Source organism: Alistipes sp. Marseille-P5061 (assembly GCF_900290115.1).
Classification (GTDB): Bacteria; Bacteroidota; Bacteroidia; order Bacteroidales; family Rikenellaceae; genus Alistipes; species Alistipes excrementigallinarum.
In genome coordinates this window covers 57,672-173,014 of sequence record NZ_LT985750.1, presented here as the reverse complement: position 1 = coordinate 173,014, position 115,343 = coordinate 57,672, and the positions used below count along the sequence as shown (strand labels likewise).

Sequence of the window (115,343 nt, the reverse complement as noted above, 5' to 3'; positions counted from 1 at the left end):
CCGCCTCGAAGGAGGTGGCATGGGCCTCGTTGTAGGCCTCGAGCACCGTGGGGTCGTAGGTGAACTTGAGGTCGACGGCACGGCCCGCGGCCGAGCTCAGCACCACCTGCACCTCGCCCGACACCGGCTCGGTGTAGAGCTGCAGCGTGGCGCCGGCGGCACCCTGCGGGTTGTAGACCGTGCACAGACACTCGCCGACGGGGTCGATGCGCCCCTCGTCGATTCCGTTGGGGATGATGTCATCCTCGGCGCACGACACCAGCGCCGTGGCGCAGATGGCAGCCAGAACTCCCCATCGCATATTCTTCATGTGGTTCATAACGAATTCCAGTTTTTGTAAGTCAGTAGATTAGTTGGCATCGGGGGCGGTTTCGGGCAGCGATACCTCGGTCCACTTCAGCGGGCTGTCGGCCGTACCGTTGTTGCCGTTGCCCGTCTGGTCGCGGATGGTGTCGCCCGTACCCTCGTCGAATTTCCAGTAGGCCACCAGCCCCTCGCTGGCGGGGTCGACCTCGTAGACGTGCGAGGCAATCTCCTCCTGCGTGCGCACCACGTTCCAGATGCGGCACTCGCAGATTTCTCCGTGGAGCTCGCGGCCCGAGGCGTAGGAGTAGCCGATGTTGAAGTAGTGCGCCTTGCCCTGCGCATCGTTCTTGGGCTGGCCCAGGTTGATGGCCGAGAAGGAGTTGCCGCTCTTGTCGAGCGCCACCTCGCCGTTGATGTAGACCACCACGCGGCCGGCGGCCACGTCGCACGTCACGGCGATGTGGGTCCACTCGTTGGCCGGGATGAGGCAGGTCGAGGCCTCCGTGAAGTTGGTGCCTCCGCCGTAGGAGGTCGGCAGGACCACCTGCAGCTGGTTGGGGGCCAGGCCGTTGTCGCTGATACGAATCAGGCAGTGGCCCTCGATGCCCATCACGGTCTTGATGCCCGGTTCGAGCACATAGTCGTGGCAGCGGACGAGCGCCTCCATCGTCAGGGTGTTCAGTCCGTTGAGCACCTTCGACGATGCGCTCTGTCCGTCGAGCACCTTGTCGAAGGCGATGTAGTTGCTGTCCTCGAGGTCGGCCACCACGTTGATGATGGCGGCGCCGCGCAGCACGTAGTAGAGCGTGCGGGCGCTCTCCAGCACGGCGATGCCCTCGGCCGAACGCAGCGTGACGGGCAGCACGTGGAGCGAACGCGTGTCGAGCTGCCCCAGGTCGTGGAAGCGCACCGTCACGTCGGCCGAACGCGTCGAGCCGGCGGCTATCGAGGTCTCGCCGCCCGTCACCTCGAAGTAGGTTGCGGGAAGCATCTCTGCCTGCTCGCCGTAGAAGCGGTTATACTCCGCCACGAGCGACTCGTCGGCTTCGAAGAGAAGTTTCACCTCACGCTCGACCGGTTTGGGGGTCGCCGCGTGGAACGAACGCTCGTCGGTCGTGGCCGACTGCTTGACCAGCAGCGTGGTCACGCTCGTGTTCTGGTCGATGTAGACCTTGTTGTCGAAATCCCCGAAGGGGGCCGGTTTCTTGTTGCAGCCCGTCAGCGAGAGAAGCACCGCGCAGGCTGCCAGAAGAGCTGTATGGAATCTTTTCATGGCCTTTTAGTTTTTAGGGGAGGGGTTGAGCGTCTCGATGGCCTCCTTCGTGTAGCGATAAATCATCGTCGAGTTGTAGTAGTCGTACTGCACGTCCATGATGCCCACGGCGGCCTTGCCGAACTCCTCGGGACGGAGCATCCACTCGGCCAGAGCGCCCAGCGCGCGCACCGAGGCACCCGACTCGTCGAGCAGATAGCCCGTCGTGTCGGTCGAGGCGGGGGGTACGGCCGAGACGAGCCATACGAAGCGGTCGGTGGGGAGCCCCGCAACACCGCACATGCGGCGGGCGCGCATGCCGAAGTCGTAGACCGACTCGGCGTCGAGGCAGCGGACCACCAGATAGTCGCAGAGCGCCGCAGCCTCCACGTCGGAGAAGTACTGGGGCGTGCCCTCGAAGAGGAGCAGAGCCTCGGGATGACGCTGGCGCCACCCCTTGAGCGCCTCGGCCACCACGGCGTCGAGCGCCAGCTGCGCCGTGCGCTCCTCGTCGGTGGCGAAGGTGATGTCGGTCGGCTCGTAGCGGAGCGTGAAGCCGTCCAGTGCATCGGCCTCCACCTCGGCCATGCGCGTCTCGAGGGCCGTGCGCAGGCGCGTTGCGGCGTCGGAGGTTCCCTCCGCGCTCTCGCCGGCTCCGTCGCCCTCCTCACCGGAGGCGAGCAGCGCCGTGCAGTCGAAGGCCCCGATGACGCGGGTCCCCTTCTCGTGCAGCGAGGCGACCTGCTCCAGTTCGCTCGCCGTCAGTCGGCCGGAGGCCTTGAGCGCCACGATGTCGACGCTGTCGGGCACATCCGAGAAGAAGCCCCCGCGGCTGGCCGGCTGCTTGTTGCTGTTGTCGAACCAGACGATGGTCCGCTGATGCTCGCTCTGCTTCCAGGCGCGCAGCTCGGCCACGTAACGGGCGTAGAGCTCGGGGTTCGACTCCCCGAAAACCGGGTCCTTGACCGCGATTTTCTCGTTCTCGGTCCACTCGCTGCACGAGACGCCCGAGAGCGCACCCGCCAGCAGCGCGGCACCGCAGATTATGTGTTTGATAGTTCGTTTCATGACTTGACTATGGATGAGGGGTTATTTGACCTTGCAGTCCCACCACAGGCGGGTCGCCATGTTGTCGGGACCGCCGAGCAGCGTGAGTGCTTCGTTGATGTGCGCGTTGTTCTCCTGGTACTCCTCGACGGGATAGGGCATGCGGTTGGCATAGCTCCCCTGGGGAATCACGCCGCCGCTGCGGTTGTTCGTCGCAGGCATCAGGCGCGGATAGCCCGTACGGCGGAACTCGCACCACGCCTCGAAGCCCGAGGGGAAGATGGCCAGCCACTTCTGGGTGATAATCTGCTCGAGGTTGGTCTCGAAGTCGCCGCGCTCGTCCCACTTGACGGTGATGGCACCCGTCTCGCCCGTGTTGCTCTCCTTGCCCAGCGGGTCGACGTAGGAGGCGGGCAGCGACGTAGCGTCGGCAAGGTAGGCCTCGCAGTCACCCGACAGACCCCACTGCTCGAACGAGAGGCGCACGCCCTCCTCGTAGAGCGTCCGCGCGTCGGCCGTCGAGCCGTACCAGCCGCGCAGCGCAGCCTCGGCCTTGAGGAAGGCCACCTCGGCGGCGTTCATCCACATGAGCGGCGTGGTGTAGTCGACCACCATGTTCGAGTAGAGAAGCGACTGCGTGGGGATGCTGATGCCCGAGCGCAGGCCGATGTAGCCGTTCTGGATGCCGCCCGTGAAGGTCGACATGGTGAAGTACTTCGCCCGGCGCGGGTCCTTGTAGCCGTTCATGTAGGAGGTGATGTCGGCCGAGATGCGCGAGTCACCGCCGTTGTAGTCGTACATGACCACGCGGAAGGGGTTGTTCTGGGTCGGAATCTGGGCGTTGTCGGCATTGGAGGTGATGACCCCGCCGGCCTCCTCGCTCAGCGCCTCGCGCACCTTCGCCTCGGCCTTCTCCGGAGCCACGTAGCTCAGGCGCATGGCCATGCGCAGCTTGAGCGAGTTGGCGTAGCGGACCCACTTGGCGAGGTTGCCCGCATAGACCTTGTCCGAGGTGGCCTTGATGCTCTCGGCCGAGTGGGCGCGCAGCACCTCGAGCGCCGCGTCGAGCTCGGCAAAGAGGCGGTCGTAGACCTGCTCCTGCGAGTCGTAGGGCGAGGTGAGGGCGTTATCGGCGCCAATCTGCGAGTAGGGAATCGGGCCGTAGGTGTCCGTCACGCGGTGCACGGCCGAGACGCGGATGACGCTGGCCAGCGCCAGGGCCACCTCGTCGTCCGAGTTGACCTTCAGCTTGTTGTAGGCCGTATAGATTTCGGGAATCACGCGGATGAGCATCACGCGCGTCCAGTCGTTGGTCGGGTTGAAGATGGCGATACGCGTCGACAGACCCGGGTTCGAGTCGGCCGTGTAGCCGCCCAGGGCGCCGCCCAGCACGATGTCGGTGAACTGGTGCGTGTTGACATCGAGCGGAATGACCCAACCCTGCATGCCGGTCAGAATCGACGAGACGATGTAGTTGTCGTTGTTCATGTCGTCCTTGCCCGCGGCATAGGGGTCGGTGTTGATATCTTCGAAGCTGCCCGTGCAGGCGCCGAGCAGCGCCGCCGGAGCGAGGGCCAGCAGGCAGAGGGCCTTGCGGATGGATATCTTGTTCATGTTCATGACGTTTTAGAATTTAAGCCGGAGGTTGAAACCGATGTTGCGCGTCGAAGGCATCATGAAGTAGTCGATGCCCTGGTAGTAGTTGCCCGTCGTAGCCACCGATTCGGGGTCGAACGGAGCCTTGCAGTAGAGCATCCACAGGTTGCGGCCCACGAGCGAGAGGGTGATTTCGCAGACGTCGCCCAGCTTCTTGCGCGGGATGGTGTAGCCGATGGAGGCCTCCTGCAGGCGGACGTTCGTCGCCGAGTAGGTGTAGTACTGCGGGATGTTCTTGCCGCCCACCACCTCGTACCAGTTGTAGGCCGGGAGCATCGAGCCGCCGTTGATGCGCACGCCGCCCGCGTCACGCGCCGCAGCCGAGGCCTCCGACACGCCGTAGTAGTCGAGCTGGGCCTGCGTGGCCGAGTAGACGATGCCGCCGATGCGCGCCGAAACCATGAAGCCGAAGCGGAAGTTGCCGACGCTGAAGTCGTTGCGCCATGCCATGTTGGCCTTCGGGAAGACCGAGCCCAGCTTGATGTCGTCGAGGTTGTCCGAGACGGTGTAGATTTGGTTGTTCTCGTCGACGTAGATGTGGCCGTTGGCGTCGCGCTTGAGGTCGATAATCGAGTAGAGGTCACCCAGCGAGCCCCCCTTCTTGAGGATGAAGTGGGCCTGGTTCAGACCGCCCACGTCGAGCCGGTCCTTGGTGATGAGCTGGCCCGTTTCGGGGTGGCGGTAGTTGTCGACCAGTTCGAGGATGCGGTTCTGGTTGGCGCTGAAGGTGAAGTTCGAGCTCCACGAGAACTTGCCCCACTTGTTGCTGTAGCCCAGCGCCAGCTCGACACCGCGGTTACGCACCGAACCCGTCTGCACGTAGAGGGTCGAGTAGCCCGACGAGACGGAAATCTGCGGGTCGAAGGTCTGGTTGTAGGTCTTCGTGTTGTAGTACGAGACGTCGAGGTTGAAGTGCTTGAGGAAGCGCATCGTCAGACCCACCTCCCACGAGTCGGTACGCTCGGGCTTCAGGTCGTAGAACGGGTAGTTGGTCTCGGTCTTCCAGACCTTGTTGTCGGCGTCCCACACGTAGATGGGGTTGGCCAGGAAGCGTGCGAAGGGCATACCCACCGAGGCCCACGAACCGCGCAGCTTGACGTAGGAGAGCTCCTCGGGCATGTTGGGAATCAGCTGCGAGAGGACCACCGAGGCGCCAATCGAGGGGTAGAAGAACGACGACTTGACCGACTGCGGGCCCGCCAGCTGCGAGGGCCAGTCGTTGCGGCCCGTCAGCGTGAGGTAATAGGTCCCCTTGTAGCCGATTTCGGCCGAGGCGAAGAGCGACTGGTACTGCTCGCGCCAGCCGGCCTGCTCGCGGCGCACGCGCGTGTCGTCGAGCTGGAAGACGTTGAAGAGGTTGGCGATGCCCGACTCCATGATGGGGCCGCGGTTCTTGAAGGAGTCCTGACGGATGTCCGAGATGATGGCACCGACGTTGGCCTGCAGCGACCAGTCCTCGCCGAAGGTCTTGTTGATGTTGAGCAGCACGTCGCCGTAGGTCTGCTGGTCCTCGGTCTTGGTGATGCCGTACAGACCGTTGCTCGAACCCTCGATGAGCGTCGAGTTCGAGGTGGCGTAGAACTTCTCGGTGTAGTTGTTCACCGAGTTGTCGATGCGGATGCGGCCCGATACCGAGAGCCAGTCGAGAATCTTGTAGGAGATGTTGGCGCTGAGCATGTAGCGGCGGCGGTCGTTCTCGCGCAGGTTGCGGTAGTTAATCCAGTAGGGGTTCTGCATCGTGAGGTTGCCCGCACCAATCCATTCGTCCCAGTCCTGGACGTAGATGCGGCGTTCGGGGTCGTAGCGCTCGAACATCCGCGCACGGTTCCAGTCGTTGCCGCGCGGGAAGAGGTAGGCCGAGACCAGCGGGTTGGCGTAGGTACCCTGGTTAATCATGTTGCAGTCGCTCTGCATGATGTAGGAGGCGCTCAGGTCGATGGTCATGCGGTCCTTGAGCAGCGAGGTGGTGTTGCGCGCCGTGAAGTTGTAGCGGTCGTAGCCGTTGTTGGGGACGATGCCGCGCGAGTTGACGGCCGAAGCCGAGAGGTAGGTCTGGTTGTGGTCCGTACCGGTCGAGAGCGAGACGGTCTCGGTGCCGACGACGCCCGTCTGGAGGTAGTCCGAGGCGGGGGAGTAGCCCGTGCGGTCCTGCGGCTGGAGGCGGCTGCCCCAGCTCATGAGCGTCTGACCCTCCGAGGCGTAGAGGTTGCCCGTGCCGTAGCGGTTCTGGAAGCGGGGCATCACGAAGGGCGAGAGCACCTCGGTGTTGCTCGTCACGGTGACGGTCGTGCGGCCGGCCATACCCTTCTTCGTGGTGATGACGATGGCGCCGTTCGAGGCGTAGCTGCCGTAGAGGGCCGCTGCGGCGGCACCCGTCAGCACCGACACCGACTCGATGTCCTCGGGGTTGATGTCGGCCACGGCCTCCGACGTACCGGCCGAGTCGAACTCCGTGCCGCCCTCACCGCTGAGGTTGTACATCGGCACGCCGTCGATGACGTAAAGGGCGTTCGACGACTGGTCGATGCCCTTCGTACCGCGCATGACCACCTTCGAGGCGCCGCCGACACCCGACGACGAGGCGTTGATGTTCACACCGGCCACCTTGCCGTTGAGCGCATTGACGAAGTTGACATCCTTGTTGCCGATGATGTCGTCCGACGAAATCTGCTGCACGTTGTAGGAGAGGGCCTTCTCGGAGCGCTTGATGCCGAGGGCCGTCACCACGACGGCGTCCATGTTGAGCGACGACTCGCTCAGCGTGATGTCAATCGTCGTGCGGGAGCCCACGGCAGCCTCGGCGTCGTTGTAGCCCAGGTAGCTGGCCAGCAGCACGGCGCCGGAGGCCGGAGCGGGAACCTGGAGCGTATAGGAGCCGTCGGCCCCGGTGCTGGCACCGACGGTCGTACCCTTGACGATGACCGTCGCGCCGATGACCGGAACGCCGGCCTTGTCGGTCACGCGGCCCGTCACCACGCGGGGCTGGTCATCCACCTTGCGGGGCGTGAGCATGATGTGGTTGCCCGAGAGCTCCCAGCCGAGCTTCGTCCCCTCGACCAGACGGTCGAGCACGGTCGACAGAGGCTCCTGACGAGCGTGGAGCGTCACGCGGTGGTCGGGGTCGATGTCCTGCGTCTTGTAGAAGAACATCAGCGACGTCTGTTTCTCAATCTGTACGACGGCGTCGTCGAGCGTACCGCCGTCCACAGAGACGCTGACCCGCCGCGAGAGGGCGTCGGTCTGCGCCGAAACCGTCATTTTGCCGCCCACGAGCAGGAAAAGCAGCGTCAGGACGACAAGATTCAGATTTTTTTTCATAAATTTAACAGCTCTTAAGTGAGTAGTTTATACCCGCACGCCGCGAGACACCGTCGAAGAGGCGCCTGCGGGTGTGGACGAATTGTGAGTGATTCGGGAGCCGGGGAATGTTCGCAGCATGTCCGGCTCCGTCTCTTTTTTTATGGATAGGGAAAAGGGGAGAATGGTCCGTCAATGGAGCATAGGCAGAAAAGGTTTAAGGTTCAACGTCTCGGTTTCGGTTATTCGTAGTCGCCGCGCAGCGGGCGCGGCATGCGGTTTTCGGTGCGGTTTTCGGTGCGGGGCCGGTCGGTTGGCCGGGCCGGGGTCGATTGGTTGGTTTGCAGGTAAGTCGGTCGGTTCGTCTATCGGTTGGTCGTTCTATTGTTCTATTGTTCTATCGGTCGGTTGTTCTATCGGTCAATTGGCTGGTTGTTCGGGTCTTCGGGCTTCGGTGCCGGGCTACCGGCGCCGCGCCGAGATGCGGAAGGTATTCCCCTCGCGCACGATGTGCAGACGGTGGTCGTAGTTGAGAATCGAGAAGACCTCGTCGAGGCGCTCCGTGAGCGAGAAGGTTCCCGTATAGCGGATGTCGTCCAGCGACTCGTCCTCCAGGATGATGCGCACGCCGTAGTAGTTCTGCAGGCGGGCGGCAATGTGGTCGAGGCTCTCGTCGCGGAAGCGGTAGACGCCGTCCTCCCACGAGCACTGGCGCTCGTAGGCGTCGAGCGGCGTGAGGCGGTAGGTGCCGTCGTTCGTGTCGTAGCTGCACTGCTCGTTGGGGTGCAGGCGGAGCGTGCGGAGCAGACGCCCCTCGTTGTCGAGCAGGTCGAGCCCCACCGAGCCGCTCAGCAGCGTCACGGTGTTGACCTCCTCGTTGGAGTAGGCCTGCACGTTGAAGGTGGTGCCGAGGACGCGCACCGACTGACGGCGCGAGTGGACGATGAAGGGGTGCTCGGCGTCGTGTTCGACGTCGAAATAGGCCTCGCCGTCGAGCCACACCTCGCGCGCACCCGAGCCGAACGAGGCGGGATAGCGCAGGCTCGACGAGGCCTTCATCGTCACGTGGGTACCGTCGGCGAGCACCAGCTGCGACTTGCTGCCGGCATCGACGCGGATGGTGTTGTAGGTGTCGGCCGAACGCTGCGCGTCGAATCCGCGCCCGACGACCAGCCCCACGACCAGCATCGCCGCAGCGGCTGCGGCATAGCCTGCGGCGCGGAGCCACACTCTGCGCGGACGATTGGTTTTCATCGATTTAATGGAGGGAGCCGAAGCGGTCGCACCGGCAAATTCGTGACGCTCGAGCAGCCTGCGCCGCAGGGCGTCGACATCGACGCGGGCGGCCTCAGACGCAGCGCTGCGCCCGGCGTAGAGGTGCTTCATACCGTAGAGGAACTCGGCATGCGCCGCATCCTCGGCGAGCCATGCCTTCAGCAGGTCGGCCTCATGCGGCGTGCAATCGCCTTCAAGATAGGCGACAAGAGCGGATTCCAGCTCGGGGGAGAGTTCCTTCATCGGTTGCAGTTTTTACCCATAGAACACTCCGTGCGGCCGAATTACCTACGCCGGCAACAAAAAATTCATCGAAACGTGCAGAAAAGGGAGAGGGCGAGGGCCGAAAGGAGCAGCACGCGCATCCGTTCGCGCAGGAACCGGAGCGCCTTGTAGAGCTGGGCGTCGACCGTGCGGCGCGAGATGCCGAGGCGCGCGGCGATTTCGTCGCTCCGCAGTTCGTCGTACCACGAGAGGCGAAAGACCTCGCGGCAGCGGTCCGGCAGCTCCTCGATGGAGCGGAGCAGCCGCTCGGTGCGCTCATCGCGCGGCTCGTCGAGCACGCGCAGCTCATACTCCACCTCGCCCAGCCGCAGTTCGGCGAGCGAATTCCGGGCAAAGCGGTCGGCCACCATCTCGTGGCGAATTGCATTGCGGCAGCCGTTCAGCACGCTGCGGTAGAGGTAGGAGCGGAGCTCGGACGTGGGCATGAGGAAGCGCTCCTGCTGCCAGATGCGGACAAAGACATCCTGGACGATGTCCTCGGCGAACTCGTCGGAGACAAAACGGCGGGCAAAAACGACCATCCGGGCCGCATACTCCTTGTAGATGCGGTCGAAACGGTCGAAATCGTTCGTTTCTCGCGAAGTCAAAGTCGTCATACCTTCATCCGGGCCGACCGTATGCCGAAAAGAAACGCACACGGGGCAAAAGACAAAGATAGTGAAAAGATACGAAAAAGAAACTGATTCGGTCACGACTTGACGGGAACCCGGGCGGAGCAGCGCCCCGCACCGGCAAGCCTTCCGGCCCCGCGAGGGCCCTCTACCATCCGCTCCAGGCCGTCCCGCCACAACTTTCGGCATCTGACAGCCCCAAATGAAACCGGCCAATACATGCCTCCACTCCTTTCATCCACTCATCGGCCAACCTGCAGCCATCATCCGGTTGCTTCGCAGTACTTCCGCTCCTTCTGCTCGCTCCCCAGCGCCGCGCGCCGTTCGCCGAGGGGCACAAAAAAAGGTCAGACCTTGTGAGTCTGACCTTGAAGAGGCGGCTACCTACTCTCCCACGGGAGAACCGCAGTACCATCGGCGTGAGTGAGCTTAACTTCTCTGTTCGGAATGGGAAGAGGTGGAACCTCACTGCTATAACCACCTAAAAGAACGTTTTTACGTGCGAGTACCTCGCGGTACAACCCGTCGCACCCGGTATAAGTTTGACATAAATCGGTTATGAGATAAAGTGCGCGAAAGAAAGCCTCTCGGGTAATTAGTACTGCTCGGCTTTGACATTACTGTCTTTACACCTGCAGCCTATCAACGTAGTCGTCTCCTACGCCCCTCAAGGGAAGACTTATCTCGGGGATGGCTTCGCGCTTAGATGCTTTCAGCGCTTATCCAAACCGAACGCGGCTACTCGGCGGTACACTTGGCAGCATAACCGATACACCGGAGGTTCGTCCAACTCGGTCCTCTCGTACTAAAGTCAGGACCCCTCAATCTTCCTACGCCCGCGACAGATAGAGACCGAACTGTCTCACGACGTTCTGAACCCAGCTCGCGTGCCACTTTAATCGGCGAACAGCCGAACCCTTGGGACCTTCTCCAGCCCCAGGATGTGACGAGCCGACATCGAGGTGCCAAACCGCCGCGTCGATATGAGCTCTTGGCGGCGATCAGCCTGTTATCCCCGGAGTACCTTTTATCCTTTGAGCGATGGCCAGTCCACACAGAACCACCGGATCACTATACCCTACTTTCGTACCTGGTCGACTTGTAGGTCTCACAGTCAAGCGCCCTTATGCTATTGCACTCTTCGTACGGTTACCATTCGTACTGAGGGCACCTTGGGAAGCCTCCGTTACTCTTTTGGAGGCGACCACCCCAGTCAAACTACCCACCAAACGGTGTCTCCCTTGCGGGGTTAGAACTCAAATACACAAAGGGCCGTATTTCAACGTCGGCTCCACGAACACTGGCGTGCCCGTCTCACAGCCTCCGGCCTATCCTACACATTGTGTACCCAAATTCAGCGTTAAGCTATAGTAAAGGTTCACGGGGTCTTTTCGTCCCGTCGCGGGTACCCGGCATCTTCACCGGGACTACAATTTCACCGAGCTCACGGTTGAGACAGTGTCCAGATCGTTACACCATTCGTGCAGGTCGGGAGTTACACGACAAGGAACTTCGCTACCTTTGGCGCGTTATAGTTACGGCCGCCGTTTAGTTAGGCTTCGATTCAATGCTTCTCTTGCGATGACATCCCCTCGTAACCTTCCAGCACCGGGCAGGTGTCAGGCCCTATACTTCTTCTTTCGAATTTGCGGAGGCCTATGTTTTTGATAAACAGTCGCCTGGACCTCTTCGCTGCGCCCTACTTGCGTAGGGACCCCTTGTCCCGAAGTTACGGGGTTAATTTGCCTAGTTCCTTAACCGTGATTCACTCGAGCACCTTAGGATACTCTCCTCGACCACCTGTGTCGGTTTACGGTACGGGTGACATGCACTATAACTTAGAAGATTTTCTCGGAAGTCGACTTGGGTGCACTATCGGATTGGCCGTAGCCGCTCCGTACTGTCAGGTCTCAGCAGGAACTAACTCTTAATCTGTCCCTATACCTACACCCTTTAACCACCTATTCCGTCAGGTGGCGGCACTTACGTTCCTTCGTCTCTCCATCGAGGCACATGTCAGTATCGGAATATTAACCGATTGTCCATCGATATCGCCTTTCGGCTTAACCTTAGGACCCGACTAACCCTGATCCGATTAGCGTTGATCAGGAAACCTTGGTCTTGCGGTGTGCGGGTTACTCTCCCGCATTATCGTTACTCATGCCTACATTTGCTTTTCCATACGCTCCACCGATTCTCACGAACCGACTTCAACGCGAATGGAATGCTCCCCTACCACACTTTCGTGTCCAGAACTTCGGTGATATGCTTGATGCCCGTTTATTATCCACGCTCTGTCGCTCGACTAGTGAGCTGTTACGCACTCTTTGAATGAATAGCTGCTTCCAAGCTAACATCCTAGCTGTCTCTGCAACAAAACATCGTTAGTTCAACTTAGCATATTCTTGGGGACCTTAGTTGCTGGTCTGAGTTGTTCCTCTTTTGTGACCGGACATTAGCACCCGGCCGCTCACTGCTGTAAATCATACTACCGGCATTCGGAGTTTGTCGGGATTTGGTAGGCGGTGAAGCCCCCGCATCCAATCAGTAGCTCTACCTCCGGTAGACTCTCAATTACAACGCTGCCCCTAAAGGCATTTCGGGGAGTACGAGCTATTTCCCAGCTTGATTAGCCTTTCACCCCTACCCTCAAGTCATCGAGAAGCTTTTCAACGCTTATTCGTGCGGACCTCCAGTTGGTGTTACCCAACCTTCATCCTGCTCAAGGGTAGATCGCAAGGTTTCGCGTCTACAACCACTGACTAGCCGCCCTGTTCAGACTCGCTTTCGCTTCGGCTCCGTGACTCCTGTCACTTAACCTCGCCAGTGATTAGTAACTCGTAGGCTCATTATTCAATAGGCACGCCGTCACGGCACAAAGCCGCTCCGACAGGTTGTAAGCGTATGGTTTCAGGTTCTTTTTCACTCCCCTGTTCGGGGTACTTTTCACCTTTCCTTCACAGTACTGGTTCACTATCGGTCTCTTGGGAGTATTTAGCCTTACCGGGTGGTCCCGGCGAATTCAGACAGGATTCCTCGTGTCCCGCCCTACTCAGGATACCGCTATCGCATGACTTGATTGCCTGTACGAGCCTTTCACTCTCTATGGACGACCTTTCCAAATCATTCCAGTTCTCAGTCACTTGAATATTGCAGTCCTACTACCCCGCATTTGCCGTAACAAATACGGTTTGGGCTCCTTCCATTTCGCTCGCCGCTACTTTGGAAATCGATGTTTCTTTCTTTTCCTCCTCCTACTAAGATGTTTCAGTTCAGAGGGTTGGCCCACTTTCGTGTGACAGGTCTTCTACCTGCCGGGTTGTCCCATTCGGAGATCTCCGGATCAATTCTTGTTTGCAAATCCCCGGAGCTTTTCGCAGCTTACCACGTCCTTCGTCGCCTCCAAGAGCCTAGGCATTCCCCATACGCCCTTCATTACTTTCTTTCTTCCTTCCCGAAAACCCTATTGCGTTCTCGGGAGGCCTTATCTCATAACCTCAATCATGTCAAAGAACTTCGGAACTTGCGTTCCTCATGAACAGCACTCGGTTCGAACCTACGCCTAAAGCGGTGCTGTTGTAGCGTGTCTTTGAAGTTCAGAGCAGCTTACCTTTGAAACAAGCTCCAGAAAGGAGGTGTTCCAGCCGCACCTTCCGGTACGGCTACCTTGTTACGACTTAGCCCCAGTTACCGGTTTTGCCCTAGGTCGCTCCTTGCGGTCACGAACTTCAGGCACCCCCAGCTCCCATGGCTTGACGGGCGGTGTGTACAAGGCCCGGGAACGTATTCACCGCGCCATGGCTGATGCGCGATTACTAGCGAATCCAACTTCATGGAGGCGGGTTTCAGCCTCCAATCCGAACTGAGATAGGCTTTCGAGATTCGCATCCCTTCGCAGGGTAGCTGCCCTCTGTACCTACCATTGTAACACGTGTGTAGCCCCGGACGTAAGGGCCGTGCTGATTTGACGTCATCCCCACCTTCCTCTCGGCTTACACCGGCAGTCCCGCTAGAGTGCCCAGCTTTACCTGATGGCAACTAACGGTAGGGGTTGCGCTCGTTATGGGACTTAACCCGACACCTCACGGCACGAGCTGACGACAACCATGCAGCACCTAGTTTCGTGCCCCGAAGGGAAGACTTGTTTCCAAGTCCGTCACTAACTTTCAAGCCCGGGTAAGGTTCCTCGCGTATCATCGAATTAAACCACATGTTCCTCCGCTTGTGCGGGCCCCCGTCAATTCCTTTGAGTTTCATTCTTGCGAACGTACTCCCCAGGTGGATAACTTATCGCTTTCGCTTAGTCACCGACATTGTATCGCCGACAACGAGTTATCATCGTTTACTGCGTGGACTACCAGGGTATCTAATCCTGTTTGCTCCCCACGCTTTCGTGCCTCAACGTCAGATATAGCTTGGTAAGCTGCCTTCGCAATCGGTGTTCTGTATGATCTCTAAGCATTTCACCGCTACACCATACATTCCGCCTACCGCAACTACTCTCTAGTCAAACAGTATTAGAGGCAGCGCCGGTGTTAAGCACCGGAATTTCACCTCTAACTTATCTGACCGCCTACGCACCCTTTAAACCCAATAAATCCGGATAACGCTTGGATCCTCCGTATTACCGCGGCTGCTGGCACGGAGTTAGCCGATCCTTATTCGTACGATACTTTCAGCCGAATACACGTATTCGGGTTTACCCTCGTACAAAAGCAGTTTACAACTCATAGAGCCGTCATCCTGCACGCGGCATGGCTGGTTCAGACTTCCGTCCATTGACCAATATTCCTCACTGCTGCCTCCCGTAGGAGTTTGGTCCGTGTCTCAGTACCAATGTGGGGGGTTAACCTCTCAGTCCCCCTATGTATCGTCGCCTTGGTGAGCCGTTACCTCTCCAACTAGCTAATACAACGCATGCCCATCCATAACCACCGCAGCTTTCAACCCCAAGTGATGCCACTCGAGATGTTATGGGGCATTAGTACCAATTTCTCAGTGTTATCCCCCTGTTATGGGTAGGTTGCATACGCGTTACGCACCCGTCCGCCGGTCGCCGACAATTGAAGCAAGCTTCAATCTCGCTGCCCCTCGACTTGCATGTGTTAAGCCTGCCGCTAGCGTTCATCCTGAGCCAGGATCAAACTCTCCATTGTAAAAAATGTTTTGTTAAATCTTTAGCTCTATCTCAAAGGTATTGTTTGAAATCACTCCGAAGAGTGGATAAACTTTAGCTGCTCAAATACTTCAAAGAACACCGTTCCTATATTGCTATAAAGAACTTTCTCTTTTTTCAGTCCCCCGCCGGCCTTGTCGGCCCCTCGGTGAACCGTCCCAGTTTTTAGTGGGAAAGTGGTGCAAAGGTAATTCCTTTTTTTGAAACCTCCAAATCTTTTTCGATGTTTTTTTCAAACCCCGAATCAGACCGGATATTCGAAAGAACCTTGCTCCCGCCTCAAGTTCCAAACCCTCGTGGGTTTCTCTCTCAAAGCGGGTGCAAAGATAAAGACTTTTTTAGCTTTTTTACAAACTTTTTAAAGATTTTTTTGAATATTTTTTTGCCGAATTCACAACAGTGCTGTAAATCTGCAATTTACATTTCAGCCGAAAACTCAGCCCTCAGGGGGCCGCAGGCGAATAACACCCCTCGGGCGGGCCGGCGGACAACTCCCCCACGCACGGACCTCCGACAGCAGGAGCTCCGAAAGGCGGTTCGCCACCCCCGAAAGGAGGGGTGATTTTCCCGAAAAAAGTTCGGACGAAGGGCTCCTCGGACCGAAAAAAGCGGCTCCGACGGAGACCGAAACAACAGAAAGCAGGAAGATGAGCCCTCCGGAGAGGAGCTGTTCGCTCCTCTTTTTTTTCGAAAAAAGAGGAGGAAAATCTTACAGGGAGACCGAACCGCCCGAAGATTCAGCCCCCTGAAGGAGGCAGGCAGCCTCCAGAGGGCGAAACGCCGAGACGGATTCGGCCTCGACGCAGGACAAAAACGGAGGCGGAGACCCTTATATATATAAGGTATGGTCCGAACCCCCCCCGAAACGGCCTCGCCGAATCGGGCGAAACCGGAACTCCGCCGAGAGAAAAAGCCACAAAAAAAGCTCCGCAAAGGCAGAGCTCAGAGGCCGAAGAGGGCAAAAAAGGACGAACGACCGGCGGCGGAGCGCTAACGGATGTCGAGCCCCATGATGTAATCGTTCATGTAGTAGCCGTTGCCAATCGGGAAGTCCCCCTCGCGCAGCTTCCGCATCCCCATCCGCTCGTAGAAGTGAAGCGCCCGGTTGTGGCGGTTGACGTTGAGCTCCATGCGGCAGGGCGCCGGATGCTGGCTGCGGATATACTCCACGGCCTGACGGAAGAGGGCGGCACCCACGCCCCGTCCCTGGAAGTCGGGCAGGACGTAAATCTTCTGGAGGTGGAAGAGCTCCTCACCCTCGCGCTGCACCGAGACGTAGCCGCACGGAGTCCCGTCGCACGAGGCGATGAAGTAGGCGTGCCCCTCGCGGAACTGGTTGCGGAGGCTCTCCGCACCATACATCCACTCCATCATGTAGTCCAGCTGGGCGGGGGTCAGAATTTCGCGGTAGGTAGCCGGGAAGGCCACCTCGGCAAGGCGGCGAATCAGCGGAGCGTCGCTCTCGGCGGCAGGTCGAATCGATATCATCGGTGTGCGGTTTTTACGTGGAGGTCGGCATCCGGCCCAAGGAGGGAGGGGCACCTTTTTATAACAGACAACGGAGGAACGGAGCGGAATATTATCGGTCGCGGTCGGGAAATTGCAGCCACTCGTCACGCGTAATGCGCCGGACCAGCTCCGTGCGGCGCTCGCCCGTCACCTCGCTGAGGTGGTCGCGAAGCTCGTGGTGGGGACGGAAGCCGCACTTCTGCTGCACCCGCAGCGAATTGCGGTTGTCCTCGTAGCAACCGCACCAGAGGTTCTCGAGCTCCAACGTACGGAAAGCCCTGCGGATGAGTGCGCGCACCGCCTCGGGAATCAGCCCGCGCCCCCAATAGGGCGTACCGAGCCAATAGCCCACCTCGGCATCGCGCGGACCGATGGGAAAGTTGCTCCGCTCGGGGAAGAGCAACCCGACGCACCCCACGACCCGTCCCGTCTCGAGCAGTTCGACGGCATAGGTCTCGGGAGCCGAGAAGACCACACGGATAACCAGGAGGCTCTCGGCCACACTCCGGTGAGGCAGCCACCCCGCCGCCGGACCGATGCGCCGGTCGCTGGCCAGGGCATAGAGCTCGGCCGCGTCCGATTCGCGCCACGGACGCAGACGAAGGCGCCCGGTGCAGATGACGGCACCGGAGTCGGAGTTGCTGTTCGGGAATTCGTCCATCGGAGGTCGGATGTTTTCAGGCGGGGAAAACGGACTGCTGCCCGCACGGGGCATGGCGAGGCAGCCATAGGCGCCCCCGCAGCGGCGCGCACGGCGGCGAGCACCGGGAGCGACAGGCTCACAAAATGCAGCGGCCGGCACAGCACGCCGGCACCCGGGAAGCGCCCGGCTTAGGAAGCGGCAGCACATAGGGAGCGGCGGGCACGAAACGAGTTGCCACCCCAAAACGACAAAGGCCGACTGTCGAAACAGCCGGCCCAGCGTAACCGCATTTCCGCAATTAAGCGTACTTGAACGTCGACTCGTCCGAAACGGTGAGCTTCTTACGTCCCTTGGCACGACGGGCCGCCAGAACCTTGCGTCCGTTGGCCGTAGCCATACGCTGACGGAAACCATGCTTATTGATTCTCTTCCGGCGCGAGGGCTGGTATGTTCTCTTCATTGCCATAGCTGTATAGTTTTTATTGTTTTAGACTATTTTACGGACTGCAAAAGTACAACAAAAAAGTTATCCGCAAAAATTTTTCCGGAAAATATTTCTTCCGGTTCGGGGGAAAAGCGCCGAATTCTTCCTATCTTTATCGAAAAATAGCGAGACTATGGCCATATTCCAGGTAGAAGGCGGACACCGCCTCCACGGTGAAATCACCCCCCAGGGCGCAAAGAACGAGGCCCTTGAAATCCTCTGCGCAACGCTGCTCACCCCCCAGCGGGTCGTCGTGCGCAACATCCCGCGCATCCTCGACGTACTCCAGCTCATCGAGCTGCTCGGATGCATGGGCGTCGAGGTCGAGTGGCTCTCGGAGGACGCCTGCGCGTTCCGTGCCGCCGATATCGATTTCGACTACCTGCGTTCGGAGGACTACCGCAACCGCTGCGCACGTCTGCGCGGTTCGGTGATGCTCATCGGCCCCATGCTCGGCCGCTTCGGCAGGGGCTTCATCCCCAAGCCGGGAGGCGACAAAATCGGACGGCGCCGGCTCGACACCCACTTCCTCGGCTTCCAGAAGCTCGGCGCGAAGTTCAACTTCGACATCGCCGACGAATTCTTCATGGTCGAGGGCGCCGACCTGCAGGGCACCTACATGCTGCTCGACGAGGCCTCGGTGACCGGTACGGCCAACATCATCATGGCCGCCGTGCTGGCCAAGGGAACCACACGCATCTACAACGCCGCCTGCGAACCCTACATCCAGCAGCTCTGCCGCATGCTCAACCGCATGGGCGCCCGCATCTCGGGCATCGCCTCCAACCTGCTCACCATCGAGGGGGTCGAGGCGCTCGGAGGCACCGAACACACGATGCTCCCCGACATGATTGAGGTGGGCAGTTTCATCGGCATGGCCGCCATGACCCAGTCGGAGCTCACCATCAAGAACGTCTCCTACGACAACCTGGGCATCATCCCCGCCCAGTTCGCCCGCATGGGCATCCGCTTCGAGCAGCGGGGCGACGACATCTACATCCCCGCCCAGGAGCACTACAGCATCGACACCTTCCTCGACGGCTCCATCATGACCATCGCCGACGCGCCGTGGCCGGGACTCACCCCCGACCTGCTTTCGATATTCCTCGTGGTGGCCACCCAGGCCAAGGGCGCCGTGCTCATCCACCAGAAGATGTTCGAGAGCCGCCTCTTCTTCGTCGACAAGCTCATCGACATGGGGGCGCAGATTATCCTCTGCGACCCGCACCGCGCCACGGTCATCGGCCACGACCACCGCATCCGGCTGAGGGCCACGCGCATGACCTCGCCCGACATCCGCGCCGGCGTGGCGCTGCTCATCGCCGCCATGTCGGCCGACGGCGTCTCGACGATTCAGAACGTCGGCCAGATTGACCGCGGATACAAGGACATCGACCTGCGGCTCAACGCCCTCGGCGCACGCATCACCCGCATCGACGACTGCCAGTAGCGCAGCGCCCGACGATGCGACACAACCCATAGATACAAGAAGTTACACCCCCTATGTTTTTGGAAAACGCCAGCCGCAAGGGCTGGATTGAAGTCATCTGCGGCTCGATGTTCTCGGGCAAGACCGAGGAGCTCATCCGCCGCCTCAAACGGGCGCAGTTCGCCCACCAGAAGGTTGAAATCTACAAACCGCGCATCGACGTGCGCTACTCGGAGGAGGAGGTCGTCTCGCACGACGCCAACGCCATCCGTTCGACACCCGTAGACACGGCGCAGAACATCCTGCTCATGTCGTCGGAGGTCGACGTGGTGGGCATCGACGAGGCGCAGTTCTTCGACGAGGGGATTGTCGACGTCTGCCGCAAGCTGGCCGACAGCGGCATCCGCGTCATCGTGGCGGGGCTCGACATGGACTACACGGGCAAGCCCTTCGGGCCGATGCCCGAGCTGATGGCCACGGCCGAGTATGTGACCAAGGTGCACGCCATCTGCGTCCGCTGCGGCAACCTGGCCCACCACTCCCACCGCCTGACGGCCGACGACAAGCAGGTGATGCTCGGGGCGCAGGACTCCTACGAGCCGCTCTGCCGCCACTGCTTCCGGGCGCTCACCGAGTCGGAGTAGCCGACGCGGCCGGACAAGGGGTCGCTGCATCCGGGACCGGCAGCCAGAGCCGACGCCGCACCCCCGACGCCGCAGCCGCTCCCGGCAGACAGAGCCAACGCCGCACCCCCGACGCCGCACCCCGACACCGCAGCCGGCACGCAGTCGGCACGCAGAGGCCCCCGCCACCCCTCGGGACACAACATAAAGAGACGGCGACCCGCCCCTTCCACAAAGGAAGAGGCGGGTCGTCGCATGGATTCGGTCCACTCCGGGCCGCCGCGCAGCTTCGGCAGCGTCCCGCCCGGCAGATATTCGGAACGATTTCCGGAAAGCAGCCGGTTCAACAGCCCCTCGGGCGACACTGCTCTCCCGCAAGTTCCGGGCCGCCGTTTCATCCGCCCTGCGGCAGTGCGGCCCGGCAACATCCGGGCCCCAGCACCATTCCCGGCCCCGGGCGGAGGCATTTTTCCGCAACCTTCAGCCCCGCAACCTTCGGCCCCCGAGCGGAGGCGTCAGTCCCTGCAATTTCCGGCTCCCGGCACCTCACCCGGCCCCGGACGACAACATTTTTCGCAACCTTCGGCCCCGGCACCCTTCTCGGCCTCTGGGGCGGCGTCAGCCCCGCAGCGCCGCGATGAACTCGGGCCAGCGCGTCCAGAGATTCTCGGTGCGCAGCCACAGCTCGCGCGCCTGCGCCCCGACCGAGGGGTGCTCGCTCTCGATGTCGCGCAGGTAGGCCTCGTCGGCCGGATGCTCCGCAGCGGTGAACTCCGCATAGAAGGGGGCAAACTTCACCTTGAAGCGGTGCAGCTCCCCCTCGGGAAGGTGCCCGTCGCGGCGGAAGCCCGACCAGAGGAGCAGCAGCGTGCGGTCGGCATACTTGTCCGAGATGTCGTTGACCACCTCGTCGAAGAGCTCCTGCTCGTCCATGGCCACATAGTCGAAGGCCAGCAGCGTCGACCCCTCAAGGTGGTCCTCCGGGTCCAGGTCTAACAGCATCTCGAGCAGCGCGGCCGACAGCTCGAAGTCGTCGATGAGGAAGTGGTCGACGGCCGAGGCGTAAATCAGTTCGAGCGCCGCACGGCTGTTGCGGTGGTTCCACTCGAGAATCACCTCCTCGGTCTCGGGAATCAGCTCCGCGAGGCGCTGGAAGGCCGCATAGCGCTCGTTGCAGGCCCCCTCGACGTTGCCCGCACGCTCCATTTCGCGCGAACGGGCCAGGACCTTCGCAAAGTCGTAGGCCCCGGCGCCCTCCACCTCGAAGGTCTGGTCCGGAGTCGGATTAAGAGTTGCTTTTTGCATCATGCTTCAGTTTTAGGAGCATCCCCGCGGTCACCGCGACCGTCACCGCCACGCCGCACGCATAGGCCGCCGTGCGGTTCTCCATGCCGAGAAACTGGTCCGACACGAAGAGGAACGACGAGCAGACGAAGGTCATGAAGAGGGCCGGCAGCAGCCCCACCCAGCGGTTGCTGCGCCGCCGCTGCAGGAAGACGACAATCGCCCAGAGGACAATCGTGGCGAGCGTCTGGTTGGTCCAGGCGAAGTAACGCCACACGACGTCGAAATCGACCTGCGTAATCCAGTACCCCACCGCAAAGAGAGGAATGCAGATATAGAATCGTTTGAGTTTGCTCCGTTGTTCGAGGTGCAGCATGTCGGCGATGATGAGCCGCGCCGAGCGGAAGGCCGTATCGCCCGAGGTGATGGGGGCAGCCACGACGCCCAGCAGCGCCAGCATGCCGCCCACGACGCCCAGCATGCCGTTCGAGATGGTGTCGACGGCCCATGCGGCGCTGTCCCCGTGTTCGCCAAGCGCCGCCGAGAGTTCGCCTGCACCGCCGAAGAAGGCCATCGCCACGGCGGCCCAGATGAGGGCGATGATGCTCTCGGAAATCATCGCGCCGTAGAAGACCGAGCGGCAGGCACGCTCGTTGCCCACGCAGCGAGCCATCAGCGGCGACTGCGTGGCGTGGAAGCCCGAGATGGCGCCGCAGGCGATGGTGATGAAGAGCGTCGGGACAATCGGCACGCGTGCGGGGTCGAGTTGGAAGTTGTGCAGCGTCGTCAGCTCGGGAATCCGGTAGTCGCCCACAATCACTGCCCCCAGCAGGCCGAGGGCCATCGCCACCAGCGCCACGCCGAAGAGCGGGTAGATGCGGCCGATAATCTTGTCGATGGGCAGCAGCGTCGCCACGAAGTAGTAGGCCAGGATGAGCCACACCCAGACCGGGCAGGAGATGGCGGGAACCATGTTGGCCAGCAGCTGCGCGGGGCTGAGCAGGAAGACCGCACCGACGAGCACGAGCAGCAGCACCGAGAAGATGCGCATGAAGTGCCGCATGCCCTCACCCAGGTAGCGCCCCACCACTTCGGGGATGCTCAGACCGTCGTTGCGCACGAGCATCATGCCCGAGAGGTAGTCGTGCATGGCCCCCATGAAGATGCCGCCGAAGGTAATCCAGAGGAAGGCGACCGGGCCGAAGCATGCGCCGAGCACCGCACCGAAGATGGGGCCCGTACCGGCGATGTTGAGCAGCTGGATGAGGAATGCGCGCCAGCGGGGCAGCGGCACGTAGTCCACCCCGTCGTAGAGGCGCCTGCACGGCATCTCGGCCGACGCGTCGGCGCCCGCCTGCCGCTCCAGATAGCGCCCGTAGGTGAAGTAGGCGGTCACCAGCAGAGCCAGACATACCAGAAAAGTAATCATATCCCGGTCAGATTTGACGCGAAGATAAGAAGAATAGTGAAATTTTTTGCAAAATTGTTGCATGAAATAAATTTTTTTCAGATATTTGCAGTCCCAAAGCGAACCCAACGGCATCAAGCCAAGGTTCGGGCAGGCCGAATTAGCTCAGTGGTAGAGCACTTCACTCGTAATGAAGGGGTCCCGAGTTCAAGTCTCGGATTCGGCTCTCAAAATCAAGAGGTTACGATTTAAGTAGCCTCTTTTTTTTGTGCCGTTTCGGGAGTGAAACAGGGGCAAAAAAGGGCTTCCGAGCGCAAATGTTACACATAATGTTACACATAAAATTCAGACGCCCCGTGTTGTTTGCCTAATACGCAAACACATGAAAATCAAAACAATTTGCCGAAGCGAGATCATTTACAAAAACGGCAAATCCCCTTTGGCGATCCGCTTCACCCACCAACGAGCCCACAAACTCGTCTCGCTCGGCATCTCCGTTGAGCCGCACTACTGGGACAAAGAGGCCGAAATGCTGACAGCGGATTGCCCTGATCGAGCCTCCCTGCAAAGTAAAATCGACTGCACATTAACAGGATTTCAGAAGAAGATCAAAAGGCTGGAGGCGTTGGATATTCCCGTAAACTTCGATACGCTGTTTGAGGTAAAAACCGCCCATATCGCAGGAATCACCATCGAACAAGGATTCAACGAGGTGATTGAACGGTTGAAATCGCTCGGCAAGATTCATTCGGCAACCAAACACCGATATGCTCTGCAAGTGTTGGGAGGCTACAAACCGACCAGCATGGCCATGGAAGCCATCGACCTCGACTATCTGAAAGGGTTGGAACTATACCTACGGGAACGTGGCAACAAGGACAACAGTATCGCCACACGATTCGCCATCTTCAAGGCCATCTACAACAAGGCGGTCAAAGAGGGACGCATCGAGACCAAACAAAATCCGTTCAGCCTTTACCAAGTGGGCAGTTTGTGGGCCAAGACCCGCAAACGAGCCATCGACAAAGAGGACATCCAGCGATTGATTGATCTCGAAATTACCGAGGGACATACGACAGAGTACCGACAACTTGCCAAGGATTTATTCCTGTTCTCCTACTTTACGGCGGGAATGAATTTCGGTGACATGGCACGGTTACGTTACAAGGACCTCATAAAAGGCAGAATCTATTACTCCCGTCACAAAACCCAGAAGTTGCTATCCTTTCAACTCGTGCCGAACGCCTTGCAGATTATCGGGAAATACAGCAGGGACAACCACGCACAAGAAGATTATATCTTCCCGATTCTCGACCGAGCGGAACACAAGACCGCACAGCAGATTTTCAACCGCATCCATAAGGTGCTGGCAAAGATCAATCGGGAATTGAAAGTGCTGGGAGAACAGATCGGATTGGAGGTTCCATTGACGACCTACGTTGCCCGCCACACATACGCAACCGTCCTGAAACGGTCAGGAGTAAGCGTGGCTCTGATTTCCGAATCGTTGGGACATTCCGACCTCTCGACCACGCAAATCTACCTCGATTCATTCGAGAACAGCCAAATCGACGCGGCCATGCAGAACTTGTTGTGACTGCCGTTATCGAGAAAAGAGGTGCCCGGCTTCGCCGTGGCACCCCTTTTCTCTCTTGTTTGCGTGAGTAAAGCGAGAAAGGTTGCGATTCTTTTTTGTGCTGACGCAACCTCTGTTTTTACCGTTACTCGGCATTTGCTTCACTCTCGGCGGACTTTTCCTTACCGTCGGTCAGCGGTTCTGCGAACATTTGGATTTTCGTTCCGAGGACGCTCTCGACGCCGTACTCCATCACTCGGCGCATTACGGTTTTACCCTCGAATACCACGTGCTCGGCCACGTTTTCTCCCTTTAATCCGTTCTTTCGGCAGTACTCCCCGAAATCCATTAGGTTGGTCAATTTGCGGGCTTCGTTCTTAATGTCGTAACTTGCCCGCTTGGGGTCTCCGTAGGTGCGTTCTGCGGCCTCTTTCAGACACATCCGCTTTGTTTCGGTGTTCTGCAAGGCCGACGGCAGATTGTTGAACATCCGCCTTGCGACGGTCAATGCCGACCAAATCGGCGCACTCGGTGCACGACGGCGCGAGGTCGGGTTTGTCTGCGGCTCTTTCTGCTCGGCGGCAGGGGCGGCATTGGAGGTTGCGGCAGGAGCCGTGGTCGTGGTAGTTGCTGTGCTCTCGGCAGCAGGTGCAAAATTATTCTTTGCCATAATTTTAAATACTCCTTTTTAGGGAGGGGCGTTGGTTTTTCTGCTCGCCTTGCCCATGTGGGTCGCAGGTCATCCGTTCGGCTTGACACTGCAAACATACTGCGATTTCGTCCCGTCTTTAAGGAGGAAAAAACCAGCGCTTTCCCCCTCCCTTTTCCTCAGTCGTAGATTGCCGAGAGTGTCTGCGGAATTTTGCCCCTATAATCTTTCATTATCCCTTTCAGCGGGTCGTCGCTGTCCAAAAATGCGGGGTTGTCCGTGTAACGGAACATATAGACGATACGGGCGAACAGCAACATCCTGTTATAGGACACGAGCGACCCTTTGCGCCGTTTGGGTTTCCCTATCCTCCTGCATCGTTCCAAAGCCGCGAACAGCTCCCGCAACCGCTCCGTAGCGAAATACATCTTATAGGACAGTACGGGATAATCCGCCTTGAAGTCCTCCGAACGGTAAGCAAAGAGGTTGTCCGCTCCTTTCCGCTTCAACTCCTCCAATTTGGCGTGCAGGGCGTCAATCATATCCCGCTTAATCATCGGGTGTACGTCCAAGTTCTTGCGCCCCTTGCGAATCTGAATCGTCACATCGCCCATATCGTCGCCCAACTTGCCGAGCAACTCCCGTAACAGCATCCCGTGCGAACGGGATTTTATATCGACGCATTTGACAAACTGATTCTCGGCCCAATCATAGATAAAGAGCACCGCCATCCAAAATTTCTCCGCATCCAATTCGTACCCCTCCAAAGTGGACACGATTTCGTCGTTGTTCATAAACTGCAACCTGCTGAAAGGGGCCTTGATTAGTCCGTTGCACATGCGGTTGAAAAAACGGTACGGATAATAGCCGCCGTTCTCATAATCATCGCAGAGCAAATAGACATACTCCAAATTCTCGGTTTCGCTCGGTTCGGGTTCGAAATAGACCGAGCCGTCCTCATATTCTATCTTCGTGCTCATTGTCAGATGGTTTTAATACCCAAATTTAACATTTTCGGTTGTAAATAACACCTCGCCGCCAAGTAAAAGTTACTAATAACACTTGAAACGCATGTTTCGGGAGAATAACAGAACAATAAAGCGGTTCAAAACCCCTTGATAAGACTTTTTTACACGCATCGGGAGGTGTTTTAGAACAATGAAGCGTGCGAATTTCCGCTAATAAGGACTTTTCGCAGGTTTTCGGCTGGTCGAACACACTCCGACACCTCGCAAAGCCCCCTATAAAGCCATCTAAGACATAGATAAAAATGTTCGGATTAATTGCTGTCCGACCTTTGTTCCCAATAAAAAAGGTGCTATCTTTATAATACGAAAGAGGAGTAGTCCGAATGTCGGGTCCGTCCATAATCGGGAGGTGTTTTTCAGCGCCTCTTTTTCTTATTTCCGAGTGTAATATTTTTTGATTCCGAAATGGACTTTCTCTTTAATAATAACAATACAAGATTAAAAATAATTACAGATTTTATTTCACTAAAAACGAATTACTTATGCAAAACTGAACCATCGACGCACCCAAAGGTGCAAAATTTCTTCGGGACTTTATGACCGAAATTCCCGTAAATTGTCTTTTTAACAAGAAAAAGACGGGATGCGGGGCTACCGAATTGGCAATTCGCAACTCTATTCCAACCCTTATCGCTATGCCTTACGTGGCATTGGTGAAGAACAAGACCGTCTGCCGCACCGACGATATAGAGGTGCTGGGCGTGTACGAAGATATTACCGAGTGGGACATCACGCAATTCGCCCGTACCCATTCCCCCTTAAAGATAGCCACGACTTACGATTCCCTGCCGCGCGTCGTTTCCGCTTTACAGAGCATCGGCATAGACCCTTATAAGGAGCTGTTCCTGCTGGTGGACGAGTGGCACGTGCTGTTCAACTCCTATTCGTTCCGACACCGAGCCATCCGAGAACTGCTTGCGACGGCGGCACGCTTCGACCGTGCGACCTACATGACGGCGACACCCATAGAGCGGGAATACATGTTGGAGGAACTGCGACACCTGCCGACCTGCGAAATCGACTGACCCGACCTTACGGAGGTCAAAGTACGTTCGCGACAGACCAACAAGCCCGACAAATACGTCGTCTCGGAGTGCGTCAAAGTCCTGCGCGACGAATTGCCCTATAACCTGCATATCTTCGTCAACAGCGTGGAATTTATCGCAAAGGTCATCGACACACTCAAACTCGCACCCGAAGCCGTTAAGGTCGTCTGTTCCACGAGCGGGGACAGTCGGCAGGAAAACCAGCGTAAATTAGGCAATGCCTATCCCATAGGCCAACCCTCCGACCCTGCAAAGAAGATAAACTTTTATACCTCGACCTGCTTCGAGGGGTGCGACATCTTCGACCCCGACGGCGTTACATTCATCGTCAGCGACGGACGAAAGGCGCACACGCTGTTGGATATTTCCACGCTCTTCACGCAGATATGCGGACGCATCCGAGATTCCCGTTACAAGGCGCAAATCGTGCATGTCTATTCCACGACCAAATACAGCAAAGCCGTAACGCTCGACGAGTTTGTTGCGGCCACCCAGCGGACACTTGCAGATGCCGAAAAGTTTGCATCCGACATCAACGCAGTAGACGAACCGAGCCGAGAAAAACTATTGAAGAAAATCCCCTATATCAACGAGCAATATGTGCGGATAGCCGATAACCGCCTTATCGTGGAAAAGAACCTCGCCAACATGGACATCGTGAATTTCAAAATCAGCCGACATATTTACGCAACCTATGTGAACCTTACCGACGAACTGCAACGAAACGGTTACAAGGTAACGGTGCAGACATACAGCAAGGTCGTGGAACACCTTGCGGCAAACCCTTCGGCACGGACAACTTTTCAGGAGTTGTTCGACGAATACTGCCGACTGAAAACAATGACCGAACAATTTTTCGTAGTAGAAAGCCCTGCCGAATTATGCGCCGTGATAGAACAGCGGAATCCGCTGGTGAAGCAGGCTTACGACGAGTTGGGAACGGCCAAAGTGCAGGCGTTGAAATACCATGTCGGCAACATCCGCCGCGAGTTGGTAAAGGGGCTTTCAATCGGCGACGAATATAAAATCGTGAAGATGATAAACGACGCATTTCAGAAGCAGACGCCGATTGCCAAGAACAAGGCGAAAGAACGCTTGCAGGAGATTTACGACACGCTGGGATTGCAACGAAAGGCCAAAGCGACAGACCTTGCACAATGATACGAGATAAAGGACGCGCCGACACGAATAGAGGGTAAACCGACCGCGTGTGTGACAATTATCAGGGACAAGTTCGTGAGAAGATAGAGGGCGAGCCACGGCCCCGCGAAGCGGTGGCCGGGCTTCGCCCGACCACCTGCCGACGAACATCACGCGCGGACAATCCCTATTTTTCACCCCTCCCCATTTTCAGATGGAAAACGAAATTATTGCCTATCCCTTATAATGGGATTCCACATAAAACAGGCCACCCCTGTTTAAGCCTGAAACCAATTCTCCGCATACCATTATTGAGATTATATATAGTTGGATTACAGCGTATATGTGACAAACATATACTCAAAACGCTATGTACAACACACAAGAAAAGGCCAAGCAAATGACGGACACCCATGTCCTGTGGGGCCAAAGTTCGGTAATCGAGGAGTTAATCCAAGCGGGGAAAATCGACGAAGAGTACATCTATCCATTTAATGGGGAAGAGGTGTTGGAGTGGTGGTTGGTGACATCATGGCTGGCTGATCGGTTGAGAGAACAGGGCGAAATCATCATCGATGAACTGGGCTGCCATTGGTGGGGCCGAATGTCGAGCGGACAGGCCATCTACATGGACCATGTCATGCAGGAAATTTGCAGGGGGAATTGATTGATTCCCCTTGCAAATTCGCTCCTGATTATTTACTTTTGTGGAAACAACCCAATAAAGGCAAGAAAGACATGTAGCACAGAATAGATTATTACGCTTCAAAACGGGTTCCCCATCCTGTCCCGACCATATCATAAATCAAAACATTCGAAAAATGGGGACAATCAAGAATGCAGAGTTGTCGATGCAATCCGTTCGACGGCTATTGGAGCGTAATCATCTTGCCTACACGATTAAAGAGGGTACCATCCTTTTCAATCGACGGTTCAATCGCAGAACGGGACAAAAATCCTACTATTACATCGGCTTCACAGGAGGAGGACGGAGAATCGGCCGTCAGAACATCATGTTCGGTCATATAGTCTATGACGGAGACGACTTGGTGATGGGTACATACTTCCGCATTGCAATGTGCACCGACATGGCCTTTTTCGCGTTCCATTTCCACGACCTCTTTCGGCGCTTCTATCCAATCGACGAGTACAACGATTGGAACAGATGACGGGCGACAGACTTTGCAGACGGAGTGATGACCGACTGCAAGGTCTGTCTTTATGTAACGACTCAACAAATACGGCTATGCCTGCACCATAGAATCATTGAATCATAAAATAAGAGCAACAACACCCGAATGGGCAAGGTGTTTTGCAATTTCCGCCGAATATGCTACTTTTGCAGTAACATATTGAATACACGGAAAGTGTAGCTTATTCTCGTCAAACGAACGTAGGAAATTCGGATAAGGTAGAGAAAGGCTAACATCTTGCCGCGTCATATCCATTCGTGGATATAGGCGTGGTGTTGTTGCTTATTTATACCTTAGGTTTCCTACGACCTGTTTGACTAAATAAGTTTTCAGCACCGCGCTTTCTGTTTTTTTACCCAAACTTTAACCGTCGTACGGGTGCTGGGACGACAAACAAAAACTTATTGCAACGATGAAAAAGTTGTTTTTCTTTGCGACCGCTCTGTTTGCGGCAGTCTCGTTTTCGGCATGCTCCGATGATGACAAAGACGATAACAAAGATGCGTCGATCATCGGAACATGGCAGATTACACGTGAGGTCGGCTATGAAATTGTGCCAGGAGAGGGTAAATTCGATAAGGATATAACCTATCCGATTGACGATGTGAACGACGATTACGGGTTCTATTACACCTACACATTCAATGAGGATGGATCAGGGCAATATAAAAGCTACTATTATTATGACAATAATAAGCTGGATAGTAACTGGTCTGTTGAATACACGATTTCGAATAACCAACTATCGCTTTATGAAGAGCCTGATAACGGAGACCTTACATGCGTCTATGATATTAAGGAGCTGACGAATGACAAACTGGTTCTTTTATACAAAGCGGATGACGGAGACGGCTATCAGGCCGAAATAACCATTACGTTCAAGAAAATCTGATCGTTGTACGAGGTTTGACTCTTCTTCGAAAAACAAAATAGAAGGGCTTTATGAAGAATTTATTTTTATTTGCATTGTCTGCAATAATGATTTGCGGATGCTCCAAGAACGGAAACGAAACCCCAGCACCTCCTGAAGAGGATATATTTTCCGTCGATGAAACAATGCTGGAATTTAGTGGGCGGGGAGGCACACAATACATTTCCTTTGAAAGCACTCAAGATTGGACACTTTCGGGTGGCGCTTCTTGGTGTGAGCCGTCGCAGAAAAGCGGAAGCGGAACAGACCGCTATTTTTCTGTCGATTTTTCTGCAACAAGCAATACGACAACTGATAACCGTTCAACTGCATTCACGCTCAAAAGTGGAAAACAATCGGTAGAAATCCAAATAACACAAGGATTTGTTCCGACCGTCAATGTGTCCGCAGCGGGAACATTACAACAAATATTAACAGAACAAAACCTATTGGAAACAACAGAATTGAAGATCAACGGCATACCCGATGAAACGGATTTCCAATTTCTCAAATCCGTGCTGACATTAGACTATTTGGATATTTCAGACGTAAATTTGGAAGAGTTGCCTGAAAAAGCTTTTGCAAATTCTCTTATTTCCCATGTTATATTACCGCGCTCTTTGAAAGTAATCGGCAATGAAATGTTCGATATGGCAAAAACGAGAACCGTACAAATGTTTGACGAAGTAGTTGCCATAGACGATAGGGCATTTTATATGAGCGAAATTCATTCGGATTTTCATTTTTCATCCAAATTACAAACTATCGGTAAAGAGGCGTTTTATCATTGTTCGGGCTTATATTCTCTAAAATTTCCTGCATCACTTGAAACTATTGGGGAAAGTGCATTTGCGAATTTGATCCCCTATACTGGAAGTTTTCCATCTCTTGATTATATATTTTTTGAAAAAGGATCGAAATTAAAAACAATCGAAACTGGAGCATTTAAATACGCTATAGATCACGGGGGAATTATTTATATGCAACATTGTACCGAAATAACAGATATGGCGTCAGATGCCTTTAGGGGTGACATAGCTTCCAAATTCTATTTAGGAGTAAAAACACCCCCTGCATCCTCTCTCCCATTTGATAGAGGGTCTACTAATGATGGAGGACGCTATACTAACGGATGGACTGTCGAGATCTATGTTCCAGCAATGTACGTTGACGCATATGGTAAGATATGGGGCAGTCGTGATGAGATAATTGGTAGATACATGTCGTTAGAAGATAATATGCCCGAAGACAAATGATACTGCTATGGAGCAAAATAGGATAACTAAAGCCCAATGGCGAGAATTGATCGCAAATTATATTTCTATCTGCAACAACAGAGGAAATTTAGGATTGTTGGTCAAGACGGATAATCTACGGCATATTTCAAATGTAATTTGGGATGAGTGGAGCTGCATTATATCAACAAATTGCAATCGCCTTTCCCAAGCAGCCGATTTTAACGAATTGTACGAACGCATAGAGGATTTGAAAATTCGGGGAATAGGAGCGCAATCCATGATTGAAACAGCCCGACAAATCGCTTATAAATACGATATTCCATTGGATGATTCCTGCTGGAGAATAGTAGTGCGAAAATCCCCTATAATCAAATTGCTTGGTGTTCCTACAAGAGATATTAAAAGTTACTTTGCCCGATTATCTTCTGATTTTGGACAATTAACCTCACAGCAAAAAATAGATTTTATTATTGCCTGCCAAGATAAAATTAAGCGTCTGCTAACGAAATAGGATACACCACCTATCGAGTGACAGACTTTGTGAAAAGGTTAATCTATAAGACCCTTTTGCAGAGTCTGTCACTTTTTTATTTTATTTATTTCGTTAATAATCTTATCTTTATGAAGATAAGAACAACATAACATTTTGCGCAATATGAACAGATACAAACAACCAAAAACAGAATGAAAGTCCGAAACTTGGGAAGATAGGCAGATCATTCAAAAGATGGTCAGATGAAGCCCGACTGAGGGAATAGCCCTGCTTGTCGAAAAATCCAAAGACGGAATATACCCCGAAACATTTACTTATATGTTTGCCCCTAATATGGCAGACATAACAAAGCCCGTCGAAATTATCCTTGCAAAGAATCGGCGCTACCTATTCGGATGAAAGTGCGAACTTAAAGAGGTGGACGGAATAATCGGCATAATGACACAGAACGAGGTCGGAATAGAGGGAACGGACGAACGGGTAAATTTGTTCGATTACCATGTAAAAGCCGATACAATACTAATCCAATACACAACGCCCGACGGACGGGAAGAGGTGATGAAATTCCCGTTAGCTGGATTCTGCGAAAACTATCTGATGCAATTTACGAAATAACTTGATGTAGTTGGATTGCATCGTATCCATAAAGGATAAGGAGAGAGCCGAGAAAATGCGGCTTTTTCCTTTGACAACAGCAAAAAGTGACAAGCTAAAAGCAAGGGGCTTATAAAATTGCTCTTTCAATAGTCTGTCACTCTTTCTATTTATCAAACAATCAAGCAATTCTCTATTGTTTAACCGCAAACAACACAGGCCATCGTGTTACACATAATGTTACACATTACGCCCGAATTTTCCTTTTTCCATGCCGTAACAAGCTAATTTTCAGTTGAAAGCCGAATTAGCTCAGTGGTAGAGCACTTCACTCGTAATGAAGGGGTCCCGAGTTCAAGTCTCGGATTCGGCTCACGAAAGGGAGGCAACCGAAAGGCGTCTCCCTTTTTTCGTATGCACCGGGAAGGCCCGCGGCTCCGTCCGGCAGCCGGGCGGAGATATCCCGGCAGCCGGGCCAGGGCACCTTCGCCGGATACTCCCAAAAAGTTGAAAGCCACTCCTTTCGGAGCGGCTTTTTCTTGTTTGGAGCACCGCCTGAGCGGGGGTCGCCGGCCGCCCGTGCGGGCCGCACGGAGGCCGACGGCATGAAGGATTCGCGCGCCCTACCGGCGGCGGTGGAGGTGCGGCAGCGGAATGCGGGGGAAGAGCTTGCGGAAGCGCACCAGCGTCGCCGAGATGCGGTTGCCCGCCACAATCAGGCTCACGGCCACGATGATGAGCAGCATACCGCAGAGGATGCGCGGCGTGAGCTGCTCGCCGAAGATGGTCACCCCGAAGAAGACCGCCGTCACGGGCTCCAGCGCCCCGAGAATCGCCGTGGGCGTCGAGCCGATGTACTGGATGGCGCTCGTGGTGCAGAGGAACGAGATGGCTGTCGGGAAGATGGCCAGCGCCAGCAGGTTGCCCCACAGATACCACTTGCCCGGGAGCGTGACGGCCGTACCGAAGTCGAGCCGCACCAGGAAGAGCGACAGACCGAAAAGCAGCACATAGAAGGTCACCTTGAGGGTCGGGAGCTCGCGGAGCGAGGGTCGGTTGACCCCGACGATGTAGATGGCATAGGAGAGCGACGAGGTCATGACGAGCAGCGTGCCCGTAAGGCTCAGCGTCGCGCCGTCGCCCGAGCGGTAGAGCAGGCCGATGCCCGCGAGTGCCAGCAGGATGCAGAGAGAGGTCTGCAGCGTGAGCTTCTCGTGGAAGCCCACGGCCATGATGAGCGCCACCATGATGGGATAGACGAAGAGCAGCGTCAATGCGATGCCGGCGTCCATGTAGTTGTAGCTCAGGAAGAGCGCGAGCGAGGAGAACGACAGCAGCAGACCCAGCAGCACGAGCGGCACTATCTCGCGGCCGCGGAGGCGGAAGTCGCGCCCCCGGCGGAAGCGGAGCATGGCCCCCAGCAGCGGAATGGCGAACAGATAGCGGAAAAAGAGCACCGAATCGGGGTCCATGCCCTCCTTGTAGAGCGGAAGGGCAAAGAGGGGATTCATGCCGTAGGTGGCGGCGGCGACCGCACCCAGCAGATAACCTTTGGCTTTGGTATTCATGCCTCGCTTGATTTTGGGGCAAAAATAGCATTTATTTCTCCCCACCGCATCTTTTTCCCGAAAAATCGCGCGGCCCGGACCGGCACCGGGAAAAGGAGGGCGGTGGCGGCGGAAGGAACCGGAGAGAAACACTCCGCCGCCCGCACATTCCGACGGGCGGACGGACCACCCCGCATCCCCTCCCCGTGGAGGAGGGCCGCTCCCAAGCGCCGCAGGGAGGACGATGGCGGAAGGAACCGGGGAGAGAAAGGATTCGGGAAAAGAAGGGCGGCAGCAGCAAAAGGAACCGGGGAGAAATACTCCGCCGCCCGCACATTCCGACGGGCGGACGGACCGCCCCGCATCCCCTCCTCCGCGGAGGAGGGCCGCTCCCAAGCGCCGAAGGGAGGACGATGGCGGAAGGAACCGGGGAGAGAAAGGATTCGGGAAAAGAAGGGCGGCAGCAGCGGAAGGAACCGGGGAGAAATACTCCGCCGCCCGCACATTCCGACGGGCGGGCGGACCACCCCGCATCCCCTCCCCGCAGAGGAGGGCCGCTCCCAAGCGCCGCACGGAAGGCGAACGGCACGCCCCGCCGGAATATGCCGCGCCCGAGCCCTGCAGCTCCCGGGGCAGCTCCCGGGGCAGCGACATGGGCAGGCCCCGGGGGGGGCAGGACATTGGGCATCAGGGGCGCCGCGCCCACAAAAAAAGGAGCGACAACCGGTTCATCCGATTGTCGCCCCGAGCGGTTTCGGAGACGGGCTCCGGCCGAAGCACCCGGCTCCGGCTCAGATTTTCGCGCCGTAGGCCAGGTCGCCCGCATCGCCGATGCCCGGCACGATGTAGGCGCGCGAGGTGAGCTCCTCGTCAACGGCCGAGGCCCAGATGGTGGTCGTCTGGCGCGGCATGTTCTTCTCGACGTAGTCGACACCCTGCTCGCTGGCGATGACCGCCGCCACGTGGGTATGCTTCGGCACGCCGCCCCGCTCGCAGAGCGCATTGTAGGCCAGCACGAGCGACGAACCCGTCGCCAGCATCGGGTCGACCAGCAACAGCACCTTGCCCTCCAGCTCGCCGCACGAGATGTACTCGACCTTCACCTTGAACTTGCCGTCCTTCGTACTCTTGCGATAGGCCGAGACAAAGGCGTTCTCCGCATCGTCGAAGTAGTTGAGAAAGCCCTGGTGGAAGGGAAGGCCCGCACGGAGGATGGTCGCCACCACCACGCGGTCGTCAATCGTCTGGACGGTAGCCTCGCCCAGCGGCGTCTCGACCACGCGCGGCACATACTCCAGCGTCTTCGAAATCTCGTAGGCCGTCACCTCGCCGATACGCTCCAGATTGCGGCGGAAGCGCATCGAGTCCTGCTGGACGGACTTGTCGCGGATTTGCGCGATGAACTTGTTGAGCACGGTGTTCTGCTCGCTCAGGATATGCAACATAGAATCGGGGTTTGATGTTCGGTTTGTCGGTGTGCGCGGTTCAATAGAGGAAGTTGTTGAACGGGTAGCGGCCGGCATGAATCTCGCGGACCATGCCGTAGAGGTCCGAGCGGAACTTCTCGATGTTGCTCCGCGTGAGGGCCGAGAGGAAGATGCAGGGGGTGTTGGCCCGAGCTATCCAGCTCCGGCGCAGGTCGTCGAGCGAGAGGTTCTCGCGCGTGGCCGGCGTGAGGTCGTCCTCCTCCTTCTTTACATAGGTATAGGCGTCGACCTTGTTGAAGACCAGGTAGACGGGTTTGTCGCCCGCACCAATCTCCTGCAGCGTCTGCTTGACCACCGCAATCTGCTCCTCGAACTGCGGGTGCGAGATATCGACCACGTGAATCAGCAGGTCGGCCTCGCGCACCTCGTCGAGCGTCGACTTGAAGGACTCGATGAGCTCGGTGGGGAGCTTGCGGATGAAGCCCACGGTATCGGAGAGCAGGAAGGGGAGGTTGTCGAAGACCACCTTGCGCACCGTTGTGTCGAGCGTGGCGAAGAGCTTGTTCTCAGCGAAGACGTCGCTCTTCGAGATGAGGTTCATGAGCGTCGACTTGCCGACGTTGGTGTAGCCCACCAGCGCCACGCGCACGAGCGACCCGCGGTTGGAGCGCTGGACGGCCATCTGGCGGTCAATCTTCTTGAGGTCCTCCTTGAGCTTGGCAATGCGGTTGCGGATGATGCGTCGGTCGGTCTCGATTTCGCGCTCGCCCGCACCGCCGCGCGTACCCGTACCGCCGCGCTGCCGCTCGAGGTGGGTCCAGAGGCCCGACAGCCGCGGCAGCATGTATTCGTAGTTGGCCAGCTGGACCTGCGTCTTGGCGTAGGCCGTCTGGGCGCGCGAGAGGAAGATGTCGAGAATCAGGCGCGTGCGGTCGAGGATGCGGCACGGCAGCGCCTTCTCGATGTTGCGGGTCTGCGACGGCGAGAGCTCGTCGTCGAAAATCACCACGTCGATTTCATGCTCGCCGCAATACTGGGCAATCTCCTCGAGCTTGCCCGGTCCCACGTAGATGCGCGCCGAGGGCTGCGGCAGGCGCTGCATGAAGCGGCGCACGCTCTCGATGTCGGCCGTCTCGGCCAGAAACTCCAGCTCGTCGAGGTACTCCTCGGCCTGGCGGACCTCCTGTCCTTCGCGGACGACGGAGACCAGCACGGCGCGCTCACGGCGCTGCTCCTCGACGGCGGGTTGCGTCTTGTTGTTGCTCTTTTCAGCCAAAATAAATCTCCTTTCCGAGCGGACCGGTTCCGCGGCGGAGCCCTTACGCCCCGTCGTCCGGCACCGACCCGATGCTACAAATATAGGGTATCTGCACAATGCGGATACCCTATGAGATGAAACTCAGCTCCGGAATCAGTTCTGCACGCGGAAGTCTACCGGAAGCGTGTACTTGACACGTACCACCTGGTTGCGCTGCTTGCCGGGGCTCCACTTCGGCGACTTGCTCAGCACGCGGATGGCCTCGTCGGAGAGCGAGCGGTCGGGCGACTGCAGCACCTGGATATTGGTCAGACGGCCGTCCTTCTCGATGACGAACGAGAGAACCACGCGGCCCTGGATGCCGTTCTCGAGGGCAATCTGCGGGAAGCGGATATTCTGCTGAACCCAGGTGCGGAACTTGTTCAGGTCACCGCCCTGGAACGAAGGCATCGTCTCGGCAATCAGGAAGGGCTGGTCGTCCTCGATGACCTCCTCCTTGACCTCGACCTGCTGAATCACCTCGGTGTTCTCGTCAAACTCGGCGAAGTCGACATCCGTCGTAATCTTCGTATCGTTGGTCACCACCTCGAGCATGTCGGTAATCACCTTCACCTCCACCTTCTTGGGAGCCTCGGGCGGTTTCTGGTCCTGACGCGTCACCTCGGTAATCTCCTCCTCAACGGGCGCCACGTACTCCGTAACTATCTCGATACGATACTCCTTGGGCGTGTAGGCGAAGGCCGCAATGACCAACAGCAGCGACACGACCAGTCCGATTTCAAGCAGAAGACCTCGCTTGTTGTTGAGGTCCGCTTTGGGCGATTTCTTAAGTTCCATTTATCCGTAATTTTTAATTGTTTCAACCGGAGTACCCGCAGAACGGGTACGCTATGCACCACAAATATACGCACAAAAATCCAAAAAAGCGCAATCCCCCGCAAAAATATGCGGATTTTCCTTAATTTTGTCCCACAAACTCCCTTCGGGGGAGGCTTTGCATGACTGAAAACGAGACTTTGTTCGGGATGGACCTCGCACAGCTGACCGCGCTGTGCAACGAGCTGGGAATGCCGCGCTTCGCCGCACGGCAGCTCACCCGCTGGCTCTATGCGCGCCGCACGGAGGAGCCCGCGCTCATGAGCGACATCGCGCAGCGCTTCCGCGAGCAGCTGGCCACGCGCTTCACCACCGCCCTCACGCCGCCCCGGCGGGTCGACCGCTCGGCCGACGGCACGAAGAAGTACCTCTTCGCCACGGCGCAGGGGGCCTACATCGAGTCGGCCTACATCCCCGACGGCGAGCGGGCGACGCTCTGCGTCTCCTCGCAGGCGGGGTGCCGCATGGGGTGCGCCTTCTGCGCCACGGGGCGGCAGGGGCTCGTGCACTCGCTCTCGACGGCCGAAATCCTCAACCAGGTGGTCTCAATCCCCGAGTTCGAACGGCTCACGAACCTCGTCTTCATGGGGATGGGCGAGCCGCTCGACAACGCCGACAACGTACTGCGGGCGCTCGACATCCTGACCGCCGAGTGGGGCTTCGGGTGGTCGCCCACGCGCATCACCCTCTCGACGGCGGGCGTCGCGCCGCAGCTGCCGCGGCTGCTCGACCAGACGAAGGTCCATCTGGCGGTGAGCCTCCACAACCCCTTCCCGGAGGAGCGGGCGCAGATTATGCCCGTCGAGCGGGCATGGCCCATCCGCAGCGTGGTCGACATCCTGCGCCGCTACGACTTCACCCACCAGCGGCGCGTCTCGTTCGAATACATCGTGCTGAGCGGCATGAACGACTCGCCGCGCCACATCCGTGAGCTGGTGCGGCTGCTCAACGGCATCAAGTGCCGCATCAACCTCATCCGCTTCCACCGCATCCCCTCGTCGCCCTTCTTCTCGCCCGACGAGGAGGCGATGCTCCGCTTCCGCGACGCGCTGACGGCCCGCGGCATCCACACCACCATCCGCGCCTCGCGCGGCGAGGACATCCAGGCCGCCTGCGGACTGCTGAGCACCGCCGAGCAGATGGCGCGCAGCAGGCACTCCGCGCCGAAGGAGGAGTAGCGGGACGGGAGCGCCGGCGGGACGGAAGGACCGGCGGCGCGAAAGGACCGGCGGCGCAAAAAAAACCGGCGAGGCAAAAGAACCGGCGGGGCAAGAGAACCGGCGGGACGGAAAGAGAGCTGTACTCCGTTTCGGAGCGGGTTCAGTACATTTTGGAGCGGCTTCGAAGCGGCTCGCTGCAATTCCGGAGCAAATCCTGAGTGTTTCAGCAGTGATTCCGGAGCAAATCCGGAGTGATTTTTGCCGATTGAGCTCCGCAACAGCAGAATATCGCCGCCTCCGGAACGGTGCAAACGCGGCAGGCGCCACGGCCTCAACTTCATCTGAAACCGCAATCCTTATCACATCCGCAACCATTAACCACCCTAAAACACCACCTCCATGAAACGCATTCTTTTACTCTTCCTGCTGCTGCTCGGCGCCGTCGGGGCCGAAGCCCAGGTCCGCTTCATGACCCGCTCGACCGACGGCGTGCGCCGTCAGGCCGTCGAGCAGAACAAACTGGTCTTCATCGACCTCTTCGCCACCTGGTGCCCGCCCTGCCAAATGATGGAGCGCGAGGTCTTCTCGCGCAGCGACGTCGGCGCATTCATGGAGCAGCACTTCGTCTGCGCCAAGTACGACATCGACAAGACGACGGGCCGCGAGCTGCTGAAGCGCTACGGTAACCGCAGGGTGCCGCTCTATCTGATTTTCAATACCGAGGGCGAGCTGCTCGGCCGCATCCGCGGAGCCACCGACCCCGAGCGGTTCATGGCCGAGGTAAAGCGCATCCTCGACACCCTGCCCGCGGAGCCGGAGCAGCAATAGCCGCCGCGCACTTTCCCGCGCCATTGTCCGCTCCGCGCCTTCCACCGGCACGCCACACACAAAAAAGATTCCCGAACCCCTCATGAGGGATTCGGGAATCTTTCGTTTATGACGCTCGGGGCGGGATGCAAATGATGACCGGGATGCGGGCCAGAATCCCGGACCGAAGTCTCAGGCCGGAAATGCAGGCCGAAGTGCGGGCTGGAGTACGGACTGGAGTACGGGTCTAAAAACAGACTGTAATGCAGCCCCGACCGCTCTGCTCCGCCCCGGGTCGCGTTACCCGCGCTACCAGATAATCACGCGCTCGGACTCGGGCAGGAACATCGGGCCGTCGGTGATGCCGAAGGCGTCGTAGAAGCTCTGCAGGTTGCGCAGCGTGGCGTTGACGCGCCACTTGCCCAGCGAGTGCACGTCGAGCTTCGTCAGACGGGCAATCTCCTCGTCGCGGATGTTCTGTCCCCACAGCGTCGCATAGGCCAGGTAGAAGCGCTGGTCGGCCGTGAAGCCGTCGATGGGCGCCAGAGCCTCCTTGCCCTCGAGCGAGTTGTGGAAGGCCGTCCAGGCCACGCGCAGACCGCCCTGGTCGGCGATGTTCTCACCCAGGCAGAGCGAACCGTTGGCCATCAGTGCCGGCTGGCCGTCCTTGGCCGGAAGCACCTCGATGGCGTCGAACTGCTTGACCAGCACGGCGGCCTTCTCGTTGAAGGCGGCCGTATCCTCCTCGGTCCACCAGTTGTTCATGTTGCCGTCCTTGTCGAACTGACGGCCCTGGTCGTCGAATCCGTGGGTCATCTCGTGGCCGATTACCACGCCGATGGCGCCGTAGTTGACCGCATCATCCGCATCGGGATTGTAGAACGGCGGCTGAAGAATGGCGGCCGGGAAGCAGATTTCGTTGGTCGTCGGGTTGTAGTAGGCGTTGACCGTCTGCGGCGTCATGTGCCACTCGTCGCGGTCGACCGGCTTGCCCAGCTTCGTGATGTTGTCGGCCGTATACCAGGCGCTGGCGTTGACGATGTTCTCCCAGTAGCTCTTCGAGGGGTCAATCTCGAGCGTCGTGTAGTCCTTCCACTTGTCGGGGTAGCCGATTTTCACGGTGAAGGTCGAGAGCTTCTCCTGAGCCTTGGCCTTCGTGGCGTCGGACATCCAGTCGAGGGCGGCGATGTGCTCCGAGAGGGCCGTCTGGAGGTTCTTCACCAGTGCGAGCATGCGCTCCTTCTCCTTGGCCGGGAAGTAGCGGGCCACGTACATCTCGCCCACGGCCTCACCCAGCGTGTTGTTGGGCACCGACATGGCGCGCTTCCAGCGGGGCTTCATCTCCTGCTGGCCCGACATCACCTTGCCGAAGAAGTCGAACGACGCCTGCTGGAAATCGTCGCTCAGGTAGGGAGCGGCCGCCGTGACGTACTGCGCGGCCAGGTAGTAGCGCAGCTCGTCGAGCGTGGCGCTCTTGAGCAGCTCGTTGACGTTGGCGATGGCCGACGGCGTGGTTACGATGACCGTGTCGAAGGCGCCGACGCCCATCTTCTCGTAGTAGGCCGGCCAGTCGATGGCGTCGTAAGTCTTCTCGAAGTCGGCCTTCGACATGGGGTTGTACTGTGCGACGATGTTGCGCAGCTCGACGTTCGACCACATCTTCTCGGCCAGGCGCGTCTCGAGCGAGACGACGTCGGCTGCGGCCTGCTCGGCCTGCTCGAGGCCCGCCAGCTGGAACAGACGGGCGAGCATCTCACCGTAGGCCTTCTTGATGCCGGCATTCGACTCGTCGACGTAGTAGTCGCGCGTGCCCATGCCCAGACCGCTCTGCGAGACGTAGAGGGCGTTGACGTTGCTGTTCATCAGGTCGGCCTCGACGCCCATCGAGAAGAAGGGGTTGCCCACCGAACGGTGCAGGTCGGCAATGGCCCCCGTCAGCTGTGCGCGGTCCGTGATGGCGAGCAGTTCGCCGAGCTTGCTCTGGATGGGGGCGGCACCCTCGGCGTTGAGCCGTGCGGAGTCAAGTCCCATCTTGTAGAGGTCCGAGATTTTCTGCTCGACGCTCCCCTTGGCCGCCTCCATCTTCGTCATCTCCTGGAAGAGGTCGTTGATGCGCTTCTGGTTGTTCTCGCCGATTACGTCGAAGGCACCGTAGCGCGAATATTCGGGTTTGAGCGGGTTTTTGGCCTGCCACCCGCCGGTGGCGTACTGATAGAAGTCGACGTTGGGAGCCACCGTGAGGTCCATGTTCGACACGTCGATGGCCGGCGTCTTGGGCGCATTGTTCTGGCAGGCGGAAGCCATACAAGCCATAGCTGCAAGGAAAATGATTTTCTTCATGTGTTGGTTTTTGTTGTGCGGCATGCAGGCGGTCGCAGCTGCGGGCGGCGGGCGGTGGTGCACCCTGCCTCGGGCAGCAGAGGCGGAGGCATCCCCTTGCGGGGAGGCGCCGCTCCGGAGGCGGCCCGTGCCGTCGGGTTCCGAAGTTTTGAGGTCGGGGTAAAATCAAACAGGGGGCCGCAAGAGACGGCCCCCTGCTTGTTTAGTCACGGATGGCCGCTACACCCGGCAGGTCACCGAACTCGATGTACTCGAGCAGCGCGCCGCCGCCCGTCGAGATGTAGGAAACCTGGTCGGCCAGACCGAACTTGTTGATGCAGGCAACCGAGTCGCCGCCGCCGATGAGCGAGTAGGCGCCCTTCTTGGTAGCCTCGGCGATGGCGAGCGCCACCTCCTTCGAACCCGTTGCGAACTTGTCGATTTCGAAGACACCCACGGGGCCGTTCCACAGAATGGTCTTGCAGCCGAGGATGTGCTCGCGGAAAATCTTCTTGCCCTCGTCGGCGATGTCGACGCCTTCCCATCCGTCGGGGATGTTGTTGGCGGGGGCCGTCGAGGTGTTGGCGTCGGCCGAGAAGGCGTCGGCAATCAGGGCGTCGGGCGACATGACGAGCTTGACACCCTTCTGCTTGGCCAGCTCGAGAATCTCGAGGGCCACGGGGAACATGTCGGGCTCGCAAATCGAGTTGCCGACCTTGCCGCCCTGGGCTGCGGCGAAGGTGTAGGTCATACCGCCGCCGATGACAATCGAATCAACCTTCTCGATGAGCGACTTGATGACGCCAATCTTGGTCGAAACCTTCGAACCGCCGATGATGGCGCAGAAGGGGTGTGCCGGGTGCTCCATGAGCGACGAGATGGCCTTGACCTCCTTCTCCATCAGGTAGCCGAACATCTTGTCATTGGGGAAGTACTTGGCAATCAGATAGGTCGAAGCGTGCTTGCGGTGAGCCGTACCGAAGGCGTCGTTGATGTAGCAGTCGGCATACGAAGCCAGCTTCTTGACGAACTCCTTCTGGGGACCCTCCTTGAGGGCCTTCTTGGCGGCATCCTTCTCCTCCTTGGCGGCATCCTCGGCCAGGCCGCGGGGCTTGCCCTCCTCCTCGGCGTAGAAGCGGAGGTTCTCGAGCAGTACGACCTCGCCCGGCTTAATCTCCTTGCACATCCGGGCAGCCTTCTCACCCATGCAGTCACCGGCGAACTGGACCTTCACGCCCAGGTTCTTCTCGATGGCGGGGATAATCTGCTCGAGCGAATATTTGGGGTCGGGATTCTTCTTGGGACGGCCCATGTGCGACATCAGAATCACGGCGCCGCCTTCGGCGAGCACCTTCTTGATGGTGGGGATGGCGGCACGGATGCGGGTATCGTCCGTCACCTCGCCCTTCTCGTTGAGGGGCACGTTGAAATCCACGCGGATAATCGCGCGTTTGCCTTTGAAATCGTAGTTGTCAATCGAAATCATAGCTGTTGATTTTTAAGTATTTTAGTTGAAACCTATTGCTTTGCGGATTTTTCCGTGACAAATTTACGGAAATATTTCGGATTCCGTTAGTCCGATAACAGAAAAATATGTTGCGAGGAGGCGGAAACGGGGCGCGGAAGGGGCACGGGCAAGGCGTGGGAGGGAAGAGGCGCGAGAGGGAAGAGGCGCGGGCGAGGCGAAGGACAGAACACGGAACGGCGCCGTTCCCGGAAGGGCGCACAATAATATAATATAATGAGCCGGAGCGGGAGGGCGCGCGGAAAAAGGGAAGAGGGGACGGCGGAGAAGACAAGAGCGGACGGCGGAGAAGACAGGAGGAGCGGTCGGCGGGGAAGACGGGAGGAGCGGACGGCGGAGAAGACAAGAGCGGACGGCGGAGAAGACAGGAGGAGCGGTCGGCGGGGAAGACGGGAGGAGCGGTCGGCGGAGAAGACAGGAGGAGCGGACGGCGGGGAAGACAGGAGGAGCGGACGGCGGGGAAGGCGGGACGAAACGGCAAAAAAACGACAGAAAACGACAGAAAACGACAAAAAACGGCAGGATGCGGCCCGACAACCCGTAGGGCTTGCAACGTCTGGTTTACAGCGCATTACGCCCGAAAAACCGGCGTTTCCGCCCCGGCGGATAACAGATTGTAACCGCAAAAATGAAAATATTTCACCGAAAATACCTCTTTTCCAGAAAAATACCTATCTTTGCTAACAGATTGTCACCCCAAACAAGCCAAAAACCTTAAAACCATAACGAATCATGTACGGAAAAATCAAAGCCCATCTGCAACAGGAGCTCGCCGACATCAAGGCCGCGGGCCTCTACAAGAACGAACGCATCATCTGTTCGCCCCAGCGCGCCGAAATCGAGGTCGGCGGTCGCAAGGTACTGAATTTCTGTGCAAACAACTACCTCGGCCTCTCGGACAACCCCCGTCTGATTGAGGCGGCCAAGCGCGCGATGGACGCCCGCGGCTTCGGCATGTCCTCCGTCCGCTTCATCTGCGGCTGCCAGGACATCCACAAGGAGCTCGAAAAGGCCATCTCCGACTTCTTCGGCACCGAGGATACGATTCTCTACGCCGCCTGCTTCGACGCCAACGGCGGTGTCTTCGAGCCGCTCTTCACCGAGCAGGACGCCATCATCTCCGACGCCCTCAACCACGCCTCCATCATCGACGGCGTGCGTCTGTGCAAGGCCGTGCGCTACCGCTACGCCAACGCCGACATGGCCGAACTGGAGGAGTGCCTCAAGCGCGCCCAGGCGCAGCGCTTCCGCATCATCGTCACCGACGGCGTCTTCTCGATGGACGGCAACGCCGCTCCGCTCGACAAAATCTGCGCCCTGGCCGAGAAGTACGACGCGCTGGTGATGGTCGACGAGTGCCACTCGGCCGGCGTGCTGGGCAAGACGGGCCGCGGCATTACAGAGCTCTTCAACCTGCGCGGCCAGGTCGACATCCTCACCGGCACGCTGGGCAAGGCCTTCGGCGGCGCCGTGGGCGGCTTCACGACGGGCCGCCGCGAAATCATCGACCTGCTGCGCCAGCGCTCGCGTCCCTACCTCTTCTCCAACTCGCTGCCCCCCGCCGTGGTGGGTGCCGGCATCGAGCTCTTCCGCATGCTGGCCGAGAGCGACGAGATTCACGACCGTCTGGTGGCCAACGTCGAGCACTTCCGCAAGGGGATGATGGCTGCCGGCTTCGACATCAAGCCCACGCAGTCGGCCATCTGCGCCGTGATGCTCTACGACGCCAAGCTCTCGCAGGACTTTGCCGCACGTCTGCAGGACGAAGGCATCTTCGTGACGGGCTTCTACTACCCCGTCGTGCCGAAGGGCCAGGCCCGCATCCGCGTGCAGGTATCGGCCGGACACACCTTCGAGCAGCTCGACCGCTGCATCGCAGCCTTCATCAAGGTGGGCAAGGAGCTCAACATCCTCAAGTAGGCTCCGCCGCCCCAATCCGTTCAACCTTAACCAACACGACACAGCCATGCCGAAAATCGCACTGGACGCCATCGACCGGAAAATTCTGAAGTTCCTGATTAAGAACGCCCGCATGCCGTTCCTCGAGATTGCCCGCGAATGCGGCATTTCGGGGGCCGCCATCCATCAGCGCATCCGCAAGCTGGACGAATCGGGGGTCATTCTGGGCAGCCGCCTCATCGTCGACCCCAAGATGCTGGGATTCGACGTGTGTGCCCACATCGGCATCATCATCAAGGACCCGCAGCAGCTCATGCAGACGATGGAGAAGTTGCGCGACGTGCCCGAGATTGTGGAGTGTCACTTCATCACGGGCAGCTACAACATCCTGGCAAAGCTCTACTGTCTGGACAACGAGCATCTGATGCGCACGATTTTCGACGGGATTCTCCGCATTCCGGGCGTCTCCACCACCGAGACCTTCATCTCGCTCCAGGAGGCGTTCCAGCGTCAGGTGAACGTCGACTTCATCGAGGAGTAGCACCCGGGGAGGGGCGATTGAGGGGCCGAAGAGACGAGGAACTTAGGAACCGAGGGGCCGGGAGCGTGCCGAGGAGCCGGAGGGCCGGAGGGCCGGAGGAGCTGAAGGGTCAGAGGCTGAGAAGCTGGAGGACCAAGGAGCCGAAGGCCAGCAACACCCGGACACGAGTCGCGGGCCCACAGGCTGCAACACCCGGCCGCACGCTGCGGACCGCATCGACCCCCATTGACAGAGAGGGGCGGAAGCACAAATGCTTCCGCCCCTGCTGTTTTCATCCGGCAGGACTTCCCTCACCGGCACGATTTGCCGCGCCCCGCCCTTCGGTCTGCCGCTGCATGTTCCGCCAGACGATGCATCACCGCCAGATTAAATCCGGCAAAGAGCGCTCCGCCGATGCTCCAGCAGAACACCTCCCCAACGGACAAGCCGCTGCGCGCAACCGCCACGCCCCAAATCAGGGCGCCCGCCGGCAAAGCCACGACTGCCGAGACCATTCCGGGAAACATGCACCCTACGACGAGCGCTTGAAGTCCGTGAAGAAGCAGATGCAGCAGAAAAGCCGCAAACAGAGCCAGCCAGGGGCGCAAATCACACGAAAGGGCCGCATAAAGGGTCGCAGCAACCACCAAAAGGCTCTCTTCGAGCGCAATGGCCGCAAACCAGCCTCGGGAAATCCGCCCCAATCGGGCAAAGAGCGCCCCCAGACGGGGATGACGGGCCGTCAACATCCTGCGGTTCCGGAGCACCCATTCGGGAAGTCCGCCGCCACGGCCCAAAAGACCGAAACACTCCTCGGCCTCGTGCAGCAGAAAGCAGCAGGGAAAGAGCCAGAGCAGCCACCCCGCCGGCAAGAGCATCGAAGGGGCCGCAGACATCACACCTTGGGGGTATAGACCACGCGCTTGGTGGCGAAGAACTCCTCGTCGAAGAAGTCGGAGATGTTGAAAAGCTGCCACTTGAGGTGCGTGGCGGCCAGCTCCTCGGCCAGGTCGCCCCCCTTCAGGTAGAGGATTCCGTTGGGCAGCGTGCCGTGCTGTCCCCGCTCGATGCGGTTCCAAATCCACCCCACGAAGGTCGCCATCTCAGTCACGGCGCGCGAAATGACGTAGTCGAAGCGCTCGGTGAGCTGCTCGACCCGCACGCAGCGCGCCTCGAGGTTGGTCAGTCCGAGCGACGAGCGGACCCCCTCGACCACCGTGATTTTCTTGCGGATGGAGTCGGCCGCCACGAAGTGCGCCTCGGGGAAGAGGACCGCCAGCGGCACCGACGGGAAGCCGCCGCCGCACCCCACGTCGAGGATGCGCGCCCCGGCATCGAAGCGGCAGACCCGCGCGATGGCCAGCGAGTGGAGCACGTGGCGCAGGTAGAGCTGGTCGAAGTCCTTGCGCGAGACGACGTTGATTTTGGCGTTCCAGTCGGCGTAGAGGTCGTACATGGCGGCAAAGCGGTCGCACTGCTCGGGGCTCAGGTCGGGAAAGTATTTCAGTATCAGTTCCATGGCCGGGATATGTTTCGGTGTGTGGTTCGGTTGCGTGGTGTCCGGGCTCTATGTTCGCATTTTTCCGGGGTCTTCCGGGGATTTTCCAGAATTTTCCAGAGATTCGGGGGTTATCCGGTTTTTCGGGGATTCGGGCGCTGTTTCGCGGCGGGTTCCGTGGCAGTCGACGGCCGAAGCAGGCTTTCCGGTTTTTTCGGGCTCTGTCTCGTTGCAGGTTGTCGCGGCAGTCGGCGGCCGAAGCTGGTTTTCCAACTGCCCGCGTCCCCGGATTATTTGCTCCCCCGAACGGCTCGCGCCCCGCCTACTCGCCCCGGGCGATAAGACGGCACATCTGCTCGCGGGCGCGGTGAATCTGCGTCTTGACCGTCCCGAGCGGGAGCCCCAGCTTGGTGGCTATCTCCTCGTAGGAGTACTCGTCGAAGAAGCGCATCCGTATCAGCTCGCGGTAGCGCGGCGTGAGCTGCTCAAGGTAGTGTTCGAGCTGCGTCCGCTGCTGCAGGTTGATGAAGCGCTCCTCGGGGGTCGGCGTCGGCGACGGCGGCGAGGCGAAGCGCTCGTCGATGGGGAGCTCCTCCTGACGCTTGCGCACGTAGTCGATAAAGGTGTTGCGGGCGATGGTGTAGAGCCACTGCCCGAAGGTGTAGTCGGGACGGTAGCGGTGGAGGTTGATGTAGACCTTGATGAAGGTCTCCTGCAGCAGGTCGTCGGCGCCGTCGGTGCCTCCGAGCCGCTGCACGAAGAGGCGGTGGATGGCCTCGCGGTAGCGGTCGAAGAGGTATTCGAAGGCGACGTCGTCCCCTCCGAGCGCCAGCCGCACCAGTTCGCGGTCCTCGGCAACGATGTAGTCGGCTATCTCCATACGCGTTCGTCCTTGCGGCGGAGCATGAGGCTCAGCACCGCGGCATAGAAGGGGCTCAGCAGGTCATAGAGGAAGTAGGTGCGCACCAGCCCCTCCTCGCCCAGACGCCGGGCGATGCGCCGCACCTCGAGCGCCACGACCACGTAGCGAGCGAGGAGCAGGAAGACCACCGCCAGCTTGTATTCGAGCGGCATGAGCACCAGCGCCGCAACGGCCGCCACCCAGAAGAGCAGCCGCGAGAGGAGCTCGAAGCGGATGAAGCGCTTGACCGCACCCGGGTAGAAGCGGAACGACGAGCCGTAGTAGCGCAGCTGGCTCATCCACCACCCCATGCCGCCCCACGCCTTCTGGCTGAGGGTGGCGCGCGGCGAGAGGACGACGCTCACGTTGTCGCGCGTCATCACCTGCTGCATGAAGAGGTCGTCCTCGCCGATGTTCATGTTGAGGTGGTTGAAGCCGTTGGCGTCGAAGTAGATTTTCTTGGTGAAGCCGAAGTTGTGGAAGATGCCCTTGTAGGGGCGGCGGGCGATGGCCCGCGCCAGCCAGTCGGCGGCGTGCATCATCCGCCAGCAGCGCATGAAGTAGTTGGCCAGACCCCGTCCGCGCTCCATGCCGCAGTAGCCGATGACGATGTCGCCCGTGAGGAAGCCCTTGGCCATGAGCGAGAGCCAGCGGTCGCTGCGCGGCATGGCGTCGGTCGAGGTGAGGACCAGATGCTCGTAGTGGGCCGACTTGATGCCGACGTTGAGCGCCATCTTGCGCGAAATCGGGAAGCGCGGGTCGAGCAGAATCTTGGTGGTCGTGATGCGCGGGAAGGAGCTGCCCAGACGGCGCAGCTCGGCGTAGAAGTCGTTGTCCTGACCCACGTAGACAATCACCACCTCGAAATCGGGGTAGCTCTGGGCCAGAATGAGCGAGAGGCGCTCCTCGACGAAGGCGTAATCCTCCGAAAACATAGGAATTACCACCGAGATGGGAGGCTCGTGGTCGAGCACCCGACGGCGGCGGCTGTTCTTGTAGCCGGGGATGCGGCCGTAGGCGACGAGGTAGTAGTAGAGCTGGATGCCGAGCATGAGCAGCAGCACCGCAGCGAGGGCCACGCCCGTCCAGCCGCAATAGGAGAGAACCGTATCGATGAATTGCATATGTTCGAACCGTTCGGAAACAGGGGCAAAGGTACGAAACAATTCAGACATTCGGGCGTTCGGGACGGGAATAAATTTCACGGCAGCGCGGGGCGGGGCCCCGGGGGCGTGGAGGGGGTGCAAAGAGGGCGGCGAAGAGGCGGCGAAGAGGCGGCAAAGAGGCGGCGAAGAGGCGGCGAAGAGGGCGAACAGGGGGGCCGGAGCAGGGAGCCGGAGCAGGCCACTTCACGGGAGCCGGAGCGGGCGGTCGCACCCCGGCGCGGACGGCAACACGGGCGGCGGGCAACAAATCGCGGCGCAAAATTCATAATTCGCATTATTTTCCCTACTTTTGCGGGACAGTATGAGCATGCAATTTACCCTTCAGTACCGGGACCCCGCTTCGCGGGCCCGTGCCGGCGAGCTCACGACCGACCACGGCGTGATTCGCACGCCGATTTTCATGCCCGTCGGTACGGCCGCCACCGTCAAGGGGCTCTTCCACCGCGATGTGCGCGACGAGGCTCACGCCCAGATTATTCTGGCCAACACCTACCACCTCTACCTGCGTCCCGGCATGGAGATTATCGAACAGGCGGGCGGCGTGCACCGCTTCTCGACCTGGGAGGGGCCGATGCTCACCGACAGCGGCGGCTTCCAGGTCTTCTCGCTGGCCGCCTGCCGCAAGCTGCGCGAGGAGGGGTGCCACTTCCGCTCGCACATCGACGGCTCGAAGCACCTGTTCACCCCCGAGAGCGTCATCGACACCGAGCGCACCATCGGCGCCGACATCATGATGGCCTTCGACGAGTGCCCGCCGGGCGACTCGCCGCGCGACTACGCCGCCAAGTCGCTGGCGCTCACCCAGCGCTGGCTCGAACGCTGCTTCAACCGCTACCACCAGACGGCGCCCCGCTACGGCCACTACCAGGCGCTCTTCCCCATCGTGCAGGGGTGCACCTACCCCGACCTGCGCATCGCCGCGGCCGAGGATGCCATGCGCTACGACGCCGACGGATACGCCATCGGCGGCCTGGCCGTGGGCGAACCGGCCGAGAAGATGTACGAGATGCTCGAGGTGGTCGACGCCGTGCTGCCCGAGGGGCGCCCCCGCTACCTGATGGGGGTCGGCACGCCGGTCAACATCCTCGAGGGCATCGCCCGCGGCGTGGACATGTTCGACTGCGTGATGCCGACGCGCAACGGCCGCAACGGACAGCTCTTCACGGCCGAGGGCATCATCAACATCCGCAACAAGAAGTGGGAGGCAGACTTCTCGCCCATCGACCCCGAAGGGACGGCCTTCGTCGACCGGCTCTACTCGAAGGCCTACCTGCACCACCTCTGCGTCTGCGGCGAGATGCTGGCCGCCGAGATTGCCTCGCTGCACAACATCGCCTTCTACCTGCGGCTGGTGGGGATGGCCCGCGAGCACATCGCCGCAGGGGACTTCGCCGCCTGGAAGGAGCTGATGATACCCCGCCTCTCGCGCCGCCTCTGACCCGGCGCCGCCGAAGGCATGCACGCTGCAGGATGAACGTAACAAGACCATAACTTCAACGGAACGAGGAGATGAAATTCAAATTCCCGGGGTTCAAGATTCTGGACCGCTACATACTGGGGAAGTTCCTTTCGACCTACTTCTTCGCCATCGCCATGATTATCATCGTGGTGGTGCTCTTCGACTATGTCGAGAAGCTCGACAACTTCACCGAACTGAAGGCCCCGCTCAAGAAAATCATCTTTCAGTACTACCTCAACTTCATCCCCTTCTTCATCAACCAGTTCAGCGGTCTGTTCACCTTCATCGCCTGCATCTTCTTCACCTCGAAGATGGCCTACCAGACCGAAATCGTCGCCATGCTCTCGGGAGGCATGTCCTTCCGGCGGCTCATGTGGCCCTACTTCCTGGGGGCCTTCATCATCGGCTCGCTCTCGCTGGTGCTCAACCTCTGGCTCATCCCCATCTCGCAGAAGGAGATTGTCGACTTCGAGTCGCAGTACGTCAAGCGCAAGCGCAACGCCCAGTTCGACCGCCACATCTACCGCCAGATTGAGCCCGGCACCTTCGCCTACATCCGCGGCTACTCCGAGAGCAACAACAAGGCCTCGTTCTTCGCGCTGGAGCACTACGCCGACGGCACGATGACCCAGTCGCTCGAGGCGGCCGACGTCACCTTCGACCCCGAGACCCACCGCTGGACGGCACTGCGCTACACCACCCGCAGCTTCGACTCGCTGGGCGTCGAGCAGTTCCGCCAGCACCGCAACCTCGACACGCTCATCAACCTCGAGGTGACCGAGCTGGGGCGCATCAACGAGCTGATTCAGACGATGAACATCTCGAAGCTCAACGAGTTCCTCGACCAGCAGAAGGCCAAGGGCTCCGACTCCATCAACATCATCGAGGTGGAGAAGCACGCCCGCTACGCCTACCCGCTCTCGACCTTCATCCTGACGCTCATCGGCGTCTCGCTCTCATCGCGCAAGGTGCGCGGCGGCACGGGGCTCCACATCGGCATCGGCACGGCGCTCTGCTTCTCCTACATCCTCTTCAACCGCTTCTTCGAGGAGTTCGCCAAGAGCGGCTCGCTGCCGCCCGGTCTGGCCGTATGGCTCCCCAACATCATCTACCTCGGCATAGCCCTCTACCTCTACCGGAAGGCGCCGAAATAAACCGTACAAGGTCATGGAAAACTACTGGAAACGTCTCAAGGCCCACCCCGTGGCCTACAACCTGACGCTCATCGTCCTGACGATGCTGGCGCTGGCGCTCGTCGCCCACTTCGCCATGCAGGCGGGCACGCGCCACGGCGCACGCCGCACGGTGCCCGACTTCGCGGGCATCCCGCTCGACGAAGCGCAGCGCCTGGCCCGGAGCCACGACCTCGAGCTGCAGGTCAACGACTCGCTCTTCGTGCCGGCCTACGAGGGGGGCATCGTCCTCGACCAGCTGCCGGCCGGCGGCGTCGAGGTGAAGCCCGGACGCACCGTCTACGTCACCATCAACTCCTTCCGACAGAAGAGCGTGCCGGTGCCCTACGTGGCGGGCCGCTCGCTGCGCCAGGCCAAGAACATGCTCGAGATTGCCGGGCTGGAGATTGAGGAGCTCATCTACCGCCCCGACATGGCGACCAACTACGTGCTCGAGGAGTACTGCGACGGACGTCCCGTTCTGGAGACGAGCCGCATTGAGGCCGAAATCGGCTCGGGCGTGACGCTCTACGTGGGCGTCGCGGAGGGTTCGGGCACGACGCCCGTCCCGATGGTGATCGGCTACGGGCTGCGTCAGGCCAAGAGCCGCCTGTGGGAGCTGGGCATCAACGTCGGGCGCGTCACCTTCGACGAGGGCATCAACCTGCTCAACCAGAAGCAGGCGCGCGTCTACCGCCAGAGCCCCTCGGCCGAGCAGAGCATCGCCCTGGGCCAGCGCGTGAACCTCTGGCTGACGCTCGACACGAAGAAGGCCTCCGAGCAGCGCGCCGCAGCCGAGAAGGAGGCGGCCCGCACAGCCCGCGAGCGCGCCGAGCGCGAGCAGAATGTCGCCGACTCGCTGGCGCTCCTGCGCTTCGAGCAGGCGACGGGCAGCGCCGCGGAGGAGACGAGCAGCGCGGAGGGCGGTGACGAAGGATTTTTCGATTGACCGACAGCATGGCATACTCCGAACACAAAGCGACGGGCCCCCTCGGGGAGCTCCGCACCCATACCGCCCCGGACGGCAGCGCACCTGCGGCCACCGGGGGCTGCATCGCCACGCCGGCCGGAGGCGACGGGGAGTCCATATCCGACAACGGAGAGCCGGCAACCGACAGCGGGAAGCCGCTGACCGGCAAAACGGCTCCGCAGCCCGGCGACCCGGCCCCGGAAGCCGGAGACACGGCTCCGCAGCCCGCCCCCACAACCACTCCGGCCCCGGAAACCGGCAACACGCCCCCTCAGCCTGCCGGCACAACCCCGAAAGCCAAGGGGGAGCCGCTCGCGGAGGCGGCGGCGGATGATGATGACGGCGACGACGACGGTGACGACGATGAGGGCAGCGGGCAGGGGCTCTACGAACACTTCTCCATCACGGCCGACAAGGGGCAGACGCTCATCCGGCTGGACAAGTACCTCACCTGCCGCATGGAGAAGTGCTCGCGCAACCGCATCCAGGCGGCGGCCGACAGCGGCAACATCCTCGTCAACGGCAAGCCCGCCAAGTCGAGCTACAAGGTCAAGCCGCTGGACCGCATCTCGCTGGTGATGCCCTACCCGCGCCGCGAGGTGGAGATTATCCCCGAGAACATCCCGCTCGACATCGTCTACGAGGACGACGACCTGCTGATTGTCAACAAGGCGGCCGGCATGGTGGTCCACCCGGGCCACGGCAACTACCAGGGGACGCTGGTCAACGCCCTGACCTACCACCTGCGCACGCTGCCGATGTTCCGCGAAGGGGACATGCGCGCCGGACTGGTCCACCGCATCGACAAGGATACCTCGGGACTGCTCGTCATCGCCAAGAACGAGCTGGCACACGCCCGGCTGGCCAAGCAGTTCTTCGACCATACGATTCACCGCCGTTACGTGGCCCTCGTCTGGGGCAACTTCGAAGAGGACGAGGGGACCATCACGGGCAACATCGGCCGCGACCCCAGGGACCGGCTCAAGATGCACGTCTTCGCCGACGGCTCGGAGGGCAAGCATGCCGTCACACACTGGCGCGTGCTCCGGCGCTACGGCTACGTGACGCTGGTCGAGTGCCGCCTCGAGACGGGGCGCACGCACCAGATTCGCGTCCACATGGCCTGGCAGGGCCACCCGCTCTTCAACGACGCGCGCTACGGCGGCGACCGCATCCTCAAGGGGACGACCTTTGCCAAGTACCGGCAGTTCATCGAGAACTGCTTTGCGCTGATGCCGCGCCAGGCGCTCCACGCCCGCTCGCTGGGCTTCGTCCACCCGACGACGCACCGCGAGGTCTGCTTCGAGAGCGAGCTGCCGGAGGATTTCCGCGCCGTTCTGGCCAAGTGGGACACCTACGTGGCGGCCGGCCGCACCGACGAGGAGACGCTCTGAGTTCCAATCGAGGGGGGGGGTGAGCAGGCCGGGGGAGGGCAACCTCCGGGCCGCACCGCAACACCGGACCGCTCTGCCGGACCGCACCCGCAACGCCGGGAGCCGCACCCGCAGCACCGGGGGCCGCAGCGAGGAAAGACGCTCTGAGACCGCCGCACACAGCACCCGGACCGCAATACAGCACCGGAGCCGCACCCGCAACGCAACCCCCGGAACCGCAACGCGACACCGCGACGCCCGCCCGCGGCCGCCGCACCCATATTATCCGTTACCGAACAAACCGCCATGTTTCTGCCGACAACCGTCAAAGAGGTCCGCGAACGCGGATGGGATTACCTCGACGTCATTCTCTTCACGGGCGACGCCTACATCGACCACCCGGCCTTCGGCGCCGCGGTCATCGGCCGCCTGCTCGAGGCCGAGGGCTACCGCGTCGCCATCGTCCCCCAGCCCAACTGGCAGGACGACCTGCGCGACTTCACCAAGCTCGGTGCGCCGCGCCTCTTCTTCGGCATCTCGGCCGGAGCGATGGACTCGATGGTCAACCACTACACGGCCAACCTCAGGCTGCGCCACGACGACGCCTATACGCCCGGCGGCCGCGCGGGCTTCCGCCCCGACTACGCCGTGACGGTCTACACGCGCATCCTCAAGCGCCTCTTCCCCCATGTGCCGGTGGTCGTGGGGGGCATCGAGGCCTCGCTGCGGCGGCTGACCCACTACGACTACTGGAGCGACGCGCTGCGCCCCTCGGTGCTCGTCGAGTCGGGCGCCGATCTGCTCATCTACGGCATGGGCGAGCGGGTGGTGCAGCAGGTCGCACGCGCCATGCACAACGGCTACAACGCCAAGCTGCTGCGCCGCATCCGCCAGGTGGCCTTCCTGGCCGACGACGACTACGTCGCGCGGCTCGACCCCGCGACGACCATCCGCCTCCACTCCTTCGAGGAGTGCCGGGCCGACAAGCGCGCCTTCGGCGAGAACTTCACCGTCATCGAGACGCAGAGCAACCTGATGGAGCCCGTTGCGACGCTCGTCGAGCGGACGGGCGACCGCTGGGTGGTGGTCACACCCCCCAACACCACGCTCTCGACCGAGGAGCTCGACCACTCGTTCGACCTCCCCTACGAGCGGGCGCCCCACCCGCGCTACCGCGGCAAGGGGGAGATTCCGGCCTGGGAGATGATTAAGTTCTCGCTCAACATCCACCGGGGCTGCTTCGGCGGCTGCTCCTTCTGCACCATCTCGGCCCACCAGGGCAAGTTCGTACACTCGCGCAGCGAGCGGTCGATTCTCGCCGAGGTGGAGCGTATCGTCCGCATGCCCGGCTTCAAGGGCTACCTCTCGGACATCGGGGCCCCCTCGGCCAACATGTACCGCATGGGGGGCCGCGACCGGACGCTCTGCGCCCGCTGCCGGCGCCCCTCGTGCCTCCATCCGCAGCGTTGCCCCAACCTCGACAACGACCACCGGCCGCTGCTGGCCCTCTACGAGAAAATCCGCGCCGTGAAGGGCATCCGCAAGGCCTTCATCGGCAGCGGCATCCGCTACGACCTCTTCGACGATTCGCCCTACCTCGAGACGGTGCTCCGCCACCACACCTCGGGGCGGCTCAAGGTGGCCCCCGAGCACACCGAGGAGCATGTGCTGCGGCTGATGCGCAAGCCCCCCTTCGCCCTCTTCGAGCAGCTCAACGAGTCGTTCCACGCCATCTGCCGCCGCGAGGGGCTCCCCTACCAGCTCATCCCCTACTTCATCTCGTCGCACCCCGGCTGTACGGAGCACGACATGCGCGAACTGGCGCGCAAGGTGCTCGGACGGCTCCACTTCACCCTCGAGCAGGTGCAGGACCTCACCCCCACGCCGATGACCCTCTCGTCGGTGATGTTCTACACGGGCGAGAACCCCTACACCCACGAGCCGGTCTACGTCGCCCGCACGCAGGAGGAGAAGCGCCGCCAGAAGAGCTACTTCTTCCGCCCGGGACAGGCGGGGGCAGCCCCGGCCCGAAGTGCGGGACGAGGCACAGAGCATGGAACAGGACACGATTCGACCCGGGGCGCGGAACGCGGAGCGGAGCATGGAGCGGAACGGGGAACGACCCGGGGCGCGGAACGCGGAGCGGAGCATGGAGCGGAACGGGGAACGACCCGGGGTGCGGAACGCGGACCGGAGCATGATTCGGCGCGCGCTGCGGCCCGGGAGGCAAACCGGGGCGCGAAGCGGAGCTCGGCGGCAGGCTCCGGCAAGTTTTCGGCAAAGGGTTCGGCAAAAAGTTCGGCCCGCGCCGGGCAGACCGGTCGCACCGAGCGACTCGACCGCCCGGGACAGTCTGACCGCTCGGGGCAATCCGGGCAGACCGGCCGCAGCGAGCGATTCGACCGCCCGGGACAATCCGGGCCGTCCGGCCGCTCCGAACGATTCAACCATTCCAACCGCTCCGAGGGGCGGGAGCCGCGTGAAACCACCTCTTCGGAGCGCCGCTCCGGGAGGGCCAAAGGCGGACGACGATGAGCGGCGGCTGGACCATCCGCCGGATGAGGCAGTCGGAGTACGCCCTGCTGCCCGAGCTGCTGCTCAAGGCCATCTACCTGCCCGAAGGGACGCCGCCGCCCCCCTTCGAGGCGGTCTTCTCCCCCGAACTGCTCCCCTACACGGTCGGCTTCGGAGCCGGCGCCTACGACCGGGCGCTCTGCGCCGTGGTGCGCGGAACGGTCATCGGCGCCGTCTGGGTGCGGCTGGTCAGGGGGTTCGGCTATCTGGACGACGCGACGCCCGAGCTGGTGCTCGTCGTCGAGAAGCCCTTCCGCGGCCGCGGCATCGGCACGGAGCTGCTCCGCAGGATGCTGCTGCTGGCCGCCGACGAGGGGGTCCAGCACCTCTCGCTCTCGGTGCAGCGCGCCAATCCGGCCCGGAGGCTCTACCTGCGCATGGGCTTCGAGACGGTGCGGAGCCACGGCGGGGAGGATATCATGTGCCGCCCGACGGCGGGTGTGGAGCGCCGGACGGGCGACCGTCTGCGGCGCTGGCTGGAGCCGATTGCAAGGCTCTTCCGCCGCGACGAGGAGCCGGAAGGATAAGGCGCCCGAGGGTCGGAGCACAGAGACAAAGGGTAACCGGGCAGGCGGCAGGAAGCACAGGCCGCGGACAGGTGGCGCAAAGGTCGGGGCAGGCCGGCAGCAAGAAGCACCGACGGCGGGTCGGCGGCACGGAGCGCCGGCGCCCCCTCGGCAACCCACAAAAGATGAGGCGGAGCACTCCCGTGGGGAGTGCTCCGCCTCTTTTTTTGGGCGTGAATAAACGGAAGCGCGGTCTTCGCGGCTCAGCACCCCAGCAGCGGGGCGAGTTCGTCGATGCGCTCCAGCACGGGAAAGTCGTAGGGTGCGAGCGCCGCGGGGTCGACCTCCTCGTGGCGCCACGTCTCGCCGAAGGGGATGTGGACCGCACGGCCCCCCAGCGCCACCACGGGGAGCACGTCGGAGCGCAGCGAGTTGCCCACCATGAGGAACGCCCCGGGGGCGACCCCCAGCCGCCGCATCACCTCGCCGTAGGCCGCCTCGTCCTTGTCGGCCATCACCTCGACGGCATCGAAGCAAGGGGCCAGCCCCGAGAGGCGGAGTTTGCGTCGCTGGTCGAGCAAATCCCCCTTGGTGACGACCGCCAGGCGGTAGCGCCCCTGCAGCCGCCGGAGCGTCTCCCGCACGCCGGGCAGCAGCTCGACGGGACGCTGAAGCTGGTCGCGCCCCAGGGCGAGTAGCTCCCCCACGACGGCGGCGGGGAGCCGCTCGCCGCCCAGCTCGAGCGCCGTCTCGACCATCGAGAGGACGCAGGCCTTGACGCCGTAGCCATAGAGCGGCATGTTGGCCACCTCGCGGGCATAGAGCCGCTCGACGGCCTCCCCCGCCCCGGCCCACGGGGCCACAAGGGCGCAGAAGCGACGTTCGCTTTCGCGGAAGAAGGGTTCGTTGACCCACAGCGTGTCGTCGGCATCGAAGGCGACGACCTCAACGGTTCGGTAGTCCGATATTCGGTTCATCTCATCCATTTCAGTATCTTCAGAAGATTCCCGTCAACATGACCGACACCCCGTGGCGGCCGAAGGGGCGGGCCGCCGCCAGCTGACGGGCCCGCTGCGAGGCGCGGTGCTCCTCGTAGGTGTAGTCGAGCTGGAAGCGGAAGAAGCGCCAGGGGGTCCACAACAGCCCCAGCGTGTAGTTGTTCTGGCCGTAGCCGAGCTCCATATCCTCGTCGAAGGAGTCGTAGCGCACGACGGGAAAAAACTTCGCCGAGGCGCGCCACCCGCCCGCAAGGAACCACCCCTGGCTCCGCTGCCGGCGCAGAGGCTGTTCATCCCCGGCGGCGGCCACCTCCGTACGGCCCCAGATATACTCGCCGCGCAGCATGAAGCGCCCCCGGTCGTAGCGGCCCCCCGCACCGTAGCGCACGCGGCCGAGGCTCCGCTCGCCGTAGCGGCCCCAGTAGCCCGAGGCGGCAAGGAGCAGCCCCGCCGTCGGGCGGAGGGTCAGCCGCGCCACGACATCCTTCGAGCGGTTGCGGTCGTGCGCATTGATGCCCTCGCCGTTGAGCAGCGCGAGGTTGTAGCCGAGCAGGTGCTCCCCGCCGCGGCGGATGAAGCCTCCGTAGAGGTGCCCGCCGAGGCCGCGTCCCGTCGAGGCGTGGCCGCTGATGTCGTTGAAGCCCATCAGGCGGATGAGCACCAGCGGGTAGTCGATGAACTCGACGCTGAAGGGGGGATACTCCGTGTTCTCGATGGAGAAGGGGATTTTGAAGGCCCCCGCCTGGAGGTTGAGCTGTTCGAAGGGGCGGTAGCGCAGGAAGGCGTCGAGCAGCTGGGGATGGGCCAGCTCGATGTGGAAGCGGTAGTCGAGCCGCGGAGCGAGGTCGCCCTGCAGGTCGAGCCGCACGCGCCGGACGAAGAACTCCGAGGTGCCGCGGTCGTGCCATTCGTAGCCCAGCTGCAGGTAGCCCGAGATGCGGGGCAGGCAGGCGCGGAGGCGCTCCAGCCGCGCGATGCGGCGCTCCAGAGCGGCAGGGTCCGGGGAGGAAGCTTGGGCGGGGTCCGAGGCGGAGTCCGGTTCGAGGGCGGCGGAGACGTCCGAAGCGCCTGGGGCCGCCGGGGAGGACTCGGCCGGAGCGGCGGCGGGGCCTTGGGCGGAGCCCGGCTCCGGAGCGGCAGGCATGGGAGCGGCGGAGGTCGCCGGGTTGCCGGGGGCCGCCGGGGAGGAATCGGCCGGAGGAGCCGGGACCGGAGGAGCCGGGACCGGAGCGGCAGCGGGGGCTGTCTTCGGAGCGGCGGCAGGGTCCGGAACTGCGGGTGACTCCGGGGCGCCGGTCGTCTCCGGGGCATCCGGAACTTCCGGGACATCCAGAACTTCCGGGGCCGGCAGTGCCGCCGCGACAGGCAGAGCCACCGGGGCAGCCGCGACAGCCACGGATTCGGCAGCCGGCGGAGCCCCCGCAAGGGGGCGAATCGGCGCATCGGTATGAAGTCGGGAGGGAAGGGGGTTGCCGGGACGGAGCTCATGCGCGAAGCATCCGGCCGGCCGAGCACTGCAACAAACCGCACACGCAAAGAGTGCGAGGAGGTGGTTTTTCATGGTATTGGTGCTTTGGGGTGACAAATGAAGGAAATTCCGCGCAATATTCCAACCGGGACCGGCACTTTCGGCCTCCATTCCGGCCAAAAGGGAGGCAAACGCCCCCTGTCCGCCGCGGCGGGCCGGCAAATGGAGAAACCGGCGGGTCAATGGGAATGGCCGGCGGGAAGGAGCGGCCGGCGCAGCAACCGGCAGAGGCGGCGGCGACCGGCGGGGCAACCAGTCGAAACCGGTGGCCCCGGGAGGCGGCGGGTCGGCGTCGGCGGGGAGGAACTCCCGAGAGGCCGGCGGGAAGGAGCGGCCGGCGCGGCAACCGGCAGAGGCGGCGGCGACCGGCGGGGCAACCAGTCGAAACCGGTGGCCCCGGGAGGCGGCGGGTCGGCGTCGGCGGGGAGGAACTCCCGAGAGGCCGGCGGGAAGGAGCGACCGGCGGGGCAACCGGCAGAGGCGGGCGGTCCCGGAAGGCGGCGGGTCGGCGGCGGGTCAGCGGGCGCCGGCAAAAAAGACACCCCGGAGCGGCACTCCGGGGTGTCGACGGACAAGCCGTCTTCAACACAATACTTATGATACTTAAATACTGATTTTTCCAGTCGTCTGCTGCCGCCGGACGCTGCCGGCTGCCGCGCTTTTCCAATTTTCGGGCCGCATTGCTCCAACTCCGGGTCGTTCCCAAATTCGGGACGCTCCCGACACCAGGGTCGGACGCCACTTTTCCAGTTTTTGGGCCGCCACCCTCCAATCCGGGCCGCCGGCCTCCTTGCGCCGGCCCGGCCAAACTTCGGGCCATCCATCGCGGTCCTGCCAAGTTCCGGACCATCCATGCACCAGCCCCGCCAAGTTCCGGGCGGTCCAGTTCGGCACCCCAATCTCCGGCCCCCGGGCCCCCGCCGCGCTACTCGCCGCTGCGCACCTTGCGGTTGATGCGCTGCAGATGCTCGTGCAGCCGCTCGCGGAACCGCTCGCGACGCTGCTTGAGGTTCGCCTGCCACCCCTGCCAGCGGGTGTAGCGCTCGCGCTTCTCGGGGTAGATGTCGGGAATCGTCACCAGAATGCCCGTCTCCTCCACCCCGCCGAAGTCGGGGTTCGAGACCGTATCGAAGACCCGCATCGTCGGCGAGAGGTTCATGTAGGCGTTGATGAGCGGCGGAATCGTCTCGTCGAACTCGCGGATTTTCTGCAGCAGAATCCGGTAGTTCTCCGCATAGTCGCTCCCCGTGAAGAACTCCTCGTAGTAGGGGTCGTCCAGGTCGAGCTGCAGCGGGTGGATGGCCGTCACCAGATGGTCGCGGTCGGGGAAGTAGCGCCGCAGGAACCAGATGAGGGCGTTGCGTGCCACGGACTTGTAGGTCGTATACATGGTCACCTTGCCGAAGAGGTACTTCGCCTGGGGGTTGAGCACGATGAGGGCGCCCAGTCCGTCCCAGAGGTTGTCGAGCGCGTAGATGCTCTTGCGGTTGGCCCGCGCCTGGTAGGAGCGCTGCACGAACGAGCGCCCCAGCTCGATGGTATAGGGAAGGTAGTCGCGCCGGAACTGCTCGCTGAAGCGGAAGTAGTGCTCGGTCGAGAGGTGGCGCGGATGCTCCGACGTGCAAACGATGAAGCGGTAGCCACCCACTATCTCCTCGGCGTGGGGGTCCCACACGATGAGCTGGTAGTAGCCGTCCGGTGCGAGGTCCTCCTCGTCGATGTCCACCTCGAGCCCCGTGCCGCCGCCGGCGATGCGGAAGGCCTCCTCGCGCAGGCGCCCCACCTCGCGCATCAGCGCCGGACACTCCGAGGCCGCAAAGATGTAGATTTCGTTCGAGGCCTTGTTCGTATCGCGGTACTTGCGTTCGGGGGTCAGCTCGGCCCGCAACAGTGCCCGGTCGACGGGAGGAATAATCGGTTGCATCAGCGTTTGGGATATCGTCCGCCGCGGCCCGCGGGTCGGCGGCGGATTATACTTTACGGCACAAAAATAGGTATTTTATCGCTTTTTCTCCCCTGCGTCGAGGCTATTTTTCAAAAAATAGGTCTTTTTGCGTACGAACTCCACCTGTTCGCGGAGCGACCCCGCCGCCTGGAGCTCCGTCATGCGGAGCGGCTCGCCGAAGCGGATGCGGAAGTGTTTGCCCCCCTGGGAGAACATCTCATCGGGGAGCCAGAGCATCTCGATGTTGAACTTGATGCCCAGCGCCTTGCGCAGCGAGGCCACGCGGTAGAAGAAGTTCGACAGCTCGCCCTCGACGAAGACCGGAACCACCTGCCGCTGCGAGGCGTAGGCTTTCTTCAGGAAGTTGGGCTTCCACGGAAGGTCGCACACCTGCCCCCCGATGCGGCGCGAGCAGAGCCCCGCCGGGAAGGTCAGAATCGGCCGCTCGCCCATGAACTCCTCCTCGTAGCGGCGCGCATAGGCGGCGCTCTGCGCCCCGTGCTTGTTGACGGGAATCCAGAGCGGCCGCAGCGGCTCGAGGTGCATGAGCAGGTCGTTGACCACCACGCGCGCATCGCCGAAGCGGCCAATCAGCTCGTCGGCCAGCATCATGCCGTCCATGCCGCCGAAGGGGTGGTTCGAGACGAAGAGGTAGCGCCCCGCGGGGTCGAGCCGCTCGAGCCCCTCGGAGGAGTAGGTGACCCCCCAGGTGCGGAAGCAGGCGTGGATGAACTCCCGCGGAGGGAGCTCCCAGAAGGTGCGCAGGATGTAGTTGATATCCTCCTCGTGGATGGTGCGGCGCAGCCACCGCAGGGCGAAGCCCGGAAGGTGGCGGGCCAGCGAGGGGGCCTTCTCCGCGAGGACGCGGGCTATGTCGATTTCGGCCATTTCGGACTGTTTTTTTCACGCTTCCGCCGTACGGAAGCGGAGCCGCACGGCCGTAGGGCGACCGGCAGCCGGGTCGGAAAAATTTATATCGGCAAAGATAAACATTCTTCGGGAAAAAGTCGCTACCTTTACACCCAAATCGACCATAGCGAAATGGCTGCTCCGCAATACCACGTACCCGTCCTGCTCGAGGAGTCGGTCGGGCTGCTCGACATCGACCCCCGAGGCACCTACGCCGACCTGACCTTCGGCGGCGGAGGGCACTCGCGCCGCATCCTCGCCGCACTGGGGCCCGAAGGGCGGCTCTACGCCTTCGACCAGGACCGCGACACGCGCGCCAACTGCCCCGACGACGGGCGGTTCCACTACGTCGAGAGCAACTTCCGCTTCCTGCGCGGGGCGCTGCGGCTGCGCGGCGTCGTGCAGGTCGACGGCATTCTGGCCGACCTGGGGGTCTCGTCGCACCACTTCGACGACCTCGAGCGGGGCTTCTCGTTCCGCGGCGAGGCGCCGCTCGACATGCGGATGAACCAGCGGGGACACCTGACGGCGGCCGACGTGGTCAACGGCTACACCAACGCCGAGCTGACGCGTCTGCTGCGCGACTGGGGCGAGCTGGAGACCCCCTGGAAGATTGCCAACTGCATCGAGCGGGCACGCGCCGGGGAGCCCATCCGCACCACCGCGCAGCTGGTTGCGGCGGTGCGCCCCTGCACCCCCCGCAAGGAGGAGGCGAAGTTCCTCACCAAGCTCTTCCAGGCGCTCCGCATCGAGGTCAACGGCGAGATGGAGGCGCTCAAGATGGCGCTCGAGCAGAGCCTCAAGGTGCTGCGTCCGGGCGGGCGGCTGGTGGTCATCTCCTACCACTCGCTCGAGGACCGGCTGGTGAAGAACTTCATGCGCAGCGGCAACTTCGAGGGGCGCGTCGAGAAGGACTTCTTCGGGCGGAGCCTCACCCCCTTCGAGCCGCTCACCCGCAAGGCGGTGACCCCCTCGGACGAGGAGCTGGCACGCAACCCCCGTTCGCGTTCGGCCCGGCTGCGGGCGGCCGTCAAGCGGGCGGATATCCCCGGCGAGGCGGCCGGCGAGCAGGAAAGCCGATAGCTGCGAGGCAGCCGGGAAAAGAGAAGAAGGCCGGCAAGCAGGAAGGCCGGTGAAAGAAACGGGCCGGCGCGGCCTATAATAATAGAAAACGAGAGGAGACGGGAGGCGCCCGGCAAAGAGACTGCGGAGCCGCACCCCGCCGACCGCACGAGATAACACGAGATAAAGAGACGACCCGCCATGATGCAGGACCACGAATTCGACCCCGTAACCCCCGAGGAGCTCGCCGAGCGCGAGCGCGAGGCGGAACTTGCACGCAAGATTCGCCGCGAGGTGGTGCGCATCCAGCGGGGCGAGGCCGACGAGGAGCTGCGCGAGGATGCCGAACGCGAAGAGGCCGAGCGCCGCGAACGCGAAGAGGCCGAGGAGCGGGCGCGCAAACGCGCCTCGAGCACCATCCGCCAGCTCATCTCGGGCACCATCCTGCTGCGCAAGGAGGCCTCGGAGGCCTACCCCTACCTGCTCAGCATCGCGGGGATGTTCTTCCTGAGCATCGTGGTGATGTTCTGGTCGCTGCACCTCGACCGCCGCTATTCGCAGCTCGAACGCGAAGTGCAGATGCTGCGCGAGCGCTCGGTGCGCCTCCAGCAGCAGCGCTTCCGCGTGACGACCCATTCGGCCGTCGTCGAACAGCTGCGCCAGCGCGGCATCGAACTCTACGACCCGACGGTTCCGGGCGAAATCATCGAATAAACGGCCATGAAGGAGGTACACTCACCCATCAAGAAGGACATCCTGCTGCGGGTCCGGCTGCTCTACGTGCTCTTCATCGCCGTGGCGGCCGTCGTGCTGCTGCGCCTCATCTGGGTGCAGCTCTTCAGCCGCGAGGTGGCCTACAACGCCGACCGCCTCTCGAGCCGCATCTTCACCGAGGAGGTCATCCCCGCCCAGCGGGGCAGCATCCTGGCCCGCAACGGCGAGCCGCTGGCCACCTCGATTTTCCGCTACCAGGCCGCCTTCGACTTCGGCAGCCCGGGACTCGACTCGCTGAAGAGCTTCCACGAGCAGAGCGACTCGCTGGCCAAGCTGCTCGCCGCCTTCTTCCGCGACAAGCCCGCCTCGGAGTACCGCCGCTTCTTCCGCGCCGAGCATGCCCGCCGCTACCGGCTGGTCAACGCCCGCGAGACCACCTACCTCCGCTCCACGGGCTTTCTGGGGCGGCTCATCGACCGCCTGCGCGGCGAGGAGTACATCACGCGCCGCATCTACGACACGCTGCGCGACCACACCCCCGTCAACATCTTCCCGCGCGAGGTCGACCGCGCCGAGTGGGAGACGCTGCGCCGCTACCCGCTGCTCAACTGGAACATGGGCATGGTCTACACGCTCGTCGAGCGCGACGAGCGCATCTATCCCCAGGGCGAGCTGGCCCGTCGTACGGTCGGCCTGACGGGTGACCGCGGCAACTACGGCATCGAGGATGCCTACCGCGAGGAGCTGGCCGGACACGACGGAAAGGCCGTGCGGCAGCGCATCGCCCGCGGCTTCTACGGCCGCGTGGCAGGCAAGGGCAACGAGGAGCCGCTCGACGGCGCCGACGTGGTGACGACGCTCGACCTGGACCTTCAGGATGTGGCCGACAAGGCGCTGCGCCAGCAGCTCGAGGCGCAGAACGCCATCTGGGGGACCACCATCGTCATGGAGACGCGCACGGGCGAGATTCTGGCCATGGCCAACCTCGGGCGCGCGGGCGGCGAGGGGAGCTTCGCCGAGCGCGAGAACTACGCCCTGGGGCGCAGCATGGAGCCCGGCTCGACCTTCAAGCTCGCCTCGATGCTGCTGCTGCTCGACGACGCCGGCATGTCGCCCCACAAGGAGTACGACACCCACAACGGCGACCCGGTGACCGTGGGCCCGGCGCGCAACATCCGCGACTCGCACCGCGGCGACCGCGTCATCGACTTCCGCCGCGCGGTGGCCTCGTCGTCGAACGTCTACTTCGCCGAGGCGGTCTGGGAGCACTACGGAGCCACGGGCAAGAAGATGGATTACAGCAACTTCCTCCACGAGCAGCTCCACCTGGGGCAGACCGTCGGGCTGGAGCGGCTGGGCGAGCGCAAGCCCTCCATCACGCGCGACTGGAAGGTGCCCGACCCGGGCGTGATGCTCGTCAAGATGAGCTACGGCTACCGCGTGCGGCTGGCCCCCATCCAGATGCTCACCTTCTACAACGCCATCGCCAACGGCGGCAAGATGATATCGCCGGTGCTGGTGCGCGAGCTGCGGCGCGGCGACGAGGTGGTGCGCCGCTTCGGGAGCGAGACCATCGAGAGCCGCATCTGCTCGCACGAGACGCTGCGCGAGGTGACGCGCGACCTCGAGGAGGTCTGCCGCACGGGTACGGCCAGCCAGTTCTTCCGCGACTCGACGCGCTACCGCGTGGCCGCCAAGACCGGCACGGCGCAGATTACCGACAGCCGCATGGGGGGACGCTACTACCTGGGGTCGATGATTGCCTTCTTCCCCTCCGACGAGCCGCGCTACACGGTGCTGACCACCATCGAGACCCGCGCCCAGCCGGGCAAGGCCTACTACGGCGGGCCGCTGGCCGGTCCGGTGGTCAAGCGGATGGTCGACTACATCTCGAACCGCGAGCAGGAGTGGCACGGCCGCGTGGAGCGGGGCGGCGAGCGGCGCTACCCCGAGCACATCAAGGGGGGCAGCATCGAACAGCTCCGTGAAGTGGCGGGCGAGCTCTCGCGCAACGTCCGCAGCGAGAGCCGCCACGGCTGGGGCCGCGCCATGGTCGACAGCACCGCGCGCGTCCACATCGCGGAGCTCGAGACGCAGCGCAGTGTCATGCCCGACGTGCGGGGCATGGGGCTCAAGGATGCCCTCTTCCTGCTCGAGTCGCAGGGGCTGCGCGTCGCCTTTACGGGCGAGGGTTCGGTGCGCCGCCAGAGCATCCCGCCCGGGACGCACGTTGCGCCGGGAGCGACGGTCTCCATCGCGCTGCAGTAGCGGCCGGGGAGGGAGACAAGGAGCCGAGAGGGCTTGATGGGGGGCCGACCGGAGCCGGCACGATAAAAGGAAGCGCCGGGGCCGGGCCCAATAAAGAAACCGGACGGAGCCGAGTGGTACAACCCGGACGCCGGGGTCGGAGAGGACCGAAAAAAAACGCCGGGCCGGGTGCGGGACAAAGACCGCCACCACCGGGTGCGGAGAAGAATACCCCACCGCCGGGGCCGAGAGGACCGGAAAAAACGCCGGGCCGGGTGCAGGACAAAGACTGCAGCCACCCCGGGGCGGCGGATTGAAACGAACGATTGTCAGTAAAAACTGAAGCAACATACGATGAAACCATTGGAAGAACTTTTGCACGGCATTCCCGTCGAGGAGCTTGCGGGCCCCCGCGACGCCGCCATCGAGGCACTCGCCTTCGATTCGCGTGCCGTGCGGCCGGGAAGCTGCTTTTTCGCCATCCCCGGCACGCAGTGCGACGGGCACGACTTCATCGGGGCGGCGCTGGCCGCCGGAGCCGCGGCCGTCGTCTGCGAACGCATGCCCGCCGAGCGGCCCGAAGGGGTCGCCTTCGTCCGCGTGAAGGATGCACACGGCGCCCTGGCCGATGCGGCGGCAGCCTTCTACGACCACCCGAGCCGCGCGCTGAAGCTCGTCGGTGTGACGGGCACCAACGGCAAGACGACCACCGCCACGCTGCTCTACGACCTGGTGCGGGCGCTCGGCTACCGCGCCGGCCTCATCTCGACGGTGGTCTACCGCATCGACGACGAGCGCATCGAGTCGACCCACACCACGCCCGACCCCGTGCGCCTCAACGCCATGCTGCGCCGCATGGTCGACGCCGGGTGCAGCTACTGCTTCATGGAGTGCTCGTCGCACGCCATCGTCCAGGAGCGGACGCGCGGACTCGACTTCGCCGGAGGGCTCTTCACCAACATCACCCACGACCACCTCGACTACCACAAGACCTTCGCCGAGTACATCCGCGCCAAGAAGCTCTTCTTCGACCGGCTGCCGCAGGGGGCCTTCGCGCTGACCAACGCCGACGACCGCAACGGCGCGGTGATGCTCCAGAACACCGCCGCGCGGCGCTACACCTACTCGCTGCGCTCGATGGCCGACTTCCGGGCCAAAATCCTCGAGATGCACCCCGACGGCATGCTGCTGCGCATCGACGGCAGCGAGGTGTGGGTCGGCTTCCTCGGGCGCTTCAACGCCAGCAACCTGCTGGCCGTCTACGGCACGGCCTGCCTGCTGGGATTCGACCGCGCGGAGGTGCTGCGCGCCATGAGTGCACTGCACCCCGTGAGCGGACGGCTGGAGTTCATCCGCGCCGCCAACGGCACCACCGCCGTGGTGGACTACGCCCATACGCCCGACGCGCTGGAGAACGTCCTCCAGACGCTCGACGAGGTACGCCGCCCCGAACAGCGGCTCATCGTCGTCTGCGGCTGCGGCGGCGACCGCGACCGCACCAAGCGCCCCGAGATGGCGCAGATTGCCGTCAAGTACGCCTCGACGGCCATCTTCACCTCGGACAACCCGCGCCACGAGTCGCCCGAGGCGATTCTCGACGAGATGACGGCCGGACTGCAGCCCGGCGACCGCTACCTGCGCATCACCGACCGCGCCGAGGCCATCCGCACGGCCGTGATGCTCTCGGCTCCGGGCGACCTGCTGCTCGTGGCCGGCAAGGGGCACGAGACCTACCAGATTGTGGGCGACGAGCGGCGCCACTTCGACGACCGCGAGGAGCTCCGCCGCGACTTCGCGGCGCTCGACGGCGGGACGGCCCGATAGCCCCCCACCGCAAACCGGACCGGCGCGAACGCCCGCCGCGGCCGCAACACGGCGCGAACCCGCCGGGCGCACGACACAGACACACGACACACGACACAACAAGAGAAACGACCTTACCATGCTTTACCATCTTTTCCAGTACCTCGACCGCACCTACGACCTCCCGGGCTCGGGCATGTTCCAGTACCTCTCCTTCCGGGCGGCGGCGGCCATCATCCTGGCACTGCTCATCGTCATCATCTTCGGACGCCGCATCATCGACCTGCTGCGCCGCCAGCAAATCGGCGAGGAGATTCGCGACCTGGGGCTCGAAGGACAGCTCCAGAAGCGCGGCACCCCGACCATGGGCGGCATCCTCATCCTGCTGGCCATCCTGGTTCCCACGCTGTTGGTGGGCAAGCTCGACAACATCTACATCCAGCTGATGCTCGTCTCGACGCTCTGGCTCGGATTCATCGGCGGCCTGGACGACTACATCAAGGTCTTCCGCCACAACAAGGAGGGGCTCAAGGGGCGCTTCAAGATTGTGGGTCAGGTCGGACTGGGCATCATCGTCGGCACGACGATGTGGCTCTCGCAGGACATCGTCGTCCGCGAGAAGGTCGTCCAGCCGGTCGACACGCTCATCGTCGAGCAGGACGGAACCCCCGTGCAGGGCATCCACCAGAACGTGGTGCTCAGCTCCGAGAGCACGAAGACCACCAAGACGACCATCCCCTTCATCAAGGACAACGAGCTGGACTACGCCTGGCTGACGGGCGGCAACGAGACGGCCGCCTGGCTGCTCTACGTCTTCGTGGCCATCTTCGTCATCACGGCCGTCTCGAACGGCGCCAACCTCACCGACGGTCTGGACGGTCTGGCCACGGGCGTCTCGGCGCCGATTGTCGCCGTGCTGGGCGTGCTGGCCTACCTCTCGGGCCACATCGTCTATGCCGACTACCTCAACATCATGTACATCCCCGGGGCGGGCGAGCTGACGGTCTTCGCCGCCGCCTTCCTCGGCGCACTCATCGGCTTCCTCTGGTACAACTCCTTCCCGGCGCAGATTTTCATGGGCGACACCGGCTCGCTCTCCATCGGCGGCATCATCGCCGTCTTCGCCCTCTGCATCCGCAAGGAGCTGCTGCTGCCGCTGCTCTGCGGCGTATTCCTGGTCGAGAGCCTCTCGGTGATGATGCAGGTCTCCTACTTCAAGTACACCAAGCACCGCTACGGCGAGGGGCGCCGCATCCTGCTCATGGCCCCGCTCCACCACCACTACCAGAAGAAGAACATCTTCGAGACGAAGATTGTCGTCCGCTTCTGGATTATCTCGCTGCTGCTGGCGGCCATCACGCTCGTGACGCTCAAAATCCGATAAACCCAACCCTCAAAAAGTACAACCCCATGCAAAAAACGCTTATTCTGCTCATGCTGCTGGCGGCCGTCTCGTGCGGCGGCGACTGCCAGGCGCCCCGCATCGCGGCGTCGCTCGACGACGCGACGCTCGACGGCGTCGAATACGCCCCGCTTGAGGGCAGCCTCCAGGCCGGCAGCTATACGGCCGCCACGCCGCTCGGCGGCGGGTACGACATCCCCGACCAGGAGCGCGTGGAGTCGGTGCGGCTGCTCTTCACCACGCTCGACGGCTACCCCGAACAGTGGCAGCTGCTCCTCTTCCCGGGCGAGCGGCTCCGCATCGACGGAGTGCTCCACGACGACGATGGCAATGCCGAGCTCGAAATCCGCGGCAGCGAACCCTACGAGACGCTCGACCGCGAGGAGTACCCCTTCCGCCCCCAAATCCGGCGGCTGACCACCCTCGAACGCATCGTCGATGCGGGCGGACAGCTCGACGAGCAGCAGCAGCTCGAGCTCGACTCGCTCGCCGCCTGGCACCGCGCCTACCGCATCGAGTGCATCCGCACCAACCCCGCATCGGCCGCCACGGCCGTACGGCTCTACGACCTGGCGCTCGAGACGGGGCGCGATTCGCTCTTCAGGGCGCTCTGGGCCGAACTGCCGGCCGAGGTGCGCGGCGGAAAATACAAACCCCTCTTCGACCTGCTGCAGCCCGCGGCGGCCGGTGAGGCGACTCCGGAAACCAACAACGCGTTATGAAAAAGATAGTCGTTCTGGGCGGCGGAATCAGCGGTTACGGCTCCGCAATCCTCGCCCGCAAGAAGGGTTTCGACGTATTCCTCTCCGACTCGGGACGAATCGCCGACCGTTACAAAGCCAAACTCGACGAGTGGGAGGTCCCCTACGAGGAGGGGGGCCACACCGAGGAGCGCATCCTCGCCGCCTCGGAGGTCATCAAGTCGCCGGGCATCCCCGAATCGGCCCCCATCGTGCGCAAAATCCGCGAGGCGGGCATCCCCGTCATCTCGGAAATCGAGTTCGGCGGGCGCTACATCGGCCGCGCCCGCTGCATCTGCATCACCGGCTCGAACGGCAAGACGACCACCACGTCGCTCATCTACAAAATCATGCGCGACGCCGGGATGAACGTCGCCCTGGGAGGCAACATCGGCGAGAGCTTCGCCTACTCGGTCGCCACGGGCAGCTACGACTGGTATGTGCTCGAACTGAGCTCGTTCCAGCTCGACGGCATGTACCGCTTCCGGGCCCACATCGGCGTGCTGATGAACATCACGCCCGACCATCTGGACCGCTACGACCACTGCTTCCAGAACTACATCGACGCGAAGATGCGCATCACGCAGAACATGACCTCGCGCGACTGGTTCGTCTACTCGGGCGACGACGAGACCATCTGGGCGCAGCTGCCGCACTACGACCTGCGCATGCGCCAGCTCCCCTTCGCGGCCCGCAACGCCGTGGCCAGCAGCGCAGGCGACGCCTTCCTGCTCGACGGCCGCTTCACCGCCACGGCGGGCAAGGCTTCGGTCGAAATCGACACCGCGAAGATGCAGATTAAGGGGCTGCACAACGCCTACAATGCCATGGCCGCGGCGCTGGCGACGCTGGCCGCCGGCGTCGACCCCGAGCAGATACGCCGCTCCATCTACGACTTCGCACCCGTCGAGCACCGGCTCGAACCGGTGGCCGAGCGCGGCGGCGTGCTCTGGCTCAACGACTCGAAGGCGACCAACGTCGACTCGGTGTGGTACGCCCTCGAGGGGATGACGCGCCCCGTGGTCTGGATTGCCGGCGGCACGGACAAGGGCAACGACTACACGCCGCTCAAGAAGTTCGCCCGCGAGAAGGTCCACACGCTCGTCTGCATGGGGCTGGACAACGCCAAGCTGCTGCGCGAGTTCGAGGGGGTGGTGCCCCGCATCGTCTCGACCGACTCGCTCGACGCGGCGATGCGTGCCGCACGCGAGGCGGCGCGTCCGGGCGACGTGGTGCTCCTCTCGCCGGCGTGCGCCAGCTTCGACCTCTTCAAGAACTACGAGAACCGCGGCGAGCTCTTCAAGCAGTGGGTGCTGAAGAACGCCTGACGATGAATCCCGCAACGGCACGATGGAACGCACGACGATGAACAACGACGACACGACACCCCGCAGCGGGGCCGCAGGCGACGACGGGGCGCAGGCCGCATCGGAGCGGGCGCGCCGCACGCGCGCGGAGCGCAGCGCCGGAGGGCGGGCCGGAGGTTCGGGCGACGCGGGCAGCGCTGGAGGCTCAGGCAGCTCAAGCGGCGCGGGCTCGGGTGCCGGTGCCGCGGCGGCAGCCGACGGCGGAGCCGCGGGCGGCCGGGGGCTGCATCTGGGGCGGCTCTTCAACGGCGACCGCGTGCTCTGGATTATCATCGCGGCGCTGGCCGTGATTTCGATTCTGGTGGTCTACTCGTCGACGGCCAAGATGGCCTACGACGCCCACACGGCGCGCACGACCTACCACTTCCTGCGGCAGCAGGTCATGGTGCTCATCCTGAGCCTCGGGGCGATGATTGCCGTGCAGAAAATCGACAGCCGCGTCTACCGCGCCCTGGCCAAGCCGGCCTACATCCTCAGCGTGCTGCTCACGCTGCTGGCCTACTTCATCGGCCGCACGACCAACGGAGCCGCCCGCTGGATTCCCCTCGGATTCTTCGACCTGCAGCCCTCCGAGGCGCTGAAGGTGGCCACGGTGCTCTTCCTGGCCCGCCAGCTGGGCAGCCGCCAGAGCCGCATCGACAAGATACGGATTGTCCCCTCACTCAAGTTCTGGACCTGGCGCCGCTCGCGCGAGCAGCGCCGCATCTGGCGCGAGGGTACGTGGCCCATCCTGATGCCGGTGGCCGTCTCGGCGCTGGTCATCTTCCCGGCCCACACCTCGTCGGCCGTGCTGGTCTGCATGGCCTCGTGGGTGATGATGCTCATCGGGCGGGTCAACTTCCGCGAGCTGATGAAGCTGGTGTGGCTGGGCGTTGCGGCCGTGCTGCTGGTCTGGATGCTCAACCTGGGGCGCAGCGAGACGGCCGAGGGGCGCGTCGGCACGTGGCTCCACCTCTGGACCACGACGCAGACCGAGAAGCCCATCGAGCATCTGACCGACACCGAGCGCTCGATGATTGCCATCCACAACGGCGGACTGCTGGGCGAGGGGGCCGGGCAGAGCGCCATGCGCGTGGAGATGATTCACCCCGAGAGCGACTACGCCTACGCCTTCTTCGTCGAGGAGTACGGCATCGTGCTGGCCGTGGTGCTGCTGATGCTCTACCTGTGGATTTTCTTCCGCGCCATCGAGATTTTCCGCCGCTGCGGCACCGCCTTCCCGGGGCTCATGGTGCTGGGGCTGGCGCTGCTCATCACCTGCCAGGCGCTGCTGCACGTGATGGTGACCGTCAACCTGATTCCCGAGACGGGGCAGACGCTGCCGCTCATCTCGCGCGGCGGTTCGTCGGTGCTCTTCACCACCATCGCGCTGGGGATGATTCTGAGCGTCAGCCGCCAGAACGACGAGCAGTCGCACGACCGGCCCCGCGGCGAGACGATGTACGAAAAATAGCCCCCCGAAGGGAGGGGGCCGGGCGGAACCGGAGCGCAAAGCCGGAGACGGGGACGGACCGGAGACAGGGACCGGGCGGGCCGGGACCACTGTCGGAAGACCGGGCGAGACGGGATGAATGCCGAGGACCGGGGCAGCCGGAGCAAACCGGGGCCGTCCGCAACCCAAAAACAAGAGACGAAATGGAGGATATCAGACTCGACAAATATCTGTGGGCCGTGCGGGTCTTCAAGACCCGGAGCGATGCGGCCGATGCCATCCGCACCAACAAGGTGACGGTCAACGGCGCCTATGCCAAGCCTTCGCGCGAGGTGAAAATCGGCGACCTGATAGCCGTGCGCAAGCAGCAGGTGACCTATTCGTACAAGGTGCTCGACCTGGTGTCGAGCCGCCAGCCGGCGAAGAACGTGCCGCTCTACTGCCTCGACGTCACGCCGCAGGAGGAGCGCGACAAGCTCAACATCCCGCGCGAGACGGTCTTCGTCTTCCGCGAGCGCGGCACGGGACGCCCCACCAAGAAGGAGCGGCGCGAACTGGACACGCTGATGGACGAAATCTACTACGACGACGAGGAGTAGCCCCGTCAGCGGGGGCAGGGGAAGGCCCGCTGCGAAAACATGCGGAAAACCCCAACACGGTAACATGCCGCTCCCGCTGCCGGGAACATACTGGAAAAGGCTCCGACGCCGGAGATATATTGGAAAAAACCTCTGCCGCACGCGTGCGGCAGAGGTTTTTTCATTCGGGCAGCCAACCCCGGTCGGGGCGGCACGGGGCGCACCGATTAACGTCGGTTAGCACCGGTTAGCGCCGGAGCAGGCCGAGCGTACGGGCGCCCACCGAGGAGCCCTCGGCTGCCGGCGTACGGAGCACCACCTTGCAGAGCTTCGTCGTCGCCTTGAACTCGGTGTCGCTCAGTCCGTAGGCAAAGGCGATGTACTCCGTGTCGGGGTCGAGCGGCATGTAGCGCGTCATGGTGAAGCTCTCGTTCAGGAGCATCATCGAGTAGTAGTCGCCGTAGTCGTTCCAGAGCTTCTCCATATCCTTGGCCAGAATCTCCTCGTCGCTCAGGCCGGCGAAGTCGGCCAGCTTGGTCAGCTCGCACCGGTAGGGAACCGCCTCGGAGGTGGGGATGAACTTGATTTGCGCATTCTCGATGCCCCACGACACCACCTCGATGCGAATCGGGTCGTCGCCGCCGGCGGCATCCTTCAGCATGAAGGGCTCGGTGGTGAACAGACGGGTCGTCGCCGCGGCGCGCAGACCGTGCTGGCCCACACCGAAGGCGAAGCCCACGTACTCGGTATTGGCCGCGAACTCGGCATAGGAGAAGGTGTAGTTTCCCTTGTGGCACTGCTCGGCCACCACCGTAGCGTAGTCCGAGCTGGAGATGTGCTCGTTCAGGTCGTCGAGGCAGAGGTTGATGATGCCCTCCTCGCCCAGCGCGTCGAGGTTTTCACGCAGCACGAAGAAGCAGTAGTAGTATTCGTCGGCGGTCGAGGGGGTCACCTGCAGCCGGGCGCTCACGTCGGTCAGGTCGACCACTTCGAGCCCAAGAGTCATCGACGAGGGCTGCACCGTAGGTTCGGGCTTGGTGCGGAACGAGGCGCTGACCAACTCGGAGGTCGCCTTGCCCGAGTAGTCGAGGCCGAAGACATACTCGACATACTCCGTATCGCCCGCCAGCTCCTCGGCCGTCACGAAGCTCTGCGTGCCGGTGAAGAGGAGCCCCATCGAGCGGCAGAACTCCTCGAAGCTCATGGCGTTGAGCTCGGCGGCGCCGGTAATCTGGGCTATCTGGGCGTCGATGAGCTCCTTCTCCGAGGGGAAGGCGTCGAACTCGGCGCGCGGCAGGACGTTGCAGAAGTAGGTCATCGAGGGGTCGGCCGGCGTGACGGTCACCTCGGCACTGTAGAAGGTCACCTCACCGAGCGTGATGGCGAAGGGCGGCTGGGGCGTTTCTCCTGTTGTGGCGCTCGTCGAGGACCACTCGGAGTCACTCCAGCGCGTGAGGTCGCCCGAGACGGCCTTCACCCGGAAGGCGTACTGCGTCGAGGGGGTCAGCCCTTCGAAGCGGACCGAGGTCTCGTTCGTGTAGACCTCCTCGCCCTCGTTGAAGCGGTAGGCATAGCATTTGGCCTCGGAGACGGCCTCCCACGTGAAGGTGAGCGAGACGTCGTCGCCCGTCGAAGCGAGCGATGCGGGGGCGGGAAGCTGTGAGACAGGTTCCGGCGAGTCGGAGTCATTGCCGCACGACACGAGGAGGGGGAGCAGTGCTGTCAGCACGCAAAACAGACGGAATTTTTTCATAAGGTATCATTTAGTTAAGGGTGTGTTTTGAGGATGGGTTTTTCCTGTTTTTTAGGGATGGGTTTTACAAAGATAGAGATTGTTTTGAAAAAAGCAAGCGTTTCGGCCGCTCTCCCCCACACTTTTAGCGCGCACCCTGCCCGACCCCGCTCCGAACGGCGCCCGGGCAACTGCGGCCACTCATACAAAAAAGAGCGGTGCCTCCCGCCCCACCGCACGCAAAAAAGGTGCGCCGCCCCACGCAAAGGGAGCAGCGACCCCTACACCCGCACGTTTCGTCGGGCGCCCTCACCGCGCAAAAAAAGGAGCGGCGACCCTCCACGGGTCACCGCTCCCTCGTTCGGGCGCTCCGCCGCACCGGGCAGAGCCTCACTTTTTGTTGTAGGCGTTCATCGTCAGCGAGACGCCGACCGAGACGAACGACACAATCGCCTCGCCGAAGAGCTTCAGCCGCTCGGGCAGCGCCGCACGCTCCTCGGCCGTCCACTCGCCCAGCACGTAGTCGACCTGGTGGCCGCGCGGGAAGTCGCCCCCCACGCCGAAGCGCATGCGGGCATACTCCTCCGTACCGAGCAGCTCGGCGATGTTCTTCAGCCCGTTGTGGCCGCCGGCACTCCCCTTGGGACGCATGCGCAGCGTACCGAAGGGCAGCGCGATGTCGTCCGAGACAACCAGCAGGTTCTCGAGCGGAATCTTCTCGGCCTCGAGCCAGTAGCGCACCGCCTTGCCCGAGAGGTTCATGTAGGTCGAGGGCTTGAGCAGCAGCACCGTCCGCCCGCGCACCTTCATCTCGGCCACGGCGCCGTAACGGGCCGTCGTAAAAACAGCGTTGGACGCCTCTGCGAGCGCGTCCAACACTTTGAAACCGATGTTGTGGCGGGTTTCGGCGTACTCGGCGCCGATGTTCCCCAGCCCAACAATGAGGTATTTCATACTCCGTCAGGATTAGGCCTGAGCAGCGGCACCGCGCGATGCACGCGTTACGCGTACGGCGCAGACAGCCGTCGTAGCCGGCGTCACGAACTTGAGGTTCTCGAACTTGAGGTCGCCGACGAAAATCGTCTTGCCGACACCCAGGTTCGTAACATCCACCACGATTTCGTCGGGCAGGTTCTCAACCAGGGCGCTCACGGTGAGCTTGCGGGCCGAGAGAACCAGCTTACCGCCGACCTTCACACCCTCGGCGTTACCCGACAGGCGGACGGGAATGGCAATCGATACGGGCTTGCCGTCGGCGATGCGGAAGAAGTCCAGGTGGAGAATCTCCTCGCGTACGGGGTGGAACTGAGCCTCACGCAGTACAGCGAGCTCCTTCTTGCCGTCGAAGTCGAACTCGACGATGTAGGAGTTGGGGGTGTAAATCAGGGGCTTTACCTCGCGGGGGTCAACCGAGAAGGTGACCGTCTCGCCGTTGCCGCACAGCACGCAGGGGACCATGCCCTCGCGACGGATTGCCTTGGCAGCCTTCTTGCCGTACTCTTCACGCTTTACGGCCTTGATGGAAATGGTTTTCATAGCTAAAATTTTGAATGTTAAAGTGTTACCTTGGGCGGTTCTCAGTGCGGCGACGCTGCGTCGCACCCCACTACCGCTTGCATTGGGCCACAAAGATACGAAAAATCCGGGAAATCAACACTTTTCGGCACTATTTCTCGCCCCGCGGCCCGAAAAAGTGCGCGGCAGCGAAGTGGGCGCAGGGGCGGAACGCGACCGCGATGCGGGCAGGAGGGGCAGGCGGACGGGCGACGGGACAGCGACGGGCGGGCACACGAACCGGGCAGGACGCACGAGCCGGCGGGGCACACGACGGAGGGCGGCGGACCGGACGGAGGGGTGGATGGGTGGACCGGCAGCCAGGTTCAGCAGCCGGTTCAGCGGCCGGTTCAGCAGCCGGCTCAGCGCCCAACATGCTGCTCGAGCCACTCGCACAGGGCGTCGCCCCGCAAATCGACCGCCACGACCCGGCGCTCCCCATCCAGCAGCAGGTTGTGCGGGATGGTCCGGATGTCGAAGCGGGCTACCAGCTCCGCGAACGAGGCGTCGCTGCGGTCGAGGCGGAGGTTGAGCAGCGGCGAAAGCCCCTCCTGCTCCACGGCGCTCCTCCAGGCGGCGGCATCCTCGTCGACCGAGACGGCGCAGACGGAGAGCACCCCGTCGAAACGGCTCGCCGCATCGAGCAGGACGGGGAGCTCCCTGCGGCAGGGGGCGCACCACGACGCCCAGAAGTCGAGCAGCACATACTCCTCCGCAGCCTCCAGCGGGTTCCGCCGCACCCCCTCCCCGTCGGGAAGCGAGAAGGCCTCGACCCGCTCTCCAACGGCGTAGGGCGGCAGGGAGCAGGCCTCCGTTCCGGGCTCCGGCTCCGGTGCGCTCCCGGGTGCCGGCTCCGCCCCCTCGGGATAGGGTTCCGGGAGGCCCGAAAGCCGCGCACGGAGGTTCTCCGTCCGCATGCTCTCGCGGGTCGGCGGCTCGGGCGCCGCCTGCTCATCGAGCGAGTTGAGGCAGGGGCTCCCGGGGAAGCGTGCACGAAGCTGCCGGACCAGGGCGCGGAGGCTGTCCTCGGTCATGTTCGGGGAGGTGTCGGCATACCACATCGTCGCAACGACGGCCAGCAGCGCGCTCCGGTCGTTGAAAATCGCCGAGCGGGCCAGGGAGTCGAGCTCCGCCTCGCGGGCCGCAAGCCGTGCCTCGAGCTCCTGCCGGCGCCGGGCATCGAGCCCCGGAGCGGCCGCCTCGCTGCGCAGCTGCTCCAGCGCCCCGTATCCGATTTCCCGATAGCGGCGGCTGATTTCGGTCATGCGCTCCGTGGCGAACGAGCCGCGGCAGGCGGGGAAGAAAGAGCGAGCGGCAGTGTCGATGCGCAGCGAGACCCGCTCCCCGCGGGCAGCAAGCAGGATGTAGCTCCCCTGCCCCGGGATGAGCAGTTCGACCAGGCTCTCAGGGTCGGGAAGCGGACCCGAGAGCTGCGCCGCATGACGGACCAGCCGCGCGGAGTCGACCAGCGTGAGCTGGTTGCCCATGCGGGCAAAGAGGTAGACCGNCCCCTGCCCCGGGATGAGCAGTTCGACCAGGCTCTCAGGGTCGGGAAGCGGACCCGAGAGCTGCGCCGCATGACGGACCAGCCGCGCGGAGTCGACCAGCGTGAGCTGGTTGCCCATGCGGGCAAAGAGGTAGACCGTGCAGTTGTCGCACCCGGTCTCGGGGGCCGTTTCGACCTCGAGCCGGAAGCGGTTGCCGCCGCATGAGCACAGGCCAAGCAGGAGGGCAGCCGCCGCAAGAAGGGAGAGACAGGTTTTCATGGTCGGTTTTTCTATTCGGGAAGGAACATTTTTCAAAATGAGGGGCCGGGCCGATGGGACGGAGGGTCGGCGCCGCGCATCCCGACGGTACGATTGCAAGATACTACTATTTTTTTAGAAGACAAAGAAATACGCCCCTTGAGCCAACCTTTGCGGCATTCCGGAACAAAATACGCCCGACCGGGCGGAAGCTCCGGCGGGCGGACGGGAGAGGGAGTGGCGGAAAGACGTGACGGGCGGACGAGGGGGCGCAGCAAGAAGGCAGAGCGCTCCGGAGGGCAGGCGGAAGGAGGACGAACGGGAGACGGGTCGCGGCGGAAAGGACGCAGCGGAGAGGACGTGGCAAAGGGAGCGGCAGAGGAAGTGGCGGACAAGACGCAACAAAGGAGAGGCCCGGCAGATTACGGACCGGGCGGAGCATAACAACAAGACGCGGAGGAAGGGTGAGACGAACCGGCGCCTCGACCCGCTACGACCGTTCGGGCTCCTTGACGGAAGCGGAAGCGGCTGACACGGCGGCAGTTCCGACCAGTGAGATAGATGCGGGGCAAAGCGAGAACCGGCGCCCTGACCCGCTACGACCGTTCGGGCCCCTCAACGGGAGCGGAAGCGGCTGGCGCTAAGGTGGTTTTTTTGCGGGCTCCGGCGGAAGAGGTCTTGCCGGCCCGGGAGGCAGAGGTTCCTGCGGTGGTTGTCTTGCCGGCCCGGGAGGCCTTTGTTCCGGCCTTGGCGGCGCTCTTCATGTCGCTCCCGTCGGCTGTTCCGGCCGGTGCGGAGGCCGCTTCGCGGGCCTCGGCGCGGCGGTCGGCGGCGTACTTGCGGCACCAGGGGGCGATGCCGCACTCGCCGCAGCGGGGCGAGCGGGCCATGCAGACGTAGCGTCCGTGGAGAATCAGCCAGTGGTGGGCGATGGGCAGCAGGTGCGAGGGGATGTTCCGCTCGAGCGTCCGCTCGGTCTGCAGCGGCGTCTTCGAGCCGGTCGTCAGCCCGATGCGCTCCGAGACGCGGAAGACATGCGTGTCGACCGGCATCACCTCGCGCTGCCACAGCACCGCACCCAGCACGTTGGCCGTCTTGCGCCCCACGCCCGGAAGCCGCTGCATCGCCTCGAGATCGGTGGGCACCTCGCCGCCGAACTCCGCACAGAGCATGCGGGCCATGCCGGCGAGGTTCTTCGCCTTGTTGTTGGGGTAGGAGATGCTCCGGATGTAGGGGAAAATCTCCTCGGGGGTGGCGGCGGCCATCGCCTCGGGGGTGGGGAAGGCGGCGAAGAGGGCCGGCGTGGTCATGTTGACCCGCTTGTCGGTGCACTGCGCCGAGAGAATCACCGCAACGAGCAGTTGGAAGGGGTTTTCATAGTGGAGTTCGCTCTCGGCCACGGGCATGTGTTCCGAGAACCAGGCGATTACGCCGTCGTAACGTTGGCGGAGGGTCATGGTCGTTTTTTTTAGGGCATCAAGGTCGAAGCGCGCAGGGAGGTCGGGGGTCATCCCCGCGAATCCGCTCCCTTGCGCCGGAAGAGTATTTTTTTGAGCAGCAGCCCGTAGCCCGCGGGGTGGAGGGCCAGCCGCGGCGTGCGCCGCACGTCGCGCCACCAGCGGGCCAGGTACTCGCCCACGGGGCCGTGGTAGGAGAGCACCCAGAGCGCCACGTCGCTGCGCCGACAGAGCAGCCGGTAGCGGTGGCGCCCCGCGCCGTAGCGGGCATCGAACCAGAGGCTCGTATCCATGAGCGAGTCGCAGAAGGCGATGCGCTTGCGGTAGAGGCCGCTCTGGCTGACGCTTTGGGGCAGCATGCGGTGGACGGCCGTCTCGGCATCGAGCCACGCGATGCGCGACTCGGCGGCGAACCAGAGCCACATCGGGGCGTCGTCGGTGAGCCATTCGGGGTGCTCCTCGGGGCGCACCTCGGCGTAGTAGCGCAGGATGAGGTCGCGCCGGGCGACGGCCGTGCAGTTCTCGACCGTGTTGTTGAAGAGCAGGCGGTCGAAGTCGGTGAGCATCACCTCGGGGTAGTGGAGCTCGCGGCCCGTCCCCTCGAAGAGGCGCAGCGAGCGCGTGTAGCAGAGGCCCAGCGAGGGGTCGGCCTCGAGCATCGCCACCTGCCGTTCGAGCTTCTCGGGGTCGCACCACCAGTCGTCGCCGTCGCAGATGGCGACGTAGCGGCCGCGGCACGCCTCGATGGTGCGGCGGTAGTTGGCCCGCATGCCGACGTTGTGCTCCGACGTTACCAGACGGATGCGGTCGGGGTAGCGCGCGGCGTAGGAGCGGCAGATGTCGGGCGTGGAGTCGCTGCTGCAGTCCTCGCCCAGGAGCAGCTCGACGGCAAACGAGGTGCGCTGCGCCAGGACGCTCTCGATGGCCCGGGCGATGTAGGGGGCGTGGTTGTAGGTGGTCATGCAGACCGAAACAAGCGGAGTATTCATCTTTCGGAGTGGGTTGCACACATTTTTCAGGGGCCGGAACCGGGGCCGGGTCACGGGTCGGGGCCGGACGGCGGCGGGACCGCAGCGCGGGGCAGAACCGGAGCGCGGGGCAGAACCGGAGCGCGGGACCGGAACACGAGGCAAACCGGGGCGCGGGACCGGGGCGGAGCCGGGCGGCGAAACCGGAGCGGACGGCGGGACCGCGGCGCGGAACGCGGGTCGGGCCGGAGCCGGGGCGGACCGGGGCGGACCGGGGCGCAGTGCGGAGCCGGCGGGCCGGGTTGGCACCGTCACCGGCGCGGAGTCAAAGCCGCCGGCACAGGGGCGGAGTCAAAACTGCCGGTCCGGACGCAGAGGCAAAGCCGCCGGAGCGGGGTCAGGACCGCCGGTCCGGGAGCCGAAGTCTCGAAGCCTCGGCCTCAGAGCCGCTTGAGCTTGGCGAAGCGGAGCAGCAGCGTGCGCCGCCCTTCGGTTTCGAAGTCGACCACCAGCCGCGGGTCGGCCCCCGAGGTGTCGACCTCGCGGACCACGCCGCGGCCGAACTTGGCATGCTCGACCCGCTCCCCTACCGCATAGCCGCATGCCGAAGCGGCACCTCCGGCTGCCGGGGCGGCCGCTGCGGGGCTCTGTCCGGCGCCCGCTGCCGGGCTCTGGCCTCCGCCGGCAGGACGCACCCCCAGGCGGCGCATCCCCTCGGTCGAGGGGCGCGGCTGGAGGGGACGCACCAGTTCGGGGTCGGGGCTGCCCGAGGGACGGGCCGGCTGGGCGCGCTGGAACTGGCGTGCGGGGCCGCCCGCGAAGGAGCCGCCCGAGGCGCTGCCCGCACCCGGGCCGTGTCCGCCGCCATAGCCTCCGCGCGAAGCGGAGTAACCGCCTCCGGAGCCCGAGCCGTAGCCGCCGCGGGAGGCCGAACCGCCCGCCGAACCGGAGCCCGAGCCGTAGCCGCCGCGGGAGCCCGCCGCCGGGCCTCCGCCCGAGCGCTGCTGGAAGCGGTAGTCGAAGCGGCGACGCAGCTCGTCGATGGCCGTCGGGGCCCCCTCGCCCTCCGGACGCCGCTCGCGCGAGCGCCCCAGGTCGACGTCGCTCTCGACGTAGCGGGGATCGATTTCGCGCAGGAAGCAGCTCGGACGCGAGAACTCCATGCTGCCCCAGCGGAAGCGCATCTCGGCGTAGGAGATGGTGGCGGCCACCTTGGCCCGCGTGAGGGCCACGTAGAAGAGCCGCCGCTCCTCCTCGAGCCCCTCGGCCGACTCGGCCGCACGCTGCGAGGGGAAGAGGTTCTCCTCCATGCCCACGATGTAGACATACTTGTATTCGAGCCCCTTGGCCGAGTGGACCGTCATGAGGGTCACCTTGTTGCTGTTCTCGGGGTCGTCGCGGTCCATGTCCGACATGAGCATCATGTTCTGGAGCCACTCCTCGACGGTGGCCTCCGCATCGGGCTGCCGCTCGCCGTTGCGGATTTCGGCGTCGCACCGCTCCTTGAACTCCTGCATCGAGTTGAGCAGCTCCTCGATGTTGCCCAGCGCCGAGGCCGCCTCGGGCGAGTTGTCGGCCCGGTAGAGGGCGATGATGCCCGAGCGCGTGGCCACCTCCATGCCGAAGTCGTAGAGCCCTCGGTCCGACCGCGCAAGCGAGAGCGAGCGGATGAGCTCGACGAAGTCGCGCACCTTGCGCACGACGCTCCGCGTCACGGCGTCGGCGGCCGGCTCGGCCACCAGCGCGTCGACCGCCTCCCACATCGAGAGGCCCCGCGCCGAGGCCAGTTCGGCGATGCGCTGCACGGTCGCGTCGCCGATGCCGCGCGCCGGGTAGTTGACGATGCGGCGGAAGGCCTCGTCGTCGTGGGGGTTGATGACCAGACGAATGTAGGCCATCAGGTCCTTCACCTCCTTGTGGTCGTAGAACGACGAGCCCTTGTAGATGCGGTAGGGGATGCCCCGCCGCCGGAGGTTGTCCTCCAGCACGGCCGACTGGCTGTTGGTGCGGTAGAGAATCACCGCATCGGACCACTCGTCCCCCGTGCGGCGGATGCGGTCGCGCAGCTCGCTCACCACCAGCTCGGCCTCCTCGCGGTCGGTGTAGGCCTTCAGGATGCGGATTTTCTCCCCTTCGTCGCCCGCCGAGAAGCAGTGCTTCTCCATGCGGCGCGCGTTGTGGACGATGACCGAGTTGGCGGCGTCGACGATGGTGCGCGTCGAGCGATAGTTCTGCTCGAGCTTGAAGACCTGCGCATCGGGGTAGTCGTTGCGGAACGAGAGGATGTTCTCGATTTTCGCGCCGCGGAACGAGTAGATGGACTGCGCGTCGTCGCCCACGACGCAGACCTTCGAGTGGCGCTGCGAGAGGCGGCGGATGATGACATACTGCGCGTAGTTGGTGTCCTGGTACTCGTCGACCAGAATGTACTGGAAGAGCTCCTGGTAGCGCGCCAGCACGTCGGGGCAGTCGCGCAGCAGGATGTTGGTCTGCAGCAGCAGGTCGTCGAAGTCCATCGCGCCGTTGTGCTTGCAGCGCTGGCAGTAGAGGTTGTAGAGGTTGCCGAATTCGGGCATCTGCGCCTGGCGGTCCTCGGCGGCGTAGGCGGCGTTGGCCAGGTAGGCCCCCGGGGTGATGAGCTTGTTCTTGGCCAGCGAGATGCGCGAGGCCACCGTGGCGGGCTTGTAGCGGTCGTCGGCGAGGTTCAGCTCGCGGACGAGGCTCTTGAGCAGGTTGCGGCTGTCCGACGAGTCGTAGATGGTGAACGACTCGGTGAAGCCGATGCGCTGGGCGTTTTCACGCAGGATGCGCGAGAAGACCGAGTGGAAGGTCCCCATGCGGATGTAGCGCGAGCGCTCGCCCGGCACCATCTGCGCGATGCGGTCGCGCATCTGCTCGGCGGCCTTGTTGGTGAAGGTGAGCGCCAGGATGTTCCACGGTTTGACCCCCTGTTCTATCATGTAGGCGATGCGCGAGGTGAGCACGCGCGTCTTGCCCGAGCCCGCTCCGGCGATGATGAGCGAGGGGGTGTCGTAGTTGACCACGGCGGCATATTGGGCGGGGTTGAGCCCCTTGAGTATGGGTGACTGCTGGGATTCCATCGTTTCGTTTCGTTCGGAAGGCAAAGGTACGAACAAATCGCCATCCGGCGGGCAGTTTACCCCAAGATTTTTCCCCGAGCGGGGCATCGCGGCCTTCGGCCGCCGGTGCGCTTTGCGCTTTTTTTCGTAAATTTGCAATAATTTTGCAGGGAGGTCGTTACCTAACTGAACAAAACCCGGGAAATTTACTTCACATATATAATACCCAATGAGCGAAGTCATCAACATCAAGGAACTCAACGAGCGCATCGAACGCGAATCGGTCTTCGTCGATACGCTCCGCAACGAAATGGGCAAGGTCATCGTGGGCCAGAGCCATCTGGTCGACACGCTGCTCATCGGCCTGCTCTCCAACGGCCACATCCTGCTCGAAGGTGTGCCGGGACTGGCCAAGACGCTGGCCATCACCACGCTGGCCAAGGCCGTCGACGCCCAGTTCTCCCGCATCCAGTTCACCCCCGACCTGCTGCCTGCCGACCTCATCGGTACGCTCATCTATTCGCAGAAGAGCGAGGAGTTCATCGTCAAGAAGGGCCCCGTCTTCGCCAACTTCGTGCTGGCCGACGAGATTAACCGTTCGCCGGCCAAGGTGCAGTCGGCGCTGCTCGAGGCGATGCAGGAGCGTCAGGTGACCATCGGCGAGGAGACCTATCCCCTGCCGCAGCCCTTTCTGGTGCTCGCCACGCAGAACCCCCTGGAGCAGGAGGGCACCTATCCGCTGCCCGAGGCCCAGGTCGACCGTTTCATGCTCAAGGTCCGCATCTCCTACCCCAAGAAGCAGGAGGAGCGCGACATCGTCCGCATGAACCTCTCGGGCGCCGGCATGCCCACGGTCAACAAGGTCATCTCGCCCGAGGACATCGTCAAGGCCCGCAAGGTGGTCGAGGATGTCTATATGGACGAGAAAATCGAGAAGTACATCGTCGACATCATCTTCGCCACGCGCGAGCCGGCCGAGTACAACCTCCCGAAGCTCCAGAACCTGATTGCCTACGGCGGTTCTCCCCGTGCCTCCATCTCGCTGGCCAAGGCCGCACGCGCCTACGCCTTCATCCGCCGCCGCGGATATGTGATTCCCGAGGACGTGCGCGCCGTATGCCACGACGTGCTGCGCCACCGCATCGGACTCACCTACGAGGCCGAGGCCGAGAACATCACCTCGGAGGAGCTCATCACCGACATCCTGAACAACGTCATCGTACCCTAAGCCGACCCGAAGATGGAGCAGAGCGAGAACGATATCCTCAGGCGCGTCCGCAAAATCGAAATCAAGACCCGCGGCCTTTCCAACGAGATTTTCGCCGGAAAATACCACACGGCCTTCCGCGGACGCGGCATGTCGTTTTCCGAGGTGAGGGAGTACCGCGCCGGCGACGACGTGCGCGACATCGACTGGAACGTCACGGCACGCTCGTCGAAGCCCTACATCAAGGTCTACGAGGAGGAGCGCGAACTGACGATGATGCTCATCGTCGACGTCTCGGCCTCGCGGATGTTCGGCTCGACCGACCGGCTCAAGAAGAACGTCATCACGGAGATTGCCGCCGTGCTGGCCTTCTCGGCCGCCCAGAACAACGACAAGGTGGGCTGCATCTTCTTCTCGGACCGCATCGAGAAGTTCATCCCCCCGAAGAAGGGGCGCAGCCACATCCTCATGATTATCCGCGAGCTGGTGGGCTTCCGTCCCCAGCACACGGGCACGAAGCTCTCCGAGCCGCTGCGCTTCCTGACCAACGTCAGCAAGAAGCACTGCACGACCTTCATCCTCTCGGACTTCCTCGACACCTCGTCCGACGGCGAGGCGCTCGACGACGCGCTCAAGATTGCCGGCGGGAAGCACGACCTGGTGGGCATCCGCGTCTACGACCCCCGCGAGGCGGAGCTCCCCGACGTGGGCATCATCGAGCTGCGCGACGCCGAGAGCGGCCGCAAGGTGTGGACCGACACCTCGTCGCGCGCCGTGCGCGACCACTACGCCGAGTCGTGGCGCCGCCGCAGCGAGCAAATCGAGACGATGCTCCGCCACAACCGCATCGACACGGCCACCGTGGCCACCGACGGCGACTACGTGGTCGAACTCATTAAACTCTTCAAGCAACGATGAAACGAATCGTCACGCTCCTGCTGCTCGCCGGCTCGCTCTCGGGAGCCGCGGCCCAGCAGCGCCCCGCCGTCACGGTCCGTCTGGAGCCCGACAGCGTCTTCATAGGCGACCGCTTCGACTACGTCATCGAGGTGGAGAAGGACCTGGTGCAGGTGGTCGAGTTCCCCGAGTTCCGCAGTCCGGGCGGGGGGCTCGAACTGGTCGCCTCGCTGCCCGTCGACACGCTCGAACGCGAGGGGCGGCGCATGAAGCTCCGCAAGCGCTACCGCATGGCCGCCTTCGAGGAGGGCCGCTTCAACCTCGGCACGGGGCAGGTGCTCTATGCCGACAAGAACATCATCGACACGCTCCATACGGCCGACTCGCTGCTGCTGCGCGTCGGGACCTTCCAGATTGACTCCACCTCGCAGTCCATCTACGACCTCAAGGGGCAGAAGAACCTGCCCTTCCGCTTCGCCGAAATCCGCAGCTACGTGCTCTGGGGCCTCGCCCTGCTGGCCGTGCTGCTCGTGGGTCTCTACGGCGTGGTGCGCTACCTGCGCCAGCGGGGCCGGGGGCTGGGGTCGCTCTTCCGCCCGGCGCCTCCGCTGCCGCCCCACGTCGAGGCCATCAAGGCGCTCGAGACGCTCCACAACCAGAAGCTGTGGCAGAACAACCGCTACAAGGCCTACTACTCGGGGCTGAGCGACATCCTGCGCCACTACATCGTCCGCCGCTGGAACATCGGCGCGCTGGAGATGACCTCGGACGAAATCATCGAGGCGATGCGCGGCGTGGAGCTCCCCGACAAGGCCCGCAGGGACCTCAGCTCCCTGCTGCGCGACGCCGACCTGGTGAAGTTCGCCAAGGCGGAGCCCGACTCCGAGCAGAACGAAAACGACTATCTGAAGAGCTACTACTTCGTCGAGGAGACCAAACCCGTGGTCGAAACCACCGACGGAGAGAAGCCCGACACAGAGCTCAAAAAGGAGGATTAGCATGCAGCGATACGTGATATTACTGGCGGCGCTCCTTGCCGCGGTCAGCGCCCTGGGGCAGCAGATGCCCGAGCGGCGCGAGGTGCGCAAGGGCAACCGTCTCTACAACAAGGGCGAGTATCAGCAGAGCATCGACCGCTACGGCCGGGCCCTGATGCTCGACCCCGCGTCGTTCGAGGCCACCTACAATCTGGGCAACGCCCTGAGCAAGGCCGAGATGTACGACAAGGCCGAGCAGATGCAGAACCGCGCGGCGGCCGACACGCTGCGCAGCGACACCGAGCGGGCCGAGGCCTACTACAATCTGGGCAACACGCAGTTCCGCCAGAAGAAGTACCGGGAGGCGCTCGAGAGCTACAAGCGCTCGCTGCTGCTCAACCCCGACGACCGGGAGGCGAAGTACAACTACGCCTACACGAAGCATCTGCTCGACGACGAGCAGAAGAACGGCGGTGGCGGCGGCGACCAGAACCAGCAGAACAAGGACCAGCAGAACCAGCAGGGCCAGAACAACCAGAACCAGAACCAGCAGGGTCAGAACCAGCAGGGTCAGAACCAGAACAAGGACCAGAACAAAGACCAGCAGGACCAGAATAAGGACCAGCAGGACCAGAACAAGGACCAGCAGGACCAAAATCAGGACCAGCAGGACCAGGGTCAGGGTCAGCCCGACGGCAAGGATGGCGAGCAGGGCGAAGGCGAAGGCCAGCCCCGCCCCGAGGGCATCTCGCCGCAGGAGCAGGAGCAGATGCTCGACGCCATCCAGGCGCAGGAGGACCGCACGCAGGAGAAGCTCAAGGAGAAGCGCCGGGCGATGGTGGTCCGCAGCAGCAAGAACTGGTAAGGAGGGCGCCCGTGCGGAGCTCCGCGCCGAGCTCCGCCCCCCGTCCCCGGAAACGAACTTAAAGAGAAAGACATGCACTTCGCAACTCCCCATTTGCTGTGGCTGCTCGTGCTGCTCGTCCCCATGGCGGCCTACTACGTCTGGCGGACGCTGCAGGGCGGTGCCGCCATCCAGATTTCGACGGTCGAGGGGGTGCTCCGCGCCCCCCGCACGTGGCGCTACTACCTGCGCCACCTCCCCTTCGTGCTGCGCGCCGCCGCCTTCGCACTCTGCGTCGTGGCCCTCGCCCGTCCGCAGGATGTCGAACGCAGCGCCCACAGCTCGACCGAAGGAATTGACATCATGCTCGCCATCGACGTCTCGGGCTCGATGCTCGCACGCGACTTCAAGCCCGACCGCATCACCGCCGCCAAGGAGGTGGCCGGCTCCTTCATCGCCGACCGCTACGGTGACCGCATCGGTCTGGTGGCCTTCGCCGGCGAGGCCTTCACGCAGAGCCCCCTGACCACCGACCAGAGCACCCTCCAGACCCTGCTGTCGCGCATCCGCAGCGGCATCATCGAGGACGGCACGGCCATCGGCAACGGTCTGGCCACGGCCATCAACCGCCTGCGCGAGAGCCAGGCCAAGTCGAAGGTCATCATCCTGCTGACGGACGGTGTGAACAACCGCGGCGAAATTGCCCCCCTGACGGCGGCCGAAATCGCCCGGGCGCAGGGCATCCGCGTCTACACCATCGGCGTCGGAACGCGCGGCATGGCCCCCTACCCCGCCGTCGACATGTTCGGCAACATGACCTTCGTGCAGCAGAAGGTCGAAATCGACGAGAAGATGCTCGAACAGATTGCCTCGCTCACGGGCGGCCGCTACTTCCGCGCCACCGACAACACAAAGCTCAAGGCCATCTACGACGAAATCAACCAGCTCGAAAAGAGCCGCGTCGAGGTCTCGGAGCACGTCACCTACCACGAGCTCTTCGTGCCGTGGGTCGTGGCGGCCATCCTGCTGCTCGTGGCCGAGTTCCTGCTCCGCGCCTTTGTGCTGCGGCGCCTGCCTTAGGGCGCCCCGGCCCGCCGCCTCCGAGGACTCCCGGCGGAGGCGTGCGGCAACCCCAGGGAGAGGATGCCCCCGCGTCGGGAGCGCCCCGCCGGGCGCCCGAATCGACCGACCGGCGGCGCGGCGGCATCCGCACGTGACACCCGGCCCGGTCGGCCCCACCATTCCGCTATGTTCCGCTTTGCCAATCCGCAATACCTCTGGCTGCTCTGGCTGCTGCCGCTGCTCGCGGCGCTCTTCTGGGCGGCCGCCCGCAACCGCCGCAAACGGCTCGAACGCTTCGGACACCTCGACGTGCTGCGCGAGCTGATGCCCGACGTCTCGACCGGGCGCGTGAAGCTGAAGTTCATCCTCTTCTGCACGGCGCTCGCGCTGCTCATCCTCGCCGCCGCACGCCCGCAGCTGGGCTCGAAGCTCCGCGAGGAGAAGAGCCAGGGCGTCGAGATGATGCTCGTGGTCGACGTCTCGAACTCGATGCTGGCCGAGGACTTCGAACCCAACCGCCTCGAGCGGACCAAGTATGCCATCAACAAGCTCTTCGACGGGCTGCAGCAGGACCGCGTGGGGCTCATCGTCTTCGCCGGCGAGCCGAAGGTACAGCTCCCCATTACCTCGGACTACCGCATGGCCAAGGCCTTTGCGCGGCGCATCGACACCTCGCTGGCCGACGTGCAGGGTACGGCCGTGGGCAAGGCCCTCGAGCAGGCGCTGCTCTCCTTCTCGGGCGAGACGGCCGAGAGCCACAGCCGCGTCATCATCCTCATTACCGACGGCGAGAACCACGAGGACGACGCGCTGGAGGTGGCCCGTCAGGCCGCCGAGGCGGGTATCCGCATCTATACGATTGGCATCGGCACCCCCGAGGGGGCCCCGATTCAAATCAACGGCGAGTTCATCAAGGACGAGAAGGGCGACATGGTGGTCTCGAAGCTCGACGAGAAGCTGCTGCAGCAGATTGCCGAAATCACGGGCGGCGCCTACGTCCGCTCGACGAAGCAATCCATCGGGCTCGACGAGATTGTGCGGAGCATCAACGACATGGAGCAGACGGAGTTCTCGACCGTCCGCTTCGAGGAGTTCAACGAGCAGTATCCCTACCTGCTGGCCGTGGCGCTGGTGCTGCTGCTCGTCGAGTTCGTGCTGCTCGACCGGCGCAACCCGCTGCTGGCCCATCTGAACATCTTCCACGAGAAGCGGGAGCAGTAGGCCGGGGGCGAAAGGCCGGGGCGGCAGACGGGAGCCGCAGACGGGAGCCGGCGGCCGCGGCGCGGCCGCGATGCGGGGGCGCGATGCGGGGGCGCTCGTAACGGGCCGCCCGGATTGCAGAAAAGGGCCGTGCAGGAAAGCCTCCGGACCGCAGAAAAGAGCCGCGCGGGAAAGCCTCCGGACCGCAGAAAAGAGCCGCGCGGGAAAGCCTCCGGACCGCAAAAAGGGCTGCGCGGAAAAGCCTCCGGACCGCAGAAGAGGGCGCTTAACAGAGGCTCCGGCCGCAGACTGCCGCGGCACTCGCAAGGATACCCCGACGGCAGGCTCCGGCCGCAGACCGCCGCGGCACTCACAAAGATGCCCAACGGCAGGCTGCGGCGGCACAGAAAAAGGCCCTAAGCGCTCTGCCATCCGATTCAGTAACCCGGAAATCCCTCACCACCGAAAGACCGGAGCGATACGTCGTTCCGGTCTTCCGGGTTACTTTCGGTCTGCATTCGGTTGTAATTCAGCCCCGCGGACAGCGGCCTACAAGTGCGATGCCACGCCCTTCCACCCCACCCGCCGCACCCTCCACACCCCTCTTCTCTTTTCCACATCCGTCCACCCCTTTCAACGCCGGGCCGTTCGGCCCCGCCGCATTGCATCCGACCGGTCGCATTGCATTCCGCCCGCCTGCGCCGCAAAGCAGTAAACAAACCTCAACCCCGGTTTTTCCCGCTCGGCCCCACCGCATTGCACCCGACCCTCTGCATTGCATTCCGCCCTCCTGCGTCGCAAAGCCGCAAACAAACCTCAACCACGGTTCCCCCGTTCGGCCCCGCCGCATTGCATCCGCCCGGTCGCACCGCCCGCACCGGAGGACCTCCACCCCCCCTTCAGGGCTGCCGGCGCCCGACGCCTGTNTTTTTTTTTGCAAGAAGAAGACGGAATCCGATATCTAGTGCGGTCTGGGGGGCTCGGAAATGTGTATAAGAGCCTCCTGTCACCCCTCAACACCTCCGCCTCTTCTCCCCTTGCCGCACCCCTCGCCCCTTCGCGCGACATCTTCGCTCCCTCGACGCGGCATCTTCCTCCCCGCCGCAGGGGAAGCACCCCGATTTTCGGTCGGAGGCGCGGTTTTTCGCGCATTAATTCCTACCTTTGCAGCGCAGGTCCGCTCTGTCGCCGCCGGCTCGGCCGGGGGAGGAAAGTCCGGGCAACGCAGAGCGCCACGCAAGCCAATCACTTGATATCCGTGAGGGTATAGGAGCGTAACAGAGAAGAACCGCCCCGCTGTCGGGTTCGCCTGCAGCGGTGGTAAGGGTGAAAAGGCGGGGTAAGAGCCCACCGCAGAGGCAGTGATGTCGTCTGGCCGTACGTCTCGTGGGTTGCAAGACCATGTATACCGGCAATTAAGGGTTGCTCGCCCGATGCCGGGGGGTAGGTTGCTTGAGACGGCAGGAGACTGCCGCCCTAGATAAATGACAGAGACCCGGAGGCAACTCCGGGGACAGAACCCGGCTTACAGGACCTGCACACTTCAGGAACCGGCTTCCCGCGAAGGGGAGCCGGTTCTTTTTTGCTCCCCGCCGGCCGCTGCAGGCGCGGCGGGCGCGGCGGCAGAGGGGGCGGAAGAGCCGGGGACAGGGGCAGAGGCGGCAGTCCCGGGAGCAGAGAAAATGGCGCCGGGAGCGGGTGCAGAGGCTCCGGGAACGGAGGCGACGGAAGAGGGGGCGGAGTCGACGGAGGAGCCGGAGGTGGGCGCAGAGGCGGCAGTCCCGGACGCAGAGAAAATGGCGCCGGGGGCGGGTGCAGGTGCGGCCGCTGAGGTCGATGTTGGAATCGAAGACGGAGCGGGCGCAACCGTTGGGGCAGGCGCCGAAGCGACCGAAACAGGGGACGGAGCGGTCGAAGTAGGGGTGGATGGGGCGGATGTTGGGGTCGTGGCAGGTGCGACCGTTGATGCCGGAGCCGGAGCAAAAGTTGGGGCCGGGGCCGGAGCTGCCGGAGTTGGAGCCGGGGCCGGGCAGCTGTTGGCGGCGGGGTGCGCCGCGGGGCTCAGATGCGACGTAAGCCAGGCCAGCACCACCCCGACGGCCACCCCGAGCGCCGATTCGACAAAGCGCAGCAGGCAGTTCACCCCGGGCGGCAGGGCGTGGCTGCGCTGCGAGACAAGCAGGATGGCCAGCAGCGTGATGGTCGCCATGCGTCCGTTGTCGGGGATGCCGAGCAGCATGCTCAGCACGACGAGCAGCGCCACGGCGAGCATCATGCCGAGCGTCGAGAAGGCGAAGAGGCGCAGATAGGCATAGGCAAGCAGCGCCCCGAGCGCCGTGCCGGCCACGCGCAGCAGCCCCGCACGCAGCGACTCCCTGAGTCCCGGCGTCTGGAGCACCACCACGGCCGAGGTGCAGGCCAGCATGGCCCCCATGCTGCTCGATGCCTGGTGGAAGGGGCCCGTGACGAAGGTGCCGATAAGGTAGGCCATCACCACCCCGATGCAGCTCGCCACCACCATCACGGGGCGAATCCGCCCCAGCAATCCATGTATCGTCGGTTTCATGACCTCCGTCGCCCATTTTGGGGAAGCATGCAGCAAGAAACGGGCCGAAGCCGCAGAGAGGACCGCACGGCCGGTGCCATCCCCGCTGCGGGCCGGGAGGGCACAAAAACCCGCTGCGGGCCGGGGGCACAAACGCCCATGCGGCGAGGACACAAAAAAACCGTGCGGCAGGCTGCACGCTGCAGCCGACCGCACGGTCTCTGTTCCATGGATATACGGCCGCCCCAACCCACCGAAGGGGCGGCCGCTGCCCGCAGGTCTACATCCAGCGGGTATCCATCATCGTCGGGTTGCTCGAACCGCCATGAGCATCGTAGCCGTGGCCCGTCAGGTCGGGCACGATGTTGCCGCCGCCGTCGGGGTTGGGCGTCCACTCGTTCATGCGCCAGTAGGCCAGCAGGCCCTCCGACGTCGGGTCGACGTAGTTCATGTTGTTGGCAATCTCGCTCTGCGAGAGGGCGCGCGTCCAGACGCGGCACTCGGCCAGATAACCCATCAGCGGGCGCGAGCTCTGCCACTGCGACAGCGCTCCCAGACCGAAGCCGTAGCCGTCGTTCTTGCCCAGGTTCATCGACTCGCCCTGCGTCGGGGTGCCGGCGGCATACTGTCCGTCGATGTAGATGTCCCACGACGAACCGGTCCAGACGGCTGCCACATGGTACCACTTGTTCGCGTCGCACGGACGGTCCGTGGCGGCGGGCTGGTAGCTCTCGTGACAAATCTGTACGACGTTTTTGTCAATCTTCACGTCGCCGAAACGCACCGAGCACTCACCCTCGATACCCATGATGGAGGAGTTGTCGCAGCCGTTCGAGAAGTTGGTCACGTAGACGCGCGTCTCGAGCGTCACCTGCGGGAAGACCAGGTCGGCGTTGTCCAGGAAGCCCGGAATCTTGTACTTGTTGCCCGAGCCAATCATGATGGCCTTGCTGATGACCGGCGTCTTGAAGACGATGTAGACCGTGCGCGAAGGCTCGAGAACGGCCATCGAGCCGCTCACCGAGCGGATGCTCACCGGCATGCAGTAGGTGGCTCCCTCGGCAAAACCGTCCATCGTGGTGACCGTCAGTTCGGCCATCGACGAGGTGGTGAAGCCGGCCGCGATGGAGACCTTGTCGTTGAGGAACTCATAGGTCCCCTCGGGCAGCGGGAGGTAGTTCTTGCCATACTTGAGGTTGTAGCTCTCCACCAGGTCGGGACGCAGCTCGAGCGTTATCTCCAGGTCGTGCGAGACCTGCTCCGACGCGGTGACCGAGAGGGCCGTGCTGGCCGGAAGCTCGTCGATGGTCACGCTCATGGCGGCATTCGACTGCGCATCGGTCATGTAGACGACCGGTTCGTACTTGGCCGACTCCTGGCACCCCGTCGCAAGGGCGGCGGCGAGGAGCAGCGGCACTGCAAAATATTTCAGTTTCATACTCTTTGTTCGTTTTGAGGGTTGGTTCGGTTAGTTCTTCGGACTCCAGACTTCAAGCTCGCGCATGCCGCAGAAGTTGCTGCCCGTGTCGTAGCGGTCGACGATGTCGAAGCGGATGAGGCGCGCCTCGACCGGCTTGACAAAGGTGAACCACTGCATGACGCCGTTGTCGCCCGTAGCCTGGGCAATCGTCACGTCGGAGGCATTCTGCGGCGTCCAGTTCACGCCGTCGGTCGAAACCTCGACGTTGCGGATGGTCTTCACCGAATAGGCCGTATTGGTGTAGCATACGCCCCAGGCCACCGTGCTCACCGGATAGCTCTGCTGCATGTCGATGGTGATGCGGCCGCCGAGGCCCACCTGCCACGAGTAGTAGTTGTTGAAGATGGCATAGAAGCCCATGTCGCCGGCATCACGTCCGTTGAAGAGCGTCGTCACGTCGTCGTAGCCCCAGACGCCCGTACCGCCGATGGAGGTGTTCTGGTTGGTGATGTCGACCGTCCAGCCCAGCTTGTTGTTGGCGTTGTCAATCTTCGTGCAGTCATCCTCGAAGGGTTCGAGGTTCTGCTGTGCGGCCAGGTTCTCCTCGCCGAGGAAAATCAACAGGTACTTCACGCCGCGGTCGGCATCGGGCTCGTAGTCGCTCAGCGACTCCAGGTCGGGACGCAGCGCAACCAACGTGTAGCCCGGCTGGAGCACCGAGAGGTCGGGAAGCGTGACCGTCACCCCGCCCGTCGGGCTCATCTCGCCCTGGGCGAACGAGAGCTTGCCGGAGAGCGAAACCTTCGATGCGTCGATGGTCATGTAGTCGGTGCCGTTCTTCTCGTTGTAGGCCTCCGCCAGCGCGTTGTCGGCCACGTAGCCGAACTGGACATCGGAGATGGCCCCCAGCGAGAGGTGCGCCGTGAGCGTCGCCTCAAGGCTGCTGTAGCTGCCGTCGAGCCGCTTCATGACGGAGTGGTTCTCCACCTGGCTGCCGTCGGTCAGAACCTTGATGGTGGTGGTGCTCTTCGTAATGACGAGGTACTTCACGTAGCCCGTCTCGTCGTAGCCGAAGCCTTCGGCAAGGGTCGGGAGCAGCGGCACGAGGTACTCGCCGTCGGCGAGCGATGCCACCGTGACGGCCACCTGCACGTCGCTCTCCGACGCTTCGGTGCCGGCAGCGAAGTGGAGCGGACCCGAGATGTTGACCAGCGAGGGGTCGATGGCCGCATACTCGGTGCCGTTGTCGTGGTTGTAGCTCTCGATGAGCGAGTTGTCGACCGCAAGCGCAAGGTCGGTGTCGGCCTCAGCCGGCTCCGAGATGCGGGCCGAAAGCGTGCAGTTCACCTCGCCGTAGATGACGCCCGAGGGGGTGACGCTCACCTCGAACTGCTCGGTGCCGGCCTCGTTGAGGGCCACCAGCGTCTTCGAGTAGTCGCCCACGGGGGCAGGGTTGACCGCCTGGATGGCCTGACGCATGTACTTGTAGGGCATGTCGGCGTGGGCGTACTCGTACTCCATGTGGTAGGCGCCGAAGCCGCCGCCCTCGCCCTGCGTCGGGTTGAAGAGCGCCATGCCCAGCAGCGAGTTGACCGTCTGGCCGTCACGCGTGGTGTGGCTCACGCCGCCCGTCTTCCAGTAGGACTCGAAGTTCTCGGCGAAGATATACTGCTCGGGCTTCCACCCCACATTGTAGGCATTGTTGAAGCGGTTCTGCAGGTCGGTGTAGCCGTACGAGGAGTAGGCCTGCACGATGCCGTAGTCGAAGTACTCGACATACTCGTCCCGGACGGCGAAGGGGACGCCGTCGATGATGAACAGACGGCCCGTGCCCGACTTGGGACCCACGTACTTGCCCATGGCCACAATCAGCTTGTTGAAGAGGTCGGGAGCGGGGTTGCCCACGAAGGGACCCACGGCGCCGAAGCCCGGCTCGTAGTCGATGTCGATACCGTCGTAGTTCCACTTGTCCATCGAGTCCTTGCAGTAGGCCTTGGCGTAGGCCTCGATGGCCTCATCGCAGTAGGGGTCGTCGTACATCGAGGCGAAGGGCTCGGGCATGACGTTCGAGAAGATGGTGTAGGTCACCTTCGTACCCTTGACCTTCTGGACGAACTCCTTGTCGGCCACCTGGGCCGGGGTGAGCGTATGCCACTGGCTCCAGATGGAGATGATGTCCATCGAGTCGGGGCAGTTCGAGATGCGCGTCTGGTAGGAGGGGCCCATGGCCGTCCAGGTTCCGTACCAGCCGAAGGCCAGCTTGTGCTTGCTCTTCTTGTACTCGCGAAGACGCTGGTAGTAGGCGTTGTCGCGATGAATCTGCTCCTGCTCTTCGGGGTGCTGCACGTTCACCCGCTCGGGAGTCGTCTCCTTCTCGCAGCCGGCAAACAGGCTACCCAGCAGCAGCGTGCAGAGTGCATATTTGAAGATTCTTTTCATCGTATTTCGTCTTAAGGTTTCAGGTTAGTTGTTTTTCTTGTCCCACCAGAGTTTGGTCGAGCCCTGGTCGGGGCCGCCCAGCAGCCGGATGGCGCGGTTGAGCGCCGCGCGGTTGTTCGAGTACTCCGAACGCGGGAAGGTCATGCGGCGAATCTGCTCGTTGACATCCACCGTGCCGTTGCTGCGGTCGTTGACGATGGGGAAAATCCGCGGATAGCCCGTGCGGCGGAACTCCGACCACGCCTCCTGTCCGTTGGGGAACATGGCAATCCACTTCTGGGTGATGATGCGCTCGAGCATCTGCTCCGAGTCGGCCGAAGAGTCCCACTTGACGGTAATCTGCGACGGAGCGGCGATGTTGTAGTGGGTCGTCGAGCCGGAGGCATCCTCGAAGGCGGCCGGCGTCAGCTCGCTCTCGGCGTAGGTTGCAGCCTCGGCGGCCGAAAGGCCGTTCTCGAGGAACGAGAGCTCGATGCCGCGGCGGTAGAAGCTCTCGGCGTCACCGCCCATCGCCCAGCCGCGCATCGCACCCTCGGCGCGCAGGAAGGCGACCTCCGAGGACATGAGCCAGCGTACGGGCGTCGTCTTGTCGACGTTGGGCACCGACATGCCGAGGTAGTACTCCTTGCTGATGGCGGCGATGCCGTTGCGCACGCCGTGGTAGAGGCCATCCTCGCAGGGCTTGAAGTAGGTGGCCAGACGCGGGTCCTTGTAGCCGTTCAGGTAGGCATCCATCGTGGCGCCCATGCGCGTGTCGGCGTAGGCGTTCCAGACCTCCTCCAGCGGGTTGAAGACCTGAATCGAACCGACGGTTGCCAGCGTCGCGCTCTCGTCGGCCGACTCGATGACGCCGCTCGTGACGGCCTCCTCGGCCCACGCACGGGCCTGGTCGGGAATGACGTAGACCACGCGCATGGCCATGCGCAGCTTGAGCGAGTTGGCCAGACGCAGCCACTTGGGATAGCTGCCCTGGTAGACGATGTCGACCTCCTGCAGCGGCGTGGCGTCGGGCGAGTTGGTGGCGTACTCCTCCAGCACGGCGATGGCCGCGTTGAGGTCCTCGAAGAGCTTCATGTAGACGGTCTCCTGCGCGTCGTAGGGGTTCTCCGTCTCACCGAAGTGGGTCACGGGCAGCGGTCCGTAGATGTCGGTGGCGCGCTGCAGCGCGAAGACCTTGAGCACCTCGGCCACGGCGAAGGTGTCCTCGGTAATCTGCCCCGCCTCGTAGGCGTAGCTGAGCGTCAGCCAGGCGGACATCACGTTGGTGAAGGCCACCGAGAAGGGGACGTTGTTGTAGTCGGTGGCGTCGAGCGCATAGGTGGTCGTGTTGACGCCGCCGTTGTCGAACGAGCTGATGGCCGCCATGTAGCCCGAGTAGGAGTCACCCATCAGGTTGCAGGCGCGCTGGTAGGCGTTGGCGCCCTCGTCGCTGCAGGGGATGACGGCATCCATCTCCATGGTCGTAATGAGGGTCTTCTGGTCGATGTTCTGAGCCGAGTCGGGGTTGGTGTTGAACTTCTCGAAGCCGCTCGTGCAGGAGCCCAGCAGCAGGCCCGAGAGGGCAACCGCGAAGAGCCCCTGGCTCAGGTTCGTTATGATGTTTCGTTTCATTGCGTCGGGTGTTTTAGAATTGGAGTCTTACGCTGAAGCCCAGGGTGCGGACCGAAGGCTGCATGAAGTAGTCGAGCCCCTGGTAGTAGGTGCCCGTCGAGGCGGTGATTTCGGGGTCGAACGGAGCCTTGTTGTAGAACATGAAGAGGTTGCGGCCGACGAGCGCCACGCTCATGCCCACCTTGTCGTTGAACCACTTCGACGGCAGGTCGTAGCCGAGCGTCAGCTCGCGCAGGCGCACGTTGGTCATCGAGTAGACGTAGTGGGCCAGCATCGACATACCGTTGCCCGAGTTGGCGTAGAAGGTCTTCGCGTCGGGAATCTGCTGCGTGTCGGATACCCATACGCCGCCGTTCTCGCGTGCCTGGGCCGAGGCCTCCGAGACGCCGTACTCGTCCATCAGGGCCTGCGTGGCCGAGACGCCGTGGCCGCCGATGCGGGCGTCGATGAGCACGCCCAGCGAGATGCCCTTCCAGGAGAACTGGTTGTTCCATCCCAGACGGAAGCGCGCCTCGGTGTTGCCGCCGTAGACCCACGTGTTGCGGTCGAGCGTCACCGTGTTGGAGTTGGGGTCGACGTAGATGTGGCCGAACTCGTCGGTCTTGAAGCCCGTCACGTAGAAGTCGCCAATCGAGCCGCCCTTCTTGACCTGCATGCGGTAGCCGCCGTAGTCCATGTTGACCTCGTCGACCGAAACCAGGTTGCCCGCAACGTCACGCGTACCCTCGGGCACGAGCTCCTTGACCTCGTTGCGGTTCATCGAGAAGTTGACGTTGGTCGACCACGAGAAGTCGCGCCACGTGTTCTTGTAGCCCACAACAGCCTCGATACCCCAGTTGTTCACCTTGCCGGCGTTGATGTAGGCCTGCTTGTAACCCGTGCTGGGAGGTGCATCGTACCTGAAGAGCTGGTTGTAGGTGTTGGTGTTGTAGTAGGTGGCGTCCAGCCAGATTTTGCCGCCGAGGAACTTGGCGTTGAGACCCGCCTCGAAGGACTTCGTGCGCTCGGGCGTCAGGTTGACGGCCGGTGCAGCGGTCTCCGACTCAATGACACCGCCCACGCTGATGGGGTAGTTGCGGCCCGTGATGTAGCGCTCGGGGGCGTTACCCACCTCGGCGTAGGAGGCGCGCACCTTGAGGAACGAGATGCCTGCACGCGAGAGGTCGGTCATCGACGAGATGACGGCCGAGAGGCCCACCGACGGGTAGAAGATGTTGTAGCTGTCGGTGAAGGCGAGCTGCGAGGCCCACTCGCTGCGGGCCGTCACGTCGAGGTAGAGCATCCCCTTCCAACCCAGCTGCAGCGTGGCGTAGGCGGCCTGCACCTGGTCGTGGTAGCGGCTCATGTAGGGCTTCGTCTGCGAGTGCTTCATGTCGATGTTGAAGAGGGTGAACTTGTTGGGCTGCGTGGCCAGGTGGCCCTCGAAGCCCGTCACCTTGTTCTTGTCGTCCATGAGGCTGGCACCCAGGTTGAACTGCAGCGAGAGGCGGTCGTCGAGGAACGTCTTGTTGATGCTCAGCAGGGCGTCGGCGTAGAGGTTGTTGTGGACGGCCGTATGGTCGAGGTAGTTACCGTACTTCGAGGCGAAGAGCTCGTCGGACGAGGCGTAAATCTTGCGCGTGTAGTTCATCGTCGTGTTGTCCAGACGCACGCGGCCCGTGAGGCTCATCCACGAGGTGATGTCCCACTTCATCGTACCGTTGAAGGTGTAGCGGTGGGCCGTATTCTCGAAGAGCTCGCGGTTGGTCACCCAGTAGGGGTTCTCCACGCCGGTGAGGAACTCCAGCGGCCAGAACTGCTTCATGTAGCCGTCCGTGGCGTCGTAGCGCTCGTAAATCTGGTACTTGCGGATATCATCGCCGCGCGGGAAGAGGTAAATCGGGATGAGCGGGTTGTGGTAGAGACCCTGCACCAGCGAGTTGCGGTCGTACTGGCGCATGTAGGTGGCACCCACGTCGAGCGTCAGGCGGTCCTTGACCAGCTCCGTGGTGTTGCGCAGCGAGAAGTTGTAGCGGTTGTAGACGTTGTTGGGGATGATGCCGCGCGAGTTGACCGAGGCAGCCGAGGCGTAGGTCTGGTTGCGCGAGTTGCCCGCCGAGACCGAAACCGAGTTGGTGGTGTTGTAGCCCGTCTGGAAGAAGTCCCGCGGGTCGTACGAGGTGGGATGGGCCAGCGGCGAGCCCCAGCTCATCGAGGGCGAGGTCTCGGCCGTGCCGTAGCGGTTCTGGAACTCGGGCATCACGAAGGGCGCGGTGAAGGTGGTGTTGTTCGAGTAGTTGACCCGGAGGCGTCCCTCCTCACCCTTCTTCGTGGTGATGAGAATCACACCGTTGGCGCCCTGCGAACCGTAGAGCGCGGCGGCCGTGGCACCCGAGAGAATCGACATCGACTCGATGTCCTCGGGGTTGAGGTTCGAGATACCCTCGTAGTCGCCGCCGTCGGGGGTCTCGTACATGCCGGCCGTCTGCTCCGAACGCAGGCTCGGCATCGGGATACCGTCGATGACGTAAAGGGCGTTGTTGTTGCCGTTGATGGACTTCACGCCGCGCATCACCACGCGCGTCGAACCGCCCGTACCCGAGGCGCTGGCGTTGATTTGCAGACCGGCGACCTTACCCGAGAGGGCATTGACGAAGTTGGCGTCCTTGACCCCGTTGACGATGTCGCCCGAGACCTCCTGCACGTTGTAGGTCAGCGCCTTCTCCGAGCGCTTGATACCGAGGGCCGTCACCACCACGGCGTCGAGCACCTCCGTATCCTCATGCATGACGATGCGCAGCGGCGCGGAGTCCGTGACGGGAATCTCCTGCTTGGCATAGCCGATGAGCGAGACCTCGAGCACGTCGCCCTGACGCGCCTGCGGCAGCGAGAAGTTGCCCTCGGCGTCGACGGCCGCACCGACGGTCGTACCTTTAATAACCACCGTGGCGCCCACAAGGCCGAGGCCCTTGGCGTCCTTGACCGAGCCCGTGACGCCGCGCACGGGGCGGGCGCCCTGGCGGGCTGCCGTACGGTCGGCCGTACGCGAGAGGACGATGTGCTTGTCCTTGAGCGTATAGCCGATGCCGCGGCCGGCGAAGAGCCGGTCGAGGGCGGAGGCGAGGGTCGCGTTGCGGAGCGAGAGGCTCACCTGCTCGGCGGGGTTGATGTCGGAGCTGTTGTAGACGAACGAGTAGCCCGTCTGCTCCTGAATGGACTGGAATACCTGGGAAAGAGAAGCGTCGCGCACCTCGACGGTGACGCGGGGTTCGGCGGTCTGCGCGTTGGCCTTCAGGCCGAAGCATGAAAGCAGCAGGACCGGAACAATCAACAGACAGCGGAGGCGTGCGCATGCACGATGCACTCCCCCTGCCCGTCGCAAGGTTTGTTTTTTCATGGGTTGTTTTAGGTTTGGTTATAAATTTCTGGAGATTGCTGCGCCGTCGCGCGGACGGCGTCCGGTCGGATGGTAGTTATCGACTCATAGGCATTCGAAGTTTTCGTTCATATTTTATTTCAGGTTCCTGTTGTTCGTATCGTTCGTTCCGTTCTTTCCGTGTGCACCCTGGCGTCGCCCCCCTGGTATCGCCCCCCGGCGCGGCCCCGGCGGGCCGGCGGGTCAGTTGGCGTAGAGCTCGATGTTGTCGCGGTTGACCTTGTAGTGGAACTTGTAGGTGAGCTGCAGCACCGACATGATGTGGTAGATGCCGTCCTCGAGGTGGAAGTCGCCCGAGAAGCGCTCGCCGCGCAGGCTGTCGTCCATGAAGCGCACCTCGACGTTGTAGTAGCGCTCCAGCTCGGAGACAATCTGCTCGAAGGTGGTCTGCTCGAAGCGGAAGTGGCCCTCAATCCAGTCGATGGAGTTGGAGGCGGCGGGGCAGTCGCGCAGCTGCATGGAGCGGGTCTCGCTGTCGAAGAGCAGCATCTGTGCAGGGCGCAGGCGGACCGCATACTCCTCGCTGCCCGAGAGTGCGGCGGCCACCGAGCCCTCGAGCAGGACGGTGGTTACGCGGTGGCGGGCGGCGTCGTTGCGGATGTTGAACTTCGTGCCGAGCACCTTGATGTCCAGTCCGCCGCTCGAGACGATGAAGGGCGACGCGGCGTCGTGCTCCACCTCGAAGTAGGCCTCGCCGCTCATCGTCACGCGGCGTTCGCGCGAGAAGAGCGGAGTGCGGTACTCGATGCGGCTCGACGAGTTGAGCCACACCTTCGTGCCGTCGGGCAGCTCGACCTGCGAGCGTTCGCCCAGGTCGGTGTAGACCACCACGGGGCGTTCGAGCCGCTCGGCGAGCGTGCGGGTCTCGAACCAGAGGCCGAGGGCCAGCAGCACGACGGCCGCGGCCGCGGCAGAGCGCCACACCAGACGGCGCAGCGGGGCGCGGCGGGGGCGCATCCGGCGCTTGACGGCGCGCAGCGAGCCTTCGACGTCGACCTCTTCGGCGGCGCGGAGCCGGTCGTTGAGGCAGAGGATGCGGTAGACCTCGCCCATCGTCCGCCGGTTGGCGGGCGAGGCGTCGTACCACGCTTCGATTTCGGCCGCTTCGGCGGCCGGGAGCTCTCCGCGCAGGTAGGCGGCAAGGCGTTCTTCGGTGATTTGCGGTGTCTCCATCGGGATGTTCATCTATGAGTAATACAATCGGGCGGGCAAAGATACTAACCGCGCCCTGCATTTTTTTCAAAAAAAGGTATGCCGCGCCGGTCCGGGAGGATTTTCGGGGAGGATTTCGGGGAGGATTTTCGGGGCAGGGAGGCGGGAAAGAAGGCCGGGGCAGGCGGGACGGGACAGGACGAGCCGCAGGCCAGGACAGAGCGGGACAAGGCGGACGAGAGCGGGCGGGACAGAGCGGCGGCGGGGCCGACAGAAGCAGGGCGAGCGTGGAAGCGGGTGCGGAAACGGGGGGGGGAAAGAGAACGAAGAAAACGGGGGAGACGCGAAAAAAAACGGAAAGACTGGAAAAAACTGGAAAAAACTGGAAAATGCTGGAAAAAACTGGAAAATCGGACCGGGGTCTGCCGGGAAGACGGAGCGGAGGAACGGGGAGGGAACGCCATTCGGCGGTGAAGCCCCGACGCTACCGGAGCTTGAAGCCCAGCAGCAGCACGAGCACCGGCCAGTATTCGCGGAGCTCCTCGCGCAGGAAGCGCACCGTCTGACCGATGCGGTAGTTGACCGTCTGGGGCGAGACGTGGAGCTCCTCGGCAATCTGGCGGTGGGTCTTCCCCTCGAGCCGGTGCATGCGGAAGGTCTGCTGGAACTCCTCGGGAAGGCGCCGCAGCGCCTCCGCAAAGCGGCGCGCCAGTTCGCTCTCGAAGTAGAGCGCCGGGTCGTCGAACTCCTCCTCGAAATCCGAGGCCAGCTCGCGCAGGATGCGGTTGCGCAATGAGTTGCGCGAGGCGCTGTTGAGCGACTTGTTGCGGACGATGGTGAAGAGCAGCGAGCGGAGCGGCATCTCGGGGATGAGCGTGCGGCGGTTCTCCCAGAGCCACAGGAGGGTATCCTGCACCAGCTCCTCGGCACGCGACAGGGGGACGAAGCGCGAGGCATAGGCGCACAGCGGCCTATAGCAACGGCGGAACAGAGCATCGAAACAGTGCTCGTCTCCGCTGCGCAAAGCCTCGACAACCCGACGGTTGTCCTCGAAATCGAACGTGTCGTATCGCTCCTTTTCCATAGTTCGGCGGTCCGCCCCGGGAGCGGCAGGAAGACTGCCGTCCGCCGCGGTAAATGGGGGTTCCCCGAATACAAAAATACTATTTCGTCGGAAAAATACAAAGAAGAGGGCCCACTTCCTGTCGAAAAAAATCGCCCTCCGCCGTCCAAAAAGCCGCCGCGCCCGCTCCATCCCGGCAAACCGCCCACCTCAAAAAAACGCCCCGCAAATCCGCCTCCGCAAAACCGCCCCGGAAATACCGTGCCGGCCCCGTGCGGACCGTTCGGACCCGAAGGCAGCCCGAACGGAGAAGAACTTCGCGCCAAAACAGACATATTTTGCGAAATATTTTGTATCTTTGTCCAACTCTTGCCTTTTGGATACGGTCGCAAAAAGCGCCCGGAGAGCCCGGACAGACGCATCGCATTCGAAGGGAAGGAGCGGCTCGGGAACCATTCCCGTCTTAAAAAGGGTCCGCATCATGATTCAAATCGGAAACAGGCTGCGTCTGGAGCAGGTCGAAGAGGTGCTCTTCGGCGGCGGGCGCGTCGCGCCGCAGCAGCAGATGCTCCTCGAGGTGGAGGAGTGCTATCGTTTTCTGGAGGAGTTCGCCTCCGACAAGGTGATTTACGGCATCAACACCGGCTTCGGCCCGATGGCCCAGTACCGCATCGACGACGGAGACCTCAGAGCCCTCCAGTACAACATCATCCGCAGCCACGCCGCCGGTGCGGGCGAACCGCTGCCGGTGGTCTGCGTACGTGCGGCGATGCTGGCCCGCATCCAGACCTTCGCACAGGCCCGCTCGGGGGTTCATCCCGAGGTCATCACCCTGCTGGCCGAGCTGCTCAACCGCCGCATCACCCCCGTCGTGCCGCGCCACGGCAGCGTCGGCGCCAGCGGCGACCTGGTGCAGCTGGCCCACATTGCACTGGCGCTCATCGGCGAGGGCGAGGTCTTCGTCGAGCGCGACGGCGTCCCGGAGCGCCGCCCGACGGCCGAGGTCTTCGCCCGCGAGGGCATCACCCCGCTGGGCATCCACCTGCGCGAGGGGCTGGCCATCACCAACGGCACGGCCGTGATGACGGGCATCGGGCTGGTCAACCTGCTCGAGGTGCGCCGCCTGCTCGACTACGCCGTGGCCGCCTCGCTGCTGATGAACGAAATAGCCTCGTCGTACGACGACTTCCTCTCCGAGGAGCTCAACGCCATGAAGCTCCACGCCGGGCAGCGCGACATCGCCGCAGCCATGCGCCGTGCGGCCGAGGGCGGGCAGCGACTGCTCAAGCGCGAGACGGTGCTCTACCACCGCCACACCGAGCAGCACTTCGAACACAAGGTCCAGCCCTACTACTCGCTGCGCTGCATCCCCCAGATTCTGGGTCCGGTGCTCGACACGCTGCGGGGCGCCGAGGAGGTGCTGGTCAACGAGCTCAACTCGGTCGACGACAACCCGGTGGTCGACCCCCTCACGCGCAACGTCTACCACGGCGGCAACTTCCACGGCGACTACGTCTCGCTGGAGATGGACAAGCTCAAGATTGCCACCACAAAGCTCACGATGCTCGCCGAGCGGCAGATGAACTACCTCTTCCACGACCGCATCAACGGCATCCTGCCTCCGTTTGTCAACCTGGGCAAGCTGGGACTCAACTACGGGCTGCAGGCGGCGCAGTTCACCGCCACCTCGACCACGGCCGAGAGCCAGACGCTCTCCAACCCGATGTATGTCCACAGCATCCCGAACAACAACGACAACCAGGACATCGTCAGCATGGGTACCAATGCGGCGCTGCTCTGCCGTCAGGTGGTCGAGAACGGCTATCAGGTGATGGCCATCCACCTCATGGCGCTGGCCCAGGCGGTCGACTGTCTGGAGATTGCCGGGCAGCTTGCACCGGCGACGCGCCGCCTCTACGACCGGGTACGCGCCGAGGTGCCGGCCTTCCGCGAGGATACGCCCAAGTACCGCGAGATTGAGCGCCTCGAGCAGCTCATGCGCACGCAACCCGCCGGGCTTCTCTAACCGGGTGGGCCGGAAGAGGGCCGGGGACCGGGGACAGAGCTCGGGAGCGGAGTTGAAATACAGGACCGGACCGGAGAGCCGGACCGGAGCGAAACGACGGAAAACAAACACGGAGCGTGCGGAACCCCGCAACGGGAACCGCCCGCTCCGATTACGGATAATATGGAGACGAACCAGAAGAGACGATACGCCCTCGTGACGGGGGCAAGCCGCGGCATCGGACGCGCCGTGGCGCTGCGTCTGGCCGGCATGGGCTACCATGTGCTGGTCAACTACCTTGCGAATGCGGCGGCCGCCGAGGAGACCCTTGCGCTCATTCGCCGGCAAGGGGGCGAGGGCGAGCTGCTCCCCTTCGACGTGGCCGACCGCGAGGCCGCGGAGCGCGCCCTGGGCGGCTGGCTCGAGGCGCATCCCGACGAGGCGGTCGAGGTGCTGGTCAACAACGCCGGAATCCGCCGCGACGGGCTGCTGCTGTGGATGCCCCACGAGGACTGGTACGGCGTGCTGCGCACCCACCTCGACGGATTCTTCCACGTCACGCAGCCGCTGCTCAAGGGGATGCTCGTCCGCAAGTACGGACGCATCATCAACATCGTCTCGCTCTCGGGCATCAAGGGGCTCCCCGGGCAGGTCAACTACTCGGCGGCCAAGGGGGGACTCATCGCCGCCACGCGGGCGCTGGCCCAGGAGGTGGCCAAGAAGCGGGTGACGGTCAACGCCGTCGCCCCGGGCTTCATCCGCACCGACATGACGGCCGACCTGGACGAGGCGGCGCTGCGGCGTACCATCCCCGCCGGACGCTTCGGCGAACCGGAGGAGGTGGCCGACCTGGTGGCCTTCCTCGCCTCGGAGAAGGCCTCCTACATCACCGGCGAGGTCATCTCCATCAACGGAGGCATCCTCTGACCCGCGCCGGGGAGGGCGGAAATGGCCGCCGGAGACCAAAAGGGGCCGGGCCGCAATTTTTTAAGAGACGGGCCGGAAAAGACCGGGACCGAACCGGGCCGGAGAGGCCGGGCAAACCGGGGCTGAACCGGGCAGGCCGGAGAGACCGGGCAGGCCGGGGCCGAACCGAACAAGGAAGCCCCGAACGTGCCAGACCGAAGAGCCGGACCGGACCAGAATGAGAAAACAAACCAAAAAGGAACCTGTACACAGGCAAACAAGGCTATACACGCAAGCAATGGAACAACACAGAGTCGTCATCACGGGCATGGGCATCTACTCCTGCATCGGTGAAAACCGCGAGCAGGTTGCCGAGTCGCTCTACTGCGGCCGCTCGGGCATCGGCCTCGACCCCGCACGCAAGGAGATGGGCTACCGCTCCGCACTCACCGGCATCCTCCGCAAACCCGACCTGCGCAAGGCGCTCGACCGCCGCCAGCGGATGTGCCTCTCGGAGCAGGGGGCCTACGCCTACGTCGCTACCGCCGAAGCGCTCGCCCAGGCGGGCATCGACACCGACTGGCTGCTCGCCCACGAGACCGGAATCCTCTACGGCAACGACAGCAGCGCCGAGGCCGTCATTCACGGCGCCGACGTCATCCGCGAGAAGCACAACACGGTGCTCGTCGGCTCGGGCAACATCTTCCAGTCGATGAACTCGACGGTGACGATGAACCTCTCGACCATCTTCAACCTGCGGGGCATCAACTTCACCGTCTCGGGGGCCTGCGCCAGCGGCTCGCACGCCATCGGCATGGCCTACCTGCTCATCCGCCAGGGGCTGCAGCAGTGCGTCGTCTGCGGCGGCGCCGAGGAGGTCAACCTCTTCTCGGTGGGCAACTTCGACGCGCTGAGCGCCTTCTCCATCCGCGAGCAGGAGCCCGCACGCGCCTCACGCCCCTTCGACCGCCACCGCGACGGTCTGGTGCCGAGCGGCGGCGCCGCAACGCTCATCGTCGAGAGCTACGAGTCGGCACGCAGCCGCGGAGCCGAAATCCTCGCCGAGATTGTCGGCTACGGATTCTCCTCCAACGGCGAGCACATCTCCTCGCCCAACGTCGACGGCCCGGCCCGCTCGCTGCGCATGGCGCTCCGCTGCGCCGGAATGACCCCCGCCGACATCGAGTACATCAACGCCCACGCCACGTCGACCCCCGTGGGGGACCTCAACGAGGCGCTGGCCATCCACGAGGTCTTCGGCGAGCGGAAGCCCTACGTCACCTCGACCAAGTCGCAGACGGGCCACGAGATGTGGATGGCCGGAGCCAGCGAGGTGGTCTACTCGGTACTGATGATGCAGCGGGGATTCATCGCCCCGAACCTCAACTTCGAGGAGCCCGACGAGGCCTCGTGCCACCTGAACATCCCGGCCAGCCGCGTCGACCGACCCTTCTCGACCTTCCTGAGCAACTCGTTCGGCTTCGGAGGGACCAACTCGACGTTAATCGTCAAAAAATTCGAACCATGACAAACGAAGAAATCAAAGCAAAAATCAAGGAGGTGCTGGCCGAAGAGTTCGAAATCGACCCCTCCGCAATCACCCCCGAGGGGGATTTGAAGGAGGTGCTGGGCCTCGACAGCCTCGACCTGGTGGACGTTGTGGTCCTCGTCGAGCAGAACTTCGGCGTCACGCTCAAGGGACCCGACTTCGTCGGCGTGCGGACGTTCGAGGATTTCGACAACCTCATCATCTCGAAACTCAACGCTTAGCGGCATGGAGAGCGCAAGCCCGGCGGGATGGAACGGAAAGTCGCGGGGCGGAGGATTCGGTTACGCATTCTTCGTTCTGCTCATCCGCTACGTCGGCATCCGCGCCGCCTACGCCTTCCTGGCGCTGGTGGTCGTCTACTTCATCCCCTGCGCGCCGCGCGCCACGGCCGCCGTCTGGAGCTACTGCCGCCGAAGGCTCGGATACGGACCCCTGCGCGCCGCGGCGGCCCTCTTCCGCCACTACTACCGCTTCGGGCAGACGCTCATCGATAAGGTGGCCATCGGCGGCGGGGCAGCCGGCCGCTACCGCTTCCTCTTCGACAACTACGACGACTTCATCGCGCTGCTCGAGAGCGGCTGCGGCGTGGTCGTGCTGGGGGCGCACGTCGGCTGCTGGCAGGCCGGGGCACACTTCTTCGGGAAGTACGGCCGCAAAATCAACATCGTGATGTACGACGCCGAGTATGAACGCATCCGCCGCGTGGTCGAACGCAACACGGAGGAGTGCGGCTACAAGGTGATTCCCATCAACGGGCCGACGCTCGACACGATGCTCCGCATCAAGGTGGCGCTCAACGGCGGCGAGTATGTCTGCTTCCAGGGCGACCGCTACCTCTCGCCGCGCCACACGCTCCGCCACCGGCTGCTGGGCTGCGAGGCGAGCTTCCCCGAGGGCCCCTTCCGCCTCGCCTCGAAGCTGCAGGTGCCCGTAGTGGTCTACTACGCCATGCGGGAGCGCGGTCGCCGCTACCGCTTCCACTTCGAGCTGCTCGCCCGCGGGGACGAACGCATCGGGAGCGCCGAGCTGCTCGACCGCTACGCCGCATCGCTCGAACAAATCCTGCACCGCTACCCCGAACAGTGGTTCAACTTTTACGACTTCTGGAAATGACACCGCAACGCCGCATCCTGCTCGTCTCGGCCAACCGCCATCGGGAGCCCTATCCGGTCTACCCGCTGGGGCTCTCCTATCTGAAGAGCTACCTGCGGCGGCGGATGCCCCACTACGAGGTGCTGCTCTTCGACTGCAACCTGGGGAGCGTCGCGCAGCTCGAGGAGCTCATCCGCCGCGAGCGGCCCGACGTGGTGGGGGTCTCGCTGCGCAACGTCGACGGCGCCAACTCGCTGCGCGAGGGGAACTTCCTGGCGGGCTACCTCGAAATCACGCAGGCCGTCCGCCGCGCCTGCACGGCGCCGCTGCTCATCGGCGGGGCGGGCTTCTCGATTTTCCCCGAGCACTTCATGGAGGCGACCGGCGCCGACTACGGGCTGGCCGGCGAGGGGGAGGAGAGCCTGGCGCAGCTGCTCGAGGCGCTTGACGAGGGGCGCGAGCCGCACGGCATCGACGGACTCTTCCTGCGCGGCGGCGCAGCCGACCGGGAGCCCTATCCCCGGCCGCGGAGCCGCTACCTGCACGAGCTCGACGTCGAGTTCGAGCAAGAGTGGGTCGCCTACTACTGGAAGTACAGCGGCATGCTCAACATCCAGACCAAGCGCGGCTGTCCCTACGACTGCGTCTACTGCTCCTACCCGGTCATCGACGGCCGCACGATGCGGACGCTCGACGCCGCGAAAATCGTCGACGACATCATCCGCCTGAAGCGGAGCATGGGGGTCGACTACCTCTTCTTCACCGACTCGGTCTTCAACATCTGTCCGGGCTTCAACGCGCGGCTGGCCGAGGAGCTCATCCGCCGCGAGGCGGGCATCCGCTGGGGGGCCTACTTCACCCCGCTGGGGCTCGGACGCGAGGAGCTGGAGCTCTACCGCCGCTCGGGGCTCACCCACATCGAGTTCGGGACGGAGTCCTTCGACGACGCGACGCTGGAGGCCTACGGCAAGCGCTTCACCTTCGACGACGTGCTGCGCGCCTCCGAGGCGGCGCTCGCGGCCAACGTCTACTACGCCCACTTCCTCATCCTGGGGGGCGTGGGCGAGACGATGCAGAGCGTGCGGCGGGGGATTGCCCGTGCGCGCCACATCCGCCACAGCGTCATCTTCCCCTACGTGGGGATGCGCATCTACCCCCACACGCGGCTCCACAGGCTGGCCGTCGAGCAGGGGGTCGTCTCGCCCGACGACACGCTCATCGAGCCGCGCTACTGGCTCTGCCCCGACTTCGACCTGGAGCAGGCGCGCGCCGAGGCGCTCGCGACGGGCAAGGCGTGGGTCTTCCCTGACGACGAGGCCAACGCGCTGATGGACAAACTGAGAATCGAACGCAACCGAAAGGGACCGCTATGGGAGTATCTGAGAAAACCGTAAGGCCCGCCGCCGCGGAGGTCGCAACAAAGGAGGCAGCCGCGGAGGCTGCAACGAATATGCGCCCGGCCACCGGGACCGCGCCGATGCCGGGAAAGGCCGCCACGGGGGCTGCAACAAGGGAGTGTCCGGCCGTGGAGAGTACCGCAGCGCCGGAGCAGACAGCCGGAGCCACTGCCGCGAAGGAGCCCGCCGCACCGGTACGCCCGCAGGAAGACCCGCTGGAGACCAACCCGCTGGAGCTAATTCCCCAGCGGCCGCCCATGGTGCTCGTCGACCGCTTCGAGGGCATCGATGCCGAGGGGGTCTCGACAACCGGCTACACCGTGGTGCCCGCGGGGCTCTTCGTCGCCGGAGGGCGGATGAGCGAGTGCGGCATTATCGAACACATGGCCCAGTCGGCCGCCGCCCGCATCGGGTGGTGCTGCCGGGCCGAGGGGCGCCCCGTGCCGGTGGGCTTCATCGGAGCGGTCTCGCGCCTCGAGCTCCACGACCTGCCCCGCACGGGGGCGCATCTGCGCACCCGCCTGCGCATCGTCCAGGAGATTGGACCCCTGTCGCTGGCCGAGGTGCGCACCGAGGCCGACGGTCGACCGCTGGCCGAAGGGAACCTGAAAATATACCTGCAGTCATGAAACGCAAGAGGGAAACCGCCCCTGCGGGGGCCGCACTGAGCCACACCACCACGCTCCGCGTCCGCTTCAGCGAGGTCGACTCGATGAGCGTCGTCTGGCACGGGGAGTATGTCCGCTACTTCGAGGACGGCCGCGAGGCCTTCGGCGAGCGCTATCCCGGGCTGGGCTATCTGGACATCTACGCCAGCGGCTACACGGCCCCCATCGTCGCGCTGCAGGTCGACTACCGCCGTCCGCTCCGCATCGCCGAGCGGGCCGAGGTCGAGACGCGCTACATCCCGACCGAGGCGGCCAAAATCTGTTTCGAATACACCATCCGCCGCGCCTCGGACGGCGAGGTGGTCGCCACGGGCTCCACAACGCAGGTCTTCGTCAACACCGAGGGCGAGCTGGAGCTCACGGCACCCCAATTTTTCAAGGAATGGAAACGCAGATGGAACATCGAATAGCGACCTATCTGGGCGGCGACGCCATGCTGACGGCGCTGGGCAGCGACACGCAGGAGAGCTTCCGCGCGCTGGCCGAGGGGCGGTGCGGCCTGCACCCCGTCGGGCAGCCCTGCCCGCTGGAGGCCGCTGGGAGCTTTGCCCCGGGGCTGCTCGAGGCGCTTGCCCTCGAGGGGCTCACGCCGCTCGAGAGCGCGCTGGTGCACTGCGCCGAACGGGCCGCCCAGGAGTCGCACCTCGACCCCGGAGGAGAGGAGTGCGCCCTCGTCATCTCGACGACCAAGGGCAACGTCTCGCTGCTCGAGGGGCGGACGACGCCCCCCGACGAGGCCTTTCTCTACACCTCGGCCTGCCGCGTGGCCCGAAGGCTGGGCATCACGCGTCCGCCGGTGGTCGTCTCGAACGCCTGCATCTCGGGCGTCACGGCGCTCATCGTCGCCCGCCGCATGATTCTCGACGGGGAGTGCGCCCACGTCATCGTCGCGGGGGGCGACCTGCTGAGCGAGTTCGTCGCCGAGGGGTTCCGCTCCTTCAAGTCGCTGAGTCCGGGCCCCTGCCGCCCCTACGACGCCACGCCGGAGCACGGGCTCTCGCTGGGCGAGGCCGTGGCGGCCGTGGTCCTCACGTCGGACCCCGCGCGGGCAAAGTTGCCCGCCGTGTGGCTCGAAGGGGGTGCCGTCACCGACGACGCCAACCACATATCGGGTCCCTCGCGGACGGGCGACGGGCTCCACTACGCCATCGAGGGGGCGTTGCGCGAGGCGGCCCTGCCGCGCGAGCGGCTCAGCTTCGTCAACGCCCACGGCACGGGCACGGCCTACAACGACGCCATGGAGAGCCGCGCCCTCGAGCTGAGCGGCCTGAGCGGCTGCCCGGTCAACAGCCTGAAGGGGGCGCTGGGCCACACGCTGGGGGCCTCGGGGGTGGTCGAGAGCATCCTTGCGGCCGAGGAGCTGCGCCGCGGCGTGCTGCTCGGCACGGCCGGGTTCGAGCGGCTCGGGACCCCCTGTCCGTTGAACGTTTCGGCCGAAAGCCGTACGCTCGCCATGCGCCACTGTCTGAAGAGCGCCTCGGGATTCGGCGGCTGCAACGCCGCCATCGTGCTCGGGCTCGAGCAGTTCGCCGGCGACGCCCGGCGGCAGGAGGCCGCGCCGCGGGAGCGGAGCTGCCGCGTGACGGCCCGATGGGAGCTGCCCCATACGGGGGAACCCTTCGCGCAGGTGGTCCGCGCATGCTACCACGCGCTCGGGGCCCCCAACATGAAGTTCTTCAAGATGGACGACCTGGCCAAGGCGGCCTACGTCGCCGCCGAGGAGCTGCTCGCCGGGCAGCGGCTCGGCGAACGCTACGCCCCGACCGACATCGCCGTGGTGCTGGAGAACACCTCCTCGTCGCTCGACACCGACCTGGCGCACCAGCGCATCGTCGAGCAGCATCTGCCCGAGGGGTGCTCGCCGGCGGTCTTCGTCTACACGCTGCCCAACGTGGCGGCGGGTGAAATCTGCATCCGCCACCACATCCAGGGCGAGGAGAGCTTCTTCGTCACCGATGCGGAGCACCCCGTAGCCGAGCGCTACGCCCGCCGGCTCATCGCCCGCGGTGCGGCGCGCGCCGTCATCTGCGGCCGCTGCGAATACCTGGCCGGCAACTACGACGTCCGCCTCATGCTGCTCGAGGCCGAAGAGGAGCAGCCGGAGGGAAAGTAAATTAGAGGCAGGCCGGGCCGCAAGAGGAGAAAGGACACCGGGCCGGAGAGAACCGAAGAGGGCCGAAGAGGGCCGAAGAGCCCCGGGAAAACCCCGGGAAACCCCGGAAAACCCCGGAAAACCCCGAAAAACGCCGGAGAGCCCGGAGATGATTTGAAAAAAATATATTGGAAGACAACAAAACAAGAAAACAAGATAGAAGAGATGCAGACCGAAGAGATTATTCCGAAACTCAAGGAGCAGCTTATCGAAGCGCTCAACCTCGAGGAGATTACCCCCGACGACATCGATGCCGATGCGCCCCTGTTCGGCGACGGACTGGGCCTCGACTCCATCGACGCGCTGGAGATTATCCTCATCCTCGAAAAGAACTACGGCATCCGGCTGGAGAATACCGCCGAGGCGAAGCCTCACTTCTACTCGGTGCGCACGCTGGCCGAATACATCGCCGCTAACAGCAAACAGTAGGGCCATGCGCATCGCAGTCACGGGCATCGGCATCGTTTCGGCGGCAGGTCTGAACGTCGCCGAAAACCTCGCCACGCTGCGCGCGGGCCGGAGCGGCATCGCCCCACGGCCGGTGCGCCTCGCCACGCGCCACTGTCTGCCCGTGGGCGAGGTGCCCCTCTCGAACGAGGAGTTGGCCGCACGCCTCGGCATCGGGGAGCTCCAGTCGCGCACGACGCTGCTGGGGATGATGGCCGCCGAAGAGGCACTGCGCGACGCCGGAGGGGTGCGCCCCCGCACGGCCCTCGTCTCGTCGACCTCGGTGGGCGGCATGGACCTCACGGAGTGCTTCTTCGAGGAGTTCGCACGCGACGAGCGGCGCGGACGCCTCCGCATGGCGGCCCACCACGACTGCGCCGACAGCACGCTGGCCATTGCCCGCCGCTGCGCCGTCGACGGACTCACCACGACGCTCAGCACCGCCTGCTCGTCGGCGGCCAACGCCATCGGCCTGGCCGCACGGCTGCTGCGCCACGGCGTGGCCGACCGCGTGGTGGCAGGCGGATGCGACGCCCTGTGCCGCTTCACGCTCAACGGCTTCAAGTCGCTGATGATTCTCGACGAGCAGCCCTGCCGCCCCTTCGACGCCTCGCGCGCGGGGCTCAACCTGGGCGAAGGGGCCGCCTACGTGGTGCTCGAGCGCGCCGGGGAGACGGCTCACCGCCCCTACTGCTACGTGGCAGGGTTCGCCAACGCCAACGACGCCTACCACCAGACCGCCTCCTCGCCCGACGGCGAAGGCGACTTCCTGGCCATGAGCGGCGCGCTCCGCCAGGCCGGCATCGAGCCCCGCGAGGTGGACTGGGTCAACGCCCACGGCACGGGGACGCCCAACAACGACCTGGCCGAGAGCCGCGCCCTGAGGCGCCTCTTCGGCGCGGAGCTGCCCCCCGTCTCGTCGACC

Annotated in this window: 85 protein-coding genes, 2 tRNA genes, 3 rRNA genes, 1 other RNA gene and 3 pseudogenes (2 of these 94 cut by a window edge); 49 read left to right on the top strand and 45 right to left on the bottom strand. The window is 63.0% G+C overall.

Annotated features, from left to right (window positions below; genetic code table 11):
- From C8267_RS07700 to rpmH, 13 genes are all read right to left on the bottom strand, one after another.
- Positions 1-310, bottom strand: the beginning of a protein-coding gene (locus tag C8267_RS07700; RefSeq protein WP_158699761.1) for a BT_3987 domain-containing protein. The gene continues 1,082 nt to the left of window position 1, outside the view; only the first 310 of its 1,392 coding nucleotides appear in the window; it begins with the start codon at positions 308-310; its stop codon lies beyond the left edge, outside the window.
- Positions 311-349: 39 nt separating this feature from the next.
- Complete coding sequence (locus C8267_RS07695; RefSeq protein WP_106634267.1) at positions 350-1,579, bottom strand: DUF1735 and LamG domain-containing protein; 1,230 nt, start codon at positions 1,577-1,579, stop codon at positions 350-352.
- Between the two features lie 6 nt (positions 1,580-1,585).
- Positions 1,586-2,626, bottom strand: a complete 1,041-nt coding sequence (locus tag C8267_RS07690; RefSeq protein ID WP_106634266.1) for a glycoside hydrolase family 18 — start codon at positions 2,624-2,626, stop codon at positions 1,586-1,588.
- A gap of 21 nt (positions 2,627-2,647) precedes the next feature.
- Complete coding sequence (locus C8267_RS07685) at positions 2,648-4,219, bottom strand: RagB/SusD family nutrient uptake outer membrane protein (RefSeq protein ID WP_106634420.1); 1,572 nt, start codon at positions 4,217-4,219, stop codon at positions 2,648-2,650.
- A gap of 12 nt (positions 4,220-4,231) precedes the next feature.
- Complete coding sequence (locus tag C8267_RS07680; protein WP_106634265.1) at positions 4,232-7,579, bottom strand: SusC/RagA family TonB-linked outer membrane protein; 3,348 nt, start codon at positions 7,577-7,579, stop codon at positions 4,232-4,234.
- Between the two features lie 441 nt (positions 7,580-8,020).
- Positions 8,021-9,076: a FecR domain-containing protein gene (locus C8267_RS07675; RefSeq protein ID WP_106634264.1), complete on the bottom strand. Its 1,056-nt coding sequence runs from the start codon at positions 9,074-9,076 to the stop codon at positions 8,021-8,023.
- A gap of 65 nt (positions 9,077-9,141) precedes the next feature.
- Positions 9,142-9,714, bottom strand: a complete 573-nt coding sequence (locus C8267_RS07670) for an RNA polymerase sigma-70 factor (protein WP_158699760.1) — start codon at positions 9,712-9,714, stop codon at positions 9,142-9,144.
- A gap of 386 nt (positions 9,715-10,100) precedes the next feature.
- A 5S ribosomal RNA gene (gene rrf / locus C8267_RS07665) occupies positions 10,101-10,214 on the bottom strand.
- An 89-nt stretch (positions 10,215-10,303) separates the two neighbouring features.
- Positions 10,304-13,174, bottom strand: a 23S ribosomal RNA gene (locus C8267_RS07660).
- 183 nt (positions 13,175-13,357) lie between these two features.
- A 16S ribosomal RNA gene (locus tag C8267_RS07655) occupies positions 13,358-14,885 on the bottom strand.
- The 16S, 23S and 5S rRNA genes sit together here, the layout of an rRNA operon.
- A 1,010-nt stretch (positions 14,886-15,895) precedes the next feature.
- Positions 15,896-16,393, bottom strand: coding sequence for a GNAT family N-acetyltransferase (locus C8267_RS07650; protein WP_087362772.1), 498 nt, complete (start codon positions 16,391-16,393; stop codon positions 15,896-15,898).
- A 91-nt stretch (positions 16,394-16,484) separates the two neighbouring features.
- Positions 16,485-17,075, bottom strand: a complete 591-nt coding sequence (locus C8267_RS07645) for a GNAT family N-acetyltransferase (protein WP_106634263.1) — start codon at positions 17,073-17,075, stop codon at positions 16,485-16,487.
- Positions 17,076-17,355: 280 nt separating this feature from the next.
- Positions 17,356-17,517, bottom strand: a complete 162-nt coding sequence (gene rpmH, locus C8267_RS07640) for a 50S ribosomal protein L34 (RefSeq protein WP_087362774.1) — start codon at positions 17,515-17,517, stop codon at positions 17,356-17,358.
- Positions 17,518-17,674: 157 nt separating this feature from the next.
- On the opposite strand from rpmH, the gene murA reads away from it, so the two are divergent.
- Positions 17,675-18,991: a UDP-N-acetylglucosamine 1-carboxyvinyltransferase gene (gene murA / locus C8267_RS07635; protein ID WP_106634262.1), complete on the top strand. Its 1,317-nt coding sequence runs from the start codon at positions 17,675-17,677 to the stop codon at positions 18,989-18,991.
- Between the two features lie 53 nt (positions 18,992-19,044).
- A complete protein-coding gene (locus tag C8267_RS07630) occupies positions 19,045-19,614 on the top strand; it encodes a thymidine kinase (RefSeq protein ID WP_087362776.1) in 570 nt (189 codons plus the stop codon).
- A gap of 597 nt (positions 19,615-20,211) precedes the next feature.
- Here the strand turns inward: C8267_RS07630 and C8267_RS07625 are convergent.
- Positions 20,212-20,898, bottom strand: coding sequence for a hypothetical protein (locus tag C8267_RS07625; RefSeq protein ID WP_106634261.1), 687 nt, complete (start codon positions 20,896-20,898; stop codon positions 20,212-20,214).
- Complete coding sequence (locus C8267_RS07620; protein WP_106634260.1) at positions 20,879-22,306, bottom strand: carbon starvation CstA family protein; 1,428 nt, start codon at positions 22,304-22,306, stop codon at positions 20,879-20,881. Before C8267_RS07620 ends, C8267_RS07625 begins: the two co-directional genes overlap by 20 nt.
- Positions 22,307-22,439: 133 nt before the next feature.
- On the opposite strand from C8267_RS07620, the gene C8267_RS07615 reads away from it, so the two are divergent.
- Both C8267_RS07615 and C8267_RS07610 read left to right on the top strand, forming a co-directional pair.
- Positions 22,440-22,511, top strand: a tRNA-Thr gene (locus tag C8267_RS07615).
- Positions 22,512-22,667: 156 nt separating this feature from the next.
- Positions 22,668-23,882, top strand: a complete 1,215-nt coding sequence (locus C8267_RS07610; protein ID WP_106634259.1) for a site-specific integrase — start codon at positions 22,668-22,670, stop codon at positions 23,880-23,882.
- A gap of 124 nt (positions 23,883-24,006) precedes the next feature.
- Here C8267_RS07610 and C8267_RS10945 read toward each other — a convergent pair whose 3' ends face one another.
- Both C8267_RS10945 and C8267_RS07600 read right to left on the bottom strand, forming a co-directional pair.
- Complete coding sequence (locus C8267_RS10945; RefSeq protein WP_122119858.1) at positions 24,007-24,531, bottom strand: hypothetical protein; 525 nt, start codon at positions 24,529-24,531, stop codon at positions 24,007-24,009.
- Positions 24,532-24,689: 158 nt separating this feature from the next.
- Positions 24,690-25,490 (bottom strand): hypothetical protein, encoded by an 801-nt coding sequence (locus C8267_RS07600; RefSeq protein WP_106634257.1) that lies wholly within the window; start codon positions 25,488-25,490, stop codon positions 24,690-24,692.
- Between the two features lie 584 nt (positions 25,491-26,074).
- Between C8267_RS07600 and C8267_RS07595 the strand changes: the two genes are divergently transcribed.
- The 8 genes from C8267_RS07595 to C8267_RS07565 all read left to right on the top strand — a co-directional run bounded on the left by C8267_RS07595 (position 26,075) and on the right by C8267_RS07565 (position 32,525).
- Positions 26,075-26,563: a hypothetical protein gene (locus C8267_RS07595; protein ID WP_019149904.1), complete on the top strand. Its 489-nt coding sequence runs from the start codon at positions 26,075-26,077 to the stop codon at positions 26,561-26,563.
- 126 nt (positions 26,564-26,689) lie between these two features.
- Positions 26,690-27,745: a hypothetical protein gene (locus C8267_RS07590; RefSeq protein ID WP_234025729.1), complete on the top strand. Its 1,056-nt coding sequence runs from the start codon at positions 26,690-26,692 to the stop codon at positions 27,743-27,745.
- A 349-nt stretch (positions 27,746-28,094) separates the two neighbouring features.
- The gene (locus C8267_RS07585; RefSeq protein WP_106634255.1) at positions 28,095-28,391 is read left to right on the top strand and encodes a hypothetical protein; all 297 of its coding nucleotides are present in this window, start codon (positions 28,095-28,097) and stop codon (positions 28,389-28,391) included.
- 154 nt (positions 28,392-28,545) lie between these two features.
- Positions 28,546-28,893, top strand: a complete 348-nt coding sequence (locus C8267_RS07580; protein ID WP_106634254.1) for a hypothetical protein — start codon at positions 28,546-28,548, stop codon at positions 28,891-28,893.
- Between the two features lie 436 nt (positions 28,894-29,329).
- A complete protein-coding gene (locus tag C8267_RS07575; RefSeq protein ID WP_106634253.1) occupies positions 29,330-29,809 on the top strand; it encodes a lipocalin family protein in 480 nt (159 codons plus the stop codon).
- A 50-nt stretch (positions 29,810-29,859) separates the two neighbouring features.
- Positions 29,860-31,083 carry a leucine-rich repeat protein gene (locus C8267_RS07570; protein WP_106634252.1) on the top strand — a complete coding sequence of 408 codons (1,224 nt, stop codon included), beginning with the start codon at positions 29,860-29,862 and terminating at the stop codon, positions 31,081-31,083.
- Between the two features lie 7 nt (positions 31,084-31,090).
- Entirely contained in the window at positions 31,091-31,576 is a 486-nt protein-coding gene (locus C8267_RS10940; protein ID WP_158699759.1) for a hypothetical protein, read from the top strand.
- 877 nt (positions 31,577-32,453) lie between these two features.
- Positions 32,454-32,525: transfer RNA gene (locus C8267_RS07565), tRNA-Thr, on the top strand.
- A gap of 250 nt (positions 32,526-32,775) precedes the next feature.
- Here the strand turns inward: C8267_RS07565 and C8267_RS07560 are convergent.
- The 4 genes from C8267_RS07560 to C8267_RS07545 form a co-directional block, all read right to left on the bottom strand.
- Positions 32,776-33,720 carry a DMT family transporter gene (locus C8267_RS07560; RefSeq protein ID WP_106634251.1) on the bottom strand — a complete coding sequence of 315 codons (945 nt, stop codon included), beginning with the start codon at positions 33,718-33,720 and terminating at the stop codon, positions 32,776-32,778.
- A gap of 770 nt (positions 33,721-34,490) precedes the next feature.
- Entirely contained in the window at positions 34,491-35,144 is a 654-nt protein-coding gene (gene upp / locus C8267_RS07555; RefSeq protein ID WP_106634250.1) for a uracil phosphoribosyltransferase, read from the bottom strand.
- Positions 35,145-35,184: 40 nt separating this feature from the next.
- Complete coding sequence (gene hflX / locus C8267_RS07550) at positions 35,185-36,402, bottom strand: GTPase HflX (protein ID WP_087362571.1); 1,218 nt, start codon at positions 36,400-36,402, stop codon at positions 35,185-35,187.
- A 135-nt stretch (positions 36,403-36,537) separates the two neighbouring features.
- Entirely contained in the window at positions 36,538-37,221 is a 684-nt protein-coding gene (locus tag C8267_RS07545) for an energy transducer TonB (protein WP_106634249.1), read from the bottom strand.
- Between the two features lie 161 nt (positions 37,222-37,382).
- Between C8267_RS07545 and rlmN the strand changes: the two genes are divergently transcribed.
- Together rlmN and C8267_RS07535 are read left to right on the top strand one after the other, a co-directional pair.
- Positions 37,383-38,438, top strand: coding sequence for a 23S rRNA (adenine(2503)-C(2))-methyltransferase RlmN (gene rlmN, locus C8267_RS07540; RefSeq protein WP_106634248.1), 1,056 nt, complete (start codon positions 37,383-37,385; stop codon positions 38,436-38,438).
- A gap of 381 nt (positions 38,439-38,819) precedes the next feature.
- Positions 38,820-39,248: a thioredoxin family protein gene (locus C8267_RS07535; RefSeq protein WP_087362574.1), complete on the top strand. Its 429-nt coding sequence runs from the start codon at positions 38,820-38,822 to the stop codon at positions 39,246-39,248.
- A 288-nt stretch (positions 39,249-39,536) separates the two neighbouring features.
- Here C8267_RS07535 and C8267_RS07530 read toward each other — a convergent pair whose 3' ends face one another.
- Both C8267_RS07530 and C8267_RS07525 read right to left on the bottom strand, forming a co-directional pair.
- The gene (locus tag C8267_RS07530; protein WP_106634247.1) at positions 39,537-41,567 is read right to left on the bottom strand and encodes a M13 family metallopeptidase; all 2,031 of its coding nucleotides are present in this window, start codon (positions 41,565-41,567) and stop codon (positions 39,537-39,539) included.
- Positions 41,568-41,769: 202 nt separating this feature from the next.
- Positions 41,770-43,032: a phosphoglycerate kinase gene (locus tag C8267_RS07525; protein WP_106634246.1), complete on the bottom strand. Its 1,263-nt coding sequence runs from the start codon at positions 43,030-43,032 to the stop codon at positions 41,770-41,772.
- Positions 43,033-43,803: 771 nt separating this feature from the next.
- On the opposite strand from C8267_RS07525, the gene kbl reads away from it, so the two are divergent.
- Together kbl and C8267_RS07515 are read left to right on the top strand one after the other, a co-directional pair.
- Complete coding sequence (gene kbl, locus C8267_RS07520; RefSeq protein ID WP_087362576.1) at positions 43,804-44,991, top strand: glycine C-acetyltransferase; 1,188 nt, start codon at positions 43,804-43,806, stop codon at positions 44,989-44,991.
- Between the two features lie 46 nt (positions 44,992-45,037).
- Positions 45,038-45,511 carry an Lrp/AsnC family transcriptional regulator gene (locus C8267_RS07515; RefSeq protein ID WP_087362577.1) on the top strand — a complete coding sequence of 158 codons (474 nt, stop codon included), beginning with the start codon at positions 45,038-45,040 and terminating at the stop codon, positions 45,509-45,511.
- 290 nt (positions 45,512-45,801) lie between these two features.
- Here C8267_RS07515 and C8267_RS07510 read toward each other — a convergent pair whose 3' ends face one another.
- The 4 genes from C8267_RS07510 to C8267_RS07495 form a co-directional block, all read right to left on the bottom strand.
- The gene (locus tag C8267_RS07510; RefSeq protein WP_106634245.1) at positions 45,802-46,386 is read right to left on the bottom strand and encodes an HXXEE domain-containing protein; all 585 of its coding nucleotides are present in this window, start codon (positions 46,384-46,386) and stop codon (positions 45,802-45,804) included.
- Entirely contained in the window at positions 46,386-47,009 is a 624-nt protein-coding gene (rsmG, locus tag C8267_RS07505) for a 16S rRNA (guanine(527)-N(7))-methyltransferase RsmG (protein WP_106634244.1), read from the bottom strand. Before rsmG ends, C8267_RS07510 begins: the two co-directional genes overlap by 1 nt.
- Positions 47,010-47,310: 301 nt before the next feature.
- Positions 47,311-47,868 carry an RNA polymerase sigma factor gene (locus C8267_RS07500; RefSeq protein ID WP_087362580.1) on the bottom strand — a complete coding sequence of 186 codons (558 nt, stop codon included), beginning with the start codon at positions 47,866-47,868 and terminating at the stop codon, positions 47,311-47,313.
- Positions 47,859-49,013, bottom strand: a complete 1,155-nt coding sequence (locus C8267_RS07495; RefSeq protein ID WP_087362581.1) for a glycosyltransferase — start codon at positions 49,011-49,013, stop codon at positions 47,859-47,861. Before C8267_RS07495 ends, C8267_RS07500 begins: the two co-directional genes overlap by 10 nt.
- Positions 49,014-49,362: 349 nt before the next feature.
- Here C8267_RS07495 and tgt point away from each other — a divergent pair, with 349 nt between their 5' ends.
- The 6 genes and pseudogenes from tgt (at position 49,363) to C8267_RS07465 (ending at position 57,130) form a co-directional block, all read left to right on the top strand.
- Entirely contained in the window at positions 49,363-50,493 is a 1,131-nt protein-coding gene (tgt, locus tag C8267_RS07490; protein WP_087362601.1) for a tRNA guanosine(34) transglycosylase Tgt, read from the top strand.
- Between the two features lie 71 nt (positions 50,494-50,564).
- Complete coding sequence (locus C8267_RS07485; RefSeq protein WP_106634243.1) at positions 50,565-51,668, top strand: LptF/LptG family permease; 1,104 nt, start codon at positions 50,565-50,567, stop codon at positions 51,666-51,668.
- 13 nt (positions 51,669-51,681) lie between these two features.
- A complete protein-coding gene (locus C8267_RS07480) occupies positions 51,682-52,635 on the top strand; it encodes a PASTA domain-containing protein (protein WP_106634242.1) in 954 nt (317 codons plus the stop codon).
- 371 nt (positions 52,636-53,006) lie between these two features.
- Positions 53,007-54,050 (top strand): annotated as a pseudogene (locus C8267_RS07475) (RluA family pseudouridine synthase); the annotation flags it as partial.
- 285 nt (positions 54,051-54,335) lie between these two features.
- A pseudogene (locus C8267_RS07470) lies at positions 54,336-56,037 on the top strand (YgiQ family radical SAM protein); the annotation flags it as partial.
- Positions 56,038-56,560: 523 nt separating this feature from the next.
- On the top strand, positions 56,561-57,130 hold the full coding sequence (locus C8267_RS07465; protein WP_106634241.1) for a GNAT family N-acetyltransferase: 570 nt from the start codon (positions 56,561-56,563) through the stop codon (positions 57,128-57,130).
- A 242-nt stretch (positions 57,131-57,372) separates the two neighbouring features.
- Here C8267_RS07465 and C8267_RS07460 read toward each other — a convergent pair whose 3' ends face one another.
- From C8267_RS07460 to C8267_RS07445, 4 genes are all read right to left on the bottom strand, one after another.
- Positions 57,373-58,086, bottom strand: a complete 714-nt coding sequence (locus C8267_RS07460; protein ID WP_158699758.1) for an HAD family hydrolase — start codon at positions 58,084-58,086, stop codon at positions 57,373-57,375.
- A gap of 19 nt (positions 58,087-58,105) precedes the next feature.
- Positions 58,106-59,251 carry a porin gene (locus C8267_RS07455; protein WP_106634239.1) on the bottom strand — a complete coding sequence of 382 codons (1,146 nt, stop codon included), beginning with the start codon at positions 59,249-59,251 and terminating at the stop codon, positions 58,106-58,108.
- A gap of 1,309 nt (positions 59,252-60,560) precedes the next feature.
- Positions 60,561-61,559 (bottom strand): GNAT family N-acetyltransferase, encoded by a 999-nt coding sequence (locus C8267_RS07450; RefSeq protein ID WP_199792091.1) that lies wholly within the window; start codon positions 61,557-61,559, stop codon positions 60,561-60,563.
- A gap of 75 nt (positions 61,560-61,634) precedes the next feature.
- A complete protein-coding gene (locus tag C8267_RS07445; protein WP_087362588.1) occupies positions 61,635-62,468 on the bottom strand; it encodes a 1-acyl-sn-glycerol-3-phosphate acyltransferase in 834 nt (277 codons plus the stop codon).
- Positions 62,469-62,621: 153 nt separating this feature from the next.
- Between C8267_RS07445 and rsmH the strand changes: the two genes are divergently transcribed.
- The 9 genes from rsmH to C8267_RS07400 all read left to right on the top strand — a co-directional run bounded on the left by rsmH (position 62,622) and on the right by C8267_RS07400 (position 73,855).
- Positions 62,622-63,572, top strand: a complete 951-nt coding sequence (rsmH, locus tag C8267_RS07440; protein WP_106634238.1) for a 16S rRNA (cytosine(1402)-N(4))-methyltransferase RsmH — start codon at positions 62,622-62,624, stop codon at positions 63,570-63,572.
- A 180-nt stretch (positions 63,573-63,752) separates the two neighbouring features.
- Positions 63,753-64,265: an FtsL-like putative cell division protein gene (locus C8267_RS07435; RefSeq protein ID WP_087362590.1), complete on the top strand. Its 513-nt coding sequence runs from the start codon at positions 63,753-63,755 to the stop codon at positions 64,263-64,265.
- 6 nt (positions 64,266-64,271) lie between these two features.
- A complete protein-coding gene (locus C8267_RS07430; RefSeq protein WP_106634237.1) occupies positions 64,272-66,533 on the top strand; it encodes a penicillin-binding protein in 2,262 nt (753 codons plus the stop codon).
- A gap of 333 nt (positions 66,534-66,866) precedes the next feature.
- Positions 66,867-68,336: a UDP-N-acetylmuramoyl-L-alanyl-D-glutamate--2,6-diaminopimelate ligase gene (locus C8267_RS07425; RefSeq protein ID WP_106634236.1), complete on the top strand. Its 1,470-nt coding sequence runs from the start codon at positions 66,867-66,869 to the stop codon at positions 68,334-68,336.
- 118 nt (positions 68,337-68,454) lie between these two features.
- Positions 68,455-69,699 (top strand): phospho-N-acetylmuramoyl-pentapeptide-transferase, encoded by a 1,245-nt coding sequence (gene mraY / locus C8267_RS07420; RefSeq protein WP_087362593.1) that lies wholly within the window; start codon positions 68,455-68,457, stop codon positions 69,697-69,699.
- A 26-nt stretch (positions 69,700-69,725) separates the two neighbouring features.
- Entirely contained in the window at positions 69,726-70,439 is a 714-nt protein-coding gene (locus tag C8267_RS07415) for a hypothetical protein (RefSeq protein ID WP_106634235.1), read from the top strand.
- Positions 70,436-71,785 carry a UDP-N-acetylmuramoyl-L-alanine--D-glutamate ligase gene (murD, locus tag C8267_RS07410; protein WP_106634234.1) on the top strand — a complete coding sequence of 450 codons (1,350 nt, stop codon included), beginning with the start codon at positions 70,436-70,438 and terminating at the stop codon, positions 71,783-71,785. The genes C8267_RS07415 and murD overlap by 4 nt, the downstream gene beginning before the upstream one ends.
- A gap of 22 nt (positions 71,786-71,807) precedes the next feature.
- Positions 71,808-73,277 carry an FtsW/RodA/SpoVE family cell cycle protein gene (locus C8267_RS07405; protein ID WP_234025728.1) on the top strand — a complete coding sequence of 490 codons (1,470 nt, stop codon included), beginning with the start codon at positions 71,808-71,810 and terminating at the stop codon, positions 73,275-73,277.
- 182 nt (positions 73,278-73,459) lie between these two features.
- Entirely contained in the window at positions 73,460-73,855 is a 396-nt protein-coding gene (locus tag C8267_RS07400) for an RNA-binding S4 domain-containing protein (protein ID WP_087362596.1), read from the top strand.
- A 226-nt stretch (positions 73,856-74,081) separates the two neighbouring features.
- Here C8267_RS07400 and C8267_RS07395 read toward each other — a convergent pair whose 3' ends face one another.
- From C8267_RS07395 to C8267_RS07365, 7 genes and pseudogenes are all read right to left on the bottom strand, one after another.
- Positions 74,082-75,587, bottom strand: a complete 1,506-nt coding sequence (locus tag C8267_RS07395; protein WP_106634233.1) for a fibronectin type III domain-containing protein — start codon at positions 75,585-75,587, stop codon at positions 74,082-74,084.
- Between the two features lie 369 nt (positions 75,588-75,956).
- Positions 75,957-76,520 (bottom strand): aminoacyl-tRNA hydrolase, encoded by a 564-nt coding sequence (gene pth / locus C8267_RS07390; protein WP_106634232.1) that lies wholly within the window; start codon positions 76,518-76,520, stop codon positions 75,957-75,959.
- A gap of 12 nt (positions 76,521-76,532) precedes the next feature.
- A complete protein-coding gene (locus tag C8267_RS07385) occupies positions 76,533-77,102 on the bottom strand; it encodes a 50S ribosomal protein L25/general stress protein Ctc (RefSeq protein WP_087362599.1) in 570 nt (189 codons plus the stop codon).
- Positions 77,103-77,482: 380 nt separating this feature from the next.
- Positions 77,483-78,037, bottom strand: a complete 555-nt coding sequence (locus C8267_RS11170) for a TlpA family protein disulfide reductase (RefSeq protein ID WP_442778179.1) — start codon at positions 78,035-78,037, stop codon at positions 77,483-77,485.
- Positions 78,038-79,680: 1,643 nt separating this feature from the next.
- Positions 79,681-80,322, bottom strand: a pseudogene (gene nth / locus C8267_RS07375) (endonuclease III); the annotation flags it as partial.
- 50 nt (positions 80,323-80,372) lie between these two features.
- A complete protein-coding gene (locus tag C8267_RS07370; RefSeq protein WP_106634230.1) occupies positions 80,373-81,311 on the bottom strand; it encodes a glycosyltransferase in 939 nt (312 codons plus the stop codon).
- 419 nt (positions 81,312-81,730) lie between these two features.
- Positions 81,731-84,391 carry an ATP-dependent helicase gene (locus C8267_RS07365; protein WP_106634229.1) on the bottom strand — a complete coding sequence of 887 codons (2,661 nt, stop codon included), beginning with the start codon at positions 84,389-84,391 and terminating at the stop codon, positions 81,731-81,733.
- A gap of 208 nt (positions 84,392-84,599) precedes the next feature.
- Between C8267_RS07365 and C8267_RS07360 the strand changes: the two genes are divergently transcribed.
- The 7 genes from C8267_RS07360 to rnpB all read left to right on the top strand — a co-directional run bounded on the left by C8267_RS07360 (position 84,600) and on the right by rnpB (position 92,101).
- Positions 84,600-85,598, top strand: coding sequence for an AAA family ATPase (locus C8267_RS07360; RefSeq protein ID WP_087361887.1), 999 nt, complete (start codon positions 84,600-84,602; stop codon positions 85,596-85,598).
- Between the two features lie 12 nt (positions 85,599-85,610).
- The gene (locus C8267_RS07355) at positions 85,611-86,495 is read left to right on the top strand and encodes a DUF58 domain-containing protein (RefSeq protein WP_087361888.1); all 885 of its coding nucleotides are present in this window, start codon (positions 85,611-85,613) and stop codon (positions 86,493-86,495) included.
- Entirely contained in the window at positions 86,492-87,472 is a 981-nt protein-coding gene (locus tag C8267_RS07350; protein ID WP_106634228.1) for a hypothetical protein, read from the top strand. The genes C8267_RS07355 and C8267_RS07350 overlap by 4 nt, the downstream gene beginning before the upstream one ends.
- Before the next feature lies 1 nt (position 87,473).
- Positions 87,474-88,316, top strand: a complete 843-nt coding sequence (locus C8267_RS07345) for a tetratricopeptide repeat protein (RefSeq protein ID WP_106634227.1) — start codon at positions 87,474-87,476, stop codon at positions 88,314-88,316.
- Positions 88,317-88,388: 72 nt separating this feature from the next.
- Positions 88,389-89,375, top strand: a complete 987-nt coding sequence (locus C8267_RS07340; protein WP_087361891.1) for a vWA domain-containing protein — start codon at positions 88,389-88,391, stop codon at positions 89,373-89,375.
- Positions 89,376-89,543: 168 nt separating this feature from the next.
- On the top strand, positions 89,544-90,578 hold the full coding sequence (locus tag C8267_RS07335; RefSeq protein WP_106634226.1) for a VWA domain-containing protein: 1,035 nt from the start codon (positions 89,544-89,546) through the stop codon (positions 90,576-90,578).
- Positions 90,579-91,726: 1,148 nt separating this feature from the next.
- Positions 91,727-92,101, top strand: an RNA gene (gene rnpB, locus C8267_RS07330) — RNase P RNA component class A.
- On the opposite strand, the gene C8267_RS07325 is transcribed toward rnpB, so the two are convergent.
- The 7 genes from C8267_RS07325 to C8267_RS07290 all read right to left on the bottom strand — a co-directional run bounded on the left by C8267_RS07325 (position 92,101) and on the right by C8267_RS07290 (position 104,223).
- Positions 92,101-93,123 carry an FUSC family protein gene (locus C8267_RS07325; RefSeq protein WP_106634225.1) on the bottom strand — a complete coding sequence of 341 codons (1,023 nt, stop codon included), beginning with the start codon at positions 93,121-93,123 and terminating at the stop codon, positions 92,101-92,103. The genes rnpB and C8267_RS07325 overlap by 1 nt on opposite strands.
- A gap of 259 nt (positions 93,124-93,382) precedes the next feature.
- The gene (locus C8267_RS07320; protein ID WP_087361894.1) at positions 93,383-94,540 is read right to left on the bottom strand and encodes a DUF1735 and LamG domain-containing protein; all 1,158 of its coding nucleotides are present in this window, start codon (positions 94,538-94,540) and stop codon (positions 93,383-93,385) included.
- Between the two features lie 30 nt (positions 94,541-94,570).
- The gene (locus tag C8267_RS07315) at positions 94,571-96,961 is read right to left on the bottom strand and encodes a glycoside hydrolase family 18 (protein ID WP_106634224.1); all 2,391 of its coding nucleotides are present in this window, start codon (positions 96,959-96,961) and stop codon (positions 94,571-94,573) included.
- Positions 96,962-96,985: 24 nt separating this feature from the next.
- Positions 96,986-98,572, bottom strand: coding sequence for a SusD/RagB family nutrient-binding outer membrane lipoprotein (locus C8267_RS07310; RefSeq protein ID WP_087361896.1), 1,587 nt, complete (start codon positions 98,570-98,572; stop codon positions 96,986-96,988).
- A 13-nt stretch (positions 98,573-98,585) separates the two neighbouring features.
- The gene (locus tag C8267_RS07305) at positions 98,586-101,882 is read right to left on the bottom strand and encodes a SusC/RagA family TonB-linked outer membrane protein (protein ID WP_234025727.1); all 3,297 of its coding nucleotides are present in this window, start codon (positions 101,880-101,882) and stop codon (positions 98,586-98,588) included.
- Between the two features lie 288 nt (positions 101,883-102,170).
- Positions 102,171-103,160 (bottom strand): FecR family protein, encoded by a 990-nt coding sequence (locus C8267_RS07300; protein ID WP_087362008.1) that lies wholly within the window; start codon positions 103,158-103,160, stop codon positions 102,171-102,173.
- A 463-nt stretch (positions 103,161-103,623) separates the two neighbouring features.
- Entirely contained in the window at positions 103,624-104,223 is a 600-nt protein-coding gene (locus C8267_RS07290; protein WP_087361898.1) for an RNA polymerase sigma-70 factor, read from the bottom strand.
- A gap of 460 nt (positions 104,224-104,683) precedes the next feature.
- On the opposite strand from C8267_RS07290, the gene C8267_RS07280 reads away from it, so the two are divergent.
- The 11 genes from C8267_RS07280 to C8267_RS07230 form a co-directional block, all read left to right on the top strand.
- Positions 104,684-106,228, top strand: coding sequence for an HAL/PAL/TAL family ammonia-lyase (locus C8267_RS07280; RefSeq protein ID WP_087361900.1), 1,545 nt, complete (start codon positions 104,684-104,686; stop codon positions 106,226-106,228).
- A gap of 162 nt (positions 106,229-106,390) precedes the next feature.
- The gene (gene fabG, locus C8267_RS07275) at positions 106,391-107,134 is read left to right on the top strand and encodes a 3-oxoacyl-ACP reductase FabG (protein ID WP_087361901.1); all 744 of its coding nucleotides are present in this window, start codon (positions 106,391-106,393) and stop codon (positions 107,132-107,134) included.
- A 277-nt stretch (positions 107,135-107,411) separates the two neighbouring features.
- Positions 107,412-108,641 (top strand): beta-ketoacyl-[acyl-carrier-protein] synthase family protein, encoded by a 1,230-nt coding sequence (locus C8267_RS07270; RefSeq protein WP_087361902.1) that lies wholly within the window; start codon positions 107,412-107,414, stop codon positions 108,639-108,641.
- Positions 108,638-108,883, top strand: coding sequence for an acyl carrier protein (locus C8267_RS07265; RefSeq protein WP_106634220.1), 246 nt, complete (start codon positions 108,638-108,640; stop codon positions 108,881-108,883). The genes C8267_RS07270 and C8267_RS07265 overlap by 4 nt, the downstream gene beginning before the upstream one ends.
- A gap of 4 nt (positions 108,884-108,887) precedes the next feature.
- On the top strand, positions 108,888-109,775 hold the full coding sequence (locus C8267_RS07260) for an LpxL/LpxP family acyltransferase (RefSeq protein ID WP_106634219.1): 888 nt from the start codon (positions 108,888-108,890) through the stop codon (positions 109,773-109,775).
- On the top strand, positions 109,772-111,148 hold the full coding sequence (locus tag C8267_RS07255; RefSeq protein ID WP_106634218.1) for a lipid biosynthesis B12-binding/radical SAM protein: 1,377 nt from the start codon (positions 109,772-109,774) through the stop codon (positions 111,146-111,148). The genes C8267_RS07260 and C8267_RS07255 overlap by 4 nt, the downstream gene beginning before the upstream one ends.
- 131 nt (positions 111,149-111,279) lie before the next feature.
- Positions 111,280-111,780, top strand: a complete 501-nt coding sequence (locus C8267_RS07250) for a hydroxymyristoyl-ACP dehydratase (protein WP_158699757.1) — start codon at positions 111,280-111,282, stop codon at positions 111,778-111,780.
- Positions 111,777-112,229: an acyl-CoA thioesterase gene (locus C8267_RS07245; RefSeq protein WP_106634216.1), complete on the top strand. Its 453-nt coding sequence runs from the start codon at positions 111,777-111,779 to the stop codon at positions 112,227-112,229. The genes C8267_RS07250 and C8267_RS07245 overlap by 4 nt, the downstream gene beginning before the upstream one ends.
- Positions 112,214-113,932: a beta-ketoacyl synthase N-terminal-like domain-containing protein gene (locus tag C8267_RS07240; protein ID WP_158699756.1), complete on the top strand. Its 1,719-nt coding sequence runs from the start codon at positions 112,214-112,216 to the stop codon at positions 113,930-113,932. Before C8267_RS07245 ends, C8267_RS07240 begins: the two co-directional genes overlap by 16 nt.
- A gap of 204 nt (positions 113,933-114,136) precedes the next feature.
- Positions 114,137-114,400: a phosphopantetheine-binding protein gene (locus C8267_RS07235; RefSeq protein ID WP_087361909.1), complete on the top strand. Its 264-nt coding sequence runs from the start codon at positions 114,137-114,139 to the stop codon at positions 114,398-114,400.
- Positions 114,401-114,404: 4 nt separating this feature from the next.
- On the top strand, positions 114,405-115,343 hold the 5' portion of the coding sequence (locus tag C8267_RS07230) for a beta-ketoacyl-[acyl-carrier-protein] synthase family protein (RefSeq protein ID WP_106634214.1). It continues 234 nt past the right edge of the window; 939 of the gene's 1,173 nt are visible here — the first part of the coding sequence; it begins with the start codon at positions 114,405-114,407; its stop codon lies off the right edge, out of view.

What these genes read in the sequence shown, in the direction of transcription:
- C8267_RS07690 (WP_106634266.1), bottom strand. Translation starts at nt 2,626, where the DNA reads ATGAAACGAACTATCAAACACATAATCTGCGGTGCCGCGCTGCTGGCG.
- C8267_RS07525 (WP_106634246.1), bottom strand. Translation starts at nt 43,032, where the DNA reads ATGATTTCGATTGACAACTACGATTTCAAAGGCAAACGCGCGATTATC.
- C8267_RS07265 (WP_106634220.1), top strand. Translation starts at nt 108,638, where the DNA reads ATGACAAACGAAGAAATCAAAGCAAAAATCAAGGAGGTGCTGGCCGAA.
- C8267_RS07585 (WP_106634255.1), top strand. Translation starts at nt 28,095, where the DNA reads ATGTACAACACACAAGAAAAGGCCAAGCAAATGACGGACACCCATGTC.
- C8267_RS07395 (WP_106634233.1), bottom strand. Translation starts at nt 75,587, where the DNA reads ATGAAAAAATTCCGTCTGTTTTGCGTGCTGACAGCACTGCTCCCCCTC.
- C8267_RS07315 (WP_106634224.1), bottom strand. Translation starts at nt 96,961, where the DNA reads ATGAAAAGAATCTTCAAATATGCACTCTGCACGCTGCTGCTGGGTAGC.
- C8267_RS07460 (WP_158699758.1), bottom strand. Translation starts at nt 58,086, where the DNA reads ATGAACCGAATATCGGACTACCGAACCGTTGAGGTCGTCGCCTTCGAT.
- C8267_RS07645 (WP_106634263.1), bottom strand. Translation starts at nt 17,075, where the DNA reads ATGGACGAATTCCCGAACAGCAACTCCGACTCCGGTGCCGTCATCTGC.
- C8267_RS07570 (WP_106634252.1), top strand. Translation starts at nt 29,860, where the DNA reads ATGAAGAATTTATTTTTATTTGCATTGTCTGCAATAATGATTTGCGGA.
- C8267_RS07325 (WP_106634225.1), bottom strand. Translation starts at nt 93,123, where the DNA reads ATGAAACCGACGATACATGGATTGCTGGGGCGGATTCGCCCCGTGATG.
- C8267_RS11170 (WP_442778179.1), bottom strand. Translation starts at nt 78,037, where the DNA reads ATGCGGACGGAGAACCTCCGTGCGCGGCTTTCGGGCCTCCCGGAACCC.
- pth (WP_106634232.1), bottom strand. Translation starts at nt 76,520, where the DNA reads ATGAAATACCTCATTGTTGGGCTGGGGAACATCGGCGCCGAGTACGCC.
- C8267_RS07435 (WP_087362590.1), top strand. Translation starts at nt 63,753, where the DNA reads ATGATGCAGGACCACGAATTCGACCCCGTAACCCCCGAGGAGCTCGCC.
- C8267_RS07300 (WP_087362008.1), bottom strand. Translation starts at nt 103,160, where the DNA reads ATGGAGACACCGCAAATCACCGAAGAACGCCTTGCCGCCTACCTGCGC.
- C8267_RS10940 (WP_158699759.1), top strand. Translation starts at nt 31,091, where the DNA reads ATGGAGCAAAATAGGATAACTAAAGCCCAATGGCGAGAATTGATCGCA.
- C8267_RS07335 (WP_106634226.1), top strand. Translation starts at nt 89,544, where the DNA reads ATGTTCCGCTTTGCCAATCCGCAATACCTCTGGCTGCTCTGGCTGCTG.
- C8267_RS10945 (WP_122119858.1), bottom strand. Translation starts at nt 24,531, where the DNA reads ATGGCAAAGAATAATTTTGCACCTGCTGCCGAGAGCACAGCAACTACC.
- C8267_RS07600 (WP_106634257.1), bottom strand. Translation starts at nt 25,490, where the DNA reads ATGAGCACGAAGATAGAATATGAGGACGGCTCGGTCTATTTCGAACCC.
- C8267_RS07685 (WP_106634420.1), bottom strand. Translation starts at nt 4,219, where the DNA reads ATGAACAAGATATCCATCCGCAAGGCCCTCTGCCTGCTGGCCCTCGCT.
- C8267_RS07650 (WP_087362772.1), bottom strand. Translation starts at nt 16,393, where the DNA reads ATGATATCGATTCGACCTGCCGCCGAGAGCGACGCTCCGCTGATTCGC.
- C8267_RS07365 (WP_106634229.1), bottom strand. Translation starts at nt 84,391, where the DNA reads ATGGAATCCCAGCAGTCACCCATACTCAAGGGGCTCAACCCCGCCCAA.
- C8267_RS07575 (WP_106634253.1), top strand. Translation starts at nt 29,330, where the DNA reads ATGAAAAAGTTGTTTTTCTTTGCGACCGCTCTGTTTGCGGCAGTCTCG.
- rlmN (WP_106634248.1), top strand. Translation starts at nt 37,383, where the DNA reads ATGACTGAAAACGAGACTTTGTTCGGGATGGACCTCGCACAGCTGACC.
- C8267_RS07360 (WP_087361887.1), top strand. Translation starts at nt 84,600, where the DNA reads ATGAGCGAAGTCATCAACATCAAGGAACTCAACGAGCGCATCGAACGC.
- C8267_RS07260 (WP_106634219.1), top strand. Translation starts at nt 108,888, where the DNA reads ATGGAGAGCGCAAGCCCGGCGGGATGGAACGGAAAGTCGCGGGGCGGA.
- C8267_RS07235 (WP_087361909.1), top strand. Translation starts at nt 114,137, where the DNA reads ATGCAGACCGAAGAGATTATTCCGAAACTCAAGGAGCAGCTTATCGAA.
- C8267_RS07445 (WP_087362588.1), bottom strand. Translation starts at nt 62,468, where the DNA reads ATGGCCGAAATCGACATAGCCCGCGTCCTCGCGGAGAAGGCCCCCTCG.
- C8267_RS07430 (WP_106634237.1), top strand. Translation starts at nt 64,272, where the DNA reads ATGAAGGAGGTACACTCACCCATCAAGAAGGACATCCTGCTGCGGGTC.
- C8267_RS07580 (WP_106634254.1), top strand. Translation starts at nt 28,546, where the DNA reads ATGGGGACAATCAAGAATGCAGAGTTGTCGATGCAATCCGTTCGACGG.
- rpmH (WP_087362774.1), bottom strand. Translation starts at nt 17,517, where the DNA reads ATGAAGAGAACATACCAGCCCTCGCGCCGGAAGAGAATCAATAAGCAT.
- C8267_RS07510 (WP_106634245.1), bottom strand. Translation starts at nt 46,386, where the DNA reads ATGTCTGCGGCCCCTTCGATGCTCTTGCCGGCGGGGTGGCTGCTCTGG.
- upp (WP_106634250.1), bottom strand. Translation starts at nt 35,144, where the DNA reads ATGTTGCATATCCTGAGCGAGCAGAACACCGTGCTCAACAAGTTCATC.
- C8267_RS07610 (WP_106634259.1), top strand. Translation starts at nt 22,668, where the DNA reads ATGAAAATCAAAACAATTTGCCGAAGCGAGATCATTTACAAAAACGGC.
- C8267_RS07290 (WP_087361898.1), bottom strand. Translation starts at nt 104,223, where the DNA reads ATGGAAAAGGAGCGATACGACACGTTCGATTTCGAGGACAACCGTCGG.
- C8267_RS07680 (WP_106634265.1), bottom strand. Translation starts at nt 7,579, where the DNA reads ATGAAAAAAAATCTGAATCTTGTCGTCCTGACGCTGCTTTTCCTGCTC.
- C8267_RS07465 (WP_106634241.1), top strand. Translation starts at nt 56,561, where the DNA reads ATGAGCGGCGGCTGGACCATCCGCCGGATGAGGCAGTCGGAGTACGCC.
- C8267_RS07385 (WP_087362599.1), bottom strand. Translation starts at nt 77,102, where the DNA reads ATGAAAACCATTTCCATCAAGGCCGTAAAGCGTGAAGAGTACGGCAAG.
- rsmG (WP_106634244.1), bottom strand. Translation starts at nt 47,009, where the DNA reads ATGGAACTGATACTGAAATACTTTCCCGACCTGAGCCCCGAGCAGTGC.
- murD (WP_106634234.1), top strand. Translation starts at nt 70,436, where the DNA reads ATGAAAAAGATAGTCGTTCTGGGCGGCGGAATCAGCGGTTACGGCTCC.
- C8267_RS07535 (WP_087362574.1), top strand. Translation starts at nt 38,820, where the DNA reads ATGAAACGCATTCTTTTACTCTTCCTGCTGCTGCTCGGCGCCGTCGGG.
- C8267_RS07620 (WP_106634260.1), bottom strand. Translation starts at nt 22,306, where the DNA reads ATGATTACTTTTCTGGTATGTCTGGCTCTGCTGGTGACCGCCTACTTC.
- C8267_RS07455 (WP_106634239.1), bottom strand. Translation starts at nt 59,251, where the DNA reads ATGCCTGCCGCTCCGGAGCCGGGCTCCGCCCAAGGCCCCGCCGCCGCT.
- C8267_RS07245 (WP_106634216.1), top strand. Translation starts at nt 111,777, where the DNA reads ATGAAACGCAAGAGGGAAACCGCCCCTGCGGGGGCCGCACTGAGCCAC.
- C8267_RS07530 (WP_106634247.1), bottom strand. Translation starts at nt 41,567, where the DNA reads ATGAAGAAAATCATTTTCCTTGCAGCTATGGCTTGTATGGCTTCCGCC.
- C8267_RS07670 (WP_158699760.1), bottom strand. Translation starts at nt 9,714, where the DNA reads ATGACGACTTTGACTTCGCGAGAAACGAACGATTTCGACCGTTTCGAC.
- C8267_RS07280 (WP_087361900.1), top strand. Translation starts at nt 104,684, where the DNA reads ATGATTCAAATCGGAAACAGGCTGCGTCTGGAGCAGGTCGAAGAGGTG.
- C8267_RS07425 (WP_106634236.1), top strand. Translation starts at nt 66,867, where the DNA reads ATGAAACCATTGGAAGAACTTTTGCACGGCATTCCCGTCGAGGAGCTT.
- C8267_RS07400 (WP_087362596.1), top strand. Translation starts at nt 73,460, where the DNA reads ATGGAGGATATCAGACTCGACAAATATCTGTGGGCCGTGCGGGTCTTC.
- C8267_RS07630 (WP_087362776.1), top strand. Translation starts at nt 19,045, where the DNA reads ATGTTTTTGGAAAACGCCAGCCGCAAGGGCTGGATTGAAGTCATCTGC.
- C8267_RS07545 (WP_106634249.1), bottom strand. Translation starts at nt 37,221, where the DNA reads ATGGAACTTAAGAAATCGCCCAAAGCGGACCTCAACAACAAGCGAGGT.
- C8267_RS07270 (WP_087361902.1), top strand. Translation starts at nt 107,412, where the DNA reads ATGGAACAACACAGAGTCGTCATCACGGGCATGGGCATCTACTCCTGC.
- C8267_RS07350 (WP_106634228.1), top strand. Translation starts at nt 86,492, where the DNA reads ATGAAACGAATCGTCACGCTCCTGCTGCTCGCCGGCTCGCTCTCGGGA.
- fabG (WP_087361901.1), top strand. Translation starts at nt 106,391, where the DNA reads ATGGAGACGAACCAGAAGAGACGATACGCCCTCGTGACGGGGGCAAGC.
- murA (WP_106634262.1), top strand. Translation starts at nt 17,675, where the DNA reads ATGGCCATATTCCAGGTAGAAGGCGGACACCGCCTCCACGGTGAAATC.
- C8267_RS07345 (WP_106634227.1), top strand. Translation starts at nt 87,474, where the DNA reads ATGCAGCGATACGTGATATTACTGGCGGCGCTCCTTGCCGCGGTCAGC.
- C8267_RS07625 (WP_106634261.1), bottom strand. Translation starts at nt 20,898, where the DNA reads ATGCAAAAAGCAACTCTTAATCCGACTCCGGACCAGACCTTCGAGGTG.
- C8267_RS07695 (WP_106634267.1), bottom strand. Translation starts at nt 1,579, where the DNA reads ATGAAAAGATTCCATACAGCTCTTCTGGCAGCCTGCGCGGTGCTTCTC.
- C8267_RS07255 (WP_106634218.1), top strand. Translation starts at nt 109,772, where the DNA reads ATGACACCGCAACGCCGCATCCTGCTCGTCTCGGCCAACCGCCATCGG.
- C8267_RS07515 (WP_087362577.1), top strand. Translation starts at nt 45,038, where the DNA reads ATGCCGAAAATCGCACTGGACGCCATCGACCGGAAAATTCTGAAGTTC.
- mraY (WP_087362593.1), top strand. Translation starts at nt 68,455, where the DNA reads ATGCTTTACCATCTTTTCCAGTACCTCGACCGCACCTACGACCTCCCG.
- C8267_RS07370 (WP_106634230.1), bottom strand. Translation starts at nt 81,311, where the DNA reads ATGAATACTCCGCTTGTTTCGGTCTGCATGACCACCTACAACCACGCC.
- C8267_RS07320 (WP_087361894.1), bottom strand. Translation starts at nt 94,540, where the DNA reads ATGAAACTGAAATATTTTGCAGTGCCGCTGCTCCTCGCCGCCGCCCTT.
- kbl (WP_087362576.1), top strand. Translation starts at nt 43,804, where the DNA reads ATGTACGGAAAAATCAAAGCCCATCTGCAACAGGAGCTCGCCGACATC.
- C8267_RS07485 (WP_106634243.1), top strand. Translation starts at nt 50,565, where the DNA reads ATGAAATTCAAATTCCCGGGGTTCAAGATTCTGGACCGCTACATACTG.
- rsmH (WP_106634238.1), top strand. Translation starts at nt 62,622, where the DNA reads ATGGCTGCTCCGCAATACCACGTACCCGTCCTGCTCGAGGAGTCGGTC.
- C8267_RS07595 (WP_019149904.1), top strand. Translation starts at nt 26,075, where the DNA reads ATGACCGAAATTCCCGTAAATTGTCTTTTTAACAAGAAAAAGACGGGA.
- tgt (WP_087362601.1), top strand. Translation starts at nt 49,363, where the DNA reads ATGCAATTTACCCTTCAGTACCGGGACCCCGCTTCGCGGGCCCGTGCC.
- C8267_RS07310 (WP_087361896.1), bottom strand. Translation starts at nt 98,572, where the DNA reads ATGAAACGAAACATCATAACGAACCTGAGCCAGGGGCTCTTCGCGGTT.
- C8267_RS07450 (WP_199792091.1), bottom strand. Translation starts at nt 61,559, where the DNA reads ATGCAACCGATTATTCCTCCCGTCGACCGGGCACTGTTGCGGGCCGAG.
- C8267_RS07495 (WP_087362581.1), bottom strand. Translation starts at nt 49,013, where the DNA reads ATGCAATTCATCGATACGGTTCTCTCCTATTGCGGCTGGACGGGCGTG.
- C8267_RS07415 (WP_106634235.1), top strand. Translation starts at nt 69,726, where the DNA reads ATGCAAAAAACGCTTATTCTGCTCATGCTGCTGGCGGCCGTCTCGTGC.
- C8267_RS07675 (WP_106634264.1), bottom strand. Translation starts at nt 9,076, where the DNA reads ATGAAGGAACTCTCCCCCGAGCTGGAATCCGCTCTTGTCGCCTATCTT.
- C8267_RS07480 (WP_106634242.1), top strand. Translation starts at nt 51,682, where the DNA reads ATGGAAAACTACTGGAAACGTCTCAAGGCCCACCCCGTGGCCTACAAC.
- C8267_RS07500 (WP_087362580.1), bottom strand. Translation starts at nt 47,868, where the DNA reads ATGGAGATAGCCGACTACATCGTTGCCGAGGACCGCGAACTGGTGCGG.
- C8267_RS07405 (WP_234025728.1), top strand. Translation starts at nt 71,808, where the DNA reads ATGGAACGCACGACGATGAACAACGACGACACGACACCCCGCAGCGGG.
- C8267_RS07560 (WP_106634251.1), bottom strand. Translation starts at nt 33,720, where the DNA reads ATGAATACCAAAGCCAAAGGTTATCTGCTGGGTGCGGTCGCCGCCGCC.
- C8267_RS07340 (WP_087361891.1), top strand. Translation starts at nt 88,389, where the DNA reads ATGCACTTCGCAACTCCCCATTTGCTGTGGCTGCTCGTGCTGCTCGTC.
- C8267_RS07355 (WP_087361888.1), top strand. Translation starts at nt 85,611, where the DNA reads ATGGAGCAGAGCGAGAACGATATCCTCAGGCGCGTCCGCAAAATCGAA.
- C8267_RS07240 (WP_158699756.1), top strand. Translation starts at nt 112,214, where the DNA reads ATGGAACATCGAATAGCGACCTATCTGGGCGGCGACGCCATGCTGACG.